A 115,343-nucleotide genomic window follows, 5' to 3' on the forward strand; every position below is an offset into this window, starting at 1 on the left:
CAACTGGACAACCCCGACGAACTGCACGCCATCGCGCTGGGCGCCTGAGCGCCGACGGGGTTCTGCCTGCCCGTGCGGCGGTAGCGCGAAGTGATCGGAGAAGAATCCATGACTGACGCAACGACCGCCCCGGACGCACCGAACCCCGAAGACGCCGCAGCGCTCGATGCGCTCTACGGCGACTTCGCCGCAGGCAACATGATGCCGCTGTGGACCGACATCGGCGACCTGATGCCCGCGGCCCCGCATCCCTCGGCGATCCCATTCGTGTGGCGGTGGGCCGACCTACTCCCGCTCGCGCAACGAGCCGGCGAACTCGTTCCAGTCGGACGCGGTGGCGAACGCCGCGCAATTGCGCTGGCCAATCCGGGACTCGGCGGCCGCCCATACATCAGCCCGACGCTGTGGTGCGCGATCCAGTACCTCGGCGGTCACGAGGTCGCTCCGGAACATCGTCACTCGCAGAACGCATTCCGATTCGTCGTCGAGGGCGAGGGCGTGTGGACGGTGGTCAACGGCGACCCGGTCCGGATGTCGCGGGGCGACCTGTTGCTGACGCCCGGCTGGAACTTCCACGGACATCACAATGAGACCGCCAACCCGATGGCCTGGATCGACGGGCTCGACATCCCGTTCGTGCACTACACCGACACCGCGTTCTTCGAGTACGGATCCGAACGGGTCACCGACGAGTCCACCCCGGATCTGTCCCGCTCGGAACGACTCTGGGCACACCCCGGTCTGCGTCCGCTGACCGGGCTCGCCGCAGCCGCCTCGTCGCCGATCGCCGCCTACCGTTGGGAACACACCGACCGGGCACTGGCCGCCCAGCTCGAGCTGGAGGATGAGGGACACCCGGCGACCGTCGGGCCCGGGCATGCAGCCGTGCGCTACATCAATCCCACAACCGGCCGGGACGTGCTGCCGACGATCCGCGCCCAGTTCCATCGACTGCGCGGCGGAGCTGCCACCAGCACCGTGCGCGAAGTGGGTTCCACGGTCTACCAGGTCTTCAGCGGCCGCGGAGCTTTCGTCATCGACGGCCAAGAGCATCCCGTGTCCACGGGCGACATCGTCGTCGTCCCCTCCTGGGCGGCCGCGTCCATCCACGCCGACGAACAGCTCGACCTTTTCGCATTCGGCGATCAACCCATAATCGAAAAACTCGACTTCGATCGCACGTTGACGGAAGCCGCGAACTGATCGAATCACGAGGAGCATCAACATGAGACTCGCTACCCTCCGTCTTCCCGACAGCACAACGGCTGCCGCCCGACTCGATGGAGACCGATACGTCGAGATCAGTCCGTACACCGACGTGGGAATGCTCTTGGCACAGCCGGATTGGCTCACGATTGCCCGATCGGCAAGCGGCTCCACACACGCGGCCGACTCTGTCGAACTCGAGGCCGTGGTGCCCAATCCGGGAAAGATCCTCTGCGTCGGCCTCAACTACAAAGGACACATCAAGGAGATGGGCCGCGATATGCCCGCATACCCGACAATGTTCGCCAAGTTCGCCGATACGCTTACCGGCGCCGACGATCCGATCGACGCTGTGACAGAAGATCGCGAACTCGACTGGGAGGGCGAACTGGTGGTCGTCATCGGAACGCGCGCCCACAAGGTCGCAGAGGCCGACGCCGGAGCACACATCGCGGGCTACACCGTTGCCAACGACATCTCCATGCGCGGTTGGCAGTTCCGGACCAAGGAATGGTTGCAGGGCAAGATCTGGGCCAAATCGACGCCATTGGGACCGCTCATGGCGACCGGGGACGATTTCTCTCCGGCGACCGCGGTGCTGCGCACCCGAGTCAACGGCGAGACGATGCAGGAGCATTCGACCGGCGACCTGCTGTTCACGCCCGAATTCCTGGTGTCCTACATCTCGACGATCTTGCCACTCAACCCCGGCGACCTGATCCTGACCGGGACCCCCGGCGGAGTCGGCCGGGCCCGCGACCCACAGGTCTTCCTCAAGGCAGGCGACATTGTCGAGGTCACCGTCGACGGGCTGGGCACCCTGAGCAACGCGATCGTCGAGCCCAGCTGACCAGCATGGGCACGCGCGCGGACCTCACGACTGATCCCGTTCTCCAGGCTCAACTACTGACCGCCCGGCGCGGCACGGCATTGTGGCTGCGCGCACTCAACGAACTCGACGACGACGAGTTCGACGCCCCCACAATCCTTCCCGACTGGGACCGTCGCCATCTGATCGCCCATGTCGGGTACAACGCCCGCGCTATCAGCAGACTCGTCCACTGGGCAAACACCGGAGAACAGACGCCGATGTATGCCTCGCCCCACGCGCGCGCCGACGAAATCGCACACGGCGCCACGCTGTCGACGCAGGCGCTTCGCACCCTCAACGACCACGCCGCAAGCACCCTCGACAATGAGTGGCGAGACACTCCAGATCCATTCTGGCGCAATACCGTCCGCACCGCACAGGGCCGATCAGTCGCACTGCGCGAGACCGTCTGGATGCGCACCAGAGAAGTATGGCTGCACGCCATCGACCTCAACACAGGCATTCGATTTGCAGATCTCCCTGCCGAGGTGTTGCACCGGCTGCTCACCGATATCGTCGAAACGTGGACCACACGCGATTCCGATCCGGGTTTGCGCATCAAGGTCGACGGAACCGACCTGGAGCTCGGAGCCGGTGCCGACACGTCGTCAACACTACGAGTCGGCGGGACGCTGCCCGCCGTCGTCAGGTGGGCAGCCGGCCGCGGCGGGCAACACCTGTCAACAGGCCAGCACGTGCAGGCTCCCCGGTGGCTGTAAACATCGCGAAGGTGTGCACCCTGCTGGAAACCTCTGAATTAGCCTAGGCTAACCTAGCGAAGGATTTGTCCGATTGACGTCCCATCGTGAGGAGTGCCCATGCCCGCTCGCATCAGCCGATACCTTGTCGGCCTCGTTGCCCCGCTGGTCCTGGTCGCTGCGGCGACCACCGCGTGCTCGTCGTCGGACGACAACGACTCCGGTGGCTCCGGCGCCAAGGTGACGGTCAACGTGCCGGGCAAGGCGCCGGTCGAGATCTCGGGCGTCCCGAACCGGATCGTGACGCTCAACTCGCAGTGGACCGATGTCGCCCTCGACTTTGGCGTCACGCCGGTCGGCTACTACGACGTCATCCAGCTCCGGTCGGGTTCGCCGGCACCGTGGCTGAACGCGAACATCAAGCAGTCGACGTTCCTCGATCCGTCCAAGGATCTCGTCGGCAATGTCGCCAAGCTCAATCCCGATCTGATCGTCGGCGATGCCCAGAGCGAGGGCGGCCCCACCACCAACGCCGACGCCATCGGCAAGCTGGCGCCGTTCATCCCGAAGGTGAGCGATCAGCAGGTCGATCCGTGGCAGGACATGGTCACGACGATGGGCCGTATCCTGCACCAGGAGCAGAAGGCACAGCAGATCATCGATGGCGTGCAGGACAAGATCAAGCAGATCGGCACCGACTACCCGCAGCTGAAGGGCAAGTCGTTCGCGTTCGCCGCTGTCTACGGCACTGACCAGATCACCACGCTCGGCGACGGCAACGACGGCGCCGCCAAGTTCTTCACGGACCTGGGCATGACCGTGGCACCGGGACTGGCCGACGAGGCCAAGCGCAGCAACACGCCGCGGCCGCAGCTGAGCACCGAGAACGTCAACCTGCTCAACAGCGACCTGCTGGTGATCAACGCGACCACCCCGGACCTGCAGCAGTCGTTCACCGCCCTGCCCGGCTACCAGAATCTGACTGCCGTGCGTAACGGCGCCGTGAGCTGGCTCAACCTGATCCAGATCTTCGGATTGAACTCCCCGTCCCCCAGTGCCATCACGACCAACCTGGACGCGCTTCGCCCGGCCTTCGCAAAGGTGAAGTGATGAAGCTGGTTTCGAGGATCGCGGCCGCTGCCATCAGCACCGGCCTGATCGCCTCAACACTCGCGGCCACCGCAACGGCCGAGCCGGCACCGAAGTGGAACAAGCTGCCCGTCGTGTACGTCTCGGGTTCCAACGATCTCGCCATCACCGCGCAACCTGTCGTCGACGCCATGCGCGCCGCAGGCCTCGACGCCTACCTGTTCAACGTCTGGGATCCGTCGAACCCGTACACGAGTCCGTACCTGACGGTGAAGGGCAACTCGAAGCGGCTGGCGACCTTCGTGGACGGCGTGCGCAAGCGAACCGGATCGAAGAAGGTCGACCTGGTGTCGTACTCGCAGGGCGGCATCGTCGAGCGGTACTACCTCAAGGACTTCGGCGGTGCGGCGGTCACGCGTGCGACCGTGATCATGTCCGGCATGATCAAGGGTTCGCCGTTCCAGACGCAGGCGATCAAGGAAGGCAAGTGCCCGCCTGATTCAGTGAAGGAGTTCTTGCCGCGCGGCATCAAGATCCCGAACCCGACCCCCGCCTGCAACGAGATGGCGTTCGGCGGCAAGGAGATCGCGGCGCTGAACTCGCCCTCGGAAGCCCTGCCGGGCATCACCTACTTCAACATCACGTCGAAGCAGGAGACCGACGCCGCGCCCTACGACATCAACCTGATGTCGGGCCCCGGCACGTACACCAACCTGGTCACCCAGGACTACTGCCCGAACGACCCGGTCTATCACATAACGATGCCGCACACGCCGTCGGTGCAGTCGGCCGTGATCAGCGCACTGAAGACCGGCAAGGCGCATTTCACCTGCATGTTCGGCGGCCGCTGAGCACTACGGCGCTACAGCAGATCCACGACGGGCCCCGCGCGACCATCGCGCGGGGCCCGTCGCATCCCTAGCACGGACCGATGCGCGCGCGAACCAGTTATGCACCCTCGTCGCCATCGCCCAGGGAACGGATCATGCTTCGCAAACTCCGGAACGCAGCTGACCGCTCAGCGTCCGTCATGCCGGCCAGCATTCGGTCCTCGACGGCCCGCACCGCGACGGTAGCCTTCGCGAGCCTCCGTCGGCCGAGAGGCGTGAGTCGGGTGGGAAGAACCTTCCCGACGGGCGCCTCCGCAGGCCTGGTCACGTGACCCTCTCGTTCCAGCGCCTGGAGCAACACGTTCATCGACTGCCGTGTCACGAACGCGCCGCGCGCAAGCTCCGAGTTCGACAAGCCTGGCCGCTGCGCCAGCAGTTCGAGGCAGGAGTAGTGCGTCACGGTCATCCCGAGTGGCCGCAGCACCTCCTCCATTGCCACACGCAGAGCAGTCGACGCTTCCTTCAGCAGGTAGCCCAGCGACGTCTCCAGGTCGACACCGACACCATCTTGACTCATGTCAGTATTTTGACATAGATTGACTCGTGTCAGAAAACTGACATAAGAGGAAGGAGCCTCCCATGCCCGCCACCGGACCTGATTTCATCTCACTGCAAGCACGCAACCTCGACGCATCGCAGGCGTTCTACGAGAAGTACCTCGGCCTCGTCCGCTCGCCGGCCGGGCCCCCGCACGCGGTCGTCTTCGAGACGACACCGATCGCGTTCGCACTGCGCGACGTCATTCCCGGCACTGATCTCGATTCAGTTGCGCAGCCCGGAATCGGTGCATCGATATGGCTCCACGCCACGGATGTCCAGGACATTCACGACGCTCTCGTCGCAGACGGCCACACCATCGTCTCCGCACCGATCGATGGTCCGTTCGGTCGAACATTCACCTTCGCTGACCCAGACGGCTACCAGATCACGCTCCATGACCGCATCTGATAGGTCACGCATCGGCGTTCATCGCCGCGGGACAGACGGGAACGAGGCTCCCCGACTACAGCCCGGCGCGCTCGAGGGCATTGTCATATTCCTCCAACGCGTCTTTCTGACTCTTGCCGTCGGCGAGCGCCTGGCGGTAGACGGCCAACATGTCCTGGCCTACCTCCGCGAACCGCTGGTCCCACTCCTCCGAGCCCTGCCGCCAATAGCCGACGATGTCGAATTGCGCCGAGGCCCAACCGAGTTCGCCGCGCAGCCATTTGCGCACCGCCCGCGACTGCGCAGCCTCGCCGGCGAACCACAGGTACCCGTCACCGTCCGGAAATCGCTGCGCCGCGATGAGATCGGCGAGCGTGCTCGGGCCAGCACCGTTGCCGCCGACGGCCCGGACCACCGAGACGTTGTCGCGCACAGGAAGATAGCCGAGGTCGTCCTCGTCGCTCACTTCGACGACCGCGACCGCGGGCACCGCGGCGGGCAGTTCCTCGATGATCCGGGCCAGAGCCGGCAACCCGGGTCAGGTCGGCCGCCAGGATCTGCCACGACGCCGTACCCGGCCGATACCAGGACCGCGCGTGCGATACCACGATCATGTTGCCCGGCAACGCATCCCGAAGCCAGCTCGTCGCCACGCCGCTGCCGTGCACGACGAAGTCGATGATCGCCGTGGCGTTTTTCGCGCGATACCGGCGAACCGTGTAGTTGCGGCCGGGCACCACGACCCCGGGATCGTGATAGCCCCACACCCCGTTGCGCAGTTCCATGGGCGGCGGCACCTCGGCGTTATCGGCCGGAAAGTACAGCCCGAGCGCATCGTCGCCCTGGTCTGGCATGACGATGCGGTCCGGATCAGTGAGGTGCAACCAGATTCGGGTCATCCGTGGCGACAACCGTTCGATGTCGGTCACGGTCCCGTACGACCATGTCATAAGGGTACCCTAACTTAGGGTGTCAACCCCGCTGGCCAGCGAGACGAACCTACTGGTGACGTCATATGCGCGGGGCACTATCCTTGGCCATGCAGCTGGTTCACCGCGCCCCCGGGGCGCGGTGTCGAGCGGGTGTCAACGCACTCGTGAGAGGGAACTCGGTGAGAATCCGAGACTGTCCCGCAGCGGTATGCCGGAACGACCGCCGTCATCAGCACTGGGTACCAGCCCGGGAAGCGACGGCCAGTAGGCCCACACGATCAGTGTTCGCCGGTAAGTCCGAAGACCTGCCAGGTGTGCCGGGTGCGCCGCACCCGGCGGTCTGCCGCCTCGTGGACTGGGTGTGTGGCCGTCGAGTGTCAGCCGATCCGTCGCGTGGCGGACCGGTCGCTGGGCGTTCCATGCATCCGTAGGCGGTGGGCAACCAACGCAACACGGAAGACACATCGACCATGGGAAACGCCGAGAAAACTGGCACCACACCCGATTTCACCACCACCGTCACCGGATCGGCCCGCGTCGGCCGGGGTCGCGAGCTCAAGAAGGCCACCGAGGCCTACTGGGCGGGCACCATCGACCAGCAGAGTCTGCTGGACACCGCGGCAACGCTGCGCCGCGAGAACTGGTCCGGCCTGCTGCGCGCCGGCCTGGACTCCGTTCCGGTGAACACCTTCTCGTTCTACGACCAGGTGCTCGACACCGCCGTGCTGCTGGGCTGCCTCCCGCCGCGGTTCGACGGCATCGCCGACGACCTGGACCGCTACTTCGCGGCCGCCCGCGGTAGCGACACCGTGCCGCCGCTGGAGATGACCAAGTGGTTCGACACGAACTACCACTACCTCGTTCCGGAGATCTCGGACACCACCACGTTCTCGCTGCATCCGGAGAAGGTCCTCGGCGAGATCGCCGAGGCGGTGGCGCTGGGCATGCCCGTGCGTCCCGTCGTCATCGGGCCGATCACCTTCCTGCGACTGGCGAAGGCCGTCGACGGGGCCGGCGACCCGATCGGTCGCGTTGATGAGCTGATCGGGCTGTACGTCGACCTGCTGACCAAGCTGGCGCAGGCCGGTGCGGCGTGGGTGCAGCTCGACGAGCCGACGCTGGTCACCGACCTCGACGAGGAGGCCCTGCGCGCGGTCACGCGGGCCTACAAGGCGCTGGCCGCCGACTACGAGCGCCCGGCCATCGTCGTCAGCTCCTACTTCGGCGATCTGGGACCCGCCCTGCCGGTCCTGGCTGCGACGCCGATCGAGGCCATCGGCATCGACCTGGTGTACGGCGACGGCGATGCCGTGGCCGGCGTCCCTGAGCTGGCGTCCAAGCTGCTGGTCGCCGGTGTCGTCGACGGCCGCAACATCTGGCGCGCCGATCTCGACGCCGCACTGGCAAAGCTCGGCACCCTGCTGGGTTCGGCTCGCGCCGTCGCGGTGTCGACGTCGTGCTCGACGCTGCATGTGCCGTACTCGCTCGGCGCCGAGTCGGGGCTGGATGACAATCTGCGCGGCTGGCTGGCGTTCGCGGACGAGAAGGTCGACGAGGTGGTGACCCTCTCCCGCGCGTTGCGGCATGGACGCGACACCGTGTCCGCCGAGTTCGCCGCGGCCCGCGCCGCCCTGGCGACCCGGGCGACCGATCCGCGGCTGCACAACGACGAACTACGGGCTCGCCTGGCCGCACTCGGCGACGACGCCGCCACGCGCGGTGACGCCGAGGCCCGCCGTGCGGCGCAGCGCGAGCGCCTGGGCCTGCCGGTGCTGCCGACCACCACGATCGGCTCGTACCCGCAGACGGTCGAGATCCGCCGCGCCCGTGCTGAATTGCGCTCCGGCAAGATCAACAACGCGGGCTACCGGCAGCGCATGCGGGACGAGATCGCCGCGGTGATCAAGCTGCAGGAAGAGCTGGACATCGACGTGCTGGTGCACGGCGAGCCCGAGCGCAACGACATGGTGCAATATTTCGCCGAGCAGCTCGACGGCTTCTTCGCGACGCAGAACGGCTGGGTGCAGTCCTACGGCACCCGCTGCGTGCGCCCGCCGATCCTGTTCGGTGACGTCACCCGGCCGCACCCGATGACCGTCGAATGGATCTCGTACGCGCAGTCGCTCACCAACCGGCCGGTGAAGGGCATGCTGACCGGGCCCGTGACGATCCTGGCGTGGTCGTTCGTCCGTGACGATCAGCCGCTGGCCGACTCGGCGGACCAGGTTGCGCTGGCGATCCGGGACGAGACGGTGGACCTGGAGGCCGCCGGTACCATGATCATTCAGGTCGACGAGCCGGCACTGCGCGAGCTGCTGCCGCTGCGCGATGCGGACAAGGCCGCGTACCTGGAGTGGGCGGTGCATGCGTTCCGGCTGTCGACGTCGGGCATCGCGGACTCGACGCAGATCCACACGCACCTGTGCTACTCGGAGTTCGGCGAGGTCATCAACGCGATCGCCGATCTGAACGCCGATGTGACGTCCATCGAGGCGGCTCGCTCGGCGATGGAGGTGCTGGACGACCTGAATGGGATCGGCTTCTCGAACGAGGTCGGCCCGGGCGTCTACGACATCCACTCGCCGCGCGTGCCGAGCATCGACGAGATCGCGACGTCGCTGCGACAGGCGCACAAGGCGGTTCCGGCGCAGCGGCTCTGGGTCAACCCGGACTGCGGCCTGAAGACCCGCAAGACGGATGAGGTGACCGCGGCTCTCGGCAACCTGGTCGCCGCCGCCAAGCAGGTTCGGGACGAATTGGCCTGACCCACCGATGATCGCCGACGGGCGGGCCTGATCGGGCTCGCCCGCCGGCAGTCATGTCTGCCGTCGGCAATACCGGCCGAGATCAGAACGCCGCGAACATCGCCGCCATCGCGGCCGCCATCAGCACCTGACAGAGCGCTCCCGCGCTGTCGGTGGCCAGCACGCCTTCGCCGATACGGCGTCGACGCACCTCGAAATAGCGCAGCAGCCACCACAATCCGGCCGCCGTGAACACGATCGCGCAGGCCACGTCGATCCCCTGCGCCCAGCCCGGCAGGCCCGCGGACATCGACATCGAATGTCCGCCGCCACCGCTCATGTCCATGCCCGGCATCGAACTCACCCCTGACATGGAATCGCTTGCGCCACCATGGCTTCCGCTGGACGACCGATGAACGATGTCGCTGTCCATCACGATGTACATCCAGGCCATCGCGGCCATCATGACCACGTGATAGCCGCCGGTGAGCGGCGGGTAATGCCGGAACACGGTGATCACCAGGTACCAGACGCCGAAGGCGACGAAGGCGATCCAGCCGACGGTCAGCGGCAGGTACATCGCGGACGGCCACACCATGTCGATCATGGCCAGCGCCATCGCGATGTGGATCACATGACTCACCACCGCGACGAGATTGTGTCGGTGACGCAGCGGATTGACCGCGCAGAGGGCGATGGCCGCCACCAATCCGACGGTCAGAACCCAGCGCAGCTGCGGGTCAGAGATCATCGGGCGCCGGCCATCTCGTCGGCCTCCGGAACCTCACGTTCGGTCTTGGTGGCGTCAGCCGCGGACTCGGGCCGTTCCGGGCTCGCGGGCCGTCGCGACCACACGCCGTAGAGCACGTCGCCGATGACGAACGCCGCCAATGAGATGCCGAACAGCGGTGCATACCAGCCGATCACGGCCAGCAGGACGACCACGACCACCGCTTCGACGGGCTTGAGCTCCGCCAGGGCGCCGCGCCCCGGAGCTCGGGGCAGGCCACCCGGTCGACTCCGGCTCCGCCGCGTCGGCCGCCGCTTCCACCACATGCGATAGCCCCGCACGATCACAGTGATCAATCCGATCATCAACAGCGCCAGCGCAATCTGATTCGCGATGCCGAACAGGATCCCCATGTGCGCGTCGATAGCCCAGTTGGTCATCTTCGCCATGAACGGCCACGACTTGAAGTCGACACGGTCGACCACCTTGCCGGTGGCGCCATCGACCGCGATGGCGTCGGCGCGCGTCGGCACCCGTCGCTTGCGCTCGACGACCTGCCAGGCCTGATCATCGGTCGTCGGCGGGGTCAGCCACATCGGGCCCTGCATACCCTCACGTTGCGCGGTGCCCCACACGGTATCGAGCCCCGCCATCGCCTGCTGCCGTGTCAACGGCGTTGCGGCACTGCTTATCCCGCCGCCGTGCTGGGCGTGCGCTCCCCCGCCGGCCGGACTGCCGCCCGCCGACGGATCGAGCGCGGCCGAGACCGATGGACTGCTCCACGTCAGCTCCGATCGCAGCTTCGCGATCGACTCACCGGCGTACCGCGACCAGGTCAATCCGGTGACCGACAGCCCCAGCAGCCCGACCAGCACAATGGTGCCCACCGCGCCGTGCCAGTTGAAAACCCTGCGGCGACTTCCTTTCTCGCCCTCGACGGCGGCCAGCCGCCGCAACCCGCCGTTGCGGCGGCGATGCGCGACCCACATCGCCAGGCCGCCGAGCGATATCAGCCACATCCAGCTCGCGGCCAACTCGCTGTAATTGCGGCCGACATCGCCGAGGTGCAGGTTCCGGTGGAATTCGTCGAACCAGGCCCGGATCGGCAGCCACTGGCCGTAGGTGGTCAGGGTGCCGCGGACGTCGGCGGTGTACGGGTCGACGAAGACCGTCTTGGAGTAGCCCTCCTTCACCCCCGGCGCGGACATGCTCACCTGCGTGGTCTCGTTCGCGGCGGTCGGCGGCCGGATGCTAACGACCGTGCCCTCCGGATGCGCCGACATCGCGGCCTGCACCTGCTCGGACATCGGCAGCCGATGGTCGCCGACATGATCGACCTTCAACTCGTGCCGGAACACGATCGGATCGAGCTGCGGGGTCAGCGTGTATAGCAGGCCGGTGATCGCCGCGATCAGGATGAACGGCCCGACCAGCATGCCGCCGTAGAAGTGCAGACGCAGTATCAGGGGCCGGATGCGTTGCCACATCCCACGATCAGCCGGCGTATCCGAGATCTCCGGCTCGCCCGTTCCGAACCCGTTCGTCATCCCCACCTTGCTCCTTAGCCATGGAATCGCTCCATGCACTAGTCGCAGGGGTGACGGGATTAGTTCCCGGTCAGTCCCGATTCGTCACGCCCCACAACCGCCGTCGGTGCGAAGTTGCGCAGCCGCAGGCTGTTCGAGACGACGAAGAACGACGAGAACGCCATCGCGGCACCGGCAATCAACGGATTGAGCAGCCCCGCCGCGGCGATCGGGATGGCCGCGACGTTATAGCCGAAGGCCCAGAACAAGTTGGTATGAATGGTCTTTCGCGTTGCCCGGGCCAATCCGAGCGCCTCGGGCACAGTATCGAGGCTGCGACGCACCAGAATGATGTCCGCCGCGCCGATCGCGACGTCGGTGCCGCGGCCGATCGCCAGACCCAGGTCCGCCGTCGCCAGCGCGGGACCATCGTTGATGCCGTCGCCGACCATCGCGACCACGCGACCCTCGTCACGCAGCCGCCCGATGACGTCGACCTTGCCGTCGGGCAGAACCTCCGCGTGCACCACCGCGATGCCGACCTCGTCGGCGATCGCGCGCGCGGCCGACAGGTTGTCACCAGTCAGCAGCACCGTCTGATATCCCTGCCGATGCAGCTCGGCGACCGCCGACGCGGCGGAGTCCTTCACCGTGTCCGACACCGTGATCGCGGCGCACAGCACGTCGTCGACCGCGACGTAGACGACCGTATGGCCGTCCGCCTCGGCAGACTTTCGATGCCGGGCCAGCTCGGCGGGGACGGCGCGTCCGGAGGCGACCCAGCGCGGATTGCCCACGACGACAACCCGATCGGCCACTGTCGCCTGCACTCCGCGCCCCGGATCGACCACGAAATCATCGATCGCGCCCGCGTCGATCAACCCGTCGTTCTCCGCCGCACGCACGATCGCTTGCGCGACAGCGTGTTCCGATGCCGACTCCACCGCAGCGGCCAGCGCCAGTACCTCGTCGCGTCGATAGCCGGCGGCGACCACCAGGTCGGCGACCGCGGGCTCGCCGTTCGTGAGGGTCCCCGTCTTGTCGAAGACGACCGTGTCGACGGACCGGGTGGCGTCGAGGGCGTCGTGCCCCTTCAAGAAGATTCCGAGCTGGGCGCCGCGGCCGGAGGCGACCATCAACGCGGTCGGGGTCGCGAGCCCGAGCGCGCACGGGCAGGCGATCACCAGGACCGCGAGGGCGGCCGAGATCGCGTGATCGAGCGAGCCGCCCGCCGCCAGCCAGGCGCCCAGGGTGAGTACTGCCAGACCGATCACGCAGGGCACGAAGATGTTCGACACCCGGTCCGCGAGCCGCTGGGCACCGGCCTTGCCGGACTGCGCCTCCTCGACCAGCCGCACCATCGCCGCGTACTGGGTATCCGGCCCGACCGCGGCCGCCTCGACGATCAGCCGCCCGTCGAGCGCGACCGTGCCGCCGATCACCGAGGCACCGACCTCTGCGGGCACCGGCCGCGATTCGCCGGTCATCGCGCTCATGTCGATCAGCGACGCACCCTCGATCACCAGGCCGTCGGCCGCGATGGTCTCGCCGGGGCGGACGACGAACTTCTGCTGTTCGGCGAGCTCCTCCACCGGGATCCGCATCTCGGACCCGTCGCGCAGCAGCACCGCCACGTCGCGGGCGCCGAGCGCCGCCAATGCGCGCAGGGCACCGCCGGCCGTCGACTTGGCTCGCGCCTCGAAATACCGGCCGGCGAGGACCAACACCGTGACGCCGGCCGCCACCTCGAGGTAGATCGAGTCGGCCGACATGATCGCGCGCCAGACGCCGTGGTGCTCCGGGTTCGTATCGGTCCGCCCGGCTGCCATCGTGTACAGCGACCAGCCGGTCGCCGACAGCACGCCCAGCGAGATGAGCGTCTCCATCGATGCCGTGCCGGACCGCAGATTCTTCAGCGCCACCCGGTAGAACGGCCAAGCGCACCACGTCAGGATCGGGGCGGCGAGCACGAGCAGAATCAGCTGCCAGCCGGCGAACCGCGTGGCCGGGACCGCGGCGAACATCACCGACAGGTCGGCGAGCGGGAAGGCCAGGACCAGCGCCACCACGAATCGGCGGAACAGTCCGCGGGCGTGGTCGGCGTCGGGATCGTCGAGCAGACCGGTGGTGCTCCTGGCCCGGGGCGCGGCGTCGTATCCGGCATCCCGGACCACCTCGCAGAGGCCGTCCGCAGTGACATCGCCCTCGGCGTCGACGGTCGCCGTGCGGGTGGCCAGATTCACCGACGCCCGGACCCCGTCCAGCTTGTTCAGCTTGCGCTCGACGCGTGCGGCACAGGCACCGCAGGTCATTCCGCTCACCTGGAGCTGGATCCGACGGTTCACCGCTTCAGCGGCGCCCACCTCCGGCGCGGCGTCGACAACGGTCACGGTGTTCGGTCCTTCGATCTCGTGCTGTACAGGGCTCGTGCAGTACAGGGTCACCCGTGCCAGTAGTCGTGAGGGGGTGCCGTCTGGTTCCCGGCGTCCACGATACGGTTGGCGCGTGACGAGGAAGGACGACCAGCGGGTCACGGAGCTGGCATTGCGTGCCGGCGCCGGCGATGCTCGCGCGATCGAGCTCTTCGTCGAGGCCACCTACCAGGACGTTTGGCGGTTCTGCTGCCACCTGCAGGATCCCTCCCGTGCCGACGACCTGACGCAGGAGACGTTCATCCGCGCGCTCGGCTCCCTGGGCCGATTCGCCGGCCGGTCCAGCGCACGCACCTGGCTGCTGTCCATCGCCCGGCGCACCGTGGTCGATCACATCCGCTACGAGACGTCGCGCCCACCGGCCGCCCATCACGACCACGATGAGACGCATCCGGCCGAACTCCATCATCGGCAGAGCCGCCATGAGGAGCAGGTCGAATGGGCCATGCTGATCGACGGCCTCGATCCGGAACGGCGCGAGGCCTTCCTCCTGACGCAGTTGCTCGGACTGTCCTATGCCGAGGCCGCCGAGGTCTGCGGCTGCCCGATCGGCACGATCCGCTCCCGGGTTGCCCGCGCCCGCGATGACCTGCTGGCCGCGCACACCGCGGACGAACGCAAATTCGGCTGACGGACAACCACTTTCGCGGTCAGACCCGCACGATCACCGACGACTGCGCGCCAGTTCGGCCAGCATCTCGTTGTATGCCTCGAGCTCGGTGTCCGCGTAGCGATCCGCGTGCCGATCCGCCCGCGCAGCCGCCCGCCGGTCGGTGCTCATCCACTGCGACACGAGGGCGATCACGACGATGACGACCGGGACTTCGCTGGTGCCCCAGGCGATTGCGCCGCCGAGGAACTGATCGTGCTGCAGGTCGGTCACCCATGGCAGGTCGAGGCTGCGATAGAAGTTCCCGCCGATGATCGAGGACATCGTCATCGTCGCAATGCCGAAGAACGCGTGGAACGGCATGACCGCGAACAACACCCCGAGCCGCGCGAGGAACGGCAGCCGACGCGGGCCCGGATCGATGCCGATGATCGACCAGTAGAAGAGATAACCGGTGACGAGGAAATGGATGCTCATCGCCTCGTGCCCCCAGTGATAGCGCACCAGCACGTCGAACAGCGGCGTGAAGTACACCCCGTAGAGCGACACCACGAACAGGATCAGCGAGACGATCGGGTGAGTGAGGAACCGGCTCAGCGGCGAGTGCAGCACCCTGGTGATCCACTCGCGGGGCCCGGGCAGCGCCCCTTTGGCGGCCGTGGGCAATGCCTGCAGGGCCAACGTCACCGGGGCACCCAGCACCAGGAGCACCGGGATGAACATGTTGAGCACCATGTGCTCCACCATGTGGACGCTGAACATCGCCATGCCGTAGGTGCGCAGCCCCGAACTCGACGTCACGATCAGCGACGCGCAGCCCAGCATCCAGGACAGCGTCCGCCAGCGCGACCAGGCCGTCCCTGCTCGGCTCAGCCGCCGAATCCCGATGACGTACAACACGATCGCGGCGGCCGCGGCCACGGCGATCAGCAGGTCGAAACGCCACATGCCCGCGATCGACGCCAGACCCGGCCGGTGCGTCAGCCGGTACCCGAGATAGACATCCCAGGCCGTGAAGCGATGCGCCAACAGCGCCGTTGCCGTGCGGGTGTCGGCGACCGCAACGCCCGCGTAGACCGCGAACCCGACGCCGATGGCCGACACCGAGGCGCCGCCGAGTCCGCCGCGCCGCCGCCCGATCAGATCGAGGCCGAGCAGCAGCACCAGTCCGGCAACGACCATGAGCGCCGCCAGACCGAACGCCGATGTCAGATGGTGCGGCGACACCAGGATCACGCCCAGCACCAGCGCATAGATCAGCGCGACGGCATTCGAGATCAGCACGACGAGACGGATCCGTCGCGCGGTCTGCGCCACGTCGGATGCCGCGGTATCCCGCGCCGACATCGCGGCGACCATCCGGACACCCATCGATATCGCGACGGCCAGGGCGAACACGATCGCCGCGGCGGTGCCGTAGTCGTGGTTCGGCCCCTGCCCGGCATTCCCGGCCACCGGCAGGGCGACCACCCCGATCGCCGCCGGCACCAGCAGCGGGACGTGGCTGGTCCAACTCAGGCCGAAGCGCGCGCAGATCGCGATCGCGGCGGCGCAGACCGCGGCCACCCCCCACGCGATGGCCTGCTCGGACGCGTCGATCAGCGGTCGCAGCACGGACGCATGCTCGGCCAGCCGACCCGCCGGCAGACCGGCGCGGTCGGCGGCGGTGATCACCATCATCGCGAGCGACACCACCGCCCAGGCCGGGGACGATCTTTCGATCAGCTGATGGGCGCGAAAGGTACCGACGTCGATCGACCCGTCCCGACCGGGACGCCCGGCGACGATCACGTAGATCAGCGCGCCCAGAACGAGCGCGCCGAGGCAGGCGCCGACGAAGTATCCGACGACCGCGGTGGTAGCGGTGAACACGCCCGGGTAGCTGTCGCCGGTCTCGCGATACTTTCCCGATCCGCAGATCTGGATACCCCAGGCGAGGGCGACAACCCCGGTGACGGCCAGGGCGGCGATCGCCGACGCGGGGCGTCGGCGCAAGAAGCGGATCACGCGGCGTCCGACCTCCGGGAGACGTGACCGACCGGACCGATATCCGTCGGGGACGCGAGGTCGTCGGTCACGTCGCCGCCACCGCTGTCGCTGCGCCACAGCATGATTGCGAAGACGACCGCCGCCAGGAGCGGGAGATGCGATGCCGCCCGCGCGGCCGTGACCTCACCGGCCACCAGATCGTGGAGCACATACGCCAGCAGGCAGGCGCAGTAGCCGACCAGGACGACCACGATGCCGGGCAGCGCCGCACGCCACCACGCGGCGACCATGCATGCGATGCCCAGCCCGAACATGATCGCGGTCGACTCGTTCATCAGGTGACGACCGTCGCCCATGCCGCCGCCATGGGACATGCCCATACCGAATCGCAGGCCTGCGGCCTGCGTGACGGCGAGCAGGACCACGACCAGCCCTGCCGCGCTCAGACCCCACCGGCCCAGCACCTCCAGGCGGCGGCGACGGACGTCGGCCGCCGACGGTCGCGGTTGCGTCTGCATGATCCGATCGGCCAATCCAGGATCGGGAGCGCCCAGCACCGAGTCGTCGGGCACGGTGAACCGGGCCGCCAGCAGGTACCAGCGCGCACAGTCGGCGCACTCCTCGAGATGCTCGTCGACGCGAGCCGCCGGCACCGGCTCGCGTTCGCCATCGATCCGGGCCGACAACGCCTCTCTGGCCACCGAGCACTTCATGGCTCCCCATTGTCCCTTCCGCCGCACGGCCTACTCCGCAGGCCCGCGTCTCCCGGTTCATGCAGGTGGAAGGCGCGTCACCATAGTTAGTCGGCAGCGGAGCCCGAACGGTTCCCGAGGGATGTCGGCCATTTCTTACGCGGGACGCATCACCGCAATCAGATCGCCCGGGGCGACCTCGGCGACCGTGCCGGAGATGACCAGCCGCTCGACGATGCCGCCGGTCTGCGTACCGATCGACGACTCCATCTTCATCGCCTCGATCGTGGCGATCGTGCCGCCCGGATCCACGCGGTCACCGGCGCCAACCAGCGGCTGCACCACGCCGCCGTACGGCGCCGCGACGTGCAGCGGATTCGTCGGGTCCGCCTTCTCGGCGCGCGGGATGTCCGCGGCGGTCGATCTGTCGAGGACCCGGACCGGGCGATGCTGGCCGTTGAACCGGAACATCACGGTGCGCATGCCTGCGGCATCCGGCTCCGAGATCGCCTCCAGCTCGATGAACACCTCGATGCCCGGCGACAGCCGCACACGGTGTTCTTCACCCGGATGCATGCCGTAGAAGTACAGCGAAGCAGGCAGCCGGTCCAATTGCCCGAATTCCGCGCGCCGGCCGTAGAACTGCCGCGCCGGCCCCGGGAACAGGATGTGGTTCAACGACACCCGACGTTCCAGCGATCCCGCGGGCAGCGCGGCCTGCTGTTCGTCCGTCACCGCCGCCGCGCCATTGGTGGCGGTTCGACCGGCCAGCGCCCGCGACCGCAGCGGCTCGGGCCAGCCGGCCGCCGGCGTACCCAACTCCCCTTCCAGGAAGCCGATCACCGAGTCCGGGATGTCATATGCCGACGGGTCCGCGGCGAAATCGTCGGCACTCACGCCGGCGCCGACCAGCGCCAGGGCCAGATCGCCCACGACCTTGGAGGTCGGGGTCACCTTGATGATGCGGCCGAGCAGGCGGTCGGCGTCGGCATACGCCTGCTCGATGTCCTCGAAACGGTGACTGAGGCCGAGGGCCTGCGCCTGCTGCCGCAGATTCGACAGCTGGCCGCCGGGGATCTCGTGCTTGTACACCCGCCCGGTCGGCGCCGCGATCCCCGATTCGAAGGGCGCGTACACCTGGCGTACCGCCTCCCAATACGGTTCCAGCGCGCACACCGCGTCCAGATCGAGCTCGGTCGGCCGGACGGTCCCCGCGCACGCGGCCACCAGTGCCGACATCGATGGCTGGCTGGTCCCGCCGGACAGCGGCGCGCTCGCCGCATCGACGGCGTCCACACCGGCGCCGATCGCGGCGAGATACGTACCCAGCTGCCCGCCCGCCGTGTCATGCGTATGCAGGTGCACCGGCAGGTCGAAGTTGCTCCGCAGCTCGTTCACCAAGGTGATCGCCGCGGCGGGACGCAGCAGACCCGCCATGTCCTTGATCGCGAGCATGTGGGCGCCGGCCTCGACGATCTGTTCGGCGAGCCGCAGGTAGTAGTCCAGCGTGTAGAGCTTCTCGCCCGGATGGCTGAGATCGCCGGTGTAGCACAGGGCCACCTCGGCCACCGGACCATCGCAGTCGCGCACCGCATCGATCGCCGTCCGCATCCGGTCGACGTTGTTGAGCGCGTCGAAGATTCGGAAGATATCGATCCCCGACGCCGCCGCCTCCTGCACGAAGGCCTTGGTGACCGCAGCCGGATACGGCTCGTATCCGACCGTGTTGTCGCCGCGCAGCAGCATCTGCAGACACAGGTTCGGCATCGCCGCGCGCAGCGTGTCCAGCCGCTCCCACGGATCCTCGTCGAGGAACCGCAGCGCCACGTCATATGTTGCGCCGCCCCAGCATTCGACCGACAGCAGCTGCGGAGTCAGCGCGGACACCGCGGGCGCCGCGACGGCCAGGCCCGAGGTGCGGATCCGGGTTGCGAGAATCGATTGGTGGGCATCGCGGAACGTGGTGTCCGTGACGGCGACCGCGTTCTGCACCCGCAACCGACGGCAGAACTCCTCGGGTCCGGTCTCCTGCAGCAATTGCCGGCTCCCTGACGCGGGGCTGCCCGACGGCAGCGTCGGCAGCTTGTCCCGCGGCCGCAGGGATGTCGGCCGCTCGCCGTGCGGTCGATTGACGACGACGTCGGCGAGATAGGTCAGCAGCCTGGTGCCGCTATCGGCCGAGGACGATGCCGCCAGCAGCTCCGGATGTCGTTCGATGAAAGCGGTGGTGAGCTTGGCGTCCCGGAAGTCGTTGCTCATCAACAACTCCCGCAGGAACGGGATATTGGTCGCGACGCCGCGGATCCGGAACTCCGTGATCGCCCGCAGGGCCCGCCGGCGGGACGCCTCGAAATCTGCGCCCCGGCAGGTGACCTTCACCAGCATCGAATCGAAATGCGCGGACACCTCGGTGCCCAGTCGAGCCGCGCCATCCAGACGGACCCCGTTGCCGCCCGGCGAGCGGTACGCGGTGATCCGTCCGGTGTCCGGCCGGAAACCGGCCGAGGGATCCTCGGTGGTGATCCGGCACTGCAGCGCGGCACCGTTGATACGAATCGAATCCTGGCGCAAGCCGATGTCGTCGAGTGTCTCCCCGGCGGCGATCCGCATCTGCGCGGCCACCAGATCGACACCGGTGATCTCTTCGGTCACCGTGTGTTCGACCTGGATCCGCGGATTCATCTCGATGAAGTAGTACGCCCCGGTCGCGTCCAGCAGGAACTCCACGGTGCCGGCCCCGCGATAGTGAATCGCCTCCGCGAATCGCACCGCATCATCGCAGATACGTTGCCGCAGCGCGGGATCCAGGTTCGGGGCCGGCGCCAGCTCCACGACCTTCTGGTGACGGCGCTGCACGCTGCAGTCACGCTCGAAGAGATGGATGACATTGCCGGCGCCGTCGGCGAGGATCTGCACTTCGATATGTCGCGGCTCGACCACCGCCTGCTCGATGAACACGGTGCCATCGCCGAAGGCCGACAACGCCTCTCGGGATGCCGCGGCGACCGCCTCGGCGATCTCCTCCGGGGCTTCCACTCGGCGCATACCACGACCACCGCCGCCTGCGACCGCTTTGACGAAGAGCGGATACCGCATCTCCGCCGTCTGCGTTATCAGGTCGTCGACGTCATCTGACGGTGCCGTGGATGCCAGCACCGGCAGTCCCGCCGACTTCGCGGCGGCGATGGCCGTGGACTTATCACCGGTCAGCCGCAGGATGTCGGCGTCCGGACCGATGAAAGCTATTCCCGCCGCGGTGCATTCGGCCGCGAGCTGGGGGTTTTCGGAAAGAAATCCGTAACCCGGGTAGACCGCGTCGGCGCCGGCCGACTGAGCCGCGTCGACCACCTCGGGCACCGAAAGATAGGCCCGCACGGGGCGGCCGCGCTCACCGATCTCATACGACTCATCGGCACTGGTCCGATGATCGGAATGCCTGTCTTCCCAGGGATATATCGCGACGGTATCCGCACCGAGCTCATGGGCGGCCCGGATAGCACGTACCGCGATCTCGCCACGATTGGCGATCAGGATCTTGCTGAACATCAGACGGCGACTGCCCGCTGCGGTACGCCCGCGTATTCGGCCAGCGGACGGATGAGCGAGTTGGCCGCGGTCTGCTCCATGATGTGCGCGGTCCACCCGGTGATCCGGCTCATCACGAAGATCGGGGTGAACATCGGGATGTCGAAGCCCATCAGGTAGTAGGCCGGACCGGTCGGGAAATCCAAATTCGGCTTGATGCCCGTGGCGTCGCCCATCTCCTTCTCGAGCGCCCCGTAGATTTCGAGCCAGCGCCGATCGCCGTAGTGCTCGGTCATCTCGACGAAGGACGCCTTCATCGTCGGCACCCGCGAGTCGCCGTTCTTGTAGACCCGGTGACCGAAGCCCATGACGACATCCTTGCGAGAAAGCTTGTCGCGCATCCATTCCCGTGCGGTGTCTGCGACCGATCGGCTCGGGTCGGCCTGATGCAGAGCCTCGATGGTCAGCATGTCATGCATGACGGCCTCGTTCGCGCCGCCATGCAGCGACCCCTTGAGGGCGCCGATGGCCGCGGTGACCGCGCTGTAGATGTCCGAACGGGTGGAGGTGACGACCCGAGCCGCGAAGGTCGACGCGTTGAAACTGTGCTCCGCGTACAGGATCATCGAGCTGTTGAATGCCTTGACGACGGCCGGGTCGGGCACCTCGCCGAAGCACATCCGCAGGAAGTTCTCCGAGTAGCCGAGGTGGCTGTGCGGCGCAATGGGATCCAGTCCCTGCCTGCGACGCATGTCGGCGGCGACCACCGTCGGCAGCACCGCGAACATCCGCAGCGCTTTGGCGAAATTCGCCGACTCGCTGGGATCGTCCTCTTCGTCGTCCTCGGCGCCCAGATAGCTGATCGCGGTCCGCACGACGTCCATCGGGTGACAGGTCTCGGGCAGGTGTCCCAGCAGCGACGCCAGCGAGCGCGGCACGCGCCGCGACGCCCGCTCCCGCTCACAGAGCAGCGCCAACTGCTGCGGGCTCGGTAATTCGCCATGCCAGAGCAGGTATGCGACCTGCTCGAAGCTGCAATGCTCCGTGAGATCCTGCACCGGATAGCCGCGGTAGGTCAGCGTGTTGGTCTCGGCGAAGACCTTGGAGATGGTGCTGGTGTCGGCGACGACGCCGGCCAAGCCCTTCTTGATGGGTGCTTCGGTGGTCGTCATGCCCCGGCCTCCAGTTGGAAGTTGAACAGTGATTGGTCGAAGTCGTTGTAGCGCTGGTAGTTCAGGCGTTCGTACAGTTCGCTGCGATGCTGCATCTGGTCCAGCAGCGCCTCCTGGGTGCCGGACTCGCGGATCTCCACAAGGCCCTGCTCGGCGGCGAACATCGCCAAGCGCAGCGTGGTGACCGGGTAGATCACCGCGTTGAACCCGATGTCCTGCAACCGCTTTGCCGGGATCAGCTTCGACTTGCCGAACTCCGTCATGTTCGCCAGCAGGGGAACATCCACCGCCGCACGGAAGGCCGCGAACTCCGATTCGTCGGCGAGCGCCTCGGTGAAGATGAGGTCGGCGCCGGCGTCCCGGTAGGCCTTGGCGCGCTGGATCGCGGCGCCGAGACTCTCGACACCGCGCGCATCGGTGCGCGCACAGATCACGAAATTGTTGTCCCGCCGCGCGTCGACCGCGGCGCGAATCCGCTGCACCATCACGTCCGTCGGCACCACGGCCTTGCCGTCGAGATGGCCGCAACGCTTGGGGTTGACCTGATCCTCCAGGTGGAGGCCGGCCAGCCCCGCATCCTCCAGGAACGACACCGTGCGCGCGGCCGACATCGGCTCACCGAATCCGGTGTCGGCGTCGATGAGGGCGGGAAGCTCTGTCGCCCTGGCGATCTGCCGACCGCGTTCGGTCACCTCGGAGAGCGTCGTGAGCCCGATGTCGGGCAGTCCGAGATCGGCCGAGATCACCGCGCCCGAGATGTACACCCCCTCGAAGCCGGCCCGCTCGACGGACTTGGCCACGAGCGGCGAGAACGCGCCCGGCAGCTGCTGAATCACGCCAGATGCCAGACCTTTTCGGAACGCGACGCGCTTTTCTTCCGGCGTCGCGACCGATGACAGCAGTCCACTCATCAGAACAGTCCTTCCGGCAGCTTCGGCGCAGTGGCGAGAACGTCATCGCGCACCGCGACGGTCAGCTGCTCGAGCTCGCCCGGAGCCAACGACCGCAGGTTCGCCGCCGCGGCCAGGAACCGCTCCTGTTCGGCATCGTCGACGACGCCCTCGGCCAGCACCCGGAACTTGTTGACGTACTGCTCACGCGCGAACGGCCGGGCGCCCAGCGGATGCGCATCGGCGACCGCCAGCTCGTCCTCGATGGTCTCGCCGCTCTTGAGGGTGACGACGGCACGCGCGCCGAACGCCTTCTCCGCGGGGTCGGTCGAGTGGTAACGACGCGTCCACTCGGGATCCTCGACCGTCGAGATCTTGTTCCACAGCTCGACCGTGTCGGGGCGCTGCGCGCGCTCGGGCGCATAGGACTTCTGGTGATGCCAGGTGCCGTCCTGCAACGCGACCGCGAAGATGTACATCACCGAGTGATCGAGGGTCTCGCGCGAGGCCGTCGGGTCGAACTTCTGCGGATCGTTCGATCCGGTACCGATCACCACGTGGGTGTGGTTGCTGGTGTGGAGGACGATCGAGGCGATCTGGTCGAGATCCCCGATGCGGTCCCGCATCCGCCGGGCCAGATCGATCGGGGCCTGGCTCTGATACTCGGCCGAATGCTCCTTGGTGTACGAGTCCAGGATCGCGCGTTTGGCCTCGCCCGGGCCCGGCAGCGGCACCCGGTAGCGGGCTTCGGGGCCGTCCAGCATCCACGCGATGACGCCGTCCTCGCCCTCCCAGATCGGGGCCGGCGAGCCCTCGCCGCGCATCGCCCGGTCGACCGACTCGATGGCGACCTTGCCGGCCCATGCGGGGGCGTACGCCTTCCAGCTCGAGATCAGGCCCTTGCGGGACTGTCGAGTGGCCGTGGTGAGGTGCAGGGCCTGACCGATCGCCTGATAGATCGTGGGGACGTCCAGGTCGAGCAAGGTGCCGATACCGGCCGCCGCGCTCGGTCCCAGGTGCGCGACATGATCGATCTTGTTGCCGTGCAGGCAGATCGCCTTCACGAGATCGATCTGGATCTCGTAGGCGGTGGCCAGGCCGCGGACCAGTTGCTCGCCACCGATTCCCTTGTGCTGGGCGGCTGCCAACACGGGCGGGATGTTGTCGCCGGGGTGCGAGTACTCGGCCGCCAGGAAGGTGTCGTGGAAGTCCAGCTCGCGGACGGCGACGCCGTTGGCCCAGGCGGCCCATTCCGGCGAGAACCGGCCGGGGACGCCGAACACGGTCGCGCCCGGCTTATACGGATGGGTCAGCGCCTGCTGCCGGGCGGCGGTCACGGGGCGACGGATGACCGAAGCGGCCGAGACCGCGGCGTTGTCGATGACGCGGTTGATGATCATCTCGGCGGTGTCGTCACCGACCGCCACGGGGTCGGCGGCGACCTCAGCGATCTTCCAGGCGAGATGTTCGGTGGTCGGGAACTCTTCGGCCGACCGGCGGGTACGTACGTCATGGATCTGCATGATTTGCACGTTACGCAGCGCGCAAGATCCGGGAAACCCGTTGCAAATGCGTATTCCAGCGTATTTTCGCCAAGCATTTTGCAAACGTTGTGGACGCGTATTCTGAGACAATGGCCAAGACGTTCATCGGCGCCCGATTGCGACGGTTGCGCGCCGAACAGTCGTTGTCACAGGCGCAGCTGGCCCGCTCCGTCGGCCTGTCGACCAGCTACGTCAACCAGCTCGAGAACGACCAGCGTCCGGCGACCGTCCCCGTGCTGATGAAGCTGACCGCCGCGTTCGAGGTCGACCTGCATTACTTCGCCGCGGATTCGGATGCGCGCCTGCTCGCCGATCTGACTCAGTTCTTCCATGAACATCCCGAACTGGGCAACACCGCGGACGCCGACATCGAGGAGCTGGTCTCCCGCATGCCGTCGGTGGCCCGCACACTGTTGACGTTGAGCCGCAACCAGATTCGACCCGATGCCGAGCAGACCACCGCCTTCGAACAGGTCCGCGATCTGTTCTACGACCGCGACAACCACATCGGCCCGCTCGACGATGCCGCCGAGGAACTGTTCACCGATGCGGGCCTTGCCGTCGGCGGCCTCGACATCCAGCTGGCCGACCTGCTGCGTTCCCGCTACGACATCACCACCGCGATCGAACCCGCGCCGCGCGGCGACTCGACGACGCGCCGCCGCTACGACCCGCGGTCCCGGGTGCTGACGCTTGCCCAGCACCTGCAGCCCGGCCAGCGCGCGTTCGAACTCGCCACCCAGCTCGCCTATCTGAGCCAGTCGGAGCTGATCGAACGCGAAATCTCCGCGGCGCGCGGACTCGCCCCGTCGTCGCTGTCGGTGGCGCGGGTCGGTCTGGCGAACTACTTCGCGGGCGCGCTGGTTCTTCCCTATGGCCGGTTCCTGGCCGCCGCCGAGTCGGCTCGCTATGACATTGACACCCTCTGCCGTGAGTTCGAGGTGGGCTTCGAGACCGTGTGCCACCGGTTGTCGACCCTGCAGCGTTCCGGCCAGCGCGGCGTGCCGTTCTTCTTCATCCGTACCGACCGGGCCGGCAACATCTCGAAACGGCAGTCGGCCACCGCCTTCCACTTCTCCCGGGTCGGCGGCAGTTGTCCGCTGTGGGTGATTCACGAGGCGTTCTCGACACCGGGCCGGCTACGCAGGCAGGTAGCGGAGATGCCGGACGGGCGGACCTATCTATGGGTGGCCCGGACCACCACCCCGTCCGGCAGCAGCTTTCTCAAGCCGGAGAAGACCTTCTCCATCGGTCTCGGCTGCGACATCGTCCATGCCCGCAAGCTGATCTATTCGGTCGGCCTCGATATCAGCGACCGGTCGACCGTGGTGCCCATCGGTCCCGGCTGCAAGACCTGCGAACGCAACGACTGCCCGCAGCGCGCCTTCCCGCAGCTGCATCATCCGATCGCGGTATCCGACGACCTCAGCAGTACGCTTCCGTACTCCTGATAGCTACAGCGCTCCCACGACTACAGTGCCTGACGATTACAGGTCTGCGGCGCCGGCGGTCGCTCGCCGGACTGTCTCGACAGCACGATGCCGGCGATGGTGACCGCGCCGACCGTCAGCACTGCCCCGAGCAGCATCGCCGACGCCTCCCCCGGTCTGAGCAGATGCAGCTGTTCGCCCAGCGCCGCCGCGCCGATGGGCACGCCGAGCTGTCCGCTGGCCAGCACCGATACCAGCGGCGGCTGTCGCAGCAATACCGGAACCAGATGGGCGGCCAGCGCCCCCGCGCCCAGCGCCACGCCGACCCCGATCATCGCCGGGTGGGTACCCAGCTCCCGCAGGTTGATCGAGGCGCCGAGCCAGACGAAGAAGAGTGGCCCGAAGAAGCCGTCGGCGACCGCGAACAGCTGACTCGCCAAACGCTGCGGTTCGCCGATCGCCGCCACGGCCAGCCCGCAGCCGAAGCCCGCCAGCATGATGGACACATGGGTCCAGGTCGCCAACGCGGCGACCGCGAACACCAGCACCAGGCTGATCCGCAGCTCCAGTTCCAGCTTCCGCCGCGTCGACAGAACGTCGAGCCGGTCGAACCGGCCGGCTTTCTGGATCCAGCGCAGCACCAGGTAGATGGCCATACAGGCGACGATGACCGCGCACGCCCCCAGCGCAGCGCGGCCGGCGTGCTTCGGATCGATCGCCAGCGGCAGCGCCACGATGCAGATCGTGTCGGCCAGGGCGACCTGCGGAACCATCCGCAGGACCGCATCCCCGGACAGTCCCAGCGAATCCACCACCGGCAGCACCAGCGCCGCCGACGAGGAGGCCATCAGCACCGCATAGAGCACTGCGTGACCGGTACCGAACGCGGTGGCGATGGCGACGCCGAGCGCCGCGGGCGGCCGCCGCAACCAGGACGAGCCGGATCGTGCCCGATTTGAGGCCGCCGATCACCCCCGGATCGCGCAGCGGAACATGCGTTCCGGCGACGAACATGACCAGAGCGAATCCGACATCGGCAAGAAACGTGAAGGTCGCGTCGCCGGTATGCAGAACGTCGAAGCCGGTGCGCCCGAAGACCGCGCCCGCGGCCAGCTCGCCGATGACGATCGGCATGGTGAGCCGCCTCGGCACCGCCAGCAGCGGTCCGGCCAGTCCCAGCACCACTACCAGCGCCAACGTCTCGAACGACATCTTCATAGCGTGCCATCGGCAACCGGCGGACACCCGCGAAATCTCGCAGGGTGACTGAGGAGTGCGTATCGGCGACCGCCCGGAAATGTTACCAAATGTGACGCGCATCACATTCACTATCTGGCCACTGCAAACACCCGGTTCATTCGCCTCATTCACGGTCGTCGGTGGAAATCAGACACCCCTTGTGCCTACGGTCGAATGACGCGGAACGCAGCTCATACGAAACTGATTGGTACAATGGTGATCTACTTTGAACGACGACAGCACGCCCGTGCAGGGCGACATAGCTCTGACTCATCCCACCGCCGCCGACGGCGCTGATCTCTACCGAATCGCTCGCGATTCACAGACCCTTGATCTCAACTCGTCGTACTCATACGTGTTGTGGTGCAACGATTTCGGCGAGAGCTCCGTGGTCGCCAGGTCCGGCGGCGAGGTGGTCGGCTTCATCACCGGCTACCGGCGGCCGACCCAGACCCTGATGATCTGGCAGGTCGCCGTGGACGCCCGTTTCCGGCGGCGCGGCTTGGGACTGACTATGCTCGAATGGCTCGCCGACGCGGCCGCGCGATACGAACCGCGTGAGCTGATCGTCGAAACCACTGTGGCGCCGGACAATGCCGCCTCGCGCGCGATGTTCGCCAAGTTCGCCGAACGGCGCGCCATGGACCTGGAAGAACTACCCGGGTTCGGTGCGGAACTGTTCCCGGATGACCACGAGCCCGAACCGCTGCTCCGCATGACACCCGTCGCGAGGCCATTGACTGCGACGGATTCCGAGACCATCGATTCCACGACAACTACAACAGTCCAAGGGACACAACATGTCTGATAGTGCTCTGATCACACCGACCCTGCCCGACGTCATCGAGCGTCGCGAATCCCGGGTCCGCAGCTATTGCCGGAACTGGCCGACGACCTTCGTCTCGGCGTCGGGATCGTGGATGGTCGACAACCGCGCCGACCGCTACCTCGACTTCTTCTCCGGAGCCGGCGCACTCAACTACGGGCATAACAACCCGCTGCTCAAGGCCGAGCTGGTGGACTACCTCGTGTCCGACGGCGTACTGCACGGGCTCGATATGGCGACGGCGGCCAAGGCCGAGTTCCTCGAAGAATTCGAGAACACGATCCTGACCCCGCGCGGACTGGACTACAAGATTCAGTTCCCGGGCCCGACCGGCACCAATGCGGTCGAGGCGGCGCTCAAGCTGGCCCGCAACATAACCGGCCGCGAAGCGATCATAAGCTTCACCAACGCCTTCCACGGTATGACGCTGGGCTCGCTCGCCGTGACGGGCAACTCGATGAAGCGTGCCGGCGCCGGCGTCCCGCTGGTGCACTCGACGCCGATGCCCTACGACGGCTACTTCGACGGCGCCACCGAGGACTTCCACTGGATGGAGAAGGCGCTCGACGACGAGGGCGGCGGCCTCAACCGGCCCGCCGCGGTGATCGTCGAGACCGTGCAGGGCGAGGGCGGCGTGAATGTCGCACGCGCCGAGTGGCTTCGGTCCCTGCAGAAGCTGTGCCGCGACCGTGAGATCCTGCTCATCGTCGACGACGTGCAGATGGGCTGCGGCCGGACCGGATCGTTCTTCTCCTTCGAGGAGGCTGGAATCGAGCCGGATATCGTCACGCTGTCCAAGTCGATCAGCGGCTACGGCCTGCCCATGGCGCTCACCCTCATCCGCCCGCATCTGGACCTGTGGTCGCCCGGCGAGCACAACGGCACCTTCCGCGGCAACAACGCCGCCTTCGTCACCGCCCGCGCCGCGCTCGAACACTTCTGGCGCACCGACGAATTCAGCACCGCCGTGCAGCGCAAGGGTGCGCTGCTGCACAGTCTGCTCAGCGAACTCGCGCACACCGACGACAAGATCTCCGTCCGCGGACGCGGCATGGTGCAGGGCATCGTCTTCGAAGAACCCGGTCGCGCCAAGGAGGTCTGCCGGCATGCGTTCGCCCGCGGCGTCCTCGCCGAGACGTCGGGCCCCAAGGACGAAGTGGTCAAACTGCTTCCGGCCCTGACCATGTCCGACGAACAGCTGCACATGGGTGTCTCGATCATCGCCTCCGCGATGACCGAGACCGCCAAGACGGGAGAGGTGACCGCCCAGTGATCGTCCGCACCACCGCCGAAATCACCGGTACCGAACGCGATGTCGCCGCCGAGGACTGGCGCAGCAAGCGCATCGTCCTCGCCGACGACGGCGTCGGCTTCTCGTTCCACGAGACCACGATCGCGCCCAACACCGTGCACGAGTTCCATTATCGCAACCACATCGAGGCGGTGTGGCTCGTCGAGGGCACCGGCACACTGACCGATCTCGACAACGGCCAGACCTACGATCTCGCACCGGGATCGATGTATCTGTTGAACGGCCATGAACGCCATCAGGTCGCTACCACCACCAAGATGCGCATGCTGTGTGTCTTCAACCCGCCGGTCACCGGCCGGGAAGTACACGACGAGACGGGCGCCTACGCCGCACCCGCGGACACGTGAATCGCACAAAACTCCATCGCGCCATCGCCGCCTCGGCGATGGGCAACGCCACGGAGTGGTATGACTACGGCGTCTACGCGGCCACCACCACGTACCTGACCCACGCCTTCTTCCCCACACTCGGAACCGCTTTCACAATGCTCGGGTACGCTATCTCGTTCGTGCTCCGGCCGTTGGGCGGGTTCGTCTGGGGACCGCTCGGCGATCGGATCGGTCGGCGGCCCGTCATGGCGATCACCATTGTGCTGATGGCCCTGTCCACCACCCTCATTGGCGTGCTACCGACCTGGGCGGTGGTGGGCGCGGCCGCCCCACTGCTGCTGATGCTGCTGCGCGTCATCCAGGGGTTCTCGACCGGCGGCGAATACGGCGGCGCCGCAACGTTCATGGCCGAATACGCGCCGGACGGCAAGCGCGGGCGATACGGATCGTTCCTAGAGTTCGGCACCCTCACCGGCTTCGTCGGCGGGTCGGGGTTCGTCCTTATCCTGGACGCGACCCTGTCAGCCGACCAGATGCAGGATTGGGGTTGGCGCATCCCCTTCTTGATCGCACTACCGATGGGCCTGATCGGCTGGTACCTGCGCACCAAACTGGACGACCCGCCCCTGTTCGAGACCACCAAGGAGCACGGCGCCGTTGCCGGCTCCGCCTGGCACCGTCTGGTCGAGCTATTCGTGAACTACCGGCGCCCGATCATCGTGATGGGCATGCTGGTGATCGCCCTCAACGTCGCCAACTACACACTGCTGACTTATCAGCCGACGTATCTGAAGCAGACCATCGGCATGACCGAGACCCAGGGGCAGGTGGTGATCATCATCGGCGAAGTGCTGATGATGGCCTGCATCCCCTTCTGCGGCGCGCTTTCCGACCGGATCGGCCGCAAACCGATGTGGTGGTTCAGCCTCGTCGGCCTACTGGTCTTCGCGCTGCCGATGTATTGGCTGATGGGGCAGGGACTAGGCTGGGCGATAGTCGGTTTCGTCGTCCTCGGCCTGCTCTACATCCCGCAGCTGTCGACGATCTCGGCGACCTTCCCGGCGATGTTCCCCACGCAGGTCCGCTACACCGGCTTCGCCATCTCCTACAACGTCTCGACGGCCGCATTCGGCGGCACCGCTCCTCTGATCAACGAGCGCATGGTGGATGTCAGCGGATGGAACCTGTTCCCCGCGGCATACATGATGGCCGCCTGCGTGATCGGCTTGTGCGCGATGCCGTTCCTGATCGAGACCGCGGGGGCATCCATCCGCGGTACCGAGATCCCCGCCGCCGACACCGAACCTGAACTGGCCGAACGCGGCGGATGAGTGGGCTAGGGTCGGCAGCATGAGCATTGGCCCGATCGATATCGCCGAGGACTGCATCTTCTGCGCGATCGGTTCCGGCTCCGCGCCCGCCACCAGGGTCGCCGAGGACGATCTGACGTTGACGTTCATGGATATTCATCCGGCGACGCCGGGGCACATGCTGGTCATCCCGAAGCGGCACAGCGACGATCTGCTCGGCACCGCGCCCGACGACCTGGCCGCCATGGCACTCAGCGCGCAGCGGGCCGTCGGCGCCGCCAAGACCGCGCTCGGCGCCGACGGCGTCAACCTGCTCAACTGCACCGGCCCCGTGGCCTGGCAGTCGGTGTTCCACGTCCACCTGCACGTCATCCCCCGCTACCGCGATCGCGGCAAGGACCGGCTCGTGCTGCCGTGGCAGCCGAACGTTCCGGGTCATCCGGAAACGCTTGCGGCGCTGGGCAGCCGGCTGCGAGACGGGCTCAGCTAGGGCACAGATCCAGGGGCTCAGGTCTAGGGGTGCGGACCTGGGCTAGATCGCCCGGCGGATAGCCCCGTCGCGACGCAGGTCCGCGATCGACTTGTATCCGTCGATCGCCATCAGCAGATCGGCCTCGGCAAGCATCGACCGAATATGGTGCACCAGAGCGTCTTCGCCGCCGACCGCCAAGGCGTATGCGTACGTGCGCCCCAGCCCGACCGCGGTCGCGCCGAGGGCCAGCGCCTTGATGACATCCGAACCACTGCGGACCCCGGAGTCGAAGAGCACCGGCTTGTCGCCGGCCGCGGCCACCACGTCCGGCAGCAGCTCCAGCGCGGACAGCCCGCCATTGGCCTGGCGCCCACCGTGATTGCTGCAGTAGATGCCATCCACGCCGAGATCCAGGGCGCGCCGCGCGTCGTCGGGATGGCAGATGCCCTTGGGGACGATCGGCATGTCGGTGACGCTGCGCAGCCATTCGAGGTCGTCCCAGGTGACCGACTTGCCGAAGATCAGCGCCCACATCAGCGCCGCCGCCTGCGGATCCTCGGCCGGCGGCTTCGCCAGTTTGTTCAGGAAGTTCTCGTCGGTCAGGTAGTTGGAGATGCACATGCCGCGCAGCTGCGGGAAGTTCGAGGTGTTCAGGTCGCGCGGCCGCCAGCCCGGGGTCCACGTGTCGAGGGTGACGACGATGCCCTTGTAGCCTGCCTTCTCGGCCCGCCGCACGAAGCTCAGTGCCAGCTCCCGGTCCTTGGGCATGTACAGCTGGAACAACCCCGGAGTCTGCTGATGGATCGCCCCGGTGTCCTCCACCGGGTCCATCGACAGCGTCGACTGCACGGCCGCCACCCCGGTAGCCTCCGCCGCGCGGGCAACCGCCAGATCGCCGTGGAAGTCCTGCGAACAGATGCCGATCACCCCGATCGGCGCCAGGAACAGGGGGTTCGGCAGCGTCATGCCGAACATCTCCACCGACAGGTCGCGTTCCTCGGCGCCAACGCACATCCGCGGCACGATCCCCCACTTGGTGAACGCGGAGACGTTGACCCGCTGGGTGTGCTCGTCCCCGCAACCACCCGCCACATACGACCAGATCCACGGCGGGAGCACCTGTTCGGCCTTGCGCTCCAACGATTCGGCGTCGACCGGGTAGCGGGGCACCTCGCCGCGCAGACCGGCGAGATAGATCTCGAGTTGGAAGTTCCCGTACGGCATCGTCATGCAGTCACCCTAGCGAGGCGCGGCGATCATCCGGTGCAATACGTGGCCTCGGCGGCGGCCACCATCTGCGGCGCGGCGGCCTTCGCCGCTGCGGCACCGAGAGTCGGCGTCAGAACGCCCGCCGTGTATGAGATGGCCGACTGGGGCGGGATATTCGATGCCCGCAGCTCGCAGATCGACGCGCCCACCGAGAGCGCGGTTTCCGAATCGATGTGCACGCCCGCCCGATTCAGTGCGGCGAGGTAGCGGTTCGCCTTCGCGGGCGCCGGTGACGTCGGCATCGACGACATCTCCGACGGCGGAATCTGCGCCGGCGCGCTGGGCAGCTGCTGCGACGGGGGCATCGCCGACGTGGGCGCCACCGGCGACGTCGTGGCGGGGGGCGTCGACGATGTTGCGGCGCCGATCGAGGGCGTCGACGAGACCGGTTGGCCCGCCGAGTGATTGGCACCGCACGCCGCGACAGCGAGTACGACCAGTACTGCCGCTGCCGCCGCGAGGGCCCGGAGACGCGGTGCGAATCGCACTAGGCGAAGAATCCCTGGCTTTTCGCGGTCCACACGGCGTTCTGCCAATACGGCCAGTCATGCAGACCGGAGATCGGGAAGTCGGTGGTGACCGGCACCCCCAGGAGGAACGCCCCGGTCTGGAAGAGATGGGTCTGCGCCGATGCCAACAGCTCCAGCGGTGCGCCCTCGAGGAGCAGCGCCGGGTTCTGCAGCAACGCCTGCGGGGTGGCCGTGAAACCCGGAATGCCGCTGCCGGTGTAGATGAACAGCTTCGTCGACCGCAGCTGGTTGAGCTGCCACAGGGGATCGTTCTGGAACCATCGGATGCTCCACGGCGGACCCCACATGCAATCCACGTTCATGGCGGGTGTGCCGCCATCGAGCGCCGGCTCGACCATCGCGGCGCGAATCGCGGTACGCATCAGCGGCGCCGTCAGGTTCAGCAGTCCCGACATCGATCCGGCGCTGCCGTAGTTCTGCGGCTCGGTCGCGGCGAAGATCAATGCGGAGCTACCGCTCATGGACACGCCCATGATCGCGTACTTGCCGGAGGGCCCGCGCAGGCCACGCTGATCCATCGCCGACACCAGGCTCTTGCCGATCACGCAGCCCCATTTGTACGTGTACGTCTGGTGACTGAAGTTGTCCGGAGCGTTCCAGTCGGTATAGAAGCTCTCGTAGCCGCCGACAGGTTCGACCACGTTCACGCCGCGATCCGCGAGGTCCGCGACGTTGGTGTTGTGCTCCCAGCCGCTCATGTCATCGGTGGCCCGCAACCCGTCCAGCAATACAACGGTTTTCGCGTTTCCGGGTCGGGTCCACGCGCGCACCTTGACCGTCCCCGGCGGGCCGCCCGGCGACTGGCTCGGCATTCCGCACGAGTTGATCCACCACGTCTGCGCGACCGGGGCGGCGGTCGCCACGCCACCGCCGAATGCCATCCCCGCTACGCCCACCAGCATCACGACTGCCATCAGCCGCGCAGTCCACGCACTTCCGTTACCCACCCGCACCCCTTCACGCACGACGCACCGCAAATGCGCCACGAATACCGAGATGGACTGTAACCCAATCAAATCCGGCCACCTGCGACAATTCCGACAAAGGCCCCGGGCCCATTTCCGGCGGCGACCGCACGACCCGTGCAGACGCGGGAGGAATCGCACAAAACCGCCCCTCTTTGTGACTCATATCACCGATGTCACGTTTCCCGTGGCCACGGTGTCTTATGTGCAGCCCCACACGAACGGCGGGGATCGAGCAACCGAGGGAGACGACATGACCAGCGACCGAGACAGCACGAGCCGAGTCATCGTGGTGGGCGGCGGATATGCCGGCGTTATGGCGGCCAACCGCCTCACCCAGCGCGATGATGTCACGGTGACCCTGATCAATCCCCGGGCGCAGTTCGTCGAGCGGATCCGGCTGCACCAGCTGGCCGCCCAGACGCATCCCGCGGTGCATGACATGCGCGAGGTGCTCGCGCCCGATGTCGAACTGGTCGTCGGCTCCGTCGAGCTCATCGATACCGCCTCGCGGACGGTCGCGGTCGGCGGCGACATCCTCGACTACGACTATCTGGTCTATGCCGTCGGCAGCCACAGCTCCGATGTCGACGTCCCAGGAGTCCGCGAGCACGCATACCCGGTCTCGACGCTCGAACAGGCGCAGCGACTGCGCGCCGCGCTCGCGGACACCCCCGAGTCGGCGCCCGTGACGGTCGTCGGCGCCGGCCCGACCGGCATCGAGACCGCCGCCGAACTGGCCGACGCCGGGCGCGCGGTGACCCTGGTCTGCGGCCGGGTACTGGGGCCGTACCTGCATCCGCGGATCCGTCGAGGAATCGCAAAACGACTGCGCCGCATGGGCGTCACCATCGTCGACGGTGCGGGGGCCACCGTGACCGCGGTCGCCGCCGACTCGGTCGACCTGGCCGACGGAAATCAGATCACCAGCGCGCTGACGATCTGGGCAGCCGGCTTCGCGGTTCCCGAGCTGGCACTGCGCAGCGGACTGAGCACCGACGAGGCCGGACGACTCCTCACCGACGAGACGCTGACCAGCGTCGATGACGATCACATCGTCGCGGCCGGCGACTGCGCGGCACCGTCGGCGCTGCCGTACCGGATGAGCTGCCAGGCGGCCAATCAGCTCGGCCCGCAGGCCGCCGACACCGTGCTGCGGCGGATCGACGGCGAGGAGCCCGGCCCGGCCCTGGTCGGTTTCGCCGGTCAATGCATCAGCCTCGGTCGCCGGTACGGCACCTTCCAGTTCTCGCGCCGCAACGATGTCGCCGTGCCGCTGCACGTCGGCGGCCGGGTCGGTGCGAGGCTGAAGGAGCTGGTCTGCAAGAGCACGGTCGATGGGCTGCGGCACGAGGCCGATAAGCCCGGCCGGCGCCTGGTACGGATGCGCGATCCGCACCGCGACGCCGCTCTGGCGGAGCGGAACTCGGCGTCCACGCTGCAGGCGGCGCGATGACCTCGACCGAAATCTTTGTCTCCCACCGCAATCTACTGTTCACGGTCGCCTACGAGATGCTCGGCTCCGCGGCCGACGCCGAGGACGTGCTGCAGGAGAGCTGGCTGCGGTGGAACAAAGTCGATCTGGACCAGGTGGATGACCACCGCGCCTACCTGGTCCGGATCGTCACCAGGCAGGCGCTCAATCGGCTGCGAACCCTCAAGCAGCGCAAGGAATCTTATGTCGGGCAGTGGCTGCCCGAGCCGCTGCTGACCGCACCCGATGTGGCCGACGACGTCGCCCTGGCCGACAGCGTGTCGATGGCGCTGATGGTGGTGCTCGAGACGCTCTCCCCCACGGAGAGAGCGGTATTCGTGCTTCGCGAGGCGTTCGGTCTCGGGTATGACGAGATCGCCCGGTCGGTCGAGAAATCACCGGCGGCGGTGCGGCAGATCGCCCATCGGGCGCGAGCGCATGTCGATGCCCGGCGACCGCGCGCGACCGTGTCGGCATCCGAGGCACGGGCGGCGCTGGATTCGTTTCAGACCGCCATCGAATCGGCGGATCTGCAGGGGCTGCTCGATGTGCTGTCCCCCGGTGTCACCATCGTCGGCGACGGCGGCGGCGTCAAGCAGGCGGCTCCGCGGCCGATCGTGGGCGTCGACAAGGTGACGCGATTCTTCCTCGGCGGCCTGGCCCGGTTCGATGTCACGCTGACGACCGAACCCATTGTGATCAACGGCAATCCGGCGCTCTCCTGCTACGTCGACGGCGAGTTCGACGGCGTCCTCGCGGCCCGCGTGGAGGACGGACTGATCACCGAGCTGTACTACGTCCGCAATCCGCACAAGCTGACGCGGATCGATTCGGCGATCGAGCTCACCCTGCGCTGATCGTCAATGCGCCGTCGCGTAGGTCGCCGCGTCGGTCCGGAATTCCGGCTTCCCATACTCGGCCAGCCGACGCCGGATCAGGCCGACGAGATAGCGGTCGATAACCGGCCGCAACCGCGGAAACCGCAGCGCGAACCGGACGGCGAAGAAGCGACCCGAGATGAACGGAATGGTGATCGCGATCCGCGCGAAGTCTGTGGCCGTGATGTCGACTCCCATGCGGGCCGCCGCCCTCCGGTCGCCGTGGCAGAACGCCTGCGTGAAAGCCATCTTGCTGTAGCTCTTTTCGACGGCATCGGCGGCGCGATCGAAACGGGTCCTGTCCGACCGCAGGTAGGCCGCCATCGTCGAGCGAACCAACGCACCGCAGGTCTCGTCGTCGAATCCATCGCGCAGCAACGCCGCTCGTGCATGCAGCATGTCGACGATCTCCTGCGGCTCCCGCGGCACCAACTCCTCGGGCAGCCCCAACAGGAAGCACCGGTAACGCGAGAACTCGATCACCGCCCGCTCGGTGTCGTCGAATTCGGTTCGGCCGGAATGCAGTACCCGCTGGGCGAGCAGATAGGAGCCGATCAGGCCGGCCAGCATCTGGTCGACCTGCGGCACCGGCATGCCATAGACGTCCGCGTCCCAGCGATCGGACCGCTTGAGCGCGTTGTAGCGCACCATCGAATGCATCAACCGCACCATGGCGGCCGCCTCGAATCCCGGGCCGTGACGGTCCATCGCGCCCGGCAAGGTGGTCAGCGCGAAGAAGTTCGACGTCTCGTTGACTCGCCGGGACGCCCGCTTGCCGGACAGCGCGCCGGTGAGCGCCATCGGCAGCGCCGCATAGGTATTCGTGAACGTGGCGATGAAGGCGCCGCGAGTGACGAACGGCGAGACCAGGGCCGTCGGCATCCGGGACTCGCGCGCCCCCTGCTCGACCAGCCTCATGTCGATCCAGTCGGGCGTGGCCTCCATCGACTCGATGAACGCGACGAGTTCGGGCGGGACGTCGGCCACCGCGTCCACGCCCTCGCGACAGGCGGTGCTCAGCATCGCGATGAGGTCGGTGACGCTGCGGGTGGCGGTCAACGCCGCATACGGATCCGCCGCCACATCGCCGAGCATCGTCGCGGTGCGGATCAATTCCACGCGCTGCGGATCAGCAAGGCTCGGCCCGCGTGCAGTCACCCACTCGGGCAGTGACGACTTCACGGCCGGATCCTCGGTGTGCCGGTACGGCGGCGTATCGAAGTCCAGATCGCCGTACACATCCGGGAGCAGCGCACGCTGGCTGCGAACACGGTCGGCGAGTTCTGGGTAATACGTGGTCACGAGGCCCCCTCCGATTAACTAACACAATGTGAGTAATACTCACAGACTGTGAGTTAGACTGTCAACCGTGACTTCCGAGAGCCCTCGCCGACGCATGTCCGCCGGGGCCCGGCGTGAACAGATCCTCGACGTCACACACAGGATCGTCGATGCCGAGGGCTTCCACGCGGCGACCGTCGCTCGGATCGCCGAGGACGCCGGCATCAACCGTTCGCTGATCTATCAGCAGTTCGGCGATCTGCCCGGACTGTTCGTCGCACTGATCGACCGCGAATTCGCCAGGGCGGGAGCTCAATTCCTGGCGGCAACCGCCCAGACCGATGCCGCCGACGCCACGCCGCCGCTGATCCGCACCTTCATGGCGATGCTGGACGCGGTCGATGCCGACCCGGCGACCTGGCGACTGGTGGTGCTGCCGCCCGAGGGTACGCCGCCCGCCCTGCATGAGCGGCTGGCCACCGCGCAGCAGTTCGTTCTCACCTACATCGAGCAGCGCCTGGTTTCGGCGATTCCGGGACTGCGCGACCCGGAGCTCACGGCCCACCTCTTCCACGCCGCCGGACGGCAGTTGTTGGCGTTGCGGCTGAAAGATCCCACCTTCGCCACTCCGGAACGCTTGCGCGCGTTGATGAATGACCTCAACGACAACATTCGGACTGCCGTCAGCACCTGACGCGTGCGGCGCAGCCGACCCCAACATGACAGAGGACCCCGACATGACAGGGGCGGCGATCGCGCATATGCGACCGCCGCCCCTGTGCACGCCGACTAGTTGCCCGTCAGCTTGTCCTTCACCGTGTCGACGCCTTCTTTGACCTTGTCGGCAGCGTCGGCCACCTTCTGCTTCACGTCGGCCTCGGCCTGGTCGCCCTTGCCTTCATTCTTCAGATCGTCGTCACCGGTGACCGCACCTGCAGCCTCCTTGGCACGGCCCGCCAGATCTTCGGCCTTGTTCTGCGCGTCGTCGGAAATCGCCATTGGTACTCCCCTTCATATTCGCGCCACGCGGCCGCGCGGCTGTCCCTGCGGCACATGGGATATGGCCGCAGATCTTTCGTCATCAGACCCGTTTCTCAAGTCACGATGGACGCCTTGGTTCGCCCAGATTCTTCGCATATCGAGTGGTGCGTGTGCCGCCTGCGATCGCAGGCGATGGCGCAGGCGGCACACCGGCAGAACACCGCAGGGTGTTTCACCAACGTTTACGAGAAGCAATGCTCAAATCTATGTGGTCGGCGACAGATTTACTTTCTACCGAGAGATAGTATTTTTGTCAACCTGAACGCAGCATAGATCGCGGCTTCGGCCATCCCACGCTTGCGGCGCAATGGAATTGGCGATCCTCAGGAACCGTGCTCGTCAGTTGAGCGAGAGTTCGTGAGGGTCAGCGCTCCGCCCCCGGCGATCAGCCCGACAATCACCGCGAGCACGGCATAGGTGATTCGCTCGCCGTGGAAGAACGAATCCACCAGGCCGCTGCTCCAGGTACCTGTGGGAAGTTGGGCGGTGACCAGCGCCGCGATCAGGGTGCCGACGACAGCCGTACCGAAGCTGGTGCCGACCTCTTGCGCGGTGTCGTTCAGAGCCGCACCGATCGACGTGCGGTTGGCCGGCATCGCATCGACCAGGGCAACAGCGCAGATGGTCATGACGGTGCGCAGTCCGATCGTCATCACGACCATCGACACCGCGATGACCGCGTAGCCGTGCGAGACGCCCCACGAGAGACCTGCCAGCGAACCCGCCAGACAGGCGGCACCGATCAAGCAGGCGACGCGGTGACCGAACCGGCTCGCGAGCCATTCCGAGAGCGGGGTGGCGACCAGCATCGTCACGATGATCGGGAGGTTGGCCAGGCCCGCCTTCACCGGACTCCAGCCGTACGCGTACTGGAAGTGCAGGATCAGGCCGAACATCACGCTGGCCATCGCGATCGAAGTCCCGGCCTGCGCGATCGCCGCACCACGGACCGCGCCGTTGGAGAACAGCCGCAGATCCAGCATGGGCGCCGCGCTCCGGCGCTCGTGCCACACGAACGCGGCACCCGCGACGATCGCACCGATGATGGAGGCGACGGTGACCCCCGAGAGCCAGCCGTGGTCGACTCCGCTGGTCAAGGACCAGCAGGCGAGTCCGATCGTGGCGATGCTGAGCGCGGCCCCCGGCAGGTCCAGACGATCCTTGGTGAGCCCATCGGGCCGGTCGGCGGGAACTCCGAACCGGACACCGATGCAGGCGATCAGCGCGATGGGCGCGTTGACCACCAGCAACCACTCCCACCGGACATGGGCCAGCGCGGTGCCACCCAGCACCGGACCGAGCACGAAGCCGGCCATACCGACGACGATCATCACGGTCATGGCACGCATCCGCAGTGTCTTGTCGTCGAAGAGCCTGAAGACCAGCGAATTCGTGATCGGCGCCATCGCCGCGGCCGCGATGCCGAGCGCCGCCCGCAGCGCGATGAGCTCGCCAGTCGAGGTGACCGCCAGGACGAGCAGACTCAACGAGCCGAACGCGGCGAGCCCCATCAGGAGCACCCGGCGTCGGCCGAACCGGTCGGCCACTGATCCGGCGGTCAGCAGCAGCCCGCCGAACGTCAAGGAATACGCACCGGTGACCCACTGCAACGAGGTGGTGCCGCCGCCGAGGTCACGGCCGATCGTCGGCAGGGCGATCGACAACAACGTGTTGTCGACCATCTCGACGAAGAACGCCAGACACAGCGCCGCCAGCGGGATCCATGCCGCGGCGAGCGACGTGTAGGTGCGCGACGACGGGGCGGTCGCGGTGGTGGTCGTGGTCATATGTGTCGGTCTTCTGGGGGCGGGTTCGCTATCTGAACGGCGTGCACATGACGCTAGGCAGCGGCGCTTTCAGCCCCCTTTCGTCCGCTGTCACCGAGCGGTCACCGCGAATCCGGCCTACCCTCACCACGGTGACCGATGTTGCGCAAACGGCAAGCGAGGGCAGCCGAAAAGTATCGGCGGACCTGCGCCTTTCGGTGCTGGAACCGACCGCACTCGAATTTCAGATCGCCGTCGCCAGCGTTCGGGGCCTGACGGTAGACGAGACAGTGGAATTCACCGTCGACGGCGAACCTGTGCGGGCTCGCGAGCTGATCGGCCCGAACAATGGACGGATTCATTGTTTCGATGCGCCGCGCGGCTCGGTGCGGGCGGCGTACCGAGCGAGTGTGACCGGCACCGCAATTCCGAGCCCTCTCAACGAATTCGAGACGTCGCTCTATCTTCGGCCGTCGCGCTACGCAGAGACCGACAAGCTATTCGGCTTCGCCGCGCGGGAGTTCGGGACGCCCGACAACCGTGGCGAATTGGTTCGGCGCGTCGTGGAATACGTGGCCGATCTGCTCGACTATGTCCCGGGTTCGAGCGACCCGATCGATGGTGCCGTCGACACGCTGCTGTCGGGAACAGGCGTTTGTCGCGACTACGCCCATCTGGTGATCGCGCTGCTACGGGCATTGAATGTTCCGGCCCGGCTGGTCGCCGTCTACGCCCCGGGCTGCGATCCGATGGACTTCCATGCGATCGCCGAGGCACTGGTCGACGGCCGTTGGCAGGCGGTCGATGCGACCCGACTGGCTCCGCGTCAGGCGATGCTCCGCATCAGCACAGGGCGCGACTCCTCGGACACCGCCTTCCTCGACAACCACGGCGGCGCGATCTCTCTCGACCACATCGAGGTCAGCGCGATCGTCGAGGGCGATCTGCCCGTCGACGATCCGGCGCAACCGGTTGTCCTCGGTTGACCGCCGAAATCGACGGGACGGCCAGGAATTCGACTCGGAACGAATATGATTGATCGAGAGTCCGTTCGTTCGTCCGACCCCAGACGCGGGAGGTACCGATGACAAGCCCTCAGCCGCAGGACGGTCAGCCGCAGCCGGAGATTCCCGCCGGCAACGCCGCGAATCGTCCTGCCCCACAACCGATACGCGCCGTGCGGCACACTCGGATCAACGCGGCATGGGTGGCCTGGATCTGCGGCACGATCCTGCTGATCCTCCTGCTGGTGTTCATCGTGCAGAACCTCGATCGCCAGACCGTCCACTTGTTCTTCTGGACAGTGCATCTGCCGCTGGGAGTGAGCCTGCTCATTGCCGCGATCACCGGAGTGGTCGTCACGGTGGTGATCGGCGGGGCTCGGATATACCAACTGCGGCGCGCCACCAAAAAGGCGCTCGCCCAGGGGAGTCCTCCCCCGCCGCCGGATCCCGCCGGGCCCGGTACCGCGCTGGAATAGGGCCTGGAGCTCGACTAGCGCGGTCCAGCTCAGCTCCACTCACCGGTCGACGTGCAGCAGGTACTCGAGATGGATGGGGTGCGGCCCCAACGCGGTCCGCGTGCGCGCGGTCACGCCGCGCAGCAATTCATCGAGATCGCTCGGCGCGATCAGCGCATCGATCGACGCCGTGATCCGCAGCACCTCACGGCGCCCGTCATTCAAGGCGCGCCCGGTCGCCTGCCGGACACGCCGATCAGCCGCCAGCTCACTGGCCGCCGCCTGAGCAATTTTATTGATGTTCAAGGTTATTCGCCCGGAGCCGGTGGACGGCACCGTGAGATCGCCGATTCTGTTGGGACGCAGCAAAGCCACCAGCGCGGCGATCCCCGCGGCTGCAGCGACGACCGCGAGCCCCGCCAGCGACCACGTCCACCACGATGCCTGCGGGGCACGGGTGAACCAGGCTTGATCCACGTGATCGATCCGGTCGCGCACCCACGCGACATGCCAATGCCAGCAGAGGGTTCCGCCGCCAACGACAAGAAGTGCCAGCGCCATCAGTCCGCACAATATCCGGGCCGTCGCCGCCGCCGAAGTACGCATGGCCATCACCCCGCTTGAGAAAGGCCGGTCTTGACAACGAGATTCGGCGTCTTGGCGAGCACCGCCAGGTCCTGCGACAGCCGACGACGAAGCTCACTGCCGACGTCATCGGCATCGCGGTCCGCCGACAGCTGGATACGGGCCGTGATCGTGCGAGAACCCGCGGTTACGCGCGCCGCGTCGACCCCGTCGATATCGCGAGCCACGGCGGCGGCGTGCACCGCAAGGTCCTGGGGGCGCAGATATGCCGACGACCAGGATGTTCTTTCGCCCGTCGACAGGTGCGTGCGCCGTCGTGGCGCGACTGCAAGCCAGCCCAAAACGGCACCAATCACAACCGCGGCAATCGCCGTCGGCAGCATCCACGCGTGCCACGTGAGGTCGCCGATCCACCGCGCTGCCGTGGCCGACCACTGATCGCCGGCGGCCCATCCCCAGTCGATCACCAGATCGTGGATCGCAATCGCGGCCAACGCCAACAACCCGATCGCGATGACAGCGGCCGGCAACGCCGCGCCGGGGGCGGCTCGGACACCGCGCGCCCTTCGCGCCCGCCCCGAGGTCTCGTCCGACGATGGTGCCTCGACCGCATCGGCGTCCTCGTCCGTGTCGACCCGACGGGGAGTGACGGGGAGAACTTCACTGACGATGACGTCCACGCGTTTCGGGCTGGTCCCGATCACCCGTGCGAACTCCGCCGCCACATGTGCCTGCACGTCCTGTGCGGTATCGAACGCCGCTGCAGGCCAACGGATTGCGATATCAGCGAGTACCTCCGGGCGGCGCTCGCTCATATCCACCTCGGTGCGGGGCCGGCCATTGCCGACGATCGCGCCGAGTGTTCCCCGATGCTGCTCGACCCCGGCGACCTTCAACGCCGCGATGCGCGCCACGTGCCGGCCGACGCGATCGCTGAGCACCAGCTGCCCGCCGGGATCGCGAGCATCACGCCGCCCGTCAACCACGGCCGCGCCTACGGAAGAACGCCGACAGATCGATCAAGCCGTCTCGTTGCGCGCCGATCGCCAGCCCGATCGCGCCGAGGACAACCGCCAGCAAGAAGCCGCCGAATCCGCCCGTCGTCGCCGCGATCGCCAGCAGCAGACCAACTACCAGGCCGATGGTCGCATTGCTATTCATGCGTCTCTCCCGTTCTCGCCGGCGGATCCTCCTGGATCGTCAGGTCCTCGATCACCACGTCGACCGGAAGATCCACGATCGCCGATGCGGTGCGCCGAATCCGGTCTGCCATGTCCAGCACCGATTCACCCGCCGAAGCGGGTCCATCGATATCCGGATCGGTGTGCATCTGTACCGAGATGTGCACCTCGCATCGGTCCGCCGTCAGCCGGACACCGGCAACCCGACGCCCTGGCAGATAGGTGCCGATCTCGCCGAACTGTCCGCCGTGCAGCCCGGCCACGCCGGGCACCGCGGCGACCGCGGCCGCAATCCGCTCGGCGACAGCGTCGTTCGTCGTCTCCGTCGAGCCTTCGTCGGTCATCGGGAACTCGTTTCAATGCGAAGGGATGTCGTTACTCAACTCGCGACGAGTCCGGTGTGGTGGGGTCGTCATCGTCCTGAAGGTAGACGTCGTGAACGGTGATGTTGACCTCCGTCACTTCCAGCCCGGTCATCTGCTCGATGGCCCCGCCGACATTGCGACGGATGGCCTCTGCAAGGTCGTGGATGGCGACCCCGTAGTCGGCGACGATGTCGAGATCGACGGCGGCCTGCCGCTCTCCCACTTCGACCGCCACGCCCTGCGACAGGCTGGGGGAACTGCCGGGGAGCACCTCGCGCACCTTGCCCACCACCCGTTCTGCGCCGCCGCCCAAGTCGTGCACCCCGCCGATCTCTCGGGCGGCGATTCCCGCGATCTTCTCGACGACGGCGTCCGCGATGGTGGTTCGTCCGCCGTTGCCGTCTGACGAATCTTGCTTCGTCTCTTCGGCTTTCGCGGACCTGGACGTGGTCTTGCCGGTCGAACTCTCTGCCATGGTGTTCCTTCCCGCACAGACCTCGTGCCGATGTATCTGACGCTCGCGACCAACGCTACTGCTTTTCGAATGATAGAAATTCTATGTTGGTTACGATAGATTTGTGTTTACCGGCCAAATGGCCACGCTGTCAACCGGGGAGGGGCCGGCCAACGCACCGCGCATTCGATGACATTCGATGAGAGGAGCAGGATGCCAGCACCCCACGTGCCCTCACGCAGAGGCGTCTACAGCATTTCCGTGGCGTCGGAACTCTCCGGCGTCGGGCTGCAGACGCTCCGTCTCTATGAACGACGACGCCTCATCCAACCGACCCGCACATCCGGCGGCACCCGTCGCTACAGCGACGACGACCTCCAGCGAATCCACCGGATCACCGAGCTCGTCGACGCCGGGGTGAATCTGCCTGGCGTAGAACGGATTCTTCCGCTGGAAGACGAGTGCAGCAGCCTCCGGGCGAGCCGTACTCCCAACACAACAGAAAGGACCTACGACGCATGATCCGCCGAATCGCACGACCGCTACTCGCATCAGTCTTCATCCACTCGGGGTATCGAGCCCTGGTCAACCCGGCGCCGACCGCGCGCGCCGCGGAACCCCTGCTCTCTACGGCCGACCCCGTGGTGGAGGCGGTCGCCGACAGTGTTCCCGGCGTCTCTCCCGAGCAGGTCGACGCCCGCACACTGGCCCGGCTGTACGGCGGCGTGCAACTCGGGGCCGCGCTGCTCCTCGCCACCGGCCGGGTTCCCCGCACGACATCACTGATCCTCGCCGGTTCGATGATTCCTGCCGCCATCACGCATGCGTTCTGGCTGGAGAGCGACCCCCAGCGTCGGCAGCAGCAGACCACGCAGTTCCTCAAAGACCTATCACTGACCGGCGGCCTGATCATCGCCGGGTTCGACACCGAAGGACAGCCGGGCACCGTATGGCGAGCGAAACGGGCCGCGCGACGACTGCAGAGCGCGGTCCCGCTCGCCGGCGGCGATCGTGGCACCGAGCCGCTTGCGGACCGCGCCGCCGCGGCCAAGGACTTCGCCAGCCACACCGCAGACGTCATCGCCGACAACGCTGCCGCGGCGGGCAATTGGATCTCGCACGCGGTCGACCAGGCGACACCGGTGGTGACTCAGTCCGCGGCGCAGGCAGCGGAGAAGTCGGCCGCCGTCGGCTCCCGCGTGGCACGCACGATTTCCGATGCGCGACAACATGTTCCGCCGCAGATTGCGGCAGCTCTCGACAACACCACACGTATCGGCCGATGATAGGAACAGAACCGGAAGGATGACCATGCTCACCGCTAGCGCGACCCTCGTGTCACACGGACCCATCCCGACCCCGACACCCGACCCGGTGCCGCCGGGGCCGAACGAGCCCAACCCGCCGGCACCCGAGCCGGGACCGGCGCCGACCCCAACGCCGACGCCCGACCCGTTGCCACCTGTGCCCGGGCCCGGCGTGCCGAATCCAGCCGAACCCGATGCACCCCCACCGCTCTACCGCTCTCCCGTCGACTCAGCGAGCCCAACCGAACACGACGGCAAGGAGGAACGATGACACCAAACTTCACCACGCGAGACTCCGGAGCGCCGGCCGGCAGCGACGAACACTCACTCACGGTTGGCGCCGGCGGGCCGATCGTTCTGCACGACCATTACCTGATCGAGCAGATGGCCCAGTTCAACCGCGAACGAATCCCCGAACGGCAGCCGCATGCCAAGGGCAGCGGGGCGTTCGGCACGTTCGAGACCACCGGCGATGTCAGTGGCTTCACGAGCGCCGCACTGTTTCAGCCGGGCGTCAAGACAGAGATGGCGGCCCGCTTCTCCACCGTTGCAGGCGAGCGCGGCAGCCCGGACACCTGGCGGGATCCTCGCGGTTTCGCGCTCAAGTTCTACACCGACGACGGCATCTACGACATGGTCGGCAACAACACCCCGGTGTTCTTCATCAAGGATCCGATGAAGTTCCAGCACTTCATCAGGTCCCAGAAGCGTCGTGCGGACAACAACCTGCGTGACCACGACATGCAGTGGGACTTCTGGACCCTGTCCCCGGAGTCGGCCCACCAGGTCACCTGGCTGATGGGCGACCGCGGAATCCCGCGGACGTGGCGGCATATGAACGGCTACAGCTCGCACACGTATCTCTGGGAGAACGCTCACGGCGTCAAGCACTGGGTGAAGTATCACTTCATCAGCGACCAGGGCATCGAGTTCTTCACCCAGGACGAGGCCGATCAGATGGCAGCGAAGGACTCCGACTTCCACATGCGGGACCTGTTCGAGTCGATCGCCGATGGCAACCATCCCAGCTGGACTCTGAAGGTGCAGCTGATGCCGTTCGACGACGCGGCCGCGTATCGCTTCAATCCGTTCGACCTGACCAAGGTGTGGCCACATGCCGACTACCCGCTGACCGAGGTCGGGCGCATGACACTGCACACCAACCCGACCGACAATCACAGCCAGATCGAACAACTCGCTTTCGAGCCCAACAACGTCGTGCCCGGTATCGGATTCAGCCCGGACCGAATGCTCCTCGGGCGGGTGTTCGCCTATGCCGATGCGCATCGAGCCCGGCTGGGCACCAACTACAAGCAGATTCCGGTCAACACTCCCCGCAATGAGGTACGCAGCTATTCGAAGGACGGCGCCATGCGTATCCACCCGGTCAGCGACCCGGTGTACGCGCCCAACTCCAAGGGCGGCCCGGCCGCCGATACATCGCGGCCGGAACCGCAGTGGGATGCCGATGGCCCGATCGTGCGATCCGCATATGTCGATCACCCGGAGGACGACGACTGGGGTCAGCCCGGGACGCTGGTGCGCGAGGTACTCGACGACGCGGCGCGGGAGCGCTTGGTCGACAACGTCGTGGGCCATCTACTCGACGGCGTCACCGACCCGGTGCTGGAACGCGCATTCGAGTACTGGAAGAACATCGATCCCGACGTGGGCGCCCGCATCGAGTCCGGGGTGATCGCGCAGAAGTCCGACTAGCCACCGACCCGGCTGACAGCCCGTATGAAGTGCTAGCGTTCTTGGCGATCCGCACAGCGAGGCGGCACTCCCAGAACAACCGAGGACACCGCCGGTGCCGAACGAAACAAGCGACCTCGGTCCGCTTTTGGAAACGATGTCCGATCTCGCGCGGGGGGTCGCCGAGACTCCCGGGGTGGAGACAACGCTCGCCGGCGTGACGGCAGCGTGCCTCGAGCTGGTCCCCGGGACCTCCGATGCCGCGATTCTGATCGTCAACGGCCCCGAGAACTACGGCTCGATGGCGCCGACGTCCGAGCGCGCCCGCAACCTGGACGGCCTTCAGCACAAGTACCACCAGGGTCCGTGCTGGGACGCCGCGACCAGTGATCTCGCGGTGCGCTCGGACGATCTCGAGAAGGAGACCCGCTGGCCGGCCTTCGCTCCCGCGGCCGTGGCGCTCGGCGCGCACAGCATGCTGTCCTTCCGGCTGTTCACGCATGATGACCGCATGGCGGCGCTCAACCTGTTCTCGGACACCGCCGGCGCCTTCACGGACGAATCGGACACGGTCGGCGGGATGCTGGCCACCCACGCGGCCATCGCGCTGATCTCCAACGATCGGCACCTGCAGTTCCGGTCGGCGCTGGCCAGTCGCGACATCATCGGGCAGGCCAAGGGCATGATCATGGAGCGATTCGACGTCGATGCCGTCCGCGCGTTCGAACTGCTCAGCCGCTTGTCCAGCGACAGCAATACCCGCCTGGCCGACGTCGCCGAGCAGATCGTGTCGAAGGGGTCGGCGCGCCGGTCGTCCTAGCCGGTTTGTTCCCGCAGCTGCTCGCGCAGCATCGCGCACTCGTCCTCGAGAGCGAGAATCCGCCGAACCCCCTCCAGGTTGACGCCAGCGTTGACCAACTCGGTGATTCGCCGAATGCGATCGATGTCGTCGTCGCTGTAGCGACGAGTGCCACCTGCGGTGCGTTCCGGCTGGATCAGATCACGGCGTTCGTACAACCGGAGGGTCTGCAGACCTACTTCGGACAGCTCCGACGCAACAGAGATGCTGTACACGCCACGGCTGCCGCGTGCGCGTCGGTCCATCCGTCATCCTCCTCAGAGCTCTCCGCGAACCTCCGCTGGAGGCAGTAGGTCCACGACGGCTGCATCATACGCGTCGATCAACCAGGTGCCGGACTGGTCTGCGACCATGTGCGGCGGCCCGTCGTCGGCGACCGGGTCGAACACCCGCACCCGCCAGGGTTCGGCAGCGTCGGCGTCGGCAAGCCCGGTCACCGCGTCGGTGTTGGTTGCTGTGAGATAGCGGCCGAACTCGAAGTCGACGCGCAGAGCGTACTGGCCGTTCGCATTGGTGACGCGGGCGGTACGCCCGGTCGCCACTGCCAATGCCTGCAGCGCATCGACGTATCGCTCAGTGAACTCCGGTCTACGTGGCACGGTCGTCTCGATTCTGTCAGTACATACCCGGCAGGAGGCGGCCGTTTTCTCAACCGATCGCCCAGCCTACCCGTGCATTGCCCGGGGCCGGTGGGGCGTCAGCGCAGCAGGAGTCGCCAGTGCCGCCGGTAGGACAGGTCGATCACCGTCGCAGGCGCCACCTCGATAGCGAAATACCTTGCGGGGTCATCGAATGCGGCGGCCACGATCCCTTGCGCCGCGGGCCCGGTGACCACGGCGGTGACGGTCTCGTCCTCGTGCAGCCGGGCCCGCAGCCAGCGCCCCAGGCGCTCGACGAGGGCGACCACCGATTCTCCGCCATGACCATCGAACGTCGGGTCGGCGAAGAATCGCCGCAGGTCGGCCGGCTCGATATGGTCCGGCGTCGCCGTCCGCCAATGACCGAGGTCCGGCCCGGCCAGCTCCCGCGTCACCGTCGCGCCGAGGCCGGCGATCTCGGCGGTCTGTTGCACCGAGAGTTCCGGCCCACACATTGCGCGTCCCAGCCCGCGGCCCGCGAGCCGCGCCGCGTCCGCCCGGCCATGCATGTCGAGCGGGCTGTCGGCAGCGTCGAACGAGAGGAGGGAGTTCGGCGCCGTGCGGGCCGCCGTGATCAGTCGTAGCCGCATGACCTCCATTGTCCGACCAGTGAGCGATGATGGGCACATGCCCACCGAATCCGCTGCATCCCGCGTGCTGCAGCGGTTCGGGCCCGCGACCCGGCAATGGTTCACGAACTCGTTCGCCGCCCCCACCGAGGCGCAGGTCGGCGCCTGGAACGCCATCGCCGACGGCGACAACACCCTGGTCATCGCGCCCACCGGATCGGGCAAGACGCTGTCGGCATTCCTCTGGGCGATCGACTCGCTGGCGCATGACGAACGCCCTGAGAAGCCGACGACCCGCGTGCTCTACATCTCGCCGCTGAAGGCGCTGGCGGTCGACGTCGAGCGCAACCTGCGGGCGCCGCTCACCGGGATCGGGCACGCCGCCCGGCAGCTCGGCCAGGCGGCACCCGAGATCCGCGGTGGAACCACATTCGATATCCGCGGTGGAACCGCATTCGATATCACCGTCGGGGTGCGTTCGGGCGACACCCCGTCGGCGGCCCGACGACAGCTGGTGCGCACCCCGCCGGACATCCTGATCACCACCCCCGAGTCGCTGTTCCTGATGCTGACGTCGTCGGCCCGGGAGACCCTGACCTCGGTCACCACTGTGATCATCGACGAGATCCACGCGGTCGCGGCCACCAAACGCGGCACCCATCTCGCGCTGTCGCTCGAACGCCTCGACGAGCTGCTGCCGCAGCCGGCCCAGCGCATCGGCCTGTCGGCGACGGTCCGGCCGCCCGAACGCGTCGCGCAGTTCCTGGCCGGCAGCCGGCCGGTCACGGTCGTCAAACCCAAGGCCGCGAAGACCTTTGATCTCTCCGTGCGGGTGCCGATCGCCGACATGGCGAATATTCCGGCGGCCGAGGGCGACTCGGACCTGGACGAGACGCCGGCGGCGGGCAGCCTATGGCCTTTCGTCGAGGCGAACATCGTCGATCTCATCGAGCAGAACCGGTCGACGATCGTGTTCGCCAACTCGCGCCGCCTCGCCGAGCGACTCACCGCCCGCCTCAACGAGATCCACGCCGAGCGCCTCGGCGAACCGGTGGCACAACAGCTGAATGCGGCGGTCCCCGGCGGCATGCCGGCCTACGTGATGGGCAGCGGCGCCAGTGCCGGCGCCGCGCCGGTGCTCGCGCGGGCTCATCACGGCTCGGTCAGCAAGGAGCAGCGGGCGCTCATCGAGGACGATCTGAAGTCCGGGCGGCTGCGCTGCGTGGTCGCCACCAGCAGCCTCGAACTCGGAATCGACATGGGCGCCGTCGATCTGGTGATCCAGGTGCAGTCGCCGCCGTCGGTCGCCAGCGGACTGCAGCGGATCGGCCGGGCCGGGCACCAGGTCGGCGAGATCAGTCAGGGGGTGCTGTTTCCCAAGCACCGCACCGATCTGGTGCACTGCGCGGTCGCGGTCGAGCAGATGACCGACGGGAACATCGAAGAGTTGATGGTCCCCAGCAACCCGCTCGACATCCTGGCGCAGCACACCGTTGCCGCTGCCGCACTGGATGATTGGGATGTCGACGACTGGTTCTCCGTCGTCCGCCGCAGCCTGCCGTATGCCGACCTGCCGCGATCGGCGTTCGACGCCACCCTCGATCTGCTCGCCGGGCGGTACCCGTCCGACGAATTCGCCGATCTGCGGCCGCGGATCATCTGGGACCGGGAAACCGATACCACCGGTGCTGGCACGATACGGGGCCGCCGCGGCGCGCAGCTGCTCGCTGTGACCTCCGGCGGGTCGATCCCGGACCGCGGACTGTTCGGGGTCTTCCTCGTCGGCGAGAAGGCCTCGCGCGTCGGCGAACTCGACGAGGAGATGGTCTACGAGTCGCGCGTCGGCGACGTCTTCGCGCTTGGGGCCACCAGCTGGCGGATCGAGGACATCACGCATGACCGGGTGCTGGTCACGCCGGCCGCCGGACAGCCCGGTCGCCTGCCGTTCTGGATCGGCGACCAGGTCGGTCGGCCGCGGGAACTCGGCGCGGCGATCGGCAAGTTCTTCGGGCAGCTGGTCGACCCCGACAAGCTCGCCACCCACGCGGATCGGCTGGGGCTCAACGACTTCGCCCGCGACAATCTCACCGCCCTGGTCGATGAGCAGCGCGCCGCCACCGGACAGCTCCCCACCGACCGCACCCTGATCGTCGAACGCTTCCGCGACGAGCTCGGCGACTGGCGCGTGGTCCTGCACTCCCCCTACGGATTACGTGTCCATGCGCCCTGGGCCAGCGCAGTCGGCGCCCGGCTGCGCGATCAGCTGGGCCTGGAGGGCATCACCACCGCGACCGACGACGGCATCATCGTCCGGCTGCCGGACGCCGACGACAAGCCGCCCGGCAGCGAGCTGTTCACCATCGATCCCGACGACATCGAGCGGATGGTCACCGACGAGCTGGCCGGCTCGGCGATGTTCGCCGCCCGATTCCGCGAGTGCGCCGCCCGTGCTCTCCTGCTGCCGCGGCGCAGTCCCGGCCGTCGTGCACCGCTCTGGCAGCAGCGTCAGCGCAGCGCCCAATTGCTTTCCGTCGCAGCCAAATACCCGGACTTCCCGATCATTCTGGAGGCCGTCCGCGAATGCCTGCAGGATGTGTACGATCTGCCGGGCCTCACCGATCTCCTGACGCGCGTGCGGTCCCGGCGCATCCGCGTCCTCGAGGTCGAGACGGCCACCCCGTCACCGATGGCGACGTCGCTGCTGTTCGGCTACGCCGGCAACTTCATCTATGACGACGATGCGCCGCTGGCCGAACGCCGGTCCGCGGTGCTGTCGCTCGACACCGCGCTGCTGGCACAACTGCTGGGACGGGTCGATCTGCGGGAACTGCTGGATCCACAGATCATCGCCGATATCCAGGACAGACTGCAGCGCACGCACCCCGATCGCCGGGCCCGCGATGCCGACGACATCGCCGACCTGCTCCGCTGGCTCGGACCGCTGACGGACGACGATGTCGCGCAACGGTTCTCCGGCGACGATCTGCCCGCGGTGATCGCCGACCTGGTCGCGGCCGGGCGGGCGGTGCGCGTCGGTCATCGGGGTCGTTCGATGCTCGCCGCAGTCGAGGACGTCAGTCGCCTGCGGGACGGGCTCGGCATCGCCGCGCCGGTCGGCGTGCCGTCGGCCTTCCTCGAATCGGTGCCCGACCCGCTCGGCGACGTGGTCGGCCGGTACGCCCGCACCCACGGGCCGTTCGTGGCCGAAGCGGCGGCCGAGCAGCTGGGGCTGGGGGTCGCGGTCGTGCGCGACGTGCTGGAGCGGCTGGCGGCCGAACAACGGGTCGTCGCGGGCGAATTCGTCGATGGCCCGGCGAACCAGTGGTGCGGCTCCGATGTGCTCGCGCAGATCCGGCGGGCATCGCTGGCGGCGTCGCGTGCCGACGTGCAGCCGGTGCCGGCGCGCGACTACGCACGATTCCTCCTCGACTGGCAGCATGCCGCCCCCGAGAGCCGGCTGCACGGCGTCGACGGCGTCGCGGCGGTCGTGGAACAGCTTGCCGGCGTACCGCTTCCGGCCTCCGCATGGGAATCGCTGATCCTGCCGGCCCGCGTCGCCGACTATCGGCCGGGCATGCTCGACGAGCTGACGACCAGCGGCGAGGTCTGGTGGGCCGGCCACGGACGCATCGGCGGCGCCGACGGCTGGCTGAGCCTGCATATCGCGGCCGATGCCGAGCTGTCCCTGCCCGATCGCGGCGAGATCGACATGACGCCGACGCACCATCGGATACTCGAGGCGCTCGACGGCGGCGGCGCCTTCTTCTATGCGCAGCTGGCCGAGCGGGTCGGCGATACACCCGGCGATGAACTGCAGCAGTCGATCTGGGATCTCGCCTGGGCCGGATACCTCGGTAACGACACCCTCGCCCCGGTCCGAGCGGTGCTCACCGGCACAGGGCCGAAACGACCGTCACCGCCGGCCCATCGCAGTCGCGGCGGCCGTCCGCCGCGACTTCGCGCGAGTCGGCTGTCGTCGAGTTATCTGATGACACAGCGCAACTCGGCGGCGCCGGCATCGATGGCCGGGCGCTGGTTCGTGCTGCCCGCCGCCGCGGCCGATCCCACCGAGTCGATCGCGTACACGTGCGAGCAACTGCTCGACCGGCACGGCGTCGTCACCAAGGGCGCCGTGATGGCCGAAGAGGTTCCGGGCGGGTTCGCCCGGGTATACAAGGCACTCAGCGGTTTCGAGGATGCCGGACGGGTGCGTCGCGGGTACTTCATCGAGCATCTCGGCGGTGCACAGTTCGCCACCACAGGCACGGTCGACCGGCTGCGCGAGCCGGCCGGCGAGGCCGCCGTGATCGCGCTGGCCGCGACCGATCCCGCCAATCCGTTCGGGGCGGCGCTGCCGTGGCCCGAGACCACCGCGGCCGCCGGCGACGAGTCCAGCGGCCATCGGCCCGGCCGAAAGCCCGGCGCCATCGTCGTGCTGTCCGACGGCGAGCCGGTGCTGTTCGTCGAACGGGGCGGCAAGACGGCGCTCACGTTCACCACGGACGCCGAGCGCCTCGCCGAGGCGGCCGTCGTACTCGCCGACACCGTGGCCGGCGGACGCATCGACCGCCTCGACATCCGCCGCGCCGACGGCGCCCCGATCCTGCAGACCGATCTCGCGGAGATCCTGCTGGCGCATGGCTTCTCGGCCACACCGCAGGGCGTCCGGATCCGGAAACGCTACTGAGTCCCGGCTAGCCGATCACAGGTCCGGGATCGGAATATCCATGTTCGGGGCGATCAGACCGCCGTCGACCTCCAGGATCTTGCCCGTCAGATACGAACCCGCCGGTGAGGCCAGATAGACGGCGGCCGCCGCGATGTCCTCGGGCTGTCCGAGCCGGCGCATCGGGGTCGCCTTCTCCAGGGCGGTGCGCATGTCGTCGTTGCCCGCGACGACGTCCAGCGCCGACGTCAGGATCGACCCGGGCGCGATGCCGTTGACCCGAATCTTCGGGCACAGATCGAACGCGGCCAGCCGCGTGTAATGTGCGAGCGCCGCCTTCGCGGTGCCGTAGGCCGCGAACGCACGACCGGGCAGCCGGCCCATCGTCGACGTGATGTTGATGATCGAGCCGCCACCACCGGCCAGCAGATGCGGAATGGCCGCGTCGACCAGCGCATGCGCATTGGCGACGTTGAACTCGAACGCGTCGGTCAGGTCCTTCGGGCTGGTGTTGGCCAGCGGCTTCGGCATCGCGCCGCCGACGTTGTTGACGACGATGTCGAGACGACCGAACTGATCGATGGCCGCCTGTGCCAGCGCCGCGGTGGCCTCCGGATCGGCGAGGTCGGCGGCCACCGCGTGCGCGCGCCGCCCCGTCGCGGCGATCTGCCCGGCCACCTCGTCGAGCTGGGATTGCGTACGTGCGGCGATGACGACGTCCGCGCCGGCCTCGGCGAACGCCACCGCGATCGCGGCGCCGAGCCCGCGGCCCGCACCGGTGACAACTGCTACCTGATCATCGAGTCGAAAACTGTCCAGAATGCTCATGCAACGGTTCTACCGTGATCCCGGCCAAATTGGAACACGTTCTAATTTCTTGTCCTACTGAGCGGGAGGTCAGCCACAGGATTCATCCAACAGGGTTCATCCACGCAAGGGTTCATCCACGCAGGGCCGACGCGAAGATCCGCGGCAGCCGGCCCCAGCCGGGCCGCGCGGCAAATGTCGTCAGGGCCTTCCCGGTGGTGGCCGCGGTGCGGTTGGTGACGAACCACGGCGGCTTCGGGGCGATGGTGAACTGCCCCGTAGCCACCGAGCGCGGGAACGGCCGGAACGGGCCGTGGACAACGGTGCGTTCGGTGCCGTCGAGCAGCAAGGCGTTGTGCACCACCCCGATCCCACTCTGCGCGTCATCGAGCGTGTGCCCCGGGAACGCGCCCCAGGTCGCGCTCGCCGTCAGGTAGCCGACGCCCGTCCACGCGTTCACGGCGATCGTGCCGTAGCGCAACCGCGCGAGCGCCTCGACGTACCCGGCGCCGAGCCGCCGGATCTGCCGGGGCGCGATGATGATGTTGGCGCCCAGCGTCCCGGCGAGCCGCTCGTTGGCGAAATCGACTGCCGCGTCCAGGAATTCCTGGCCCGAACCGGGCAGCGTGGTCACCACCAGGACGGGCGCGAAATACTCCTCGTCGAACGCGATATCGGGCTGATCGGCCGCCACCTCGACGAGTACTCGATCGCCGACCGCCGAATGTTCGGCGTGCGCATGATCACGGACCGCGGCGGCCGTCCGGTCGCCGCTGCCCGGGTAGTACGCGGCCCGGGCCGCCACCCGGGCGTACGCGGCGCGCACCGCGTCCAGGAAGGCATCCTTCTGCGCCCAGTCGCTGCTGACCACCAGCACCTGCGACGCGACGCAGTTGTAGCCGTTGTTGTGCAGCTTCTGCGTGACGAGATGTTCGGCCTGGAACTTCAGGTCGCGCGTGGACCACCGCCCGGGGACCACGACGGTCGGCGATACACCGCCCAGTTCGCTCGTGATCGGCTTGTCGAGCAGCCGCTCCCCGCGCGCCTTCCGGGCCCGTCCCTCATCGCCCGGCCCGAACACGATTGCGTTGTGCGAGTGGATGCTTCCGGTGATGTGCACATGCGTGACACCCGGATGCCCGACAGCGGCCGAGCCGACATCGACGCCGCCGGTGACGATCTTGACGAGCCCGAGATCGATGAACCGGGCGAACACCGTCTCCAGCACCGGCAGCAGCGGATCGGTGATCGGGTTCAGCTTGAGCAGCACCACCCGGTTGTGCGCGAACAGCTCATACAGGGTGTCGAGCGCGGAGATCGACAGGATGTTGCCGGCGCCGAGCACGACGCCCAACCCGCCGGTCGCCCGGGGCGTCAGTGTCCGAGGCCGGCGCGCCGACGGATCGAATCGGCCGACTCCCCGGACCGGCACCAGACGTCGGCGGTGAATCCGCCCAGCAGTAACCGGTCGAAGATGTTGTGCGGCAACACCCGGATGGCGGTGCGGCCGCCGGGCGCGGCGGTCATCCGGTAGCCGTCGACGGGACTGCGGCCCGCCGCCAGCGCGGCCAACGACTGACGCAGCGTCTGTGCCCCGGCGATCAGCGCGTACGGGCCGCTGAGCCACTCCTCCCCAATGAGCGGGCTATCGGCCGGGAGCTGCTTGATCTCCCGGGCACGGTCGATCCATTCCTGGGCGTGATCGCTCACCGCCTCCACGAGCGCGGCAAGCAGGTCCGCACGGTCGTCGAGACCAAGCGTGCCCCAGATCTTTTCGCCGTCGGCGAGCTGCTGCACCAGCTCGTCGATGTACGTGGCGCTGCTGCTGGTCGTGGTCATGTCGATCATCCTTTGAGCAGGTCGGCAGCACGTTCGCCGATCACCATCGTCGGGGCGTGCGTGTGTCCGCGCACGATGCGGGGCATGACCGAGGCGTCGGCGACGCGCAGCCCCTCGACGCCGCGCACCTTCAGGTCGGGAGTGACGACACTTGCTTCGTCCGCACCCATGCGGCACGTGCTGGTCGGGTGGTAAAGCGTGTGCGAGTACGCGGTGAGTGCATCCTCGAGCGTGTCCGCCAGCTCGGCCTGTTCCTGCTTGGGCTGCAACAGCTTTCCGGTCTTGGAGGCCAGCGGTTCCGAGCTGAAGATCCGGTGGGCGATCCGCAGGCCGTTGCGCATCGCGGCGCGGTCGACTCCGTCGCTGTCGGACAGATACTTCGGGTCGACGAGCGGATTGGTCGTCGGATCGGCCGACGCCAGCGTCACCGTGCCGTGACTGCGCGGGTCGACCAGGATCGGGCCGAGGCCGATGCCATGGCCCACCGGCGTCCCGATGCCCTCGTCGTAGAACGGCGCCGGGCCGAAGATGATCTCGATGTCGGGCAGTTCGAGATCCGGACGGCTGCGCACGAAGCCGTACGCCTCACCGACATTCGAGGTGAGCATGCCGCGCCGGCGGATCAGGTAGTCGGCGATCTCGCGCGGCTTCTCGGCGGCGAAGAGACTGCCCGACTCGACCGCGTAACCGAGCAGGCACACCAGGTGATCCTGCAGATTCCGGCCGACCTCCGGCAGATGGTGCATCACGTCGATGCCGTGGCGGCGCAGCTGCTCCTGATCGCCGATGCCCGACAGCATCAGCAACTGCGGAGTGTTCAGCGCACCGCCGGACAGGATCACCTCTTTGCGGGCCATGACGGTCTGTGTCACACCGTCTTTGAGGTATTGCACGCCAACCGCCCGTCGCCCGTCGAACAGCACCTTGGTGGCGTGGGCGTTGGTCAGCACGGTCAGGTTCGACCGCTTGGCCGCCGGCCGGAGGTAGGAGTCCGCGGTGCTCGCCCGCGCGCCGCGCTTCTGACACACCATCGTCTGCGTGAAGCCGTCGGGCTGCGGAAGATTCGCACGCTCGCGGGTGAAACCGGCGTTCTGCACCGCGGTCAGGAAGTCCGCGGTCCAGCCGCGGGGACTCCGCTGGTTCGAGACGGCTTGCGGCCCCGTTCGTCCCTCGTCCGGCTCCTGGGCTCCCTCGACGCTTTCGATGCGCTTGAAGTACTCGACGACGTTGGCGAAGGACCAGCTGTCCCCGGCGACCTTGGCCCAGCCGTCGTAGTCGGCGGCGAAGCCGCGGACCCACATCATGGCGTTCATCGACGACGAGCCGCCGAGCATCTTGCCGCGCGGATAGAAGATCTTCCGATCGCCCAGCTCCGGCTGCGGGGTGGTGAACACCTTCCAGTCCAGCTCGCTCTGGAACAGCTTCGAGAACGCCGCCGGGATGTGCACCTCCTGCTTCTTGTCCGCACCGCCCGCCTCCAGGGCGACGACCTGGTTGCTCGACCGCTCGCTGAGTCGGGCGGCGATGATCGCGCCCGCCGATCCGGTGCCGACGACGACGTAGTCGGCGTGCGATGGGCTGTCAGACATAGTGGATTCCTTCGTGATACGTGACCGTTCCCGAACTCTATGGAGACCGGCCGCCCGACCACTACGTTCGACCGCACGCGGATCGCCGCGCACTGTTGTGCACATGCACAAACCCACTAGAGTGCACGCATGAGCGTGTCCAGGAGTCCGGTGGTGACGCCTTCGTCGACGCTGCCGGGACTGCTGCTGCCGCGCCTGGAATCGATGACCGCGACGCTCGTCTCCCGGGTGATCCAGGACGACGGCTCGTATACCGAGCAGGGCATGCTGACCGCCGACGAGCTCTACGCGGCATGCCTCGCCAATCTGACGGCCATCGCGCACGGCCTCGCCGGCGCCGAGCCGGACCTGCGCCCCGCGGTAGCGGTGGGCCGGCTCAAGGCCGAACGCGGAATCCCGATCGCGGCGCTCCTGCACGCGTTTCGACTGGGCGGCCGCATCGTCTGGGAACAGCTGACCGAACTCTCCCACGGGCCCGGTGACCCGGAGCTGCACGCGCTCGCATCCGGTCTCTGGGAACTGGTCGACGTCTACTCCGGAGTCGCGAGTGACGCCTACCGCGAGGCCGAGGTGCGCCTCGCCACCACCAACGTCGAAGCCCGAGTCCAGTTGGTGCGCACGCTGTTCGACGATCACACCGAGAGCCCGGCGCGCGCATTGGCCGCGATGCGCAGTCTCGGCATCGCCGAGCACGGCACGTTCGCGATCGCGGCGATCACGCCGCCGGATTCCGATGCTCCGCTGCCGGACAACCTGGAGGCCGCACTGCGACTATCCCCTTCACGGGCGCGTCGGCCATCCCGGCCGCGATCGCCGAGGCGCGACTGGCGGCGCGCAGCGCGTGTCCCGGCGACAGCGGAATCGTCCGATACGGGGCCGACCCGACAGCGCAGCTACTGGTCACCGTGCCCGAGGAGGGCCGGCGCATCGCCACGCAGATCCTCGGGCCGATCCTCCGGCGACCGGCCGCCGAGCGCGACGACCTGATCTCGATGCTGCAGGCCTGGTACGCCTGTCGTGGCTCCACCACCGAGGTCGCGAAAAGGCTGCATTGCCACCGCAATACGGTGCGCTACCGGTTGAACAAGGTCCGCGATCTCACCGGCCGCGACATCGCCGACCCGGCAGAGTCAGCCGAGTTGCATCTCGCACTCCGCGCGGTCGCGCTGCTGCAACCACTCGATCAGTCCGGAACCGGCACCGGTTCCAGGATCTCGGCGCGCGACTCCGGTGCGGCCGCACGCAGGGCGTCCGCCGACTCGTCGTCGGGCTGACGCTGCGACGCGATCTCCGCCTCGACCCGGGCCCGATAGTTCTGGACCTCGAACGCGACCTGCTTCTTGCTCCACCCCAGCATCGGCGCCACGAGTTCGGCCACCTCCTGGGCGCAATCCGCACCGCGATGCGGGTACTCGATGGCGATGCGGGTGCGCCGCGCCATGATGTCCTCCAGATGCAGCGCCGCCTCGCTGGCCACGGCGTAGCGCACCTCCGCGCGCAGGTACTGCGGCGCCGCCGCGAGCGGTTCGAGCAGGCCCGGATCCGCGTCGGTCGGTGCCAACACGTCATCGATCAGCGAGCCGTAGCGGTTGAGCAGGCGCCGAATCCGATACGGGTGCAAGCCGAATCGCTCGCCGATCCGTTCCGTCTGGTTGATCAGCGCGAAGTAGCCGTCCGCGCCGACCAACGGGGTGCGCTTGGTGATCGACGGCGCCACCCGGGTCGGGATGAAGTCCACACACGCGTCGACGGCGTCGGCCGCCATCACCCGATAGGTCGTGTATTTGCCGCCGGCGATCGACACCAGGCCCGGGGCCACGGTCGCGACGGCATGCTCGCGCGACAGCTTGGACGTCGAATCGCTCTCGCCTGCCAGTAGCGGCCGCAGGCCCGCATAGACACCCTCGATGTCGCCGGCGGTCAGCGGCGTCACCAGCACCTCGTTGACCCTCGTGAGGATGTAGTCGATGTCGGCCTTGGTGGCCGCCGGATGCGCCAGGTCCAGATTCCAGTCGGTGTCGGTGGTGCCGATGATCCAGTGCGTCTCCCACGGGATCACGAACAGCACCGACGAGGTCGTGCGCAGGATGATGGCCGTCTCGCTGACGATCCGGTCGCGCGGCACCACGATGTGCACGCCCTTGGAAGCGCGGACGGTGAAGTGCCCGCGCTCCTTCGACAACGCCTGCACCTCGTCCATCCATACGCCCGAGGCGTTGATCACGCAGTGCGCCTTGACGTCGATGACCTCCGCGGTCTCCGAGTCACGGACACGCACGCCTGCAACCCGGTCGGCCTCCCGCAGGAAGTCGACCACCTGAGTGGAGGTGCGGATGACCGCGCCGTACTGCGCCGCCGTCCGCGCGACCGTCAGCGTGTGACGCGCGTCGTCGACGACCGTGTCGTGATAGCGAATACCGCCGGTGAGCGAATTCCGCTTGAGCGCCGGCGCGATGCGCAGCGCGCCCGAGCGGGTCACATGCTGTTGTCCCGGAACCGACTTCGCGCCGCCCATGCGGTCATACAGCGCCAGACCGGCGGCCACGTAGGGTCGCTCCCACACCCGCTGCGTCAGCGGGAAGAGGAACGGCAGCGGCTTCACCAGATGCGGTGCCAGCACACTGAGCGCCAGCTCGCGCTCCCGCAGCGCCTCGCGCACCAGGCCGAACTCGAACTGCTCCAGGTAGCGCAGGCCGCCGTGGAACATCTTCGACGAGCGGCTCGACGTCCCGGAGGCGATGTCGCGGGCCTCGACGAGCGCGACCCGCAACCCGCGGGTCGCCGCATCCAGCGCGGCCCCCGCGCCGACGACGCCACCGCCGACCACGACCACGTCGAACTGCTCGGACCGCAGACGTTCCCAGGCGTCGGCGCGATAGGCCGGCCCCATATCCGCGGGCCGGTCGGGATCGAAATGCCAATCTGCATGTGCCGGAGTCACGGCCCCCAGGTTACTCGTCGGTAACTGTGATGGCCGGTTAGCGCGCGGGGGCGGTTCGATCCGCCTCGGCCGCGACCAGCGCGCGCAGTTCGCCCTGGTCCCGGCCTTGCGCGACCCCGAGGGACAGCAGTAGCCGGGCGCGATGCGGCGACAACCCCGGCGCCAGCTGGGCGCCGGCGGCCGATAACTGCGCGCCGCCGCCTCGATATCCGTAGCGCGGAGCCACCCGAGCATCCGGGGCCCGGGTGGTGATCACCACCAGCGTTCCGGCCGCCAGCAGCCGCTCGGCGGCGACCGCCTGCGCCGGCGGCAGATTGCCGGCCCCATTCGCGGCCACCACCACCGCCGGCTGCCCGGCACCGACCGCGGCGAGAACGCGTCCGTCGTCGCCGAGCGCGGCACTGATGATCGGCACCGGGCGAATCGGCCCCGCCGGTGCTCCATGCGCCGACTGCCGTGTCCGGTGCCGGTACCACTGGAGATCGCCGTTTCCGACGATCGCCAGCGGTCCCCGTCCCGGCGCGGCGAACGCATCGCGCGCCACCCCCGACACCTTGAGCACCTCGCGCGCCGCGAACACCCGGCCACCGAAGACGACCACCGGGTCGGTCTCGACACCGGACGCGGCGACCACCCGAGCGTCGGCGAGGTTGGCGGGCCCGTCGCTGTCGGGACGTTCGCCCGTCACCATCGCGCCGGTCACCACGACCGGCACCGACCAACCGCGGCGATACGCCAGCCACGCCGACACCTCCTCGATCGAGTCGGTGCCGGTCGTGACGACGATCCCGGCGACCCCGGTGTCGACGAGACCGGCACACCGATTCACCAGACGTTCAAGCAGCTCGAAGTCGACCTCGGACCCGCCGACCAGTGCCAGATCCTCCGCCCCGGCGAACCCGCCGACCCGGTCGGCCAGGCCGCGCGCATCGCGGAAAGGCTGTGCGCCGCCGGCCGTCTCGCGCATCGAGATCGTGCCGCCGAGTCCGACCAGGACGACTCCGGTCACGCGGAGTAGAGGTTGTTCAGCCCGGTGTACACATACGGCGAGAAGTCGTAATCCTTCGGAATCAGGCCGTTGGTCGCGAAGGTGGACACCAGCTTCTGCTCGGAGTCGATGACCTCCTTCGTGATCGGTACCGGCACCGCCGCCGAGTTCCGCGCCGCAGGGCCGGTCACCGACAGCGGCAGACCCGTTGCCTTGGACCAGTACTGGGCCCACTGGTCAGGATGCTCGTTGGCCCACAGCCGTGCCTGGTTCCACAGCCGCACGTACTCCCGGATCGCGGCCGCCTTGCCCGGGTCGGTCAGCGCCGCCCGGGACGCCACGTTGTACGAGTAGTGCGTGCCGTACGGGGCGGTGTCGGTCAAGACCCGCGCACCGTGCAGGGCTGTCGCCTGCTCGGAATACGGGCTCCACGCCGCCCAGGCATCGATCGAGCCGTTCGTCAGCGCGGCGAGCCCGGCAGCCGGGGCGAGGTAGTCGAGACTGACATCCGACGGCTTGAGACCGGCCTGGTTCAGCACCTGGAACGTGAAGTAGTTGGTGTTGCTGCCCTGATTTCCGCCGATCTTCTTGCCGCGCAGCTGATTCACCGAGGTGATCGGCGAATTCTTGGGCACGACGATCGCCTCGTATCCTGCCGGATTGCGGGTCGCCGAGACCACCGCGATCGGCGCGCCGCCCGCCGCCGTGAAGACCGGCGGCGCGTCGCCGACGCTGCCGATGTCGACCGCGCCGGACGCCTCGGCCTGCAGCATCACCGGGCCCGCATTGAAGTTCGCCCACTTCACCTTGAACGGCAGCTTGTCGGTCAACCCGGCCGCGGCCAGCAGCGCCTGCGATCCGACGCCGGCCTGATCGCCGACCGTCAGCGTCACGGTCGACAGGTCGACCGGCGAGCCCTGCCCGGCCGCCTGTGGTGCCGCGGACACGGAACTGGCCGACGTGGAACTGCTGGATCCGCTGCAGCCCGCAACCAGCCCGGCGGCCACTAGCGCGGCCCCCAGCGCGATCGCCGGTCGGTACCGGAACAGGCTGTGTTTCATGGTGTTTCCTCTTTCATCATCAGGACGGATACAGCGTGAGATACCGCAGCACCGATCGGTGCTGCGGCGGTTGGAAGTTCGGTCAGTCGACGCCGAGAGCGCTCAGCAGCCGGGTCCGCAGGGCGACGAGTTCGGCACCATCCCGATTGCGCGGACGCGCCGATTCGACAGGTGATTCGAATGCGATCTGCCCGTCGCGCAGCACCAGCACCCGGTCGGCCAGCGCGAGCGCCTCGTCGACATCGTGGGTGACCAGCAGGACGGCGGGGCGATGTCGCTGCCATAGGCTCAGCACCAGCCGATGCATGGTGATGCGGGTCAACGCGTCCAGCGCGCTGAACGGCTCGTCGAGCAGTAGCAGCCGCGGGTCTCGCACCAGGGCGCGGGCAAGCGAAACCCGTTGCGCCTGACCACCGGAGAGCGTCACCGGCCAGGCATCGGCGTGGTCGGTCAGTCCGACCTCGTCGAGCGCCTGCCGGGCGACCTGCTTGGGGTTCTTGGCGTCGAGCCCCAGCGCCGTGTTGGCCAGCACCGACTTCCACGGCAGCAGCCGCGGTTCCTGGAAGGCGACCGCGACCGGTCCCTCGACCTCCAGTGCCCCCGTCACGCCGTCGTCCAGACCGGCGATAGCCCGCAACAGGGTCGACTTGCCGGAACCGCTGCGTCCGAGCAGCGCGACGAATTCACCCGGAGCGATGGTCAGGTCGAGCCCATCGAGCACCCGGGATACGCCGAATTCCCTTGTCAAATCCCGGGTGTAGACCACCGGCTGGGCGACCGGATGGTCACGGGTGCTGTCGATCAGTTCACCAATTCGCGGCGCCATGCCAGTGCCCTCCGCTCCGCGATGCGCACCAGCCAGTCGGTGATCAGACCCAGGATCGTATACACGATGAGTGCCACGAAGATGACGTCGTTCTGCAGGAACTGCGTCGCCTGATTGATCAGGAAGCCCAGTCCCGCCTTCGTATTCAGTTGCTCGGCCACGACCAGCGACAACCAGGCGGCACCGAGACTCTGCCGCAGCCCGACCAGGATCTGCGGCAGCGCGCCCGGCAGCACCACGTGACGCAGCACCTCGAGCCGGTTCAGCCCGAGCACCCGTCCGGCCTCGACGAATTTCGGATCCACGCTGCGGATGCCGGCGAAGGTGTTGAGATACAACGGAATCCCGGCGCCCAGCGCGATCAGCAGCAGTTTCGGCTCTTGGCCGATGCCGAACCACACGATGAACACCGGCACCAACCCGAACAGTGGGATGGTGCGCAGCATCTGCATCAGCGGGTCGACGATGGTCTCGCCGACCCGGCTCAGCCCGGACACCACGGCGAATACCAGCGCGACCGCCGCACCCAGCGCGAATCCGGATGCCATCCGCTCCAGCGACGCCACCAGCGCGCCCTGCAGCGTTCCATATGCCGGCGAATCGGTGGTGATCAGTCGTATGGCCGTCTGCCACACGTCGACCGGCGATGGCACCTTCTGCGGTGACACGGCGCCGGTGGCGCTCGCGATCTGCCACAACACCAGCAGCGCAATGGGACTCAGCAGCCGGCACCAGCCCGGTATCGACCGCTGTCGACTCCGAGCTGCTCGTGCCGGGCGTTCGGCACGTGCTGCCGGCTCGACGTCGGGTGCCGGTGTCGATGCGATCACCGGCGCAGTACTGATGCTCATGCCGACAGTGTGGTCGGCCGCCGTTGCGCCGTGGAGGTTTGCGATCAGGCTGAATTCAGAGCGCCGCGCGCCCCAGACGCGACACCGCCTCGCCGAGTCGGTCGGCGGTGAGCGTCGCGAAGCTGAGCCGCAGGCAGTCACGCAGATCCGCCGCGACGGCGAATGCGGCGCCCGGCACATAGCCGACACCATGCTCGACCGCAGTGGGCAGCAATTGTTCCGCATCGATTCCCGGGATCTGGACCCAGCAGAACATGCCGCCCTCCGGTTCGGCGAAGATCGCCCGATCGCCCAGTTCGGCGTGCAGCGCCGTCACCAGCGCATCGCACCGCGCCTGATATTCGGTGCGCTGCGTCGCCAGATGCGCGGTCAGCCACGGCGTGTCCGCGAGCAGCTCGGCGACGATCAGCTGGCTCAGGGTCGAGCCGCACAGGTCGGCCGCCTGCCGCAGGCGCTCCACCACCGCGAGGACCTCGACCGGTGCGCTCATCCAACCGACCCGCAGCGCCGGCGCCAGGATCTTCGACGCGGAGCCGAGCCGGATCACCCGGTCCGACCGGGCGGCGATCGGCTCGATCGTCTCGCCCCGGAACCGCAGCTCACCGTAGGGATCGTCCTCGACGATCCAGAACCCGTACCGGTCAGCCAGCGCCACCAGCCGGTCGCGGGTCGCCGCCGTCGCGGTGACCCCGCGGGGATTGTGGAAATTGCTCACCGTGTGCACGATCTTCGGCCGCACCCCCGCCTCGAGCAGGCGCGTCAGCTCGTCGGCGTCGGTGCCGTCGGGCCCTATCGGGATCGCCCGGATGTCGGCCCGCACGGCCTGGAACACCTGCAGGGCCCCGACGTACACCGGATCGTCGACGACCACCACCTCGCCCGGGTCGACCAGGGCCTGAGCCAGGAGCGACAGCGCCTGCTGGGAGCCGTGCGTCACCAGCACCGCCGCCTGGTCCACACCGAGCCGATCGGCGACTGCCGCCCGACAGCGCGCGGCGCCGGCGCTCGCGGTGTACTGCAACGCGCCCGGATCGGCCAGTGCGTTCTGCGCTGCAGCCGAAATACGCTGCGCCGGCAGCAGTTCCGGCGCCGGGAGGCCGCCGGCCATGCTGAGTACCTCGGGCCGCTCGGTCAGTGCCAGCAGATCACGGATCGCCGAACCGCGGACATTCGCGGCGGCCTTCGATGCGAGGGGCGCGGACATGCATTGACGATAGCGGGGTCGCTGTCCAGATACCGAACAATTTTCTTACATAATGAGACATAGTTGGGGCGGTTCGGGCCACCCAGTTTTAAGCCACCCAGTTTTAACCAGGCTGATTCGCAGCCTCCAGCGCCGTCGTCACCGTGGATACGCTCGACGTTGCGAACAGAAGCGCTGTCAGCACACTCGAGCAGGAGATCTGGGCGTGACCGTCACCGACGAATACCTTGCCAACAACCGTGCGTACGCCGCCGACTTCAGCGGTCCGCTCCCCCTGCCACCGAGCAAGCACGTCGCGGTGGTGGCATGCATGGATGCCCGTCTGGACGTGTACCGCGTCCTCGGCCTGCAGGAGGGTGAGGCGCACGTCATTCGCAACGCCGGCGGGGTCGTCACCGACGACGAAATCCGCTCGCTCGCCATCAGCCAGCGGCTGTTGGGCACCAAAGAGATCATCCTGATCCACCACACCGACTGTGGCATGTTGACTTTCACCGACGACGAGTTCAAGAGGACCATCCAGGACGAGACCGGCCTGAAACCGGAATGGGCCGCGGAAGCCTTCCCCGACGTCGAGGAGGACGTGCGCCAGTCGCTCCGTCGCATCCAGGTCAGCCCCTTTGTGACCAAGCACGAATCGTTGCGGGGTTTCGTCTTCGACGTGGCCACCGGCAGGCTCGACGAAGTGACCCTCTAGCGCGACCACCCGCGTACAGCCGAAACCGTCAGACGCCAACACCGCAGCGATAGCGCTGCGGTGTTGGCGGTTCTGCGCCTCAGCCCAGACTGAACGGCTGCCCGTACAGAGTGATGATCTGATCGACCGTGTCGTTGAAGATCCAGATATTGACGTAGGAGCGGGCCTGGGCGTAGCCGGCGCAGCCGACGACGGACAGCGAGACATTGCGGTAGCTGTACGTCCCATCGGCGGCGTTGTTGTAGTTGACCCACGGCTTGTGCTGGTCGGCGCCGAAAGCGTCGGCCCGCTCATGATCGGTGATGTTGTACTGGACGGTTCGCCCGGGACCGAGGGTCAGCGTCGTGCCGAGGGTGGCCGAATCCGTGGGGGTGCTGGACGTCGCCGTTCCGGTGTTCGCACCCGAGGCGCTCAGGCCGCTGACGGACACCTGGCACCCCACGACGTAGCCGGCCTGGATCCGGAACTGCGGCGACGGCTTGCTGAGATGCACGCTGTAGCGGCCGGACACATTGGCATTGCGCTGCAACGGAGTTCCACCGAGCGACGGGGTGACGGTGGCGACCTCGCCGGAGCGGGCCACGCTGACGACCGTGCCGTCCGACAGTGTCCTGCTCTGTGTTTGGGCCGGCAGTCGGATGGTTCCGGCGGCGGCGGTCGCGGAACCTGCGACCAGTACGGCGACCGTTGCCGTGCCGACTATGGCGGCGGCCCCGGCGGTCCGGCGGACGCTGGAAAAACGGACAGACATGATGAATCCTTCAGTGGCTATGCGGTTGATGGGCGGTTGATGGGGCTATGCGGGAGATGGCCCGATTGGCGGCGTCGGTCGACTCAGCCGACGGAGAACGGCTGCCCGTAGGCCTCGATCTTCTGGTGGTCTGACCCACCCGTCTCGACGACGGCATAGGCGCGGGCCTGTGCGTATCCGCCGCAGCCCTCGATGTTGACCTGGAAGTCGCGGTAGTCGATCACGTAGTTGCCGGACTTGGCGATGTTCTTGTAATCGATGAGGACGTAGTTGACCGCGCCGGGGGTCAGCGGGACCGATAGCGAGCCGGTGAGCGCGCCCGAACTGCTCGACAGCGTCGTCGACCCGCCGATCGACAGGCTGCCGACGCCCACCTGGCAGCCGATGATGTAGCCGACCGAGAAGGTCGCCGCGCCGCCCGTCCAGGCGGTGCCATTGGAACCGGGAAGGGTGCTCTCGCCGAGCGGACCATTGTTCGGATCGGCGGCCTTGGCCGTCAGATGTGGTGCGTTGACCGTGACGTGGGCGCTCAGCCAGGCGACACGGCCCGCACCGTTGGCGGCAAGGGATGGAGAGACCCGGGCGACCTGCTGGGTGATCGACAATCGCAGGCCGCTGTCGCCGGGTTCACTGACGTTGGGCAGCCTGGCCACGGTGTCCGCATGCGCCTCGGTGGCCAGGAGTGTGCCGAGTGCGACGGCACTGAGGGCGGCGAACAGGAGCCGGGCGGGTCTTGCTGCTGGAGACATGGGGATTCCTTCAACTCGGATCGTACCAATCCGAACGGTTTCAGATTGGTTGCGCTGGAATGATTTTCGCACTGAAATTTCTCATGCAGGCGGCGTGGTCCGCGATGGTTCGAATCAGACGTATTGTTTAAAACAAACAGCTTTCGGCCACCGGCCTCGCGCGACCGGCCATCCGGCGCACGAAAGCTGCTGGCGCACCCGACTTTCGGATGCGCCAGCAGTGGCGGTAGGCGCGCTTGCGCGCCGTTCGGAGGGTGTGTCCGTCGTCAGGCGGCGTAGACCTCGAGCAGGTTCGGCTGATCCAGAGTCGAGTAGTGCGACGCGTCACCCTTGAGTATGCGGCTGTGCTCGCCGTGAATATCCACCGGAACATCGCCGGCCAACGTGACACGGTGAAGCTGCCGCTGCTGGTCGCCGAAGTCGGCGACACCGTAATGCTGGGTGGCACGGTTGTCCCAGATCACCAGATCGCCCGGGCTCCAGTTCCAGCGGAACGTGTTCTCCAGGCGCGTGGTTCGCGACTGAAGGAGCTGGAAGACCGCCTGGAACTCCGAGGGTTTCAACGACGGGAACTCGGACACGAAATGACCCAGCAGCAGGCTCCGCTCCCCCGTCTGCGGGTGCACTCGCACCACGGGGTGCAGGGTCTGATACTCGGTGCTCGTGAATTCCTTGTAGTGCTCCGCACGACTCTCCGGGCCGCCCGAGCCGTTGTGCTGGGTGGCCGTGGCGTAGTCGTACAGGTTGGTGTGCTTGGCCCACAAGCCATCCACGAACGCACGCAGCGGCGCAGGCAGCTGCTCATAGGCGGCCACCGTCGAGGCGAACGTGGTCGCACCACCCCACGCGGGCAGCGTGATCGGCCGCAGCAGTGAGGCTTTCGGGATGCGGTCGACGAACGAGACATCGGTGTGCCAGCTGTTCGCCGCCCCCTCGATGGTCAGCAGCCGCTCCCCGCGCGACGTGACGGTCGGGTGCGGTCCTGTCGGATCGCCCAGCAGCTGCGCGAACGCGTACTGGCTGTCGTCATCCAGGTGGTCCTGCCCCGTGAAAGCGATCGCCTTGTTCAGCGCCAGGGCCAGCCGGATGGCCTCGACCTGCTCCGGCGGCACATCGCCACCCAGTCGAACGCCACCGATCTGCGCGCCGATATTCTCGCCGCGCCGTTGAACCGTGATTCCGGCGTCCCGATAGATATCTTCGGCGGCCGCGTGGCGGTCGGAGCGATTCTCGATCTGTGTCAAAGTCATTAGGTCCCTCTCGTCATTGAATTCGATCCGCTGCGTGAATGTGCGCTCACGACAATCACCACGACACCACGGGATTCGATACCGCCAGAGGTATTGATTCCCGATGAATAAAACCGGAATAGATTCACACCGATCAATCGGCCTGCAGTTCGGCGGCTTCATCGATCTCGCGGCGCACCGAATCGGGCACCCGCACCGTCCCCGGGACGTATGTCACGGCACGCAGCACCGGGCCGAACTCGAACAGTCCGCGACGCCGACGCAGCTCGACGTCGACCGGGCCGCGGGCGTCGAGACCGACACTGATGCCGGTCCACGGCGCCATCCCGACAAGCTGAAACTGATCGTCCAGGTCAGCGACCGCGGTCTCGACACCCTCGGCAACCGCCACCAGTCTGAAGTTCCAGCGCACCGACTCGGTCGCGGTCGCCTGCAGCCTGACCTGTGAGGTTCGCTCCGGCAGTCGGCCGGCCACCCGCGCCACACGCCCGTAGCTGTTGAAGACGAAGGTCAACACCCCGTCCTCGACGTAGAGCAGATAGCCGCCCTGCGGATCACCGTGGGCCACCAGCACTCCCTCGTCGGAGGCGGTCCACCCCGACAGCTCGATCACGATCTCGAAGTCCCGGTAGGCGATCAGCCGACTCGATCGATAGCGCTCGAGCGTGGGTGTGCCGCGCAGCAGTCGCACCGGCTGGGAGTAGCGCCCCTCGCTCGGCCGACGCCGGGCCTGCGCAGCTGCGGAATCAAATAGCGGAAACACCGTGTTGTGCCATGCGGCGCGGTCCCAGGCCGCCGCGAGCTCGGCGACCTTGTCGGGATGCTGTGCCGCGACATCGCGCGTCTCCGCCGGGTCCGTGCGGACGTCGTACAGCTCCCATTCGGGATCGTCGACCTTCGCCGGATCGCGATGCAGGGACAGCAGTTTCCAGCCGTCGCGATAGAAGCCCCGGTGCCCACCGAACTCCGCGTACTGCTCGGTGTGCGGCGAGTCGGCCTGTCCGTCGCGCAGGACCGCGGCGATGCTGACGCCGTCCCGCTGTGCCGCCGGCGAGCCGTGCCGGGTCGCGGGGGTCGGAACGCCCGCGAGCTCGAGCAAGGTGGGAGCCAGGTCGGTGACGTAGGAGAACTGCCGCCGCACGCCGCTGTCGTCGGCAGCCCGGGCCAGCCCGGCCGGCCAGGAGATGACAAAGGGCACTCGCACCCCACCGGCGAACGTCTGGCCCTTGTAGAAGCGGAAGGGCGTGTTGGAGGCCTGGCCCCAACCACGCGGATAGTGCACCCCGAGCGCCGGCGACCCGATCAGGCCCTCGTCATGCGGGACGTCGCGTTCCCAATCCGGAGGCACCGGTCCATGCACGAACTGGCTGAAATAGGACCGCGTCCCCCGCGGGCCACCCTCGGCGGTCCCACCGTTGTCCGAGGTGAACACGATGATGGTGTTGTCGAGTTCACCGAGTTCGTCCAAGGTCTCGGTGATTCGACCGAGGCTCTGGTCGATGCTGTCGACCATCGCGGCGTAGACCTCCTGGTAGCGCTGAAACCGCCGTTGCTCCTCGGGCGTCAGGTCGGTCCAGGCGGGCGCGTCGTAGCCCGGCTCGGTGTTGCGTTCGGCGATCGGCGTGCCGGGATCGAACAGGCCGGCATTCACCTGCCGCTCGAAGCGTTCGGCCCGCACCGCGTCCCAACCCCGCTGGTACCGGCCGCGGTACTTGTCCAGGTCGGACCTCTTCGCCTGATGCGGACCGTGCATCGCGATATGCGCGAAGTACAGAAAGAACGGCTTGTCCGCGTCGTGCGCGCGCAGCGCCTTGATCTCGCCGATCGCCCGGTCGGTGAGGTCGTCGGTCACGTAGTAGCCATCGGGGTACTCGCGCACGTCGACCACGGAGTTGTCGGCGATCAACTGGTTCGGATAGAAGAACGAGTTGAGACCTTCCAATGACCCGTAGTAGCTGTCGAATCCCCGCTGCAGCGGCCACGAGTCACGCGTGCGGCCCGGACTCATGTTCGCGTCCCGCACGAGATGCCACTTGCCCACCGCGTATGTCGCATAGCCACCCGCGCGCAGGATCTCCGGCAGCGTCAGTACGTCGTCGCCCAGCTCGAGCCGCAGACCCGGAAAACCCGGATCCGAGTTCGCGACGCTGCCGTAACCCGCGCGGTGCGGGTTGAGCCCGGTCAGCAGCGCGGCCCTGGCCGGCGAACACACCGGAGTCGTGTGGTAGTTGCTGAGTCGGTATCCGCTCTCGGCCAGCCGGTCGATGTTGGGCGTATCGATCTCCGCGCCGAACGGCCCGATATCGGAATAGCCCATGTCGTCGACCAGCACCACGACGATGTTCGGGGCGCCCACCGATGCTGACGGCTCGGGCGGCCACCACGCCTGCGACTGCGACGTCGTACGGCCGACGATCCCCCCGAAGTCTTCGTATCCGCGCGCGTCGTCGGCAAGCTGCGATTGCTTATTCTCGGTCACCTATGAATAGATCCTTCGTGATTTCAATTTTTCGCCACAGTCGGCGGTCTCCAATAGCAACCAAAGACTCCCAAACCCGCCGGCATTGTAAACAGTTAAATTTTCCCTAAATTCAATCGATCCGAAATTGATATTTCTGTTCAAGTATTTGTCGCATGACCCCCGTTCGGGTGTCTACTTCGTATTCCGACGAGCCCGAAATGTGGTGTCATGCGCCGACGAGAACGTCTCCGAGTTGGTTGGGCGGCCCTGCTGGTCGTCGCGGTGTTCGGTGTCGCCGGGTGCCAGTCGGCGGTGCACCAGCGTTCGCACTCAGGCGGTTCCGCGGCCGGCCAGGCCCGCAACGGCGGAGACCTGCGGGTGGGCGTCCTCGACGATCTGCAGCCGAAGACCTTCCTGCAGATCAATCAGCCGGGTCCGGACGGGATCGTGTCCGCGAACGTCTTCGACACCCTGATCCGTTACGCGAATGACAAGCTCGACGTGCGGCCGGCCCTGGCGACGGCGTGGCATCTCGCGCCCGACGGGCTCTCGCTGACGCTGGATCTGCGTCAGGGTGTCACGTTCCACGACGGCCGGCCGTTCGTCTCCTCCGACGTCGAGAACTCCATCAAGACGTATCTCGGCGGCCCGTGGACCCCGCAGTTCAAACGCACGGCGGCGGCGATAACCTCGTACGACACAACGGATCCGCACCGCGTGGTACTGCACTTCGAGCACCCGCTGAGCAACATCTTCGACCTGCTCGATTCCGCCCCCATCCTCGACCAGAACTCGCTCGCCGACCTCAAGGCGGGCAAGAAGTTCATCGGCACCGGGCCGTACAAGTTCGCGTCGTGGACGCCGAACTCCACGGTGAAGCTCGTCCGCAACGACCAGTATTGGGGCGGCGCGCCGAAATTGGACTCGATCACGCTGGTGGTGGGGAAAGACCCGGAGTCGCTCTATACGCGGCTGCGCACCGGACAGCTGGACGTCGCGTTCGAGCTGGCAAGCCACGATCAGCGACTCGCCACGTCGCGCTACGGATTCACCAACATCTCGCTTTCCGGCGGCGAGGCCCAGGAGTACGTCGGCGTCAACGTGACCAACCCGACGTTGCGGGATGTGCGGGTGCGCAAGGCGATTGCCTACGCCATCGACCGAAAGCGCATCATCGATGACGTCTATCAGGGCAGCGGCTACCCGATCAACGTGCCCTGGCCCAAGACGTCACCGGCCTACGATCCCGCGGCCAACACGGTCTACACCCGCGACGTCGCCAAGGCCAAAGCCCTTGTCGCCCAGGTCGGCTCGATCCCCACCGTGGACCTCGACTACTCGACTCAGGGTTCCGACCGCGTCATCGCCGAGATCGTTCAGTCGAATCTCAAGGACGTCGGCATCACCGTGAACCTGGTGCCCAACGACCAGACCGTTCAAGGCACCAAGCTGATCGCCGGCACCTACAGCGGACTCTGGATCCAGCAGCACGCCTTCGCGCAGTACACGCCGTCGACTCTCGCGGTGACGGCATACCCGTTCAATGCCGCCAAGAATTCCTCGCACTATCAGAACGACGCCTACACCGCCGCGGCCAACGCGGCCTGGCTGGCGCCGCTGCCGACGTCGCCTGCGGCCGTCAATGCGTATCGAGAACTCGACCGGCGCTGGCTCGACGATCTGTTTCTCGTCGAGATCGGCGTGGTGATCCCGCAGGCGGCCGCCGCCCCCGACGTCAGCGGCGTCGACTGGGACCGCCGCGACCAGCCGCATTTCGCCGGCACCTACTTCAACTCGGCCGGGAGGTCCTGACCCATGGTTTCGTATCTATTGCGTCGCATCCCCACCGCGATCGTGGTGCTGTTCGTCGCATCCCTGCTCATCTTCTCGGTGCTGCGGCTGGTGCCGGGCTCACCGGCAGCAGCCCTGGCGGGACCCGACGCGTCGCCGGCAGACCTGGCCGCGATCGAGCACAGCCTGGGACTGGACCGTAGCTTCTTCACTCAATACTTCAGCTGGCTCGGCCACCTGCTCACCGGCGATCTCGGCACGAGCTACGCGGTGGGCGGCAGCGTCCGCTCCCTCGTGGGCTTCGGACTGACCAACACCGTGGTGCTGACGGTCACCGCGCTGGTGATCGCCATCGTTCTGGCATTCGCACTCGCCCTCGCCGGCGTGCTCTACGACAACCGGATCCTGCGCGGGGTGCTGACCGCCGTCAACGCATTGGCCATCGCGCTGCCCACCTTCGTGGTGGGCACGACCCTGATCCTGTTGTTCTCCATACATTTCCGGCTGCTGCCGGCCGGCGGCACCCCGCCGAAAGGCTTCACCGACAGCGTGCAGATCAGTGCGCAGTATCTGATACTCCCCGCCTTGACGCTGGGCCTGCCGACCGGGGCATTGCTGGCCAGGTTCCTCACCGAGGCGCTGCGCACCGAACTGAATCAGCCGTACGCGGTGACCGCCAAGGCGCTCGGCGCGACCCGGCGCGACGTCGTCCTCAAGCATGCGCTGCGAAATGCCTTGCCGCCGACGCTCACCGCACTCGGACTCAGTATCGGCGGTCTGCTCGGCGGCGCGGTCCTGGTCGAGTCGATCTTCGGCTGGCCCGGGCTCGGCCTGCTCACCGAAGAAAGCATTTTCACCCGCGACTACCCACTGGTCCAGGTGCTGGTTCTGTTGTCCGTCACGGTATTCGTGGCCATCCAGCTCCTCGCCGACGTGCTGCACGCCTGGATCGATCCCCGAATCCGATTGGCAGGAAACCGATGACCGCCACCACCGAGAATTCCGAATCCACCGGCCTGGGCCGCGGCACCGGGATCGGCCCCGGACTGGTTCCGGAATCACCTGACGACCGCAACCACCCGAGCATTCGAGTTCCACTCTGGCGCAGCGTTACTCGCGGCCAGGGTCTCCTCGGTCTGGCGCTGGTGCTGACGGTGATCGCCCTCGGTGTCGTCGGGCCCCTGTTTCTCTCGTACACCGCCGATCAGCAGATAGACGGCGCCTACCTGCTGCCGGCGAGCGGCAGTCATTGGTTCGGTACCGATGACGTCAACCGCGACGTCCTCACTCGAATCCTCTACGGCATCCGGGTCGACCTGCTGATCGTCTTCATCTCGGTGCCGGTCGGCGCGGCCGTCGGCACCCTGCTCGGCCTCGTCTCGGTCGGGCGCAGCGTCACCGACGTGATCGCTCAACGCGTCTTCGATGTCATCCTCGCGTTTCCCGTCTTGATCCTCGGCATCGCTCTCACGGCGATCCTCGGCCCGGGAGCGCTGACGGTCGGCATCGTGATCGCGCTCGCCGAAGTCCCGATATTCGGCCGCCTGACGCGCACGGCGGTCCTGCGCGTGCGCGAGATGCCGTACGTGGAGGCGGCCCGGGTGAGCGGCGCCGGCACGACGCGCATCCTGCTGCGCCACGTCCTGCCGAACTCCGTGGAGACACTCGGCGTCCAGTTCGCGCTGTCGCTGTCGCTCGGCGTCTTCGTCGAGGGAGCCATGAGCTACCTGGGAATCGGCGTGAAGGCCCCCACCCCCTCACTGGGCTCGATCCTCGCGGCCGGCAACGACTACATGGAGACCAATCCCTGGTTCTCGGTCGGCCCACTGCTCGTCGTCTCGGCCCTGGTACTGGGCTTCTATCTGATCGCACAGTCGATCTCCACCGACCGGAGGACCGCACTATGACATCGCCGACGCCCGCGACCCCGCAGGCCTCACACCCGCCCGCGTTGCAGGTCGACGATCTGCACGTGACGTTCAACTATCCCCGCCCGGCCGTATCCGGTATCAGCCTCCGCGTCGATCGCGGTGAAATCGTCGCTCTCGTAGGCGAATCCGGTTCGGGCAAGACGATGACCGCGCGCGCCGCCATCGGCTTGCTGCCCGACGGCGCAGTCGCGACGGGATCGGTGAAGGTGAACGGCCGGGAAGTGCTCGGCCAGACGGAGCGAACCCTGGAGTCGATTCGCGGCAAGAGTGTCGCGATGATCTTCCAGGAACCCCAGACGGCGTTGAATCCGGTCCAGACCGTCGGATGGCAGCTTCGCCAGGCCCTCACCACACATCAACGACTGTCCCGGTCGCAGGCACAGCGCCGGGCGATCGAGCTGCTTGAGCTGGTGGAGATTCCCGATCCCGGGCAGCGGGTCGCCTATTACCCGCACCAGCTCTCCGGCGGCCAGAAACAGCGCGTGGTGATCGCTCTGGCACTCGCCAACGACCCCGCCTTGCTGCTCGCCGACGAACCCACGACCGCCCTGGACGTCTCCGTGCAGCGCGACATCCTCGATCTGCTCGCCCGACTCCGCGATCGAACAGACGCCGGAATCCTGCTCATCACACACAATCTCGGTGTCGTCGCCGATATCGCCGACCGGGTCGTGGTCGTCCAGCTCGGAGAGTCGATCGAGACCGGCGATGTCTACGACGTGTTCGCCAAGCCCGAACAGCCCTATACCCGCCAACTCCTGAGTGCAGTTCCGCGGCTGCCGGCCGCCGCCGATGCCGCGCCGGCCGGTGGTGGACAGGCGACGCCCGACGACGATCACCGGGTCCTCGACGTGGAGAAGGTCACGGTGATCCATCGCGCGGCGCTCGGCACCAAGGCGCACACGGCTCTGCGGGACGTCTCACTCGGCGTTCGCAAGGGTGAGGTGATCGGCGTCGTCGGCGAATCGGGCTCGGGCAAAACCACTCTCGGTCGCGCCATCGGCGGTCTGCTGCCACTGGCCGCAGGCCGGATTCTCGTCGAGGGCGACGATATCGCCGCCATCTCCAGGTCCGGGCTGCGCGCGGTGCGCCGCAAGCTCGCGTTCGTGCCGCAGGATCCGACCGCGTCTCTCGATCCGCGCTTCACCCTTGCCGAATCCATCGCCGAGCCGCTCGACATCCAGGGCATCGGAGATCACCGGAGCCGGCGACGGCGGGTCGACGAACTGCTCGACGCAGTTCACCTCCCCCGTTCCTTCGGTAGCCGGCTACCGCACGAGCTGTCCGGCGGCCAGCGCCAGCGCGTCGCCCTCGCCCGGGCCCTGTCCACCAGACCCGCGCTGCTCATCGCCGATGAGCCCACCAGCGCGCTGGACGTTTCGGTGCAGGCGCGCATCCTCGAATTGTTCGCGGAACTGCAGCAGGAGCTCGGCTTCGCGGCGATCTTCATCAGCCACGACCTTGCCGTCGTCCAACAGGTGTCGGACCGGGTCGCCGTCCTGCGCAACGGCGAGGTGGTGGAATCCGGTGCGGCGCTGCGCGTTCTGACCGCACCCGCGTCGGATTACACCGCCGAACTCGTCGCGGCGGTTCCCTATCCCGACCCGGTGATCCAACGCACCCGGCGCGGCGCGCTGACACCGTGACGGGACAGATGTTCTTACATAATGGGACGGCGCCACCGTTGTGATCGATTCGGCCGCCCGCCATCGGTCGGGCGCGCCACACTCGATTCCATGACGGTGATGAAAGCAGCAGTATTCGCGGGCGCTGGCCCATCACTTGCGCTGGAAGAGATTCCGATTCCCGAACCGCATGGCGGCGAGGTACTGATCAAGGTCGCGGCCTGCGGCGTCTGTCATACGGACCTGCACGTCATGAAGTCGGAGGTCGCCTTCCCGACGCCGGCCGTCCTCGGGCATGAGGTCTCCGGTGTCGTCGAACGTGTCGGCGCCGACGTCGAGCACCTCGCGGTGGGCGACCGCGTGGTCTGCAGCTTCATCATGCCGTGCGGCGACTGCCGGCATTGCGTTCGCGGCGCCGAGGATCTCTGCGAGCGGTTCTTCGCCTACAACCGGCTCCGCGGCACCCTCTATAACGGCACCACCCGACTGCACCGCGCGGACGGCACACCGCTGGCGATGTACTCGATGGCCGGGCTGGCCGAATACTGTGTCACCCCCGCCTCGTCGGCGTTCGTGGTGCCCGATGACGTGAGCCTGGACGCGGTCGCCATCCTCGGCTGCAGTTCGTTCACCGCGCTCGGCGCCGTCAACACCGCCGAGCTCCGGGTCGGAGACCGGATCGCGGTGGTGGCCACGGGCGGCGTCGGCACCTCCATCGTGCAGTTCGCGAAAGCCGTTGGCGCGAGCCAGATCATCGCGATCGACATCGACGACGACAAACTGCACGCGGTACGGGCCCTGGGGGCCACCCACACGATCAACTCGCGCACCACCGACGTCTCCGATGCCGTGCGGCAGATCACCGAAGGTCATGGGGTCGACGTCGCGTTCGAGGCGCTCGGCAGCCCGACGACGTTCGCCACCGCGTGCGACATCGTCGACGACGGCGGGCGGGTGGTCGTGGTCGGCATCGCCCCCGCCGGATCGACCGGTGACGTCGATCTCGCCCGGCTGGTGCGTCGCAAGGTGCAGGTGCGCGGCTCTTACGGGGGCAAGGCTCGCCGCGACATGCCGGCGTTGCTGCGGATGGTGGCCGGCGGCACGATCGCACCCCAGGAGGCGATCACCCGTCGATATCCGCTCGACCAAGCCGACGACGCGTATCAGGCGCTCGCCAGGGGCGAGATCGTCGGCCGAGCCGTCATCGAGATGCCCTCATAGACGGGGATCGCGCCTAGGCCAAGTCCCTCGATCCGGTTTTGGCCGAGCTGCTCTCGTCCACCAGCGGCGCCGGGGCCTCCATGCTCGCCTCCCCCGCTACTGCGGCGAGTTCGACACCCACCGACTCGGCGACCGGAGCCTTCGGCTTGCCGGTGAACAACGACGCGACCGCGCCCAGCACGCAGCAGATGAGCGCGAACGTGAACGCCGCGGTGAGTCCGTCCGAGAACGGGTCGGAGATCAAGTGCGGGAAGAAGTCCAAGCCGGTCAGATGGTCGACGCTGGCCTGCGGCAGCCCGTGCATCGACTGGCCCGCGACCTGCTGGATCGGGTTGTAGCCGAGGAACGCCGCGAACAGGATGCCGACCGTCGGGATGTGCGCGATGCCCTGTGCCGCTTGGTCCGGCATGCCGTTCTGGGTGAGTCCGCCGTACATCGCCGACGGCAGATGCGCGCTCAGGCCGGCGATCATCAGCGAGAAGAACACGCCGATCGACAGCACCATGGCCGCGTTCTGGAACGTGGTCATCATGCCCGCGCCCGAGCCGCGCGAGGTGATCGGCAAGCTGTTCATCACCTCGGTCCGGTTCGGCGCCGCGAACAGACCCATGGCGACCCCGTTGATCAGCAGGATCACCGCGAACACCCAGTAGTCGAAATTGACCGGCAACGCGATCAGCGCACCGAATGTGCCTGCCGTCAAGAGCATTCCGAGTGTGGTGAACCACTTGGTGCCGAGCCGGTCGGACAGGGCGCCGGCAACCGGCGCGCTGAGCAGGAAGCCGATCGTCATCGGGACCATGTAGATGCCGGCCCACAGCGGCGTCCGCGAATAGTCGTAACCGTGCTGCGGCAACCAGATTCCCTGCAGCCAGATGATCAGGATGAACTGCAGACCACCGCGGCCGATCGACGCCATCAGGTTCGCGATGTTGCCGAAGGCGAACGAACGATTCTTGAACAGCGAGAGCTGGAACAGCGGGCTCTCGACCTTGGTCTCGATGACGCCGAAGATCGCCAGCATGATGGCGCCACCGACGAGCGCACCGATCACCCACGGGTTGCCCCAGCCCATGTTGGCGCCGTGGTACGGCTGGATGCCATAGGTGATCGCGACCAGGATCGCGATCAGGCCCACCGCGAAGGTGATGTTGCCCCACCAATCCATCTGGGCATGTTTGCGCTCGCCGAGATCGTGCAGCTTCATATACGCCCAAATGGTGCCGATGACGCCGAACGGCACCGATACCAGGAAGATGTAGTGCCACTGCACGGGCGCGAGCACACCGCCGATCAGCAGGCCGAGGAACGACCCGGCGATGGCCGCCACGCCGTTGATACCCATTGCGAGCCCGCGCTGGTTGGCCGGGAAGGCGTCGGTCAGGATCGCCGACGAGTTCGCCATCAGGAACGCACCGCCGATGCCCTGGATGACGCGCCAGAAGATCAGCCAGATCGCCGCCTCGGCACCGTCGAACCAGGTGATCGCCAAGAAGATCGACGAGATCGTGAAGACCAGGAAACCCATGTTGTACATCCGGGCACGGCCGAACATGTCGCCGAGCCGGCCGAAGCTGACCACCAGCACGGCGGTGACGACGAGGAAGCCCATCATCATCCACAGCAGGTAGCTGGTGTTGGAGGGCTCCAACGGGTTCAGGTGGATGCCCTTGAAGATGTCGGGCAGGGCGATCAGCACAATCGATGAGTTGATCGTCGCGATCAACATGCCCAGCGTGGTGTTCGACAGGGCGATCCACTTGTAGTGCGGCCCGAGCTCCTCGAGCGTCCGGTGACGGGACCCCCGGGAGCGGCCTCCGCCTGGCGCGCCGGCCCCCGTCGCCGAGTGTCCGTTGGATGTCGGCTGCATCAGATTCCTTCCTCGAGTTCGGGTTCCGCGGCCACGGAATCCGGGAACGGGTCGCTGAGCGCCTCGGCAAGCCGTGCGAACACCCGTTGTGCGGCGGCGCGGTCGTCGCTGTCCAGCGAGTACAGCGCCTCCTTGAACAGCGTCTCGGCCTTCGACGACGCGTGGTTGACGTAGTCGACGCCCTCCGGTGTCAGTGACAGCAGGCAGACCCGTCGATCGTTCCGATCGATCGAGCGAGCCAGCAGACCGTGGTGCTCGAGCGAGCCGACCAGCCGGGACATCGTCGGTCCGGTGACGCCTTCGAGCTCCGCGACCTCAGTGGCCCGGATCGGCGCGTGTTCGGCGATGGTCCACAGCGCCGACATGCAGCCGGCGGTGAGTTCGTCAGGCCGCGGCGTGCTCCGGAGCGCCCGATTGATTCGGATGAGGTCCCGGTGCACCGTCGCCGCCACCCCGAGATCTGCAGGTCGGCCGGGACTCGCGGTCACAGCCGGTTCACCCACGTCCGCTTTCCTTTCCACAACTAACAACTTCTAAGACTAGTTGATAACTGCTAACTATTTTGCCACCAGCCGCTGTGGGACTTCACACAACCGGGAAACGGGAAGCATTCGGATACGGTGCGCAGCCGCGAGGTGGTTGGGAAATGAACCCCGGGTTAACTACAGTGTCCCGGGTGTATTCGCAGCTGACGCAACGGCGGGCGACGGACCTGCTCCGTCAGCCCAAGGTCGTGCTATGGGCCCTGGTCGGGATCTTCGCGCTGGGCTTCATGATCGCTGTGGAGATCATGTCCCGCCATTACGGCGAGCCGGGCCCGCTGACCAACCAGGTGCGCGAGATCATCTTCACGCCGAAGTCCGGGCCGCTGCTCTACGCCGGCCTCGGCCTCATGCTCATCACCGTGAGCTGGCGCGACCGCTTCTACTCCCTCGGTGCGGCACTGGCCATCGATGTCGTGTTCGCGCTGGTCCGGTTGGTCGTCGATGCGAAGCAGAACTTCGGCAACGGCGCGCTGTGGGTGCTGCTCGGCTGGGCCGCATACGCGGCCTTCCGATGCACCGGCCGTCGGCGCACCTTGCTGCTCAAGGGCGTGGGCCTGGGTCTGCTGCTGGTCGCCGGACGCAAGGTCGGCGACAGCTGGCTGCTCATCACGACGATGTCGCGGCCGCGGGTGCTCGATCAGTTCGTGGCCGCCGCAGACCACGCCCTCGGTGACCCGTCCTGGCTGATGGGCCGCGCCGTCCGGGCGACCGGATCGGTCGGGGCGCACGTCCTCGACTACGTGTATGTCCAGCTCGCGGTCGCCGCGGTGCTCGTCGCGCTCTATCAGCTGCGCAACGTCGCCCGCCTTCGACGCTTCCCGAGCCACCATCTGGTGCGCACGTTCCTGGTGATCGGGCTGCTCGGTCCGGCCGTCTACATGCTGTTCCCTGTGGTCGGGCCGATCTTCGCCTACGGCGTCGACGGCGGGCATTACGCCGTCGCGAACCTGTGGCCCAACACGGTGCCCCCGGTGGTCAGCCCGCACTGGATGGACTTCGACAAGCTCACCCCGCGCAACTGCATGCCGAGCCTGCACACCGCCTGGGCGACGGCGATCTTCATCCATTCCCGCAAGGCGCCGCGGCTGCTGCGCTACGCCGGAACGTTCTGGCTGCTGGCCACCCTGACCGCGACCCTGGGTTTCGGCTATCACTACGGCACCGACCTGGTCGCCGGCGCGGTCTTCTGCCTCACCATCGAGGCCGCGCTGCGCAGCCCCGAACAGGGCTGGGGCCGGACGCGGATCCAGCTCGTTGGCTACGGCACCGCCGTCTTCGCCGCCCTACTGCTGATGTATCGCTACGCGTCGATCGAGATGGCCGACGATCCGTGGCTGTACGGCCCGCTGGTCATTTTCGGGCTGATCTCGATGATCTGGCTGTACATCCGCACCACTCGCGCGTGGGAGTCGACCGAGGCACCTGACGAGATCAGTCCAGATCGTCGTGTCGAACCAGCTGTCGCGCTGCCTCGATAACCGAGCCGGACAGCGACGGATAGACCGACAGCGTCTGTGCCAGATCGCCGACCGTCAGCCGGTTCTGCACCGCGATCGCGATCGGCAGGATCTGCTCGGACGCCTGCGGTGACACCACCACGCCGCCGATGATCACGCCGGTCTGCGGGCGACAGAAGATCTTCACGAAACCCCGGCGCAGCCCCATCATCTTGGCGCGCGGATTGGTCGACAGCGGCAGCATCACGGTGCGCGCCGGGTAGTCGCCGGCGTCGATCGCCTGCTGGCTCACGCCGACCGTCGCGATCTCCGGCCGGGTGAAGATGGCCGACGACACCGTCTTGAGCTTGATCGGGGCCACCCCCTCGCCGAGGGCGTGGTAGATCGCGATCCGGCCCTGCATGGCCGCCACCGATGCCAGCGGCAGCAGGCCGGTGCAGTCGCCGGCGGCATAGATGCCCGGCACCGCGGTTCGCGAGACCCGGTCGACCCGCAGGTAGCCGTTGTCCAGCTCGAGCCCGGCGTTCTCCAGACCGAGGTCGGCGGTGTTCGGCACCGATCCCACGGTCATCAGGGCATGCGAGCCCTCGACGGTACGGCCGTCGGCCAGGTGCACCAGCACGCCGTCGGCGGTGCGCTCCACCCGGTCGGCACGCGCATGCTTGACCAGGGTGACGCCGCGCTCGGCCAGCGCCTCCTCCAGCACCAGGGCGGCGTCCTCGTCCTCGCCGGGCAGCACGCGGTCGCGGCTGGAGACCATGGTCACCTTCACACCCAGCTCGGTGTAGGCGTGGACGAACTCGGCGCCGGTGACGCCCGAACCGACCACCACCAGATGTTCGGGGGCCTGTTCGAGGTCATACAGGTGGCGCCAGTTGAGGATTCGTTCGCCGTCCGGTTCGGCGGCCGGCAGCACGCGCGGCGAGGCGCCGGTGCAGATCAGCACCACATCGGCGACGAGGGTCTCCTCGGTGCCGTCGGCGCTGATCGCCCGCACCCGATGCGACAGCCCGGGCCGCGAATCGTCCAACCGGCCGCGGCCGTGAATGATCCGGACCCCCTCTTCGAGCAGCTTCGTTCGGATGTCGGCCGACTGGGCGTAGGCCAGGTCTTTGACCCGCTTGTTGACCCGGTGCATCGAGTCCTCGGTGTGCTCGTCATTGAGGTCGATGCCGAGCGCGGCCGCCCGCCGTACCTCGGTGCGGACGCCCGTCGAGGCGATGAAGGTCTTGGACGGCACGCAGTCCCACAACACGCAGGCACCGCCGATGCCGTCGGCGTCGATCACCGTGACGTCGGCTCCGTAATTCGCGGCCACCAGTGCCGACTCGTATCCCGCAGGTCCGCCGCCGATGATCACAATGCTGGTCACGGGAGAACAATCTAGTCGAGCACGGCGCCGCAGGTGGTCCGAGTAGTCTCGTGTCCGTGCCGATTTACGCCGCGTACGGGTCGAATATGCACCCGGACCAGATGCAGCAGCGTGCGCCGCACTCCCCGATGGCGGGCACCGGCTGGCTGCACGGGTGGCGACTCACCTTCGGCGGCGGCGACATCGGCTGGGAGGGCGCCCTCGCGACCGTCACCGAGGATCGCTCCGACCCCACCGCCCGGGTCTTCATCGTGCTCTACGACGTCACCGACGAGGACGCGCTGAGCCTGGACCGTTGGGAAGGCTCGGAACTCGGCATCCATCGCAAGATCCGCGCGCGCGTCGACACCGCGGACGGCCCGGTGCTTGCCTGGATGTACGTGCTGGACGCCTACGAGGGTGGCCTGCCCTCCGCCCGCTACCTGGGCGTGATGGCGGACGCGGCCGAAATCGCCGGGGCCCCAGCCGAATACGTGCGGGCACTCCGAGTACGCGACGCCCGCAACGTCGGCCCGGGTTCTGGGGCTGAGTGAAAATCCGGCTGCGTTATCAGTCGGCCGGCATAGCTCCGCTATAGCCGACCTCCTTCTGCCTGGCCGGATTCCCACTCAGCCCCAGAACTTACGCTCCGGCCACCACGCGCAGGAAGGTCTTGACGCCGACGGCGAGCGCACGTTCGTCGAGGATGAAATTCGGCTGATGGATGTCGTACTGGGCACCCGCCCCGCTCCACACGCCGAGCCGGCCCATCACCCCCGGAACATCCTCCAGGTACCACGAGAAGTCTTCTCCCCCACCGGATTGCAGGGTTTCGGCCACGGCGTGCGGGCCGATCGCCGCGACCGCGTCATGCAACCGCTCGTAACAGTCGGGGTCGTTGACCACGGGCGGCACCCCGCGCTTGTACGTCAGGTCGTATTCGACGCCGAGCGGGGCCAGGATGCCGCCGATGATGTCGCGCACCGTCGGCTCCAACTGCGCCCAGATGTCGTGGTCGCCGGTGCGCACCGTGCCCTGTAGACGTCCCGTCTGCGGAATGACGTTGAACGCCTCGCCGGCATGCGCTGCGCCCCACACCATCACCGTGCTGGTGCTCGGGTCGATGCGGCGCGACAGAATCCCCGGCAGCCCGGTGATCACGGCGCCCATCGCGTACACCAGATCGCCGGTCAGATGCGGTCGCGAGGTATGTCCGCCCGGCGCACTCAGAGACAGGTCCACCACGTCGGCCGCCGACGTGATCGCCCCCATCCGCAGGCCGACCCGGCCGACCTCGAGCTTAGGGTCGCAGTGCAGCGCGTAGACCGCGGACACTCCCTTGGTGGCCCCGGCGGCCACCGCATCGAGCGCTCCGGCCATCACCTCTTCGGCGGGCTGGAAGATGAGTCGCACGCCGACCGGTAGGTCATCTACCGCGGCAAGGAATTTCGCGACGCCGAGCAGGATGGCCGTATGCGCGTCATGGCCGCACGCATGCGACACCCCGTCGACCATCGACGCGAACGGGAGTCCGGTGTGCTCCGGAATCGGCAGCGCGTCCATGTCCGCCCGCAGACCGATCCGGTCGCCGTCCGGGCCGACGTCGCAGAGGACGCCGGTGCCGAGCGGCATCCGCACGGGCTCCAGGCCGAAGGACTCCAGCTGTGCCACAACCAGATCCGTGGTGCGGTTCTCGACCCGCGACAGCTCCGGATGCCGATGCATATCCCGGCGCCAGGCGACCAGCTGCGGCTCGTTCTCCGCGACCCAGGCGTCTATGGCCTCGAAGGAACTCACTGGGACCTCTTCTCCCGCAACTGCAACAACTCGGCCCGCCAGCCCTGGTCGACCGCGACGGCGGCGGCGGTCTCGGCCAGCGCGATGGCGCCGTCGATGATCGCCTGGTCGGCCGACGGGGATACCGCGGCGGCGGCGAAACCCGGCTCGTGGATATTCGCTCCGCCCGAATCGATCCCGATCAGCGGATGGATGCTCGGCACCGTCTGGCTGACGTTGCCCATGTCGGTGCTGCCGAACGGCCGCAGACCCTCTCGGCCCGGCGGCGCCGGCCTGCGCCCGCGCTCGATGATCGCCGTGCGATACGCCTCGGCCAGCCGATCATCGTGTCGCAGTTCCAGATACGTCGGCGACACGATGCGACACTCATGGGTGCAGCCGGTGGCCACCGCCCCGGCGGCGAAGCAGCCCTCGGCCCGGTCATCGAGCCGCTGCAGCGACTCGCCGTCGAGCGCCCGCAGGTAATACATCAGCTCGGTATGTGCGGCAATGACATTCGGCGCCGACCCGCCGACGGTCACCATCCCGTGAATCTGCTGGCCGGGCTCTAGGTGTTGACGCAGCAGACCCACGGCCACCTGGGCGACCGTCGCCGCATCGGCCGCGTTGCGACCGCGTTCCGGAGCCGCCGACGCATGCGCCTCCACACCACGGTAGGCAACCGCGATATCGGCCAAGGCCAGGCTGCGGCACCGGATCTCGTCGACATCGGCGGGATGCACCATCATCGCCAGCGCCGCCTCGTCGAAGGCTCCGGCATCCAGCAGCGTGATCTTGCCGCCGCCGGCTTCCTCCGCGGGGGTGCCCAGCACCTGCACGGTGATGCCGAGCTCGTCCGCCACCGTCGACAGCGCCCGCGCGGCACCGACCGCGGCGGCCGCGATGATGTTGTGCCCGCAGGCATGACCGAGTCCGGGCAGCGCGTCGTATTCGGCGCAGAGCGTGACCACGAGGTCGCCGCTGCCGAAGCGGGCGTCGAAGGCGGTCGGCAGGCCGGCGACGCCGCGGCGCACCTCGAATCCGTACCCACCGAGCAGCTCGGAAGTCTTTGCCGCACTTCGATGTTCCTCGAAGGCCAACTCGGGTTCGGCGTGGATGCTCGCGGACAGGCCGGTCAGATCGGTGGCGACAGCCGCCACCGCCTCGGCGATCATAGCGGTGGCGTCGGCTGCGACATCACCTGCAGCAGCGGGCCGCGCAGATTCGATTTGATCGTCGCGAGCCCCGGGCCGGCCACGGCGGCGCGGTTGGCGGCCTCGGCCGTGGCGATGGTGAGCAGCGAGTCGACGTCGACGGCCTGCTCCACGATCCCCAACTCCTGCGCCTGCGCGGCGCCGTAGCGGCGGCCGGTGGTCATCGCCTCGGTGGCCGTCGCATCCGGCAGCCGGGTCCGCAGCAGCGCCGACATCGGATCGGTGAACGGCATGCCGAGCAGGATCTCCGGAAGCGACCAGAAGCCGCGCTCCGTCCGCATGATCCGGTGCTCGGCGCACAGCACCAGCATCGCCCCGGCGCCGAAGGCGTGGCCGTTGACGGCCGCGACGATCGGCCGGCTGAAGGTCAGCAGCCGCCGGTACAGGGCATGCACCTGGTCCAAGTACTGCGGCAGCTTGTCCGCATTGGCGGCGACGTAGTCGACGTCCAGCCCGTTGCTGAAGAACTTGCCGGTCGCGGTGAGCACGACCGCGGTCTTCTCGTCATCCGCCTCGATCCGGTCCAGCTGCTCGTGGACCGCGGCGATCCAGTCCGGATGGAACCGGTTCTCCGGGTTCTGCGGATCCAATTCGATCCCTTCAGTCCCCAGGTACAGCGTCCAGACCGAGTCACTCCGAGTGAGATAAGGCATGTGTCGACCTTAGACAACTACTCTTGACCCATGCCCGCATCGGTCAACGAACTCACGATCGACCCGCACCGCGCGGCCGAAGCCGCCGCGCTGCAGATCGCGACGGCCACCGGCGTCCCCCGACACAGCGTCGCCGTCGTCCTCGGATCGGGCTGGGCCCCGGCCGCGGTCAGCCTCGGCACCCCGACCGCGACGGTGCCGATGTCGACGATCTCCGGCTTCAGCGCCCCGAGCGCCGCCGGCCACACCGGATCGGTGCAGTCGATCAAGGTCGGCGAGCATCACGTGCTGGTGATGGTCGGTCGGCTGCATCCATACGAGGGGCATCCACTGCAGAGAGTGGTGCATCCGGTGCGCACGGCCGCGGCCTGCGGCGCATCGACGATCATCCTGACCAACGCCGCCGGCGGCATCCGCGACGGATTGACGACGGGCCAGCCCGTGCTGATCGCCGATCATCTGAATCTGACCGGCCGCTCACCGCTCGTCGGCGCCGACTTCGTCGACATGGTCGGCGCGTACTCCCCCAAACTGCGCGAGGTGGCGCAGTCGGTCGATCCGACGCTCGCCGAGGGCGTCTATGCCGGGCTTCCGGGGCCGCACTACGAGACGCCGGCCGAAATCCGGATGCTGCGGACGCTCGGCGCGGACCTGGTCGGCATGTCGACCGTGCACGAGACCATCGCGGCCCGCGCGTCCGGCATGCAGGTGCTCGGCCTGTCGCTGGTGACGAACCTCGCGGCCGGGGTCACCGGTCAGCCGCTGAGCCACGGCGAGGTGCTCGCCACCGGGCTCGAATCCGCCGGACCGTTGGGTGTGCTGCTGGCGCAGATCATCGAAAAACTGTGACCGACCTGCGTTTCGGCACCGCCGGGTTGCGGGGTCCGGTACGCGAGGGACCCACCGGGATGAACGTCGCCACGGTCACCCGCGTGACCGCCGCGGTCGCCGAATACCTCGCGCGTCGGGGGCTCGCGGGATCGACGGTCGTCGTCGGCCGGGATGCGCGGACCGGGTCCGAGCAGTTCGCGGCGGTCACCGCGGAAGTACTGGCCGCGCGGGGTTTCGACGTGGTCGCGCTTCCCGGCACATCGCCGACGCCCCTGGTCGCGTTCACCGCGCGCGACCTCGGCGCGGCGGCCGGGATCCAGATCACCGCGTCGCACAATCCGGCCACCGACAACGGCTACAAGGTGTATCTCGACGGCGGTGCCCAGCTGGTCCCGCCGGCCGACACCGAGATCGAGACATTGCTGGCGGATGCGCCTTCGGCGGAACGCATTCCGCTCGCGGCGGTCGCGGCCGACGGTCGGGCCGCGGCTGCGATGGACCGCTACCTCGCCCGGCTGGCGGACCGGTTCGGCCGACGCGGACGCCGACTGCGGATCGCCCTGACGCCGATGCACGGCGTCGGCGGCGAGCTCGCGGTTCGCGCACTGCGCCAGGCCGGATTCCACGACATCCACACGGTCGCCGAGCAATTCGAGCCCGACCCGCGGTTTCCCACCGTCGCGTTCCCCAATCCCGAGGAGCCCGGCGCGACCGATCTGCTGCTCGACCTGGCACGACGCGTCGATGCCGACATCGCCGTCGCCCTCGATCCCGATGCCGATCGCTGCGCCGTCGGAGTGCCCGCCGGCACCGGGACCGGCTGGCGGATGCTCACCGGCGACGAGACCGGCGCGCTGCTCGGGCATCACATTCTGACGACCACCGATCACCCGGATCCGCTGGTGGCCAACACCATCGTGTCCGGCTCGTTGCTCGGCAAGATCGCGGCCGCGGCCGGCGCGCGCTACGCGCAGACACTGACCGGATTCAAATGGCTGGTGCGCGCGGGCGACGGACTCGTCTACGCGTACGAGGAGGCGATCGGCCATTGCGTCGACCCCGACGCCGTGCGCGACAAGGACGGCATCAGCGGCGCCGTGGCACTGGCGATCCTGGCCGAGGACGTATCACTGGGAGCGATGCTCGATCGGCTCTTCTCGACGCACGGCGTGCATCTGACCGCGCAGCACTCCATCCGCGTGAACGACCTGAACGAGATCGCCGCGATCATGGCGCGGCTGCGGCGACAGGGGCCAACGACGCTGGCCGGGATCGCGGTCGACGTCACCGACTTCGCGTCCCGTACCGACGTGTTGCGCACCGATGCCATCGCCTTCGCCGGAACCGATGCCGAGGGGTCGGCCGTTCGGATGATCGCGCGACCGTCGGGCACCGAACCGAAACTCAAGTGCTACGTCGAGGTCGCGACGCCGCCCGGCCCGGTCGGCTCCCGACGCCCCCGTGCCGAACTGCTGCGGGAAGCCCTGCTCGCGGACGTCCGCGCACTAGTAACGTCAGCGCAATGACTCGATCTCCGTGGTCGTCGCCGATCGTCCTCGCATCGATCGTGATCGGCGCCCTGATCCTGGCCGCGTCGATCGTGGTCGGGTTGGTGGCGTTCAAGCCGTCGCACCAGAGCAACAACGGCACCCCGACGACCACCACCACGGTGACCCAAACCACCACCGACACTTCCCAATCCACGGACCCCAGCACGACGTCGACGACCACGAGCAGGTCCACCAGCCGCTCCCCTCGGCCCGGCCTCGCCGACTTCCGGCAGCCGTCAGTGCCTGATACCGACCCGCATGGCTTCACCGACGGGGGTCCGCGGTGCCAGGTCGACGACGATCCGGTAATGATGGTGGTGGTCACCGATCGCTCACAAGCGATCATCTGCCAGTCCGCGGCGACCGGCCGCGAGTACTACGTCGGCAAGTCGGACGTCAGCGACGGAACACCCGTCACGGTCCAGTCAGCCAACCGACAGGACGCCGGATGGGCGGCCACTGCCCCCGATGGGACCCAGTACCTGATGAGCCCCAGCGGCTTTGTGGTGATCACCAAGGATGGGCAGAGCTACCCGGACACCGTCCAGAACTATTGGAGCCAATAAAGCAGTGAATCCAGCCATCGAACCGGTCCTGCACGCGGCCGATATCGATGTCGTGCGCGGCGGACGATATCTGTTGCGCGACATCACCTTCACCGTCCGACCGGGAGAGCACTGGGCGCTCCTCGGGCCAAACGGCGCCGGCAAGTCGACCCTGCTGACGATCCTCGGCGCCTTCGGTCACCCGACCAACGGCACCGTGGACGTCCTCGGCAAGCGCCTGGGCCGAGTGGATATGCGCGAGTTGCGCACCCACATCGGACACGTCAACCCGCGCCACCGCATCGACTACCCGCTCGAGGCGCACGACGTGGTGCTCTCCGGCCTGACGAACACCCCGGAACCGGATCCGCGCCGGCACTACACCGCCGCCGAGCACGCTCACGCCGACGAGCTGCTCGACCTGCTCGGTATGGGCGAACGACGAAACCTGCTGTGGCCCACGATGAGCCAGGGCGAGCGCGGTCGCACCCTGATCGCCCGGGCATTGATCGGCCGGCCGTCGCTGCTGCTGCTCGACGAGCCCGCCACCGGCCTCGATCTCGCCGCCCGCGAAATCCTCCTGCGCAGCGTCGACCAGCTACGCGAGCAGGTCACCGACATGGCCAGCGTGCTGGTCACCCACCACCTCGAGGATCTGCCCGCCAGCACCAGCCATGCGCTGCTGCTCGCCGACGGCGAGGAGGTGGTGCAGGGCCCCGTCGATGAGGTCCTCACCTCCGAGGCGATCAGCAAATGCTTTGCGCACGACGTGATCGTGGAGCGATCTGGCGGCCGCTGGGCAGCGCGCGGCGTCTGATGCGCAGGCGCGTGGTGGTGGTCGGGCTCGGCGACACCGGGATGCTCACCGCCATCGGGCTGGCGCGGCACGCGGACGTACTCGGCGTCTCCGTCAAACCTGGGCTGCTGAGCGGCCAGGAACTGGGCATGCGACTCACCCGGCCGGACGAATGGGCCCGCAACTACTGGATCGAATTCGGGCGACTCCGCGGACTGGACCGAGTGCAGCGGGCGCACGGCGAGGTCATCGGCGTGGATCTGGCGGCTCGGACCGTCACGATCCACACCGCCGACGGCCTCACGCGAACCGAGCCGTTCGATGCGCTGGTGATCGCCACGGGCGTGACGAACGGCTTCTGGCGCCGGCCCACCGTGCAGTCGGCCGGCGAGATCGACACCGCGATCGCCGCGGCGCATGCCCGTCTCGCCGACGCGGCATCGGTCGCCGTGATCGGCGGCGGCGCGGCCGCGGTCAACAGTGCCGGCAACATCGCGCGCCGCTGGCCGGACAAACGGGTCGACCTGTATTTCCCGCGCGACCAAGCCCTTCGGAGCCATCATCCGCGCGTCTGGCGGACCGTCAGCCGTCGGCTCGAATCGCTCGGCGTCGCCATCCACTCGGGCCATCGCGCAGAGCTGCCCCATGGCGTCGCACCCGACCTGCTCGATGCCGGCACGGTCCACTGGGCCACGGGCCAACCAGACATCCACGCGGATGCGGTGCTGTGGGCGGTCGGGCAGGCACGGCCGAACACCGACTGGCTGCCAACGGAATTGCTCGACGACGGCGGCTTCGTGCGGGTCGGGCCCGACTTCCGGGTGCCCGGTCAGCCGGGCGTGTTCGCGATCGGCGACGTCGCGGCGACCGACCCCCTGCGGAGTTCGGCCCGCAATCGCGGCGACAAGCTCCTCGTGCGCAATGTGCGGGCCGAACTCACCGGCGGCCGGATGCGGCAGTTCCGGCCGCGGCCGCATCGTTGGGGTTCAGTGCTCGGGCCGCAGCCGGACGGCCTGCAGGTCTTCATGCCGACCGGGCATTCGTTTCGAATGCCCGCCTGGTCGCTGACGCCGATCATCCAGCGCACCATCTACCGCGGGGTCAGGCCGCCGCGCTGAGTTCGCGGCGTCGTTCCCACTCGGTCATCAGCACCCAGGTCGCGTAGCCGACATCGAGTGGCTCACCACCCCAGTTCGGCAGGATCGCGTCGGCATCGATCGAATGGAACGGCCACAACTCCTGGCTGTCGAACCGCATCGTCGGGGCGTCGACGAGCTCGTGACCGTCACCATCGAGATACCGAAACCGTTGTCCGCCAATCATTTCGATCGACAGTTCGCCGCGGTGCAGCAATCGATGATGTTCGCCGCACAGCAGCACCAGATTCGCCAGGTCGGTGGCGCCGCCATCCGACCAGAAGCGCACGTGATGCACGTGCAGGAACCGCCGCCGACCGCAGCCGGGGACTCCGCAGCAACCGTTCTGACGCCGCGACAGCGCTTTGGTCTGCAGGACCGTCGGTGCACGCCGCGTGCGTCCCCAGTTCAGCACCGCGCCAGCGCCGTCCACGGTTCGCTCCGATTCCGCAGCACCGCAGCGGAGCTCGGATTCCTCAACGGCAGACAGCGCCGGGCCGTCCGCGAGCCTGGCACGCCCGTCCGGTCGTCGCTCGACCACCACCTCGGCATGCGGCGCAATCGCCGGCGCCGCCAGTTCCGCACAAGCACGCTCGGCAAGCACCACCATGGCCGCGGCGATATCCGAAGGCGCGCCGGACCATCCGTCGACATCTGTGCCATCCCCGGTCCGCACCCGCTCGTATTCGGCGCGGGTCACCCCGGCTAGGAATCGCGCGCCGTCGACCGCGGTGAGCGTCAGCGTCACCTTCAACGTGCCCTCGTCCTGCCATCGCCAGCGACCGGTCGACGTCACCGATTCGGGTTCGCCGTCGTCCGAGCCGACCTTGGCCAGCCCGGCGCAGAGTCGTTCGAGATGCGATGCCGGTTTCGTCATCGCGACCTCGACCAGCTCCGCCTCGGTGTCCGGCTCGGCGACTCGCGAGACCGCCCGTACTTTGCTGTAGGACACCCGCCCCTCGGCGAAAGCCTTGTGCAGCAACGGCAATTCCTGAAGCGCACCTGCCACACGCACCTGCTCCTGCCCGGTCCGCAAGCTCGTGCCACATCTCCACGAGAGCCAATGTGCGCACGAGCGGATGCCTACACCGCACCAACCACCCCGCGCATCGAACGCTGCCAGCGCGTCCAAGAAACGGCAGGTCATCGCGGCGAGCTGGCCCGCCATCCCGACAAGGCAATCCGCCAGCTCATCGTCATCCAGATCGGCGATCGCGACATCAGCAGCGGTCACAGCATCCCCCAAAGCCGTAGAACTAGTGTTCGATTGAGCAGGAGGATATCGCGTGCCACCGACAGACCGCGTTCCGCGGAACGCGCCGTTCGCGGCGGTTATCTGCCGGACGATTCGGCCGGATACATCGCAGCGATCAGATCCGGCACGGTAGTGCCGAGCACGTGACACAGGTTTGTCAGCGTCGAGAGCCGCGGATTGGCGGGGACCTTCGACTGCCGGTTACCCCAGCCGATCTCGAGCAACTGGTAGTGATTGCGTGAAATCCCCGCCCGCTCCGCAACCTCTTCTTGGGTCAGATCCAGCCCTTCGCGCAGCTCTCGCAATCGAGCAGCGAGACGGTCCGCCACCTGTTGCTCGACGACGGACTCTGACACCTCGCCGACTTTGTCGCCCCAGACTTGTAAGGTCGACCATCTATAGATGGCTTTGCGAGATCAAGGGGACGGGATGACAGACGCGATCGAGAACCCGATCCTGAACTCGCCATACGACCCACCGTCTGAACACTTCGTCATGGGCGACCACGGTCCCACCGGCGAGATCGCTCCTGGCCGCCGCGCGAGTGAATCGTTCATCCCCATCGCGCAAGCCAAGAAGAGACGTGGCGCGGTCCAGGAATCTCTCGACCTGAGCATGGGCGAGCGCACAGAGCGCAACACACTCATTAACGAGCTTCGGATCGACGTGGCCAAGTGGCGTCAGAGCGAATACAACCGCGCCACCGCCATCAGCAAGAAGCTGCTGAACCATTGGTCCGACCCAAATCGCGACAACCGGGTTCTCTTCTGCCAGCGAGAGGCAGTCGAAACTGCGATCTTCCTAGCGGAAGTCTCCGGACGCGACGGCTATCGAGACTGGCGCCTGCGTCTCGACGGCGAGAACGCCACGCACAACAGCGGACTCCCGCGCATCGCGCTGAAGATGGCTACCGGATCCGGCAAGACCGTGGTGATGGCGATGCTGATCGCGTGGCAGTCGATCAACAAAGCGTTCTCACCGCGCGACGCACGCTTCAGCAACCGATTTCTAGTCATTGCCCCGGGCATTACGATCCGCGACCGGCTGCGGGTCCTGCAGCCGTCGGATCCGGAGAACTACTACGCCGCGCGAGACCTCATTCCGGCCGACCTCGCCGGCATCCTGGAGCGCGCGCAGATCGTCATCACCAACTACCACGCGTTTCTCCCCCGCGACGCGAAGGAAATCAAAGGAGTCAGCAAGACCACGCGAGAGATACTCCTCGCCGGCAAAGCCGACCCATTCAGAGAATCGACCGACGCGGTGGCGGCCCGTGTTCTGCGCGACTTCGGCTCAGTCCGTGGCGAAGTCATCGTGATCAATGACGAAGCTCATCACTGCTATCAGGACAAGCCGATGACCTCGACTGAGATCAGCAGCGAGGAAGCTGAGGCAAACGCGGACGCCCGGGTCTGGTTCAAAGGGATCCAAGCCGTCGCGAAGCGCATCGGCGTGAAGCAGGTCTACGACCTGTCCGCCACGCCGTTCTATCTGTCCGGCTCCGGATACCAGGAGGGACAGCTCTTCTCGTGGACTGTGAGCGACTTCTCCTTGATGGATGCCATCGAGTCCGGCATCGTCAAGATCCCGCGCACGCCGGTGGACGATGATGCTGCCGGAGACTTGGTCACCTACCTGCATCTCTGGGAGTACGTCGGCAAGGAACTCCCGAAGCGGAAGACCAAGAACATCGTTTCCGGCGAATGGCCGATGCCCGACGTCCTATCCAGCGCGCTGACGAGCCTTTATCGAAGCTACGAACGAACATACGAGCACTGGAAATCCGAGCTCGCACAGCACGGCTACACGCCGCCCGTATTCATCGTCGTCTGCCCGAATACTTTGGTGTCCAAGCTCGTCTACGACTGGATCGCTGGCTACGAAGCCTCAAACGAAGACGCCACGACATACGTTAAGGGAAACCTTGACCTGTTCAGCAACGTCGTGGACCATCGGCTGCTCGCCATGCCCAGGACGATCCTTGTCGACTCCGCGCAGCTCGAATCCGGCGAAGCACTAAAGGGTGACTTCAAAGCGGCCGCGGCAGCCGAGATCTCGGCATTCAAAGCGCAGTACCGAATCGATCACCCCGGCGCCGACACGGAGAAGATCTCCGACGAGGAGATCCTGCGCGAGGTGATGAACACGGTCGGCAAGCCAGGCAAGCTGGGCGCCGGCGTGCGGTGCGTCGTCAGCGTTGCGATGCTGACCGAAGGCTGGGACGCGAACACGGTCAGCCACATACTCGGAATCCGCGCGTTCCGAAGCCAGCTGCTCTGCGAACAGGTCGTCGGTCGTGGACTCCGACGCAGGTCATACGACGTCAACGACGACGGATTCTTCGACCCCGAGTACGCCAACATCTACGGCGTCCCATTCTCATTCATCCCGACCGACCGGGTAGTCAAGGACCCCAAACCGCTAACCCCCGCGCTGGAAGTCCGCGCACTCGAAGGCCGGTCCCAGTATCGGATCGAGTTTCCGAAAGTCGACGGCTACCGGATCGAGATGCCCGACCCAGACCTGATTTTCGATACCGATGGGCTGCCGAAGTTCCGGATCGAAGCCGACGAGGTGCCCACCAGGACGGAGCTGGCGCCGATCGTCGGGGTCAACGAACTCGTCGTCGATCCGTTCGATCATGTACGCCGCCAGCAGGTTGCGTTCCATCTCGCGAGCCGGCTGCTGAAGCGCTACTTCCAGACCAACGGCGATCAACGTCCGTGGCATTTCCGCCAGCTCACTCGCATCGTCGACCGATGGATTACCGACTGTGTCGAGATCGCAGATGGGCGGTCGCTGTCGTCCCTGCTGTTCCGCGACGAGACTTGCCTACGCGCCTGCGAAGACATATTCAATGCGATCGGGAGCCAGCCGGGCCACGGTCGACCACGCATGCGCGCCCTTCTCCGCCATTTCGATCCCGCCGGGTCGACTGCCGACGTCCGGTTCATTACTCGCAAGAAGGCGGTGGAGACCGTCCACTCAGAGGTGAGCCACGTGGTCCTCGACGGCATCGACGGCAATACCTGGGAGCAGATCACGGCCCAGGAGTGCGAGGCGCACAAATCCGTTGCGGCATATGTCAAGAACGACCATCTCGGTTTCGAGATCCCGTACGTATACAAGGGCCGCAGCCATCGGTACGTACCGGACTTCATCGTGCGGCTGAAGACTCGCGATGCTGACGACCCCGTCCGTCACCTGATCATCGAGGTCTCTGGCGGGCAGAAGAGTCCCGGACCGACGCGCGAGAAGGCCCGCACCGCTCGCGAGATCTGGTGTCCGGCCGTGAACAACCATGGCGGATTCGGGATCTGGGGCTATGTCGAAATCACCGACCCGGTGACCACGCGGCCACGGCTCAACGAGGCCATCACCAACCTGTACAACAACGCCGCGATCATCGGCGACCCCGACCAACTGGACTTCGAGGAGCGACGTGGCGCGTAGGACCTCTAAACCGACAGGCCCAGTGCCAATCTCGGCTGTACGCCACAAGGACAAGCGGATCAATCTCCCAACCGCTGATGCTCAGGAATTCTTCGATCCTGCCGATCTGAGAGTCGAACCCGTGACCTACAAACGCGATCCCGAACTCGATCCTCAGCTGGTCTGGCGCGGCAAGGACACCACGGACGCAGAAGACTTGATTGTCGACGCGCCGCCGATATTCATCCAGGAGAAGATCGACCCCGAACGACTAATCAGAGAGTTTCGCCGGGCGCATGGCGCGACAATTGCCCAAGATCCAACGCTGTTTGACGACAATGATTTCGACGGCCTCGATGACCTGTCCTTGGCCGAGCCCTATCGGCATGATGCGAAGTGGTCCAACCGGCTTATTCTCGGCGACTCGCTGTTAACTATGACCTCACTTGCCGAACATGAACACCTCCGCGGCAAGGTGCAGATGGTGTATATCGATCCCCCGTATGGCATCAAGTTCAACTCAAACTGGCAGCCGACTGTTGGCAAGCGCGACGTCAAGGATGGAAAGGCCGAGTCTGTCGCGCGAGAAGTCGAGGCTATCAAGGCGTTCCGCGACACCTGGAGCGGTGGAATCCACACTTACCTTTCATACCTGCGTGACAGATTGATTGCCGCACGAGACCTGTTGACTAGCAGCGGATCTTGCTTCGTTCAGATCGGTGATGACAACGTCCACGTAGTTCGAAGTCTCTTGGATGAAGTATTCGGCCCGAACCAATTCGTCAGCCAAATCTCATACTCTACTACAAGCGGTTTCACTCAGTCATCAGCCATTGGACGTTCAGGCGACTACATCCTTTGGTATGCAGCGGACATCGGGCTGTTGAAATCACGGACACTGTGGCGCAAGGCGATTGATCGACAGGGGTACAATTGGGTCCAGCTGGAAGATAACTCGACACGCAGCCGAACAAAGTCTGAGCGCGACGGACAGTCGCCGCTCCCTAAAGGGTCGCGACTGTACGCCCCAGACAATCTTGTATCCCAAGGTGCATCACGCTCACCGCAAGAGTTCCAGTTTCGTGGCAACACCTACAGTCCACCGCCTGGTTCGCACTGGAAAGCTACTTTTCCAAGTGGCATGGAGAAGCTAGCCCACGCCAATCGGATTCACATTGCGCGCAACAGCATCCGCTATATTCGCTACCCCGAGGACTTTGGATGGATCGCGTGGAACAACAACTGGACTGATACCGCCACGGGCAACTTCACTGATGACAAATTGTATGTGGTCCAGACCGGTTCGAAAGCTATCGAACGGTGCATGCTCATGTGCACCGACCCTGGCGATCTGGTGCTCGACCCGACATGTGGATCGGGCACGACGGCATACGTTGCCGAACATTGGGGCCGGCGCTGGATCACGATCGATACATCACGGGTGGCGCTCGCGCTCGCTCGACAGCGAATCATGACCGGCCGATTCCCGCATTACCTGCTCGCCGATTCGGCAGAGGGGAAGGCCAAGGAGGCTGCTCTCGCCGGTTCAGCCATTGGCCTGAATGAAAAGCCGACTAACGACATCCGCCAAGGATTCGTATACGAACGTATTCAACGCATCACCTTGGGCTCTATCGCGAACAATCCCGATCTCAAGGAGGGCATGTCGCGCGAAGAGATCGATGCCGCAATCAAGCGGCACGCCGACTTCGAGTACCTGTACGACAAACCGTACGAGGACAAGAAGAAGGTCCGCGTCGCCGGCCCGTTCACGGTCGAGAGCCTGTCGCCGCATCGCTCAGCGTCTTTCGACGACGTGAATGAGTCCGCAGAACGAGAGTCGATCAGCGAGGCGGCCGCCGAAACCGACGTTGACAACCCCGATTTTGTTCAGACGATCCTCGACAACCTGCTGCAGGCCGGCATCCAGAACGGCCGCCGCCATGAGCGAATCGACTTCTCGTCGGTCGATTCGTATGCCGGCCAGCACATTCAGGCAGTCGGCACACGCAGCGACAACGAAGACGACCTCGTAGCACTGTGCATAGGACCGCAGTATGGCACCGTCGACGGGACGTTCATCAAGGATGCGGTGCGGGAGGCGATGCAAGACAGCAGTATCGGCCTGCTATGTGTTCTTGCGTTCGCCTTCGATCCGAACGCGACCGGAGTCACCGAAGATGATGGGATCACGATCGACGCTTCCGACGACGGCTTTGCGAGCGTTGCCGGCGAGCGCAAGCTTGGCCGAATCAAAGTCCTTCTGGTGCGGATGAACTCGGACTTACTGATGGGTGAAGCACTCAAGAAGACCGGTGCCGGAAATCTGTTCACCGTCTTCGGTGAACCCGACATCGAGCTGCAGCACACCGACGACGATCGACTGGTCGTGGATCTCCGGGGCGTCGACGTCTATGACCCGAACACGGGCGATGTCCGCAGCGACAACACCGACAAGATCGCACTCTGGATGATCGACACCGACTACAACGGCGAAGCATTCTTCGTCCGACACTGCTACTTCACCGGCGGGAACGACTCGTACAAGAAGCTCAAGACCACACTCAAAGCTGACATCGACGCCGACGCCTGGTCGGCGCTCTACAAGACCACCTCTCGACCGTTCTCGAAGCCGGGCACCGGCAAGATCGCGGTCAAGGTGATCAACGACTACGGAGATGAGGTCACGAAGGTAATCGACGTGACCTGACACACCTCTCAACACCAACGTCTTGGAATGTTCTGGGTGTTGTCGGTCAGCTATGGAATGCTTTCGAATATGCCCATCTCGCTTCTCGACCGTGAGGTGTATCTGTACGCCGAAGTCGACCGCCTCATAGGTTTGGCCTCCGGCACCGCTCGACGTTGGATCAACGGCTACACACGAGGCGGACGCAGCTACGATCCGATCCTCCGCGAGGATGCCCGCAACACGGATTGGGTGACGTGGGGCGAGTTTGTCGAGACTCGGATACTGGCCGAGTATCGCGATCAGCGGGTGTCTACTGTGCGACTGCGCGGCGCGGTCGAAGCGCTGCGACAACAGTTCAGCGTCAGATATCCGCTGGCCCATCTGCAGCCGTACCTCGCCGCAGACGCCGGAGAACTAACAATCGACGCCAGCCATCTCGGCGATAGCGCGAATGACACACGAATAGTTGTCAGGACCGGGCAGATGCTCTTAAGTCGGCAGAGCTTCTCCATCATCGAGCATGCCGAGTTGGCTGTGGAGAATTCAGCCAAGGTCGTCTCCCAGCTGCCGATGGATCTCAGCTTTCCCGAGATCGTGATCAACCCAGGCATTTCTAGCGGCCAACCAACATTTCAGGGGCGTCGCGTAACCGCAGCAACCATCGCGGGAATGGTTGCTGCGGGTGAGGACCGCGCTGACCTTGCCACCGACTACCAGCTGACACTCGCTCAGATCGACGCCGCAGTCCGGTATGTGGCGAAGTATCCGGCCGCGGCTTGATGGCCATGACCACGTCGACACCAAAGCTACGGTTCGTGGTCGATGAAAACCTCGCACGATTCGGGCGTGCGATGACGTTGCTGCGCAAAGATACTGCGTGCTTTGGCCGGGATCCAGTAGCCGACATTCTCCCGCTGGGAATCTCGGACTCAGACTGGATTCCCATTGTCGGGAACCGCGGTTGGGTGGCAATCACATCAGATAGGCGGATACGCACCCGCCCTGCTGAAGCCCTCCTCGCGGTTGAGCACCAGCTCCGCGTGATCCATCTGCATGGAATCGGGAACACGTTGCCTTGGGATCAGATGGTTCGGTTCGCCAGCCGCTGGAATTCGATCGAGAATGCGTTGGCGGACACCTCTGGACCTACTTGGCTCGCAATTCAATCCAACAAGATGCGCACGCTCAACTTCGAGCCCGGGAAACCCGAGCGCTGATACCCGCCCGTGTTCCGCGGAACGCAGGCGATCACGCCTTCGCGGTCACCAGCCAGGTCGCCCCGTTGAACTGGACGCGACCGTCAACCAGGTGGCGGCGGAGTTCGACCCGGACCTCGTCGACCACTGCAGCCCAGCCTTCCGGGCCGAGCCTGCCCTCCAGCTGCTCGCGGGCGAACCGCCCCGACATGCTGCCCAGCACGGTGACCAAGCGGTCCTCGACGCCATCACCGCCGTCGCGCCCGTAATCGCAGACGATGTCGAGCTTCTCGATACCGACAGACGTCCACCCGGCCTCCGCGAGGATCGCGCGGATCCGCTCCGGGTCGGCCAGCGCTGTCGGCCCCGGCGCACCTGGCGCCGGGGGCGGCGGCCTGGGGTCGAGCCGATCGGCCAGCACCGAGTTTCCCAGCGTGAACATCTGATTCTCGTCGAGGCCGCGCCAGCAGACGAAGGCCATGGGCGCGCCGGGCCGCAACGCCTTTCGAATGTTCGCGAAGGCGACCGCCGGTTCGTCGAAGAACATCGCCCCGAAACGCGACACCACGGCGTCGTACGGTCCCCCGTCCGTCAGATCCGTGGTCTGCGCATCGGCGACGACGAAGGATGCCGCCGGAACCCGTTCCGCCGCAGCCCGGATCATCGTCTCGGAGATGTCGAACCCCACACCCGAGGCGCCCGACTCCGCGGCCAGCTCGAGCAATGTTCCGGTGCCGCAACCGATGTCGAGTATCCGCAGGCCCGGTCGAGGATCGATGGCCGCGAGCACGGCGTCGGCGAACCCGCGCAGCTCGCGATCGTAGATGTCCTTGTGTTCCACCCAGACCTCGGCCCCGCGAGCCCACAGTTCCCGCATCTGGTCGTTGGACATTCGGACTCCTCTCGGCCTCAGCTGTACCGCGGCCCGAACTGCCGGTCGCCGGCATCGCCCAGACCCGGGACGATGTAGGCGTCGGCGTTCAGCCCCTCATCGATCGCGGCGGTGATCAGCCGCACCGGCAATCCCGACTGCTCCAGCGCCGCAATGCCTTCCGGCGCAGAGACCACGCAGACCGCGGTGATCTGGTCGGCACCGCGGCCCACCAGCAGCTCCAGTGCGGCCAGCATCGAGCCACCCGTCGCGAGCATCGGATCCAGCACGAAGACCGGCCCGGCGATCCGGTCGGGCAGCGATTCCAGATAGGTGGTCGGCTCATGCGTCTTCTCATCACGCGCCATCCCGACGAATCCGATGTGCGTCTCCGGAACCATGGCATGCGCCTGCTCGACCATGCCCAGCCCGGCCCGCAACACCGGCACCAGCAGCGGCGGCTGCGCCAACCGGCAGCCGATCGTCGGCCCGACGGGAGTGGTGATCGGCACGTCGGCCACCGGCGCGCCCCGCAGCGCCTCGTACATCAACATCTGGGTCAGATCCGACAGCGCCGCCCGGAACTGCTCGTTGGTCGTCCGTTCGTCGCGCATCGCCGTGAGCCGCGAGGTCGCCAGTGGATGATCCACCACCGTGATGTCCATCCGACAACCGTAGGCGGAACCGCCGACCGCCGTATGGCGTCTGAACTACATGACCACACTCCTGGCATCGCCGGCCGCGATCACCGGCCTGGCCGACACGGCCCACACTCTCGGCGCCGCGGTATCCGCGAGCGGTACCGCCGCCGCGATAGACACCACCGCCCTCGCGGCGGTCTACGGAGTCATCGGCGCCGAATTCCTCTCTGCCGCAACGGCTGCCACCCAGACCCATCTCGGTCGGGTCGGCAGCCTGGGCGCCGCGCTGACGCGGATCGGCGACCTCACCGCGACCAGTCGCGATCGGTACATCGCAACCGACGACGCCGGGCTGTCTGCATGATCCCGATTGAATTGCTGCTCGCGCCGATCCGCGCACTGATCGCCGCATTCGGCACGGGCGCCCTGCCGGCGGGCCACACGGCCGCCCTGCGATCGACGGCAACGACACTGAGCGACAGCGCCTCTCGGCTGACACAGGCGGACGGTACGGCGGCCGCCGGCTGGGCTGCCGACGGCCAACGCGCCGCCTCGCTGGTGATCCGGCGCAGCCGCGACCACAGCGCCGCCCTCGGCGACGACAGCTCCGACCTTGCCGACGCCTATGACCGGTCAGCCGAGATCGTGCGCCGGGGCGCCGCCGACCTGGAGGCGATCGCGCAATCGTTCATCGGCATCGCCGCGGCGATGGGGCCCACCCTGTTCACCGGACCCGGCCTCGCATCGATCCTGCCGGTCGCGACCGAACATCTGCAGCGGGCGATGCGGGTCGTCGAACGGGTCCGCGCCGAGCTTCAGCCCGAGATCGACCGCGTCACGCGGATCGCCGGCGGATCGGACCCGCGGCTGGCCCAGCTCGGCCGCCTCGGCGGCGAACTCGACCGATTCGCCCGGGCCTTCGGACCCGGCGGGACCGCTCCGGGCACGACGCCGAGCGCGGGCGGCGTCGCGGTGACGCTTCCCGACGGGTCGACGGTGTACGCCCCCAACGAGCGCGCGGCGACCGCCGTGCGGGCCGCCCTGACCAAGCAGGGGCTGCCGTATGTCTGGGGCGGCACCGACCCGAATTCCGGCTTCGACTGCAGCGGCTTCACCCAGTGGGCCTACCGGCAGGCCGGCGTCGAGCTGCCGCGACTGGCCCAGGAGCAGGACTCGGCCGGCGTGCCCGTCAGCCAGTCCGACCTGATGCCCGGCGACCTCGCGGTGTGGGACGGCCACGTCGCCATGTATGTCGGCAACGGCAAGCTCATCGAGACCGGCGGCGACCCGGTCGGCATCACTGCGCTGCGCACCACCAACGCCGGTCAGGGATTCCAGGGCTTCTTCCGGCCCTCCACCCAATCGGCTTCGAGCTAGTCGGTTTCAAGCGCCGCGATGTAATCAGTAGGCTTTGTGCCCATGGCCGGAGATATCGTCCCGATCGAACTCGTCTTGACCGAGGGCAACACCTTCACCCTATGGGCGCCGCGCTGGCGCGAGGGTGACGATGAGTGGGAGGCGTTCCTCGGTCTCGAGGACGACATGTACGGCTTCGATTCCGTCGCCGAGCTGGTCGCATTCGTGCGGTCGGGCGACGAGAACGACCTCGACGAGCACCCGGCATGGCATACCGTCGCCGGTCTCGCCGCGTCGGAGCTGCGGCCCGCCGCCGACAAGGTCTACGACCTGATCTCGGTGCCCGAGCTGGCCGCCGAAGATCCCACCCCCGAGGTGATCGCGGAGCTCGAGAACACCCTCGACATCGTGCGCATCATCGGCGAGGTCTGCGAGCTGACGACCATCACCAAGTTCTTCAACGGCAACCCGATGCTGGGTGCCGTCACGATCGGCACCCAGAACTTCTACGGCCGCGACGGCCAGGAGCTGTGGTCCAAGATCGGCACACTGATCGACAAGCACTGGGACAACGTCGTCGACGCCGTCGACGAAGTGATCACTTCGCCCGAGGTCGACAAGAGCGCCGTCGCGATTGCCGAGGCCGAGCTCGAGGCGGCCGCCAGCGCGGAGGACGAGGACGAGCCGGACGTCGCCGACGATGACCTCGAGGTCACCGGCGCGGCAGGTGCCGCCGCCCTCGCCGACGACGATGACGATGACGACGAGGACGACGCATCGGATGAGGACGACCTCGACGACGATGATGAAGAAAACGACGAGGACGACATCGATGACGACGACTTCTGGTCGTCGGTGGGCATCGACCCGATCCGCATCGTCACCGACGCCGACGAATTGTTCACCCTGCGTTGCTATCTCGGAGACGATCCGGTCTTCTTGGGCAAGCACGGCAAAATCTACGTGTTCTCGTCGGCGCGGGCCCTCGCCCGGTTCCTGGCCGACCCGGACGACAACGACCTCTCGTCGGTGAGCACGTTCGACGAGGTGGCGGTCGCGGCGACGGATGGGTCGCTGGAGATCGACGTCCACGACGAGAACGTCTACGTCCTGCCCGGCATCACCGAAGACATCGCCGACGGCCCCAAGCGGATCGATCGCGAGCAGCTCGACCTCGCCGTCGAACTCCTCACCGATGCCGCCGATTTCGCCGACGACGACGCGGTCTCGGAGGCACTCTCCACCTCGACGCCGCTGGGCTGGTTCATCGACTACTCGCTGAATCCCGACCCGAAGCGGTTGGCGCCCAGCGGCCCGTTCGACAACGAGTCCGAGCAGTGGCGCGCCCTGCAGCACGACTTCGAGACCCGCCTGCAGCGCAAGGGCTGAGCCCTACATCAGTTCTGCAAAGCCGGGCTTGATGACCTCATCGATCAGCGCCAGCCGCTGGTCGAAATGAATGAAGGCCGACTTCATCGCGTTGACGGTGAATCGCTGCAGATCGGTCCAGCCGTAGCCGAACGTCTCGACCAGCTTCAGGCATTCGCGGCTCATCGAGGTGTCGCTCATCAGCCGGTTATCGGTGTTGACGGTCACCCGAAATCGCAGGCGGGCAAGCACATTGAACGGGTGCTCGGTGAGACTCGCCACCGCGCCGGTCTGGACGTTGGAACTCGGACAGAGCTCCAGCGGGGTTCGCCGATCCCGGACGTAATGCGCAATCGGCCCCAGCCGGGCTTCCGGATACGCGGCCGCCGCCATGTCGACGCCCTCGGGAAGGTCGATGTCGTCGATCACCCGCACGCCGTGCCCCAGCCGATCGGCCCCGCAGTAGCTCAACGCCTCGTGGATCGACGGTAGCCCGAATGCCTCGCCGGCATGGATCGTGAACGGCGCGTTGGATTCCCGCATCAGCTCGAAGGCGTCCAGGTGCCGGGTGGGCGGAAAGCCGGCCTCGGCGCCGGCGATGTCGAAGCCGACCGCGCCGCGGTCGCGGAACTTCACGGTCAACTCGGCGATCTCCCGTGATCGGGCGGCGTGGCGCATCGCGGTGACCAGCGTGCGCACCACGATCGGCCGGCCCCGCGCGGCGGCCTCGGCGGCTCCGTCCACAAAGCCGGCGAGCACCGCCTCCATCACCTCGTCGAACGAAAGGCCCTGCGTCAGATGTTGTTCCGGCGCGAACCGGACCTCCGCATAGACGATGCCATCGTCTGCGAGATCCTCGGCGCATTCGCGGGCCACCCGTTCGAGTCCGTCACGGGTCTGCATCACCCCCACGGTGTGCGCGAACGTCTCCAGATACTTCTCGAGCGATCCGCTGTCGGCGGCGGTGCGGAACCAGTCGGCGAGGGCGGCCTCGTCGTCGACGGGCAGGTCTCGATAGCCGTGCCGATGCGCGAGGTCGAGAACGGTCGCCGGCCGCAGGCCGCCGTCGAGATGATCGTGCAGCAGCACTTTCGGCGCCGCCGCGATGGTCTGCAGATCCAACGCTGCGCTCATCGCCCCAGCGTAACCCCGACCGGTCAGCGCAGCCGGTCGAGAATCAATGACCGCGTGGCGGATTCGGCACCGATCACCGCAGCCCCCGCCAGCGTCGCGCGCGCCACGGCGAGACGCTGCGGCGTGTCCGTGTGCAGCGTGAACAGCGGCGCCCCGACCACGACCGAATCACCCACGGTGGCATGCAGTTGCACGCCGGCACCCGCCTGCACCGGATCGCCCTGCCGCGCCCGGCCGGCACCCAGCTGCCATGCCGCGCGCCCCACGGCGAGCGCGTCGATCGATCCGACGATGCCCGACCGGTCGGACGTGATCGTCTCGCGGTGCGCGGCAACGGGCAGCGACGCATCCGGGTCGCCGCCCTGGGCGGTGATCATCGCGCGCCACACGTCCATCGCCTGTCCGCCGCGCAAGTGCTCGGTGGGATCGACGCCGGTGCTACCGACCAGCGCCAGCATCTCGACGGCCAATGCCACGGTCAGTTCGACGACATCGGCCGGGCCACCGCCGGCCAGCACCTCGAGTGACTCGGCCACCTCCAGGGCATTGCCCGCGGTGAGTCCGAGCGGGGTCGACATATCGGTCAGCAGGGCAACGGTTTTCACCCCGGCATCGGTGCCGAGTTCGACCATCGTGCGGGCCAGCTCCGTCGCGTCGTCGCGGTCGGTCAGAAACGCCCCCGAACCGGTCTTCACGTCGAGGACCAAGGCGCCCGTGCCTTCCGCCAGCTTCTTGCTCATGATCGAGGTCGCCAGCAGCGGGATCGATTCGACGGTCCCGGTCACGTCGCGCAGCGCGTAGAGCTTGCGGTCGGCCGGCACCAGTGACGGCCCGGCTGCACAGACCACCGCGCCGACCTCCTTGAGTTGCCGGGCCATCTCGGCCACGGTCAGGTCGGCCCGCCAGCCCGAGATCGACTCCAGCTTGTCGAGGGTGCCGCCGGTGTGACCGAGGCCCCGCCCGGACAACTGCGGCACCGCGACCCCGTACGAGGCGACCAGCGGCGCGAGCGGCAACGTGATCTTGTCGCCGACACCGCCAGTGGAATGCTTGTCGACGGTCGTCATCGGGAAGCTGAGCCGATCGCCGGTGGCGATCATCGCCCCCGTCCAGCGCGCGATCTCCCGGCGATTCATCCCGCGCAGGACGATCGCCATCGCAAGCGCGGACATCTGCTCGTCGGCGACCTCGCCGCGGGTATAGGCGTCGACCACCCAGTCGATCTGGGCGTCCGACAACTCGCCGCCGTCGCGCTTGGTCGCGATGACCGACACGGCATCGAACACGGTCAGCGCTGCCCCGCGTCGCGGACGGCGTCGAGATCCTGCGGCCCAAACGAATCCGGCAGCAGTTCGGCCAGTGTGCGCGGACCGCCGGAGTGGTCGACCAGCAGTTCCGGACCGCCGTGTTCGAGCAGCACCTGCCGGCAGCGGCCACAGGGCATCAGCACCGCGCCGCGGGCGTCGACGCAGCTCACCGCGATCAGCCGGCCACCGCCGCTGAGATGCAGTGATCCGGCCAACGTCACCTCGGCGCAAACGCTCAAACCATATGAGACATTTTCCACATTGCATCCGGTCACCACGCGCCCGTCACCCACCAGCGCCGCGGCGCCGACCGGGAACCCCGAATAGGGGCTGTAGGCACGCTCCATCGCGCCTTTGGCGTTGTCCCGCAACAGATTCCAGTCGATTTCCGCGCGCACTGCACTTCCCTTCGGGTCGGCCGCCGACGACCGTCGGAAAACCTTACCCGACAGTCAGAATTGGTAAGGCAAACCTAAATAGATCCTGGTGGGGGCCATTTTTCCACCAGGGTGATTCCTCGGAGAATCAGCTTAGGTTTAAGGTTCAACTCGTGGGTACTCCTACTGAAACTGCGCCAGAGCCGGTGCGGAAACTCTCGTTGTATCGCGGCGATCCAGGTATGTGGTCCTGGGTGCTACACCGGATCACCGGTGTGTCGATTTTCTTCTTCCTCTTCGTGCACGTGCTGGACACCGCGGTCATCCGCGTGAATCCGGACACGTACTCGAAAGTGATCGAGACGTACAAGAACCCGTTGGTCGGTCTGATGGAGATCGCGCTGGTCGGCTGCGTGCTGCTGCACGCCTGCAACGGCCTGCGGATCATCCTGGTCGACTTCTGGTCGAAGGGCGCCAAGTACCAGCGGCAGATGCTCTGGATCCTGCTCGGCGTCTTCATCGTCGTCATGGCAGGCGCCGCAATCCGCCTGCTCCAGATCATGATCGACTACAGCTAGGCGGGATGAATCGATGACGACCTCACAGACTCCGCGCATCGCGAAAACGCTTGAGACATCGCACGATCGGCCGGCCTCGCTGGACAATCCGCGCGCGCCCCGTCGCCCCCGCGGCGGCAACTTCGAGAAGAACGCCTGGCTGTTCATGCGCTTCTCGGGCCTCGCGCTGATCGTCCTGACGATCGGTCACATGTTCATCATGCTGGCGTGGGACCACGGCGTGCACCGCATCGACGCCAGCTTCGTCGCCAACCGCTGGAAGCAACCGTTCTGGCAGTGCTGGGACCTGCTGATGCTGTGGCTCGCGCAGCTGCACGGCGGCAACGGCGTGCGCACGGTGATCGCCGACTACTCCCGCAAGGACTCCACCCGGTTCTGGCTCAACACCCTGCTGGTGCTGTCGATGATCCTGGTCATGGGCCTGGGCACGTACGTGATCCTCACGTTCGACGTCAGCAGTGTGAAATAACCCGTTCGCGAGTCGTCCTCGCAGTACTTCAGTAAAGGGATTCAATGCAGGAACATCGCTACGACGTCGTCATCATCGGCGCCGGTGGCGCCGGGATGCGCGCGGCCATCGAGGCCGCGCCGAAGGCCCGCACCGCAGTCCTGACCAAGCTGTACCCCACCCGTAGTCACACCGGCGCAGCGCAGGGCGGCATGTGCGCCGCGCTGGCCAACGTCGAAGAGGACAACTGGGAGTGGCACACCTTCGACACGGTGAAGGGCGGCGACTACATCGTCGACCAGGACGCTGCCGAGATCATGGCCAAGGAGGCCATCGACGCGGTGCTCGACCTGGAGAAGATGGGCCTGCCGTTCAACCGCACCCCTGAAGGCAAGATCGACCAGCGACGCTTCGGCGGCCACACCCGCGATCACGGCAAGAGCCCGGTCCGCCGCGCCTGCTACGCCGCCGACCGCACCGGCCACATGATCCTGCAGACGCTGTACCAGAACTGCGTCAAGCACAACGTGGAGTTCTTCAACGAGTACTACGCGCTCGACATCACCCTGACCGAGAACGAGGCCGGCGAGCAGGTCGCGACCGGCGTCGTCGCCTACGAGCTGGCCACCGGCGAGGTCCACGTCTTCCACGCGAAGTCGATCATCTTCGCCACCGGCGGTTCCGGCCGGATGTACAAGACCACCTCCAACGCGCACACCCTCACCGGCGACGGCATGGGCATCGTGTTCCGCAAGGGACTTCCGTTGGAGGACATGGAGTTCCACCAGTTCCATCCGACGGGCCTGGCCGGACTCGGCATCCTCATCTCCGAGGCGGTCCGTGGCGAGGGCGGCATCCTGCGCAACGCCGACGGCGAGCGCTTCATGGAGCGGTACGCCCCCACCATCAAGGACCTCGCGCCCCGTGACATCGTCGCCCGGTCGATGGTGCTGGAGGTGCTCGAAGGCCGCGGCGCCGGACCGAATAAGGACTACGTCTACATCGACGTGACGCACCTCGGCGAGGATGTCCTCAACGAGAAGCTCCCGGACATCACCGAGTTCGCCCGCACCTACCTGGGCGTCGACCCGGTGACCGAGTACGTGCCGGTCTACCCGACCTGCCACTACGTCATGGGCGGTATCCCCACCAAGATCAACGGCGAGGTGCTGCGCAACAACGACGAGGTCGTCAAGGGCCTGTACGCCGCCGGCGAGTGTGCCTGCGTGTCGGTGCACGGCGCCAACCGCCTCGGCACCAACTCGCTGCTGGACATCAACGTCTTCGGGCGTCGCGCCGGCATCGCCGCCGCGAAGTACGCCAACGAGACCGAATTCGTCGAGATGCCCGAGGCCCCGACCGCAATGGTCGACGCCTGGCTGGAGAACATCCTCTCCGAGCACGGCAACGAGCGGGTCGCCGACATCCGCACCGAGCTGCAGCAGACGATGGACAACAACGCCTCGGTGTTCCGCACCGAGGAGACGCTGACCAACGCGCTCAACGACGTTCGCGCGCTGAAGGCCCGCTACGACCACATCCGCGTCCACGACAAGGGCAAGCGCTTCAACAGCGACCTGCTCGAGGCCATCGAGCTGGGCTTCCTGCTCGAGATGGCCGAGGTCACGGTCGCCGGAGCGCTCAATCGCAAGGAATCGCGCGGCGGCCACGCGCGCGAGGACTACCCCAAGCGCAACGACGTCGACTACATGAAGCACACGATGGCGTACAAGCAAGGGACCGAACTGATCTCGGATATCAAGCTCGACTGGAAGCCGGTCGTGCAGACCCGCTACGAGCCGATGGAACGGAAGTACTGAGATGACTGCCGCCACCGATACCCACACCACCGAGCCGCCGTTGCCGCCGGTCCCCGCCGAGGCCACGATGGTGACGCTGAAGATCTACCGGTTCAACCCGGAGGATCCGGACGCCGCCGGCTTCGAGAGCTTCCGCGTCCCGGCCTTGCCGACCGACCGGCTGCTGAACCTGCTGCTGTACGTCAAGGGCTACCTCGACGGCACGCTGACCTTCCGCCGCTCCTGCGCCCACGGCGTGTGCGGCTCGGACGCGATGCGGATCAACGGTGTCAACCGGCTGGCCTGCAAGCTGCTGATGAAGGATCTACTCCCCAAGAATGGCAAAGATCTCACGATCACCATCGAGCCGATCAAGGGCCTTCCCGTGGAGAAGGACCTCGTCGTCAACATGGAGCCGTTCTTCGATGCCTATCGCGCGGTGAAGCCGTTCCTGATGACCAGCGGCGTCGAGCCGACTGGCGAGCGGATCCAGAGCCAGACCGACCGCGCCCGCTTCGACGACACCACCAAGTGCATCCTGTGCGCCTGCTGCACCACCAGCTGCCCGGTGTACTGGAACGAGGGCAGCTACTTCGGCCCCGCCGCGATCGTCAACGCGCACCGGTTCATCTTCGACAGCCGCGACGAGGGTGCCGCCGAGCGGCTGGACATCCTCAACGACAAGGACGGCGTGTGGCGCTGCCGCACCACGTTCAACTGCACCGACGCCTGCCCGCGTGGCATCCAGGTCACGCAGGCGATCCAGGAAGTCAAGCGCGCCCTGATGTTCGCCCGCTGAGGCCGATATTCGCGCGCTGAATCTCTGCAGCCCAGAGCACATTGCCCCTGTCACGTATTCGTGACAGGGGCAATGTGCATCTTGGCTCGACCTACACCAAATCCGTCAACTCGAAAAATATTCTCCGAAAATGTTGAGAATTTATAACACCTTGGACAACGGTCGTGTTACGGTTCACAGGCATTTGGGTCAAACGACCCACCTCACATTCTTATCGCGAATCGGAGTCACATGTCTGTGTCCACCAACCGCCGGATCGTCGGCGCTGCGGCCGTCGCCGGCCTGATCACCACCGGCATCGCCGCCGTCACCACGACGGCTGTCGCCGGGCCCGCCGCGGCCGCCACCTGCAATCAGCAGAGCTCCGCCACCAAGCAGGACATCAGCACGGTCGGCATCAAGTACACCTACAGCAAGACGGTGACGGCCACGGCCGCCGCCGGCGCCGAGGTCAGCTACACGGTGCAGTTCAGCACGAACAGCCCGGGCAACCCGTACATCAGCGTCATCAGCGACCACGCTCCGGCCGGTTTCCCGAAGCCGACCGTCAAGGTGACGGCCTACCACCTGGGCCTCGGCGCGCAGACCGAGTCGGTCGACGCCTTCGCCAACGGCACGGACACCTGGCGGATCTCCAACGCCGGCTGGTTCGTCGACGCGGGCAACCCGCTGACGGCGGTGTTCACCTACAAGGTGCCGAGCAGCTTCGCCGTGGGACAGCAGATCACCAGTGGCGGCGTCGGCTGGGCCGGCACCGTGGGCTCGAGCAACGAGCTGCCGAACCTGACGTCGTGCTTCACGGTCCGGGCGCCCAACGCGGGTGAGGTCGCGAGCGGCAGCCTCGATGCCAACGGCTTCGGCTCGTCTGACAACGGCCCCGCCAGCGGCGGCGTCATCGGCAGCTGGCTGGATCAGCTGAAGGGCAGCTAGTCCGCAGCACGCCATGAACTCGCGCTGAGCGCGATGCAATCTCCACCGCGCCGGAGATCATCGCGCTCAGCGCGTTCTTTTGTGCCTGTGTGCTGGGTCACGACGACGATGTTGGGATACTGCCTGCCATGCCGTCCCTCAAGACCTCGACGCAGAACCTCTATGCCCTCACCCTCGGCGCGGGCATCTGGCCGCCGCAGCCCACCGAGCATGTCGTGCTCTTCGACGAGCCGCACCGCCAGCTGCGCCGCTACGGCAGCACCGATCCGCGCGATCGCGATCTGCCCCCGGTCCTGCTGGTGCCGCCGCTCGCCGCGTCGGCCACCTGCTACGACCTCGATCCCGATCACTCGCTGGTCGCGCACCTCGTCGACCAGGGCCGCACCCCGTACGTCGTCGACTACGGAGAGATCGGCTGGCGCACCGATCGCCACCTCGGCCTTGAGGACTTCTTCGCCGACATCATCCCGCAGGCGATCGAACGGGTGCTCGTCGATTCGGGCGCCGACCAGGTCGACCTCGTCGCCTGGAGCCTCGGCGGCACGCTCAGCCTGCTGACCGCGGCGGCCAATCCGGCGCTGTCGATCCGTTCGATCACGGGCATCGGCACTCCGCTGGACTACCAGCAGATCCCCGGTTACCCGCAGGCCCGGCAGCTGAGCAAGCCGACGGACGGCTATGCCGTGACCGGCCTGCTGCGCGCCCTCGGGGGCATCCCGGCACCGGTCGTGCAGACGGTCTACCGCGCGACGTCGTGGGATCGCGAGGTCAAACGTCCCTGGTTCCTGCTGTCGAACCTGAACAACAGCGAGGCGCTGGCGAAGGCGGAGATCATCGACCGCTTCCAGGACTCGTTCCCGGGCTATCCGGGCCGCGCGGTCTCGCAGATGTGGGGCCACTTCATCTTCCGCAACGAACTGGCCCAGGGCGTCCTGCAGATCGCCGGACACACCCTGGATCTGACAGCGCTGACACTGCCGGTCCAGCTCTTCGGCAGCCATCGCGACGCGATCGCGCCGTTCCGGAGCGTGCACAACGGGGTGGCGACGCTGAAGTCCGCCGACGTGCGCTTCGCCACCGTCGAGACCAGCCACCTCGGATTGGTCGCACTGTCGGCCGCCGTCGAGCAGACCTGGCCGGCGATCGACGCGTTCCTCGCGGAGCTGGACGCCTAAGACGCGGGCCCGCCGACGACTACCAGTCCGAGCCCTCCAGCTGCGCGCGTAGCTCGTCGAGAAATCGTTCGACTACGTCGATCTCGGCGTCCTCGAATTTGTCGACGGCGCGCTGCAAGGCACTGGCCATGGCGATGAACTCCGGCGCGAGCATGTCTTCACTGACCGGGTCGGCCTCGACCAGCACCCGCCGGCGGTCGGTGTCGTCCTGCCAGCGTCGCACGTATCCGCCGGCGACGAGTCGGTCGATCGCTCGCGACAGGCTGCTCGCGGGCAGGCGACTGATCGTACGCAAGTCGGCGACAGACATCGCGGACTCGCGCAGCTTGAGCAGATTGAGTATCTGAACCTCGGTGGGCAGCAAGCCGATCCGACGTCCTACGTTGTCCGAATGCATCGTCGCGAGCGCCACCACCGTGCGCATCTGATGCTGCAGGCGAGGCGGCTGCTGCAATTCCCTGGACATCGGACAATCACCTCGCTATTCTTTCCACATCGGAACGTTTCCACTTTGGAACCATCCTAGCAATGTCACAACCGACGGGCAGAAGAAAATGAAGAACCGCGGGCTCGCCATCGCCGTCCTCACCTTCGCAATGTTCATGGACCTCATGGATGTGACGATCGTGAACGTCGCGCTGGTCGACATCAAACAAGACTTGGGCGCCAGTTCGGCTGAGCTGCAATGGGTCCTGAGCGGCTACACTCTCGCCTTCGCCGGCATCCTCATCACCGCCAGCCGACTCGGCGACCGCTTCGGACGACAACGCGTCTTCATCGCGGGCATCGCCGGGTTCACCCTCGCCTCGCTGCTCGCCTCGCTGGCACAGAACGGCGAGACGCTGATCGCGGCGCGATTCGTCCAGGGCGCATTCGCCGGGCTGATGGTGCCGCAGGTGCTGGCCAGCGTGCAGGCGCTCTACAAGCCGAAGGAGCGCGCGCCCATCTTCGGCATCATCGGCGTGATCACCGCGCTCGCCGCTGTCATCGGCCCGGTTCTGGGCGGCTGGCTGATCACCAGCAATCCGCTTGGCGGCCACTGGCGTTCGATCTTTTACATCAATCTGCCGGTCGGCGTCATCATCACCATCGCGGCGATCTTCCTGGTGCCCAACACCAAGCAGGATCGACCCAACAAGCTCGACCCGCTCGGCGTGCTGCTGGCGATCGGTGCCGTGCTGCTGCTGGTCTATCCGTTGGTCGAGGGCCGCGAATTGGGCTGGCCCGCATGGTCGTTCGTGCTGATGGCACTGAGCCCGGTGACCCTGGCCATCTTCTTCTGGTACCAGACCAAGCGGGAATCGAATGCGGC

The 115,343-nt window shown here is 67.0% G+C and carries 107 protein-coding genes, 2 pseudogenes and 1 riboswitch (2 of these 110 cut by a window edge); of the genes and pseudogenes, 55 read left to right on the forward strand and 54 right to left on the reverse strand.

Features of this window, described 5'->3' with window-relative positions; genetic code table 11:
- From G341_RS23195 to G341_RS0118545, 6 genes are all read left to right on the forward strand, one after another.
- Nucleotides 1-48, forward strand: the final stretch of a protein-coding gene (locus G341_RS23195; RefSeq protein ID WP_018180665.1) for a Crp/Fnr family transcriptional regulator. 654 nt of this gene lie to the left of the window's left edge; 48 of the gene's 702 nt are visible here — the last part of the coding sequence; its start codon lies beyond the left edge, outside the window; the stop codon is at nt 46-48.
- Between the two features lie 60 nt (nt 49-108).
- A complete protein-coding gene (locus G341_RS0118525; protein WP_043452003.1) occupies nt 109-1,203 on the forward strand; it encodes a cupin domain-containing protein in 1,095 nt (364 codons plus the stop codon).
- A 22-nt stretch (nt 1,204-1,225) separates the two neighbouring features.
- Nucleotides 1,226-2,056, forward strand: a complete 831-nt coding sequence (locus tag G341_RS0118530; RefSeq protein WP_026303870.1) for a fumarylacetoacetate hydrolase family protein — start codon at nt 1,226-1,228, stop codon at nt 2,054-2,056.
- 5 nt (nt 2,057-2,061) lie between these two features.
- On the forward strand, nt 2,062-2,796 hold the full coding sequence (locus G341_RS0118535) for a maleylpyruvate isomerase family mycothiol-dependent enzyme (protein ID WP_018180668.1): 735 nt from the start codon (nt 2,062-2,064) through the stop codon (nt 2,794-2,796).
- Between the two features lie 99 nt (nt 2,797-2,895).
- Nucleotides 2,896-3,885, forward strand: coding sequence for an ABC transporter substrate-binding protein (locus G341_RS0118540; RefSeq protein WP_018180669.1), 990 nt, complete (start codon nt 2,896-2,898; stop codon nt 3,883-3,885).
- Nucleotides 3,885-4,715 carry an esterase/lipase family protein gene (locus G341_RS0118545; RefSeq protein ID WP_018180670.1) on the forward strand — a complete coding sequence of 277 codons (831 nt, stop codon included), beginning with the start codon at nt 3,885-3,887 and terminating at the stop codon, nt 4,713-4,715. The genes G341_RS0118540 and G341_RS0118545 overlap by 1 nt, the downstream gene beginning before the upstream one ends.
- A 97-nt stretch (nt 4,716-4,812) precedes the next feature.
- On the opposite strand, the gene G341_RS0118550 is transcribed toward G341_RS0118545, so the two are convergent.
- Nucleotides 4,813-5,271 carry a MarR family winged helix-turn-helix transcriptional regulator gene (locus G341_RS0118550; RefSeq protein WP_018180671.1) on the reverse strand — a complete coding sequence of 153 codons (459 nt, stop codon included), beginning with the start codon at nt 5,269-5,271 and terminating at the stop codon, nt 4,813-4,815.
- Nucleotides 5,272-5,333: 62 nt separating this feature from the next.
- Here G341_RS0118550 and G341_RS0118555 point away from each other — a divergent pair, with 62 nt between their 5' ends.
- A complete protein-coding gene (locus tag G341_RS0118555; protein WP_018180672.1) occupies nt 5,334-5,702 on the forward strand; it encodes a VOC family protein in 369 nt (122 codons plus the stop codon).
- Nucleotides 5,703-5,757: 55 nt separating this feature from the next.
- Here G341_RS0118555 and G341_RS24200 read toward each other — a convergent pair whose 3' ends face one another.
- Complete coding sequence (locus G341_RS24200; protein WP_018180673.1) at nt 5,758-6,213, reverse strand: siderophore-interacting protein; 456 nt, start codon at nt 6,211-6,213, stop codon at nt 5,758-5,760.
- Between the two features lie 130 nt (nt 6,214-6,343).
- Nucleotides 6,344-6,631 (reverse strand): annotated as a pseudogene (locus G341_RS24205) (siderophore-interacting protein); the annotation flags it as partial.
- An 80-nt stretch (nt 6,632-6,711) separates the two neighbouring features.
- A riboswitch (cobalamin riboswitch) is annotated at nt 6,712-6,940 on the forward strand.
- A 143-nt stretch (nt 6,941-7,083) separates the two neighbouring features.
- Here G341_RS24205 and metE point away from each other — a divergent pair.
- A complete protein-coding gene (metE, locus tag G341_RS22535) occupies nt 7,084-9,378 on the forward strand; it encodes a 5-methyltetrahydropteroyltriglutamate--homocysteine S-methyltransferase (RefSeq protein WP_043452083.1) in 2,295 nt (764 codons plus the stop codon).
- A gap of 82 nt (nt 9,379-9,460) precedes the next feature.
- Here the strand turns inward: metE and G341_RS23205 are convergent, their stop codons facing one another.
- The 3 genes from G341_RS23205 to G341_RS0118580 are packed head-to-tail and all read right to left on the reverse strand — an operon-like array spanning nt 9,461 to nt 14,003.
- The gene (locus G341_RS23205) at nt 9,461-10,108 is read right to left on the reverse strand and encodes a DUF5134 domain-containing protein (protein WP_018180676.1); all 648 of its coding nucleotides are present in this window, start codon (nt 10,106-10,108) and stop codon (nt 9,461-9,463) included.
- Complete coding sequence (locus G341_RS0118575; protein WP_018180677.1) at nt 10,105-11,634, reverse strand: PepSY-associated TM helix domain-containing protein; 1,530 nt, start codon at nt 11,632-11,634, stop codon at nt 10,105-10,107. The genes G341_RS23205 and G341_RS0118575 overlap by 4 nt, the downstream gene beginning before the upstream one ends.
- 59 nt (nt 11,635-11,693) lie before the next feature.
- On the reverse strand, nt 11,694-14,003 hold the full coding sequence (locus G341_RS0118580) for a heavy metal translocating P-type ATPase (protein WP_018180678.1): 2,310 nt from the start codon (nt 14,001-14,003) through the stop codon (nt 11,694-11,696).
- Between the two features lie 115 nt (nt 14,004-14,118).
- Here G341_RS0118580 and sigC point away from each other — a divergent pair, with 115 nt between their 5' ends.
- Nucleotides 14,119-14,676, forward strand: coding sequence for an RNA polymerase sigma factor SigC (gene sigC, locus G341_RS0118585; protein WP_018180679.1), 558 nt, complete (start codon nt 14,119-14,121; stop codon nt 14,674-14,676).
- Between the two features lie 33 nt (nt 14,677-14,709).
- On the opposite strand, the gene G341_RS0118590 is transcribed toward sigC, so the two are convergent.
- The 6 genes from G341_RS0118590 to prpD all read right to left on the reverse strand — a co-directional run bounded on the left by G341_RS0118590 (nt 14,710) and on the right by prpD (nt 24,446).
- Nucleotides 14,710-16,662 (reverse strand): cytochrome c oxidase assembly protein, encoded by a 1,953-nt coding sequence (locus G341_RS0118590; RefSeq protein ID WP_018180680.1) that lies wholly within the window; start codon nt 16,660-16,662, stop codon nt 14,710-14,712.
- Nucleotides 16,659-17,357, reverse strand: coding sequence for a zf-HC2 domain-containing protein (locus G341_RS22545; protein WP_018180681.1), 699 nt, complete (start codon nt 17,355-17,357; stop codon nt 16,659-16,661). Before G341_RS22545 ends, G341_RS0118590 begins: the two co-directional genes overlap by 4 nt.
- Nucleotides 17,358-17,492: 135 nt before the next feature.
- Nucleotides 17,493-20,882 carry a pyruvate carboxylase gene (locus G341_RS0118600; protein ID WP_018180682.1) on the reverse strand — a complete coding sequence of 1,130 codons (3,390 nt, stop codon included), beginning with the start codon at nt 20,880-20,882 and terminating at the stop codon, nt 17,493-17,495.
- Nucleotides 20,882-22,033 carry a bifunctional 2-methylcitrate synthase/citrate synthase gene (locus G341_RS0118605; RefSeq protein WP_018180683.1) on the reverse strand — a complete coding sequence of 384 codons (1,152 nt, stop codon included), beginning with the start codon at nt 22,031-22,033 and terminating at the stop codon, nt 20,882-20,884. Before G341_RS0118605 ends, G341_RS0118600 begins: the two co-directional genes overlap by 1 nt.
- Nucleotides 22,030-22,944 carry a methylisocitrate lyase gene (prpB, locus tag G341_RS0118610; protein WP_018180684.1) on the reverse strand — a complete coding sequence of 305 codons (915 nt, stop codon included), beginning with the start codon at nt 22,942-22,944 and terminating at the stop codon, nt 22,030-22,032. Before prpB ends, G341_RS0118605 begins: the two co-directional genes overlap by 4 nt.
- Complete coding sequence (gene prpD, locus G341_RS0118615) at nt 22,944-24,446, reverse strand: 2-methylcitrate dehydratase PrpD (protein ID WP_026303872.1); 1,503 nt, start codon at nt 24,444-24,446, stop codon at nt 22,944-22,946. The genes prpB and prpD overlap by 1 nt, the downstream gene beginning before the upstream one ends.
- A 110-nt stretch (nt 24,447-24,556) precedes the next feature.
- On the opposite strand from prpD, the gene G341_RS0118620 reads away from it, so the two are divergent.
- The gene (locus tag G341_RS0118620) at nt 24,557-25,918 is read left to right on the forward strand and encodes a short-chain fatty acyl-CoA regulator family protein (protein WP_018180686.1); all 1,362 of its coding nucleotides are present in this window, start codon (nt 24,557-24,559) and stop codon (nt 25,916-25,918) included.
- A 20-nt stretch (nt 25,919-25,938) separates the two neighbouring features.
- On the opposite strand, the gene G341_RS22550 is transcribed toward G341_RS0118620, so the two are convergent.
- On the reverse strand, nt 25,939-26,826 hold the full coding sequence (locus tag G341_RS22550; protein ID WP_342664842.1) for a cation:proton antiporter: 888 nt from the start codon (nt 26,824-26,826) through the stop codon (nt 25,939-25,941).
- Here G341_RS22550 and G341_RS24440 point away from each other — a divergent pair.
- The 6 genes from G341_RS24440 to G341_RS0118650 all read left to right on the forward strand — a co-directional run bounded on the left by G341_RS24440 (nt 26,792) and on the right by G341_RS0118650 (nt 31,403).
- Nucleotides 26,792-27,163: a hypothetical protein gene (locus G341_RS24440; RefSeq protein WP_018180688.1), complete on the forward strand. Its 372-nt coding sequence runs from the start codon at nt 26,792-26,794 to the stop codon at nt 27,161-27,163. The two genes, G341_RS22550 and G341_RS24440, sit on opposite strands and share 35 nt — an antisense overlap.
- 232 nt (nt 27,164-27,395) lie before the next feature.
- Nucleotides 27,396-27,944: a diaminobutyrate acetyltransferase gene (ectA, locus tag G341_RS22555; protein ID WP_425402080.1), complete on the forward strand. Its 549-nt coding sequence runs from the start codon at nt 27,396-27,398 to the stop codon at nt 27,942-27,944.
- Nucleotides 27,937-29,235 (forward strand): diaminobutyrate--2-oxoglutarate transaminase, encoded by a 1,299-nt coding sequence (gene ectB, locus G341_RS0118635; protein ID WP_018180690.1) that lies wholly within the window; start codon nt 27,937-27,939, stop codon nt 29,233-29,235. Before ectA ends, ectB begins: the two co-directional genes overlap by 8 nt.
- Entirely contained in the window at nt 29,232-29,621 is a 390-nt protein-coding gene (locus tag G341_RS0118640; RefSeq protein ID WP_018180691.1) for an ectoine synthase, read from the forward strand. Before ectB ends, G341_RS0118640 begins: the two co-directional genes overlap by 4 nt.
- Nucleotides 29,622-29,659: 38 nt before the next feature.
- On the forward strand, nt 29,660-30,934 hold the full coding sequence (locus tag G341_RS22560) for an MFS transporter (RefSeq protein WP_051092888.1): 1,275 nt from the start codon (nt 29,660-29,662) through the stop codon (nt 30,932-30,934).
- Between the two features lie 19 nt (nt 30,935-30,953).
- Nucleotides 30,954-31,403, forward strand: coding sequence for an HIT family protein (locus G341_RS0118650; RefSeq protein ID WP_018180693.1), 450 nt, complete (start codon nt 30,954-30,956; stop codon nt 31,401-31,403).
- Nucleotides 31,404-31,445: 42 nt separating this feature from the next.
- Here G341_RS0118650 and G341_RS0118655 read toward each other — a convergent pair whose 3' ends face one another.
- The 3 genes from G341_RS0118655 to G341_RS0118670 are packed head-to-tail and all read right to left on the reverse strand — an operon-like array spanning nt 31,446 to nt 34,098.
- A complete protein-coding gene (locus tag G341_RS0118655) occupies nt 31,446-32,609 on the reverse strand; it encodes an alpha-hydroxy-acid oxidizing protein (RefSeq protein WP_026303874.1) in 1,164 nt (387 codons plus the stop codon).
- Between the two features lie 32 nt (nt 32,610-32,641).
- The gene (locus tag G341_RS0118660) at nt 32,642-33,142 is read right to left on the reverse strand and encodes a DUF732 domain-containing protein (RefSeq protein ID WP_155827067.1); all 501 of its coding nucleotides are present in this window, start codon (nt 33,140-33,142) and stop codon (nt 32,642-32,644) included.
- A complete protein-coding gene (locus G341_RS0118670; protein ID WP_018180697.1) occupies nt 33,142-34,098 on the reverse strand; it encodes an alpha/beta hydrolase in 957 nt (318 codons plus the stop codon). Before G341_RS0118670 ends, G341_RS0118660 begins: the two co-directional genes overlap by 1 nt.
- Before the next feature lie 304 nt (nt 34,099-34,402).
- Here G341_RS0118670 and G341_RS0118675 point away from each other — a divergent pair, with 304 nt between their 5' ends.
- Both G341_RS0118675 and G341_RS0118680 read left to right on the forward strand, forming a co-directional pair.
- Complete coding sequence (locus G341_RS0118675; protein WP_018180698.1) at nt 34,403-35,605, forward strand: NAD(P)/FAD-dependent oxidoreductase; 1,203 nt, start codon at nt 34,403-34,405, stop codon at nt 35,603-35,605.
- On the forward strand, nt 35,602-36,480 hold the full coding sequence (locus G341_RS0118680; protein WP_018180699.1) for an RNA polymerase sigma-70 factor: 879 nt from the start codon (nt 35,602-35,604) through the stop codon (nt 36,478-36,480). The genes G341_RS0118675 and G341_RS0118680 overlap by 4 nt, the downstream gene beginning before the upstream one ends.
- Nucleotides 36,481-36,483: 3 nt before the next feature.
- On the opposite strand, the gene G341_RS0118685 is transcribed toward G341_RS0118680, so the two are convergent.
- Complete coding sequence (locus G341_RS0118685; protein ID WP_018180700.1) at nt 36,484-37,803, reverse strand: oxygenase MpaB family protein; 1,320 nt, start codon at nt 37,801-37,803, stop codon at nt 36,484-36,486.
- Between the two features lie 94 nt (nt 37,804-37,897).
- Here G341_RS0118685 and G341_RS0118690 point away from each other — a divergent pair, with 94 nt between their 5' ends.
- Nucleotides 37,898-38,476 carry a TetR/AcrR family transcriptional regulator gene (locus tag G341_RS0118690; protein ID WP_018180701.1) on the forward strand — a complete coding sequence of 193 codons (579 nt, stop codon included), beginning with the start codon at nt 37,898-37,900 and terminating at the stop codon, nt 38,474-38,476.
- A gap of 95 nt (nt 38,477-38,571) precedes the next feature.
- Here the strand turns inward: G341_RS0118690 and G341_RS0118695 are convergent, their stop codons facing one another.
- Nucleotides 38,572-38,781 carry a CsbD family protein gene (locus tag G341_RS0118695; RefSeq protein ID WP_018180702.1) on the reverse strand — a complete coding sequence of 70 codons (210 nt, stop codon included), beginning with the start codon at nt 38,779-38,781 and terminating at the stop codon, nt 38,572-38,574.
- Between the two features lie 365 nt (nt 38,782-39,146).
- Complete coding sequence (locus G341_RS0118700; protein WP_018180703.1) at nt 39,147-40,610, reverse strand: MFS transporter; 1,464 nt, start codon at nt 40,608-40,610, stop codon at nt 39,147-39,149.
- A 197-nt stretch (nt 40,611-40,807) separates the two neighbouring features.
- Here G341_RS0118700 and G341_RS0118705 point away from each other — a divergent pair, with 197 nt between their 5' ends.
- Both G341_RS0118705 and G341_RS22565 read left to right on the forward strand, forming a co-directional pair.
- Nucleotides 40,808-41,575 carry a transglutaminase-like domain-containing protein gene (locus tag G341_RS0118705; protein WP_018180704.1) on the forward strand — a complete coding sequence of 256 codons (768 nt, stop codon included), beginning with the start codon at nt 40,808-40,810 and terminating at the stop codon, nt 41,573-41,575.
- Nucleotides 41,576-41,673: 98 nt separating this feature from the next.
- Nucleotides 41,674-42,069 (forward strand): lipopolysaccharide assembly protein LapA domain-containing protein, encoded by a 396-nt coding sequence (locus G341_RS22565; RefSeq protein WP_081622612.1) that lies wholly within the window; start codon nt 41,674-41,676, stop codon nt 42,067-42,069.
- A 39-nt stretch (nt 42,070-42,108) separates the two neighbouring features.
- Here G341_RS22565 and G341_RS0118715 read toward each other — a convergent pair whose 3' ends face one another.
- From G341_RS0118715 to G341_RS0118735, 5 genes are read right to left on the reverse strand one after another with little or no spacing between them, the layout of a single operon-like run.
- The gene (locus G341_RS0118715; protein WP_155827068.1) at nt 42,109-42,609 is read right to left on the reverse strand and encodes a hypothetical protein; all 501 of its coding nucleotides are present in this window, start codon (nt 42,607-42,609) and stop codon (nt 42,109-42,111) included.
- Nucleotides 42,610-42,659: 50 nt separating this feature from the next.
- Nucleotides 42,660-43,619 carry a DUF6286 domain-containing protein gene (locus G341_RS23210; protein ID WP_018180707.1) on the reverse strand — a complete coding sequence of 320 codons (960 nt, stop codon included), beginning with the start codon at nt 43,617-43,619 and terminating at the stop codon, nt 42,660-42,662.
- The gene (locus G341_RS0118725; RefSeq protein ID WP_018180708.1) at nt 43,612-43,794 is read right to left on the reverse strand and encodes a DUF2273 domain-containing protein; all 183 of its coding nucleotides are present in this window, start codon (nt 43,792-43,794) and stop codon (nt 43,612-43,614) included. The genes G341_RS23210 and G341_RS0118725 overlap by 8 nt, the downstream gene beginning before the upstream one ends.
- Nucleotides 43,787-44,158, reverse strand: coding sequence for a hypothetical protein (locus G341_RS0118730; RefSeq protein WP_018180709.1), 372 nt, complete (start codon nt 44,156-44,158; stop codon nt 43,787-43,789). Before G341_RS0118730 ends, G341_RS0118725 begins: the two co-directional genes overlap by 8 nt.
- Before the next feature lie 31 nt (nt 44,159-44,189).
- Complete coding sequence (locus G341_RS0118735) at nt 44,190-44,654, reverse strand: Asp23/Gls24 family envelope stress response protein (protein ID WP_018180710.1); 465 nt, start codon at nt 44,652-44,654, stop codon at nt 44,190-44,192.
- Nucleotides 44,655-44,846: 192 nt separating this feature from the next.
- Between G341_RS0118735 and G341_RS22575 the strand changes: the two genes are divergently transcribed.
- From G341_RS22575 to G341_RS0118755, 4 genes are all read left to right on the forward strand, one after another.
- Nucleotides 44,847-45,155, forward strand: coding sequence for a MerR family transcriptional regulator (locus G341_RS22575; protein WP_043452007.1), 309 nt, complete (start codon nt 44,847-44,849; stop codon nt 45,153-45,155).
- Nucleotides 45,152-45,919, forward strand: coding sequence for a DoxX family protein (locus tag G341_RS23215; RefSeq protein ID WP_018180712.1), 768 nt, complete (start codon nt 45,152-45,154; stop codon nt 45,917-45,919). Before G341_RS22575 ends, G341_RS23215 begins: the two co-directional genes overlap by 4 nt.
- 288 nt (nt 45,920-46,207) lie before the next feature.
- Nucleotides 46,208-47,656, forward strand: coding sequence for a catalase (locus G341_RS0118750; RefSeq protein ID WP_018180713.1), 1,449 nt, complete (start codon nt 46,208-46,210; stop codon nt 47,654-47,656).
- A gap of 94 nt (nt 47,657-47,750) precedes the next feature.
- Nucleotides 47,751-48,455, forward strand: a complete 705-nt coding sequence (locus G341_RS0118755) for a GAF and ANTAR domain-containing protein (protein WP_245557055.1) — start codon at nt 47,751-47,753, stop codon at nt 48,453-48,455.
- Here G341_RS0118755 and G341_RS0118760 read toward each other — a convergent pair.
- The 3 genes from G341_RS0118760 to G341_RS0118770 form a co-directional block, all read right to left on the reverse strand.
- On the reverse strand, nt 48,452-48,739 hold the full coding sequence (locus G341_RS0118760) for a MerR family transcriptional regulator (RefSeq protein WP_026303877.1): 288 nt from the start codon (nt 48,737-48,739) through the stop codon (nt 48,452-48,454). The genes G341_RS0118755 and G341_RS0118760 overlap by 4 nt on opposite strands.
- Nucleotides 48,740-48,751: 12 nt before the next feature.
- Entirely contained in the window at nt 48,752-49,093 is a 342-nt protein-coding gene (locus G341_RS22585) for a hypothetical protein (RefSeq protein ID WP_155827069.1), read from the reverse strand.
- 98 nt (nt 49,094-49,191) lie between these two features.
- A complete protein-coding gene (locus G341_RS0118770; RefSeq protein ID WP_043452098.1) occupies nt 49,192-49,722 on the reverse strand; it encodes a histidine phosphatase family protein in 531 nt (176 codons plus the stop codon).
- Nucleotides 49,723-49,759: 37 nt separating this feature from the next.
- Between G341_RS0118770 and G341_RS0118775 the strand changes: the two genes are divergently transcribed.
- On the forward strand, nt 49,760-54,388 hold the full coding sequence (locus G341_RS0118775; RefSeq protein WP_018180718.1) for an ATP-dependent helicase: 4,629 nt from the start codon (nt 49,760-49,762) through the stop codon (nt 54,386-54,388).
- Between the two features lie 15 nt (nt 54,389-54,403).
- Here the strand turns inward: G341_RS0118775 and G341_RS0118780 are convergent, their stop codons facing one another.
- The 3 genes and pseudogenes from G341_RS0118780 to G341_RS0118790 form a co-directional block, all read right to left on the reverse strand.
- Nucleotides 54,404-55,195 (reverse strand): SDR family oxidoreductase, encoded by a 792-nt coding sequence (locus G341_RS0118780; protein ID WP_018180719.1) that lies wholly within the window; start codon nt 55,193-55,195, stop codon nt 54,404-54,406.
- A gap of 112 nt (nt 55,196-55,307) precedes the next feature.
- A pseudogene (locus tag G341_RS22590) lies at nt 55,308-57,013 on the reverse strand (aldehyde dehydrogenase family protein).
- A gap of 5 nt (nt 57,014-57,018) precedes the next feature.
- The gene (locus G341_RS0118790) at nt 57,019-58,602 is read right to left on the reverse strand and encodes a GMC family oxidoreductase (RefSeq protein ID WP_018180720.1); all 1,584 of its coding nucleotides are present in this window, start codon (nt 58,600-58,602) and stop codon (nt 57,019-57,021) included.
- A gap of 129 nt (nt 58,603-58,731) precedes the next feature.
- On the opposite strand from G341_RS0118790, the gene G341_RS22595 reads away from it, so the two are divergent.
- A complete protein-coding gene (locus G341_RS22595) occupies nt 58,732-59,589 on the forward strand; it encodes an RsbRD N-terminal domain-containing protein (protein ID WP_245557056.1) in 858 nt (285 codons plus the stop codon).
- Nucleotides 59,590-59,594: 5 nt separating this feature from the next.
- Nucleotides 59,595-59,876, forward strand: coding sequence for a helix-turn-helix domain-containing protein (locus tag G341_RS24210; RefSeq protein WP_245557072.1), 282 nt, complete (start codon nt 59,595-59,597; stop codon nt 59,874-59,876).
- On the opposite strand, the gene glpD is transcribed toward G341_RS24210, so the two are convergent.
- The 6 genes from glpD to G341_RS0118825 all read right to left on the reverse strand — a co-directional run bounded on the left by glpD (nt 59,786) and on the right by G341_RS0118825 (nt 66,473).
- Nucleotides 59,786-61,492, reverse strand: coding sequence for a glycerol-3-phosphate dehydrogenase (gene glpD, locus G341_RS0118800; protein ID WP_018180721.1), 1,707 nt, complete (start codon nt 61,490-61,492; stop codon nt 59,786-59,788). The genes G341_RS24210 and glpD overlap by 91 nt on opposite strands.
- A gap of 88 nt (nt 61,493-61,580) precedes the next feature.
- Complete coding sequence (locus G341_RS0118805) at nt 61,581-62,552, reverse strand: asparaginase (RefSeq protein WP_018180722.1); 972 nt, start codon at nt 62,550-62,552, stop codon at nt 61,581-61,583.
- Nucleotides 62,549-63,592, reverse strand: a complete 1,044-nt coding sequence (locus G341_RS0118810) for an ABC transporter substrate-binding protein (protein WP_018180723.1) — start codon at nt 63,590-63,592, stop codon at nt 62,549-62,551. The genes G341_RS0118805 and G341_RS0118810 overlap by 4 nt, the downstream gene beginning before the upstream one ends.
- An 82-nt stretch (nt 63,593-63,674) precedes the next feature.
- Nucleotides 63,675-64,418 (reverse strand): ABC transporter ATP-binding protein, encoded by a 744-nt coding sequence (locus G341_RS0118815; protein WP_018180724.1) that lies wholly within the window; start codon nt 64,416-64,418, stop codon nt 63,675-63,677.
- On the reverse strand, nt 64,394-65,269 hold the full coding sequence (locus G341_RS0118820) for an ABC transporter permease (RefSeq protein ID WP_018180725.1): 876 nt from the start codon (nt 65,267-65,269) through the stop codon (nt 64,394-64,396). Before G341_RS0118820 ends, G341_RS0118815 begins: the two co-directional genes overlap by 25 nt.
- A 55-nt stretch (nt 65,270-65,324) precedes the next feature.
- Complete coding sequence (locus tag G341_RS0118825; RefSeq protein WP_018180726.1) at nt 65,325-66,473, reverse strand: aminotransferase-like domain-containing protein; 1,149 nt, start codon at nt 66,471-66,473, stop codon at nt 65,325-65,327.
- Nucleotides 66,474-66,678: 205 nt separating this feature from the next.
- Between G341_RS0118825 and G341_RS0118830 the strand changes: the two genes are divergently transcribed.
- Nucleotides 66,679-67,170 (forward strand): beta-class carbonic anhydrase, encoded by a 492-nt coding sequence (locus G341_RS0118830; protein WP_018180727.1) that lies wholly within the window; start codon nt 66,679-66,681, stop codon nt 67,168-67,170.
- A 79-nt stretch (nt 67,171-67,249) separates the two neighbouring features.
- On the opposite strand, the gene G341_RS0118835 is transcribed toward G341_RS0118830, so the two are convergent.
- The 4 genes from G341_RS0118835 to G341_RS0118850 all read right to left on the reverse strand — a co-directional run bounded on the left by G341_RS0118835 (nt 67,250) and on the right by G341_RS0118850 (nt 72,399).
- A complete protein-coding gene (locus G341_RS0118835) occupies nt 67,250-67,921 on the reverse strand; it encodes an MspA family porin (protein WP_018180728.1) in 672 nt (223 codons plus the stop codon).
- A gap of 83 nt (nt 67,922-68,004) precedes the next feature.
- Nucleotides 68,005-68,670, reverse strand: a complete 666-nt coding sequence (locus tag G341_RS0118840) for an MspA family porin (protein WP_018180729.1) — start codon at nt 68,668-68,670, stop codon at nt 68,005-68,007.
- Between the two features lie 266 nt (nt 68,671-68,936).
- Complete coding sequence (locus tag G341_RS0118845) at nt 68,937-69,920, reverse strand: TauD/TfdA dioxygenase family protein (protein WP_018180730.1); 984 nt, start codon at nt 69,918-69,920, stop codon at nt 68,937-68,939.
- Between the two features lie 133 nt (nt 69,921-70,053).
- Entirely contained in the window at nt 70,054-72,399 is a 2,346-nt protein-coding gene (locus G341_RS0118850) for an arylsulfatase (protein WP_018180731.1), read from the reverse strand.
- 210 nt (nt 72,400-72,609) lie between these two features.
- Between G341_RS0118850 and G341_RS0118855 the strand changes: the two genes are divergently transcribed.
- The 5 genes from G341_RS0118855 to G341_RS0118875 all read left to right on the forward strand — a co-directional run bounded on the left by G341_RS0118855 (nt 72,610) and on the right by G341_RS0118875 (nt 78,949).
- Nucleotides 72,610-74,193, forward strand: a complete 1,584-nt coding sequence (locus G341_RS0118855) for an ABC transporter substrate-binding protein (protein WP_018180732.1) — start codon at nt 72,610-72,612, stop codon at nt 74,191-74,193.
- A 3-nt stretch (nt 74,194-74,196) separates the two neighbouring features.
- Nucleotides 74,197-75,156 carry an ABC transporter permease gene (locus G341_RS0118860; protein ID WP_018180733.1) on the forward strand — a complete coding sequence of 320 codons (960 nt, stop codon included), beginning with the start codon at nt 74,197-74,199 and terminating at the stop codon, nt 75,154-75,156.
- Nucleotides 75,153-76,079, forward strand: coding sequence for an ABC transporter permease (locus G341_RS0118865; RefSeq protein ID WP_018180734.1), 927 nt, complete (start codon nt 75,153-75,155; stop codon nt 76,077-76,079). The genes G341_RS0118860 and G341_RS0118865 overlap by 4 nt, the downstream gene beginning before the upstream one ends.
- Nucleotides 76,076-77,749, forward strand: coding sequence for a dipeptide ABC transporter ATP-binding protein (locus G341_RS0118870; RefSeq protein ID WP_018180735.1), 1,674 nt, complete (start codon nt 76,076-76,078; stop codon nt 77,747-77,749). The genes G341_RS0118865 and G341_RS0118870 overlap by 4 nt, the downstream gene beginning before the upstream one ends.
- A 99-nt stretch (nt 77,750-77,848) precedes the next feature.
- On the forward strand, nt 77,849-78,949 hold the full coding sequence (locus G341_RS0118875; protein ID WP_026303882.1) for a zinc-binding dehydrogenase: 1,101 nt from the start codon (nt 77,849-77,851) through the stop codon (nt 78,947-78,949).
- Nucleotides 78,950-78,962: 13 nt separating this feature from the next.
- Here the strand turns inward: G341_RS0118875 and G341_RS0118880 are convergent, their stop codons facing one another.
- Together G341_RS0118880 and G341_RS22600 are read right to left on the reverse strand one after the other, a co-directional pair.
- Nucleotides 78,963-80,678, reverse strand: a complete 1,716-nt coding sequence (locus G341_RS0118880) for an MFS transporter (RefSeq protein WP_245557073.1) — start codon at nt 80,676-80,678, stop codon at nt 78,963-78,965.
- A 140-nt stretch (nt 80,679-80,818) separates the two neighbouring features.
- Nucleotides 80,819-81,322 carry a MarR family winged helix-turn-helix transcriptional regulator gene (locus G341_RS22600; RefSeq protein WP_155827071.1) on the reverse strand — a complete coding sequence of 168 codons (504 nt, stop codon included), beginning with the start codon at nt 81,320-81,322 and terminating at the stop codon, nt 80,819-80,821.
- Between the two features lie 173 nt (nt 81,323-81,495).
- Between G341_RS22600 and G341_RS0118890 the strand changes: the two genes are divergently transcribed.
- Nucleotides 81,496-82,842: a phosphatase PAP2 family protein gene (locus G341_RS0118890; RefSeq protein WP_018180739.1), complete on the forward strand. Its 1,347-nt coding sequence runs from the start codon at nt 81,496-81,498 to the stop codon at nt 82,840-82,842.
- Here the strand turns inward: G341_RS0118890 and G341_RS0118895 are convergent.
- Nucleotides 82,796-84,193 (reverse strand): NAD(P)H-quinone dehydrogenase, encoded by a 1,398-nt coding sequence (locus G341_RS0118895; protein ID WP_018180740.1) that lies wholly within the window; start codon nt 84,191-84,193, stop codon nt 82,796-82,798. The genes G341_RS0118890 and G341_RS0118895 overlap by 47 nt on opposite strands.
- Nucleotides 84,194-84,249: 56 nt before the next feature.
- On the opposite strand from G341_RS0118895, the gene G341_RS0118900 reads away from it, so the two are divergent.
- Entirely contained in the window at nt 84,250-84,726 is a 477-nt protein-coding gene (locus G341_RS0118900; protein ID WP_026303884.1) for a gamma-glutamylcyclotransferase family protein, read from the forward strand.
- 88 nt (nt 84,727-84,814) lie between these two features.
- Here the strand turns inward: G341_RS0118900 and G341_RS0118905 are convergent, their stop codons facing one another.
- The 3 genes from G341_RS0118905 to G341_RS0118915 are packed head-to-tail and all read right to left on the reverse strand — an operon-like array spanning nt 84,815 to nt 87,815.
- Nucleotides 84,815-85,969, reverse strand: coding sequence for an amidohydrolase (locus G341_RS0118905; RefSeq protein WP_018180742.1), 1,155 nt, complete (start codon nt 85,967-85,969; stop codon nt 84,815-84,817).
- Complete coding sequence (locus tag G341_RS0118910; protein WP_018180743.1) at nt 85,966-87,123, reverse strand: amidohydrolase; 1,158 nt, start codon at nt 87,121-87,123, stop codon at nt 85,966-85,968. The genes G341_RS0118905 and G341_RS0118910 overlap by 4 nt, the downstream gene beginning before the upstream one ends.
- Nucleotides 87,120-87,815: an enoyl-CoA hydratase/isomerase family protein gene (locus tag G341_RS0118915; RefSeq protein WP_026303885.1), complete on the reverse strand. Its 696-nt coding sequence runs from the start codon at nt 87,813-87,815 to the stop codon at nt 87,120-87,122. Before G341_RS0118915 ends, G341_RS0118910 begins: the two co-directional genes overlap by 4 nt.
- Before the next feature lie 30 nt (nt 87,816-87,845).
- Between G341_RS0118915 and G341_RS0118920 the strand changes: the two genes are divergently transcribed.
- The 5 genes from G341_RS0118920 to G341_RS0118940 are packed head-to-tail and all read left to right on the forward strand — an operon-like array spanning nt 87,846 to nt 92,655.
- Complete coding sequence (locus tag G341_RS0118920; RefSeq protein ID WP_018180745.1) at nt 87,846-88,664, forward strand: purine-nucleoside phosphorylase; 819 nt, start codon at nt 87,846-87,848, stop codon at nt 88,662-88,664.
- Complete coding sequence (locus tag G341_RS22605) at nt 88,661-90,172, forward strand: phospho-sugar mutase (RefSeq protein ID WP_018180746.1); 1,512 nt, start codon at nt 88,661-88,663, stop codon at nt 90,170-90,172. The genes G341_RS0118920 and G341_RS22605 overlap by 4 nt, the downstream gene beginning before the upstream one ends.
- A complete protein-coding gene (locus tag G341_RS22610; RefSeq protein ID WP_018180747.1) occupies nt 90,169-90,762 on the forward strand; it encodes a hypothetical protein in 594 nt (197 codons plus the stop codon). The genes G341_RS22605 and G341_RS22610 overlap by 4 nt, the downstream gene beginning before the upstream one ends.
- Nucleotides 90,763-90,766: 4 nt before the next feature.
- Complete coding sequence (locus G341_RS0118935; RefSeq protein WP_018180748.1) at nt 90,767-91,558, forward strand: ABC transporter ATP-binding protein; 792 nt, start codon at nt 90,767-90,769, stop codon at nt 91,556-91,558.
- Nucleotides 91,555-92,655: an FAD-dependent oxidoreductase gene (locus G341_RS0118940; protein WP_026303886.1), complete on the forward strand. Its 1,101-nt coding sequence runs from the start codon at nt 91,555-91,557 to the stop codon at nt 92,653-92,655. The genes G341_RS0118935 and G341_RS0118940 overlap by 4 nt, the downstream gene beginning before the upstream one ends.
- On the opposite strand, the gene G341_RS0118945 is transcribed toward G341_RS0118940, so the two are convergent.
- Both G341_RS0118945 and G341_RS0118950 read right to left on the reverse strand, forming a co-directional pair.
- Entirely contained in the window at nt 92,639-93,907 is a 1,269-nt protein-coding gene (locus G341_RS0118945; protein WP_018180750.1) for an HNH endonuclease signature motif containing protein, read from the reverse strand. The two genes, G341_RS0118940 and G341_RS0118945, sit on opposite strands and share 17 nt — an antisense overlap.
- A 98-nt stretch (nt 93,908-94,005) precedes the next feature.
- Nucleotides 94,006-94,284, reverse strand: coding sequence for a helix-turn-helix domain-containing protein (locus G341_RS0118950; RefSeq protein ID WP_018180751.1), 279 nt, complete (start codon nt 94,282-94,284; stop codon nt 94,006-94,008).
- Nucleotides 94,285-94,357: 73 nt separating this feature from the next.
- Between G341_RS0118950 and G341_RS0118955 the strand changes: the two genes are divergently transcribed.
- The 4 genes from G341_RS0118955 to G341_RS0118970 all read left to right on the forward strand — a co-directional run bounded on the left by G341_RS0118955 (nt 94,358) and on the right by G341_RS0118970 (nt 101,269).
- On the forward strand, nt 94,358-97,381 hold the full coding sequence (locus G341_RS0118955) for a BPTD_3080 family restriction endonuclease (RefSeq protein ID WP_018180752.1): 3,024 nt from the start codon (nt 94,358-94,360) through the stop codon (nt 97,379-97,381).
- Between the two features lie 121 nt (nt 97,382-97,502).
- Nucleotides 97,503-100,070, forward strand: coding sequence for a site-specific DNA-methyltransferase (locus tag G341_RS0118960; protein WP_245557057.1), 2,568 nt, complete (start codon nt 97,503-97,505; stop codon nt 100,068-100,070).
- A 27-nt stretch (nt 100,071-100,097) separates the two neighbouring features.
- Complete coding sequence (locus tag G341_RS0118965; RefSeq protein ID WP_018180754.1) at nt 100,098-100,832, forward strand: DUF433 domain-containing protein; 735 nt, start codon at nt 100,098-100,100, stop codon at nt 100,830-100,832.
- Nucleotides 100,832-101,269, forward strand: coding sequence for a PIN-like domain-containing protein (locus G341_RS0118970; protein ID WP_245557058.1), 438 nt, complete (start codon nt 100,832-100,834; stop codon nt 101,267-101,269). Before G341_RS0118965 ends, G341_RS0118970 begins: the two co-directional genes overlap by 1 nt.
- Nucleotides 101,270-101,300: 31 nt before the next feature.
- Here G341_RS0118970 and G341_RS0118975 read toward each other — a convergent pair whose 3' ends face one another.
- Complete coding sequence (locus G341_RS0118975) at nt 101,301-102,140, reverse strand: class I SAM-dependent methyltransferase (RefSeq protein ID WP_018180756.1); 840 nt, start codon at nt 102,138-102,140, stop codon at nt 101,301-101,303.
- Between the two features lie 17 nt (nt 102,141-102,157).
- Nucleotides 102,158-102,784 carry a uracil phosphoribosyltransferase gene (gene upp / locus G341_RS0118980; protein ID WP_018180757.1) on the reverse strand — a complete coding sequence of 209 codons (627 nt, stop codon included), beginning with the start codon at nt 102,782-102,784 and terminating at the stop codon, nt 102,158-102,160.
- A gap of 49 nt (nt 102,785-102,833) precedes the next feature.
- Between upp and G341_RS0118985 the strand changes: the two genes are divergently transcribed.
- Genes G341_RS0118985 through G341_RS0118995 form a run of 3 tightly spaced genes read left to right on the forward strand, consistent with a single transcriptional unit; the run spans nt 102,834 to nt 105,505 of the window.
- A complete protein-coding gene (locus G341_RS0118985) occupies nt 102,834-103,124 on the forward strand; it encodes a type VII secretion target (RefSeq protein WP_018180758.1) in 291 nt (96 codons plus the stop codon).
- Complete coding sequence (locus G341_RS0118990; RefSeq protein ID WP_018180759.1) at nt 103,121-104,137, forward strand: C40 family peptidase; 1,017 nt, start codon at nt 103,121-103,123, stop codon at nt 104,135-104,137. Before G341_RS0118985 ends, G341_RS0118990 begins: the two co-directional genes overlap by 4 nt.
- Before the next feature lie 42 nt (nt 104,138-104,179).
- On the forward strand, nt 104,180-105,505 hold the full coding sequence (locus G341_RS0118995) for a hypothetical protein (RefSeq protein ID WP_018180760.1): 1,326 nt from the start codon (nt 104,180-104,182) through the stop codon (nt 105,503-105,505).
- 3 nt (nt 105,506-105,508) lie between these two features.
- Here the strand turns inward: G341_RS0118995 and G341_RS0119000 are convergent, their stop codons facing one another.
- From G341_RS0119000 to G341_RS0119010, 3 genes are read right to left on the reverse strand one after another with little or no spacing between them, the layout of a single operon-like run.
- Nucleotides 105,509-106,618, reverse strand: a complete 1,110-nt coding sequence (locus G341_RS0119000; protein WP_018180761.1) for an adenosine deaminase — start codon at nt 106,616-106,618, stop codon at nt 105,509-105,511.
- Nucleotides 106,619-106,641: 23 nt separating this feature from the next.
- Nucleotides 106,642-107,904, reverse strand: coding sequence for a thymidine phosphorylase (locus G341_RS0119005; protein WP_018180762.1), 1,263 nt, complete (start codon nt 107,902-107,904; stop codon nt 106,642-106,644).
- A gap of 2 nt (nt 107,905-107,906) precedes the next feature.
- Entirely contained in the window at nt 107,907-108,323 is a 417-nt protein-coding gene (locus tag G341_RS0119010; protein WP_018180763.1) for a cytidine deaminase, read from the reverse strand.
- 152 nt (nt 108,324-108,475) lie between these two features.
- On the opposite strand from G341_RS0119010, the gene sdhC reads away from it, so the two are divergent.
- The 6 genes from sdhC (at nt 108,476) to G341_RS0119040 (ending at nt 114,031) form a co-directional block, all read left to right on the forward strand.
- The gene (gene sdhC, locus G341_RS0119015) at nt 108,476-108,880 is read left to right on the forward strand and encodes a succinate dehydrogenase, cytochrome b556 subunit (RefSeq protein ID WP_081622616.1); all 405 of its coding nucleotides are present in this window, start codon (nt 108,476-108,478) and stop codon (nt 108,878-108,880) included.
- 13 nt (nt 108,881-108,893) lie between these two features.
- Nucleotides 108,894-109,349, forward strand: a complete 456-nt coding sequence (locus tag G341_RS0119020) for a succinate dehydrogenase hydrophobic membrane anchor subunit (RefSeq protein WP_018180765.1) — start codon at nt 108,894-108,896, stop codon at nt 109,347-109,349.
- A gap of 44 nt (nt 109,350-109,393) precedes the next feature.
- A complete protein-coding gene (sdhA, locus tag G341_RS0119025) occupies nt 109,394-111,148 on the forward strand; it encodes a succinate dehydrogenase flavoprotein subunit (protein WP_018180766.1) in 1,755 nt (584 codons plus the stop codon).
- A 1-nt stretch (nt 111,149) separates the two neighbouring features.
- Nucleotides 111,150-111,926, forward strand: a complete 777-nt coding sequence (locus G341_RS0119030; protein ID WP_018180767.1) for a succinate dehydrogenase iron-sulfur subunit — start codon at nt 111,150-111,152, stop codon at nt 111,924-111,926.
- Between the two features lie 231 nt (nt 111,927-112,157).
- A complete protein-coding gene (locus G341_RS0119035; protein ID WP_018180768.1) occupies nt 112,158-112,856 on the forward strand; it encodes a hypothetical protein in 699 nt (232 codons plus the stop codon).
- 128 nt (nt 112,857-112,984) lie between these two features.
- A complete protein-coding gene (locus G341_RS0119040) occupies nt 112,985-114,031 on the forward strand; it encodes an alpha/beta hydrolase (protein ID WP_018180769.1) in 1,047 nt (348 codons plus the stop codon).
- A 19-nt stretch (nt 114,032-114,050) separates the two neighbouring features.
- Here G341_RS0119040 and G341_RS23220 read toward each other — a convergent pair whose 3' ends face one another.
- Nucleotides 114,051-114,497 carry a MarR family winged helix-turn-helix transcriptional regulator gene (locus G341_RS23220; protein WP_018180770.1) on the reverse strand — a complete coding sequence of 149 codons (447 nt, stop codon included), beginning with the start codon at nt 114,495-114,497 and terminating at the stop codon, nt 114,051-114,053.
- An 88-nt stretch (nt 114,498-114,585) separates the two neighbouring features.
- On the opposite strand from G341_RS23220, the gene G341_RS0119050 reads away from it, so the two are divergent.
- A protein-coding gene (locus G341_RS0119050) for a DHA2 family efflux MFS transporter permease subunit (protein WP_018180771.1) crosses the window boundary here: on the forward strand, nt 114,586-115,343 show its beginning. 763 nt of this gene lie beyond the right edge of the window; the window shows 758 of its 1,521 coding nt (coding positions 1-758); the start codon lies at nt 114,586-114,588; its stop codon lies off the right edge, out of view.

Origin of the sequence: Jongsikchunia kroppenstedtii DSM 45133 (genome assembly GCF_000380485.1) — a bacterium.
Lineage (GTDB): Bacteria > Actinomycetota > Actinomycetes > Mycobacteriales > Mycobacteriaceae > Jongsikchunia > Jongsikchunia kroppenstedtii.

Excerpts from the sequence above, each read along its gene's own strand:
- G341_RS0119000 (WP_018180761.1), bottom strand. The coding sequence starts at position 106,618 with ATGAGCGCAGCGTTGGATCTGCAGACCATCGCGGCGGCGCCGAAAGTG.
- G341_RS0118535 (WP_018180668.1), top strand. The coding sequence starts at position 2,062 with ATGGGCACGCGCGCGGACCTCACGACTGATCCCGTTCTCCAGGCTCAA.
- G341_RS0118735 (WP_018180710.1), bottom strand. The coding sequence starts at position 44,654 with ATGGCAGAGAGTTCGACCGGCAAGACCACGTCCAGGTCCGCGAAAGCC.
- G341_RS0119030 (WP_018180767.1), top strand. The coding sequence starts at position 111,150 with ATGACTGCCGCCACCGATACCCACACCACCGAGCCGCCGTTGCCGCCG.
- G341_RS0118545 (WP_018180670.1), top strand. The coding sequence starts at position 3,885 with ATGAAGCTGGTTTCGAGGATCGCGGCCGCTGCCATCAGCACCGGCCTG.
- G341_RS0118760 (WP_026303877.1), bottom strand. The coding sequence starts at position 48,739 with ATGGACCGACGCGCACGCGGCAGCCGTGGCGTGTACAGCATCTCTGTT.
- G341_RS0118620 (WP_018180686.1), top strand. The coding sequence starts at position 24,557 with ATGGCCAAGACGTTCATCGGCGCCCGATTGCGACGGTTGCGCGCCGAA.
- G341_RS0118700 (WP_018180703.1), bottom strand. The coding sequence starts at position 40,610 with ATGACCACGACCACCACCGCGACCGCCCCGTCGTCGCGCACCTACACG.
- G341_RS0118955 (WP_018180752.1), top strand. The coding sequence starts at position 94,358 with ATGACAGACGCGATCGAGAACCCGATCCTGAACTCGCCATACGACCCA.
- G341_RS0118920 (WP_018180745.1), top strand. The coding sequence starts at position 87,846 with ATGCCCGCATCGGTCAACGAACTCACGATCGACCCGCACCGCGCGGCC.
- G341_RS0118865 (WP_018180734.1), top strand. The coding sequence starts at position 75,153 with ATGACCGCCACCACCGAGAATTCCGAATCCACCGGCCTGGGCCGCGGC.
- G341_RS0119035 (WP_018180768.1), top strand. The coding sequence starts at position 112,158 with ATGTCTGTGTCCACCAACCGCCGGATCGTCGGCGCTGCGGCCGTCGCC.
- G341_RS0118730 (WP_018180709.1), bottom strand. The coding sequence starts at position 44,158 with ATGACCGACGAAGGCTCGACGGAGACGACGAACGACGCTGTCGCCGAG.
- G341_RS0118695 (WP_018180702.1), bottom strand. The coding sequence starts at position 38,781 with ATGGCGATTTCCGACGACGCGCAGAACAAGGCCGAAGATCTGGCGGGC.
- G341_RS22610 (WP_018180747.1), top strand. The coding sequence starts at position 90,169 with ATGACTCGATCTCCGTGGTCGTCGCCGATCGTCCTCGCATCGATCGTG.
- G341_RS0118675 (WP_018180698.1), top strand. The coding sequence starts at position 34,403 with ATGACCAGCGACCGAGACAGCACGAGCCGAGTCATCGTGGTGGGCGGC.
- G341_RS0118815 (WP_018180724.1), bottom strand. The coding sequence starts at position 64,418 with ATGGCGCCGCGAATTGGTGAACTGATCGACAGCACCCGTGACCATCCG.
- G341_RS0118820 (WP_018180725.1), bottom strand. The coding sequence starts at position 65,269 with ATGAGCATCAGTACTGCGCCGGTGATCGCATCGACACCGGCACCCGAC.
- G341_RS0118540 (WP_018180669.1), top strand. The coding sequence starts at position 2,896 with ATGCCCGCTCGCATCAGCCGATACCTTGTCGGCCTCGTTGCCCCGCTG.
- G341_RS22560 (WP_051092888.1), top strand. The coding sequence starts at position 29,660 with ATGGGCAACGCCACGGAGTGGTATGACTACGGCGTCTACGCGGCCACC.
- G341_RS0118990 (WP_018180759.1), top strand. The coding sequence starts at position 103,121 with ATGATCCCGATTGAATTGCTGCTCGCGCCGATCCGCGCACTGATCGCC.
- prpD (WP_026303872.1), bottom strand. The coding sequence starts at position 24,446 with ATGCAGATCCATGACGTACGTACCCGCCGGTCGGCCGAAGAGTTCCCG.
- G341_RS24440 (WP_018180688.1), top strand. The coding sequence starts at position 26,792 with ATGGCGACGCCGAGCGCCGCGGGCGGCCGCCGCAACCAGGACGAGCCG.
- G341_RS23205 (WP_018180676.1), bottom strand. The coding sequence starts at position 10,108 with ATGATCTCTGACCCGCAGCTGCGCTGGGTTCTGACCGTCGGATTGGTG.
- G341_RS22575 (WP_043452007.1), top strand. The coding sequence starts at position 44,847 with ATGCCAGCACCCCACGTGCCCTCACGCAGAGGCGTCTACAGCATTTCC.
- G341_RS0118750 (WP_018180713.1), top strand. The coding sequence starts at position 46,208 with ATGACACCAAACTTCACCACGCGAGACTCCGGAGCGCCGGCCGGCAGC.
- G341_RS0118845 (WP_018180730.1), bottom strand. The coding sequence starts at position 69,920 with ATGACTTTGACACAGATCGAGAATCGCTCCGACCGCCACGCGGCCGCC.
- G341_RS22565 (WP_081622612.1), top strand. The coding sequence starts at position 41,674 with ATGACAAGCCCTCAGCCGCAGGACGGTCAGCCGCAGCCGGAGATTCCC.
- G341_RS0118810 (WP_018180723.1), bottom strand. The coding sequence starts at position 63,592 with ATGAAACACAGCCTGTTCCGGTACCGACCGGCGATCGCGCTGGGGGCC.
- G341_RS0118680 (WP_018180699.1), top strand. The coding sequence starts at position 35,602 with ATGACCTCGACCGAAATCTTTGTCTCCCACCGCAATCTACTGTTCACG.
- G341_RS0118875 (WP_026303882.1), top strand. The coding sequence starts at position 77,849 with ATGAAAGCAGCAGTATTCGCGGGCGCTGGCCCATCACTTGCGCTGGAA.
- G341_RS0118555 (WP_018180672.1), top strand. The coding sequence starts at position 5,334 with ATGCCCGCCACCGGACCTGATTTCATCTCACTGCAAGCACGCAACCTC.
- G341_RS23215 (WP_018180712.1), top strand. The coding sequence starts at position 45,152 with ATGATCCGCCGAATCGCACGACCGCTACTCGCATCAGTCTTCATCCAC.
- G341_RS0118965 (WP_018180754.1), top strand. The coding sequence starts at position 100,098 with ATGTTCTGGGTGTTGTCGGTCAGCTATGGAATGCTTTCGAATATGCCC.
- G341_RS24210 (WP_245557072.1), top strand. The coding sequence starts at position 59,595 with ATGCTGCAGGCCTGGTACGCCTGTCGTGGCTCCACCACCGAGGTCGCG.
- G341_RS0118860 (WP_018180733.1), top strand. The coding sequence starts at position 74,197 with ATGGTTTCGTATCTATTGCGTCGCATCCCCACCGCGATCGTGGTGCTG.
- G341_RS0118855 (WP_018180732.1), top strand. The coding sequence starts at position 72,610 with ATGCGCCGACGAGAACGTCTCCGAGTTGGTTGGGCGGCCCTGCTGGTC.
- G341_RS0118985 (WP_018180758.1), top strand. The coding sequence starts at position 102,834 with ATGACCACACTCCTGGCATCGCCGGCCGCGATCACCGGCCTGGCCGAC.
- G341_RS0118840 (WP_018180729.1), bottom strand. The coding sequence starts at position 68,670 with ATGTCTCCAGCAGCAAGACCCGCCCGGCTCCTGTTCGCCGCCCTCAGT.
- G341_RS0118770 (WP_043452098.1), bottom strand. The coding sequence starts at position 49,722 with ATGCGGCTACGACTGATCACGGCGGCCCGCACGGCGCCGAACTCCCTC.
- G341_RS0118790 (WP_018180720.1), bottom strand. The coding sequence starts at position 58,602 with ATGTCTGACAGCCCATCGCACGCCGACTACGTCGTCGTCGGCACCGGA.
- G341_RS0118870 (WP_018180735.1), top strand. The coding sequence starts at position 76,076 with ATGACATCGCCGACGCCCGCGACCCCGCAGGCCTCACACCCGCCCGCG.
- G341_RS0118670 (WP_018180697.1), bottom strand. The coding sequence starts at position 34,098 with ATGGCAGTCGTGATGCTGGTGGGCGTAGCGGGGATGGCATTCGGCGGT.
- ectB (WP_018180690.1), top strand. The coding sequence starts at position 27,937 with ATGTCTGATAGTGCTCTGATCACACCGACCCTGCCCGACGTCATCGAG.
- G341_RS0118975 (WP_018180756.1), bottom strand. The coding sequence starts at position 102,140 with ATGTCCAACGACCAGATGCGGGAACTGTGGGCTCGCGGGGCCGAGGTC.
- G341_RS0118915 (WP_026303885.1), bottom strand. The coding sequence starts at position 87,815 with ATGCCTTATCTCACTCGGAGTGACTCGGTCTGGACGCTGTACCTGGGG.
- G341_RS0118525 (WP_043452003.1), top strand. The coding sequence starts at position 109 with ATGACTGACGCAACGACCGCCCCGGACGCACCGAACCCCGAAGACGCC.
- G341_RS0119020 (WP_018180765.1), top strand. The coding sequence starts at position 108,894 with ATGACGACCTCACAGACTCCGCGCATCGCGAAAACGCTTGAGACATCG.
- G341_RS0118995 (WP_018180760.1), top strand. The coding sequence starts at position 104,180 with ATGGCCGGAGATATCGTCCCGATCGAACTCGTCTTGACCGAGGGCAAC.
- sdhA (WP_018180766.1), top strand. The coding sequence starts at position 109,394 with ATGCAGGAACATCGCTACGACGTCGTCATCATCGGCGCCGGTGGCGCC.
- G341_RS0118970 (WP_245557058.1), top strand. The coding sequence starts at position 100,832 with ATGGCCATGACCACGTCGACACCAAAGCTACGGTTCGTGGTCGATGAA.
- G341_RS0118605 (WP_018180683.1), bottom strand. The coding sequence starts at position 22,033 with ATGACGACCACCGAAGCACCCATCAAGAAGGGCTTGGCCGGCGTCGTC.
- upp (WP_018180757.1), bottom strand. The coding sequence starts at position 102,784 with ATGGACATCACGGTGGTGGATCATCCACTGGCGACCTCGCGGCTCACG.
- G341_RS0118655 (WP_026303874.1), bottom strand. The coding sequence starts at position 32,609 with ATGCCGTACGGGAACTTCCAACTCGAGATCTATCTCGCCGGTCTGCGC.
- G341_RS0118530 (WP_026303870.1), top strand. The coding sequence starts at position 1,226 with ATGAGACTCGCTACCCTCCGTCTTCCCGACAGCACAACGGCTGCCGCC.
- G341_RS22545 (WP_018180681.1), bottom strand. The coding sequence starts at position 17,357 with ATGAAGTGCTCGGTGGCCAGAGAGGCGTTGTCGGCCCGGATCGATGGC.
- glpD (WP_018180721.1), bottom strand. The coding sequence starts at position 61,492 with ATGGGGCCGGCCTATCGCGCCGACGCCTGGGAACGTCTGCGGTCCGAG.
- G341_RS0118775 (WP_018180718.1), top strand. The coding sequence starts at position 49,760 with ATGCCCACCGAATCCGCTGCATCCCGCGTGCTGCAGCGGTTCGGGCCC.
- G341_RS0118600 (WP_018180682.1), bottom strand. The coding sequence starts at position 20,882 with ATGTTCAGCAAGATCCTGATCGCCAATCGTGGCGAGATCGCGGTACGT.
- G341_RS0119040 (WP_018180769.1), top strand. The coding sequence starts at position 112,985 with ATGCCGTCCCTCAAGACCTCGACGCAGAACCTCTATGCCCTCACCCTC.
- G341_RS0118825 (WP_018180726.1), bottom strand. The coding sequence starts at position 66,473 with ATGTCCGCGCCCCTCGCATCGAAGGCCGCCGCGAATGTCCGCGGTTCG.
- G341_RS0118715 (WP_155827068.1), bottom strand. The coding sequence starts at position 42,609 with ATGGCGCTGGCACTTCTTGTCGTTGGCGGCGGAACCCTCTGCTGGCAT.
- G341_RS23220 (WP_018180770.1), bottom strand. The coding sequence starts at position 114,497 with ATGTCCAGGGAATTGCAGCAGCCGCCTCGCCTGCAGCATCAGATGCGC.
- G341_RS22595 (WP_245557056.1), top strand. The coding sequence starts at position 58,732 with ATGAGCGTGTCCAGGAGTCCGGTGGTGACGCCTTCGTCGACGCTGCCG.
- G341_RS0118550 (WP_018180671.1), bottom strand. The coding sequence starts at position 5,271 with ATGAGTCAAGATGGTGTCGGTGTCGACCTGGAGACGTCGCTGGGCTAC.
- G341_RS0118835 (WP_018180728.1), bottom strand. The coding sequence starts at position 67,921 with ATGTCTGTCCGTTTTTCCAGCGTCCGCCGGACCGCCGGGGCCGCCGCC.
- G341_RS0118910 (WP_018180743.1), bottom strand. The coding sequence starts at position 87,123 with ATGATCGCCGAGGCGGTGGCGGCTGTCGCCACCGATCTGACCGGCCTG.
- G341_RS0118650 (WP_018180693.1), top strand. The coding sequence starts at position 30,954 with ATGAGCATTGGCCCGATCGATATCGCCGAGGACTGCATCTTCTGCGCG.
- G341_RS0118725 (WP_018180708.1), bottom strand. The coding sequence starts at position 43,794 with ATGAATAGCAATGCGACCATCGGCCTGGTAGTTGGTCTGCTGCTGGCG.
- G341_RS0118880 (WP_245557073.1), bottom strand. The coding sequence starts at position 80,678 with ATGTTGATCGCGACGATCAACTCATCGATTGTGCTGATCGCCCTGCCC.
- G341_RS0118780 (WP_018180719.1), bottom strand. The coding sequence starts at position 55,195 with ATGAGCATTCTGGACAGTTTTCGACTCGATGATCAGGTAGCAGTTGTC.
- metE (WP_043452083.1), top strand. The coding sequence starts at position 7,084 with ATGGGAAACGCCGAGAAAACTGGCACCACACCCGATTTCACCACCACC.
- prpB (WP_018180684.1), bottom strand. The coding sequence starts at position 22,944 with ATGAGTGGACTGCTGTCATCGGTCGCGACGCCGGAAGAAAAGCGCGTC.
- G341_RS0118575 (WP_018180677.1), bottom strand. The coding sequence starts at position 11,634 with ATGACGAACGGGTTCGGAACGGGCGAGCCGGAGATCTCGGATACGCCG.
- G341_RS0118690 (WP_018180701.1), top strand. The coding sequence starts at position 37,898 with ATGTCCGCCGGGGCCCGGCGTGAACAGATCCTCGACGTCACACACAGG.